The sequence below is a fragment of the Alkaliphilus transvaalensis ATCC 700919 genome (genome assembly GCF_000621485.1).
Lineage (GTDB): Bacteria > Bacillota > Clostridia > Peptostreptococcales > Natronincolaceae > Alkaliphilus > Alkaliphilus transvaalensis.
Genome location: NZ_JHYF01000012.1, coordinates 1 through 115,343 on the forward strand (window position 1 = coordinate 1; position 115,343 = coordinate 115,343).

At 35.8% G+C, this 115,343-nt stretch carries 103 protein-coding genes, 1 riboswitch and 1 other annotated feature (1 of these 105 running past the window's edge); of the genes, 87 read left to right on the forward strand and 16 right to left on the reverse strand.

What is annotated here, in order from left to right; genetic code table 11:
- On the forward strand, nt 1-699 hold a 699-nt coding region (locus T335_RS20250; protein ID WP_034328113.1), incomplete at its 5' end, for a copper amine oxidase N-terminal domain-containing protein.
- Nucleotides 700-721: 22 nt separating this feature from the next.
- Nucleotides 722-3,385, forward strand: a complete 2,664-nt coding sequence (locus tag T335_RS20255; protein ID WP_051569219.1) for a hypothetical protein — start codon at nt 722-724, stop codon at nt 3,383-3,385.
- Nucleotides 3,386-3,504: 119 nt separating this feature from the next.
- On the opposite strand, the gene ahbB is transcribed toward T335_RS20255, so the two are convergent.
- The 4 genes from ahbB to nirJ1 are packed head-to-tail and all read right to left on the reverse strand — an operon-like array spanning nt 3,505 to nt 6,617.
- Nucleotides 3,505-3,978: a siroheme decarboxylase subunit beta gene (gene ahbB / locus T335_RS0108825; RefSeq protein ID WP_026477224.1), complete on the reverse strand. Its 474-nt coding sequence runs from the start codon at nt 3,976-3,978 to the stop codon at nt 3,505-3,507.
- Entirely contained in the window at nt 3,978-4,436 is a 459-nt protein-coding gene (ahbA, locus tag T335_RS0108830) for a siroheme decarboxylase subunit alpha (protein WP_026477225.1), read from the reverse strand. The genes ahbB and ahbA overlap by 1 nt, the downstream gene beginning before the upstream one ends.
- Nucleotides 4,437-4,439: 3 nt before the next feature.
- Complete coding sequence (gene nirJ2 / locus T335_RS0108835) at nt 4,440-5,435, reverse strand: putative heme d1 biosynthesis radical SAM protein NirJ2 (RefSeq protein WP_026477226.1); 996 nt, start codon at nt 5,433-5,435, stop codon at nt 4,440-4,442.
- Nucleotides 5,436-6,617, reverse strand: coding sequence for a putative heme d1 biosynthesis radical SAM protein NirJ1 (gene nirJ1, locus T335_RS0108840; protein ID WP_026477227.1), 1,182 nt, complete (start codon nt 6,615-6,617; stop codon nt 5,436-5,438). It abuts the gene before it with no gap.
- A 265-nt stretch (nt 6,618-6,882) separates the two neighbouring features.
- Nucleotides 6,883-7,062, forward strand: a riboswitch (cobalamin riboswitch).
- Between the two features lie 213 nt (nt 7,063-7,275).
- Between nirJ1 and T335_RS0108850 the strand changes: the two genes are divergently transcribed.
- The 24 genes from T335_RS0108850 (at nt 7,276) to T335_RS21955 (ending at nt 26,898) form a co-directional block, all read left to right on the forward strand.
- On the forward strand, nt 7,276-7,650 hold the full coding sequence (locus T335_RS0108850) for a sirohydrochlorin chelatase (protein WP_026477228.1): 375 nt from the start codon (nt 7,276-7,278) through the stop codon (nt 7,648-7,650).
- Nucleotides 7,651-7,673: 23 nt separating this feature from the next.
- Nucleotides 7,674-8,951 carry a glutamyl-tRNA reductase gene (hemA, locus tag T335_RS0108855; protein WP_026477229.1) on the forward strand — a complete coding sequence of 426 codons (1,278 nt, stop codon included), beginning with the start codon at nt 7,674-7,676 and terminating at the stop codon, nt 8,949-8,951.
- A 10-nt stretch (nt 8,952-8,961) separates the two neighbouring features.
- Entirely contained in the window at nt 8,962-9,639 is a 678-nt protein-coding gene (locus T335_RS20260; protein ID WP_051569220.1) for a precorrin-2 dehydrogenase/sirohydrochlorin ferrochelatase family protein, read from the forward strand.
- Nucleotides 9,611-10,567, forward strand: coding sequence for a hydroxymethylbilane synthase (gene hemC / locus T335_RS0108865; RefSeq protein ID WP_242837272.1), 957 nt, complete (start codon nt 9,611-9,613; stop codon nt 10,565-10,567). The genes T335_RS20260 and hemC overlap by 29 nt, the downstream gene beginning before the upstream one ends.
- A 25-nt stretch (nt 10,568-10,592) precedes the next feature.
- Entirely contained in the window at nt 10,593-12,101 is a 1,509-nt protein-coding gene (cobA, locus tag T335_RS0108870) for a uroporphyrinogen-III C-methyltransferase (RefSeq protein WP_026477231.1), read from the forward strand.
- Nucleotides 12,101-13,081, forward strand: coding sequence for a porphobilinogen synthase (gene hemB / locus T335_RS0108875; protein ID WP_026477232.1), 981 nt, complete (start codon nt 12,101-12,103; stop codon nt 13,079-13,081). The genes cobA and hemB overlap by 1 nt, the downstream gene beginning before the upstream one ends.
- Entirely contained in the window at nt 13,078-14,376 is a 1,299-nt protein-coding gene (gene hemL / locus T335_RS0108880) for a glutamate-1-semialdehyde 2,1-aminomutase (protein ID WP_026477233.1), read from the forward strand. The genes hemB and hemL overlap by 4 nt, the downstream gene beginning before the upstream one ends.
- Entirely contained in the window at nt 14,377-15,771 is a 1,395-nt protein-coding gene (locus T335_RS20265) for a cobyrinate a,c-diamide synthase (protein WP_051569221.1), read from the forward strand. It abuts the gene before it with no gap.
- Nucleotides 15,772-15,787: 16 nt separating this feature from the next.
- Nucleotides 15,788-16,297, forward strand: a complete 510-nt coding sequence (locus T335_RS0108890) for an ECF transporter S component (RefSeq protein ID WP_051569222.1) — start codon at nt 15,788-15,790, stop codon at nt 16,295-16,297.
- A 1-nt stretch (nt 16,298) separates the two neighbouring features.
- The gene (locus T335_RS0108895; RefSeq protein ID WP_026477235.1) at nt 16,299-17,057 is read left to right on the forward strand and encodes an AIR synthase related protein; all 759 of its coding nucleotides are present in this window, start codon (nt 16,299-16,301) and stop codon (nt 17,055-17,057) included.
- 10 nt (nt 17,058-17,067) lie between these two features.
- Nucleotides 17,068-17,955, forward strand: coding sequence for a GHMP family kinase ATP-binding protein (locus T335_RS20270; protein WP_051569223.1), 888 nt, complete (start codon nt 17,068-17,070; stop codon nt 17,953-17,955).
- A 38-nt stretch (nt 17,956-17,993) separates the two neighbouring features.
- Nucleotides 17,994-18,614 carry a precorrin-8X methylmutase gene (locus T335_RS0108905; RefSeq protein WP_026477236.1) on the forward strand — a complete coding sequence of 207 codons (621 nt, stop codon included), beginning with the start codon at nt 17,994-17,996 and terminating at the stop codon, nt 18,612-18,614.
- 6 nt (nt 18,615-18,620) lie between these two features.
- On the forward strand, nt 18,621-19,742 hold the full coding sequence (cbiD, locus tag T335_RS0108910; RefSeq protein ID WP_026477237.1) for a cobalt-precorrin-5B (C(1))-methyltransferase CbiD: 1,122 nt from the start codon (nt 18,621-18,623) through the stop codon (nt 19,740-19,742).
- Nucleotides 19,735-20,355, forward strand: coding sequence for a precorrin-6y C5,15-methyltransferase (decarboxylating) subunit CbiE (gene cbiE, locus T335_RS0108915; RefSeq protein ID WP_026477238.1), 621 nt, complete (start codon nt 19,735-19,737; stop codon nt 20,353-20,355). The genes cbiD and cbiE overlap by 8 nt, the downstream gene beginning before the upstream one ends.
- A complete protein-coding gene (gene cbiT, locus T335_RS0108920) occupies nt 20,348-20,977 on the forward strand; it encodes a precorrin-6Y C5,15-methyltransferase (decarboxylating) subunit CbiT (protein WP_051569224.1) in 630 nt (209 codons plus the stop codon). The genes cbiE and cbiT overlap by 8 nt, the downstream gene beginning before the upstream one ends.
- On the forward strand, nt 20,967-21,692 hold the full coding sequence (gene cobI / locus T335_RS0108925; protein ID WP_026477240.1) for a precorrin-2 C(20)-methyltransferase: 726 nt from the start codon (nt 20,967-20,969) through the stop codon (nt 21,690-21,692). The genes cbiT and cobI overlap by 11 nt, the downstream gene beginning before the upstream one ends.
- The gene (gene cobM, locus T335_RS0108930; RefSeq protein WP_026477241.1) at nt 21,685-22,443 is read left to right on the forward strand and encodes a precorrin-4 C(11)-methyltransferase; all 759 of its coding nucleotides are present in this window, start codon (nt 21,685-21,687) and stop codon (nt 22,441-22,443) included. The genes cobI and cobM overlap by 8 nt, the downstream gene beginning before the upstream one ends.
- Nucleotides 22,440-23,495, forward strand: coding sequence for a cobalt-precorrin 5A hydrolase (gene cbiG / locus T335_RS0108935; protein ID WP_026477242.1), 1,056 nt, complete (start codon nt 22,440-22,442; stop codon nt 23,493-23,495). Before cobM ends, cbiG begins: the two co-directional genes overlap by 4 nt.
- A 242-nt stretch (nt 23,496-23,737) precedes the next feature.
- Nucleotides 23,738-24,481, forward strand: a complete 744-nt coding sequence (gene cobJ, locus T335_RS0108940) for a precorrin-3B C(17)-methyltransferase (protein WP_034328116.1) — start codon at nt 23,738-23,740, stop codon at nt 24,479-24,481.
- The gene (gene cobK / locus T335_RS0108945) at nt 24,478-25,233 is read left to right on the forward strand and encodes a precorrin-6A reductase (protein ID WP_026477244.1); all 756 of its coding nucleotides are present in this window, start codon (nt 24,478-24,480) and stop codon (nt 25,231-25,233) included. The genes cobJ and cobK overlap by 4 nt, the downstream gene beginning before the upstream one ends.
- 171 nt (nt 25,234-25,404) lie before the next feature.
- Nucleotides 25,405-25,548, forward strand: a complete 144-nt coding sequence (locus T335_RS22250; protein WP_156943661.1) for a hypothetical protein — start codon at nt 25,405-25,407, stop codon at nt 25,546-25,548.
- A gap of 206 nt (nt 25,549-25,754) precedes the next feature.
- The gene (locus tag T335_RS0108955) at nt 25,755-25,949 is read left to right on the forward strand and encodes a hypothetical protein (protein ID WP_026477245.1); all 195 of its coding nucleotides are present in this window, start codon (nt 25,755-25,757) and stop codon (nt 25,947-25,949) included.
- 102 nt (nt 25,950-26,051) lie between these two features.
- Nucleotides 26,052-26,549, forward strand: coding sequence for a hypothetical protein (locus T335_RS0108960; RefSeq protein ID WP_026477246.1), 498 nt, complete (start codon nt 26,052-26,054; stop codon nt 26,547-26,549).
- Nucleotides 26,550-26,727: 178 nt separating this feature from the next.
- Nucleotides 26,728-26,898 (forward strand): sigma factor G inhibitor Gin, encoded by a 171-nt coding sequence (locus T335_RS21955; protein ID WP_084281129.1) that lies wholly within the window; start codon nt 26,728-26,730, stop codon nt 26,896-26,898.
- A gap of 286 nt (nt 26,899-27,184) precedes the next feature.
- On the opposite strand, the gene T335_RS22255 is transcribed toward T335_RS21955, so the two are convergent.
- Nucleotides 27,185-27,334 (reverse strand): hypothetical protein, encoded by a 150-nt coding sequence (locus tag T335_RS22255; protein WP_156943662.1) that lies wholly within the window; start codon nt 27,332-27,334, stop codon nt 27,185-27,187.
- Between the two features lie 282 nt (nt 27,335-27,616).
- Between T335_RS22255 and T335_RS0108980 the strand changes: the two genes are divergently transcribed.
- From T335_RS0108980 to T335_RS0109015, 8 genes are all read left to right on the forward strand, one after another.
- Nucleotides 27,617-29,059, forward strand: coding sequence for an aminotransferase class I/II-fold pyridoxal phosphate-dependent enzyme (locus tag T335_RS0108980; protein ID WP_051569225.1), 1,443 nt, complete (start codon nt 27,617-27,619; stop codon nt 29,057-29,059).
- Nucleotides 29,060-29,085: 26 nt separating this feature from the next.
- Entirely contained in the window at nt 29,086-29,742 is a 657-nt protein-coding gene (gene tmk, locus T335_RS0108985) for a dTMP kinase (RefSeq protein ID WP_026477248.1), read from the forward strand.
- Complete coding sequence (locus T335_RS0108990) at nt 29,717-30,046, forward strand: cyclic-di-AMP receptor (RefSeq protein ID WP_026477249.1); 330 nt, start codon at nt 29,717-29,719, stop codon at nt 30,044-30,046. Before tmk ends, T335_RS0108990 begins: the two co-directional genes overlap by 26 nt.
- Before the next feature lie 19 nt (nt 30,047-30,065).
- A complete protein-coding gene (gene holB / locus T335_RS0108995; RefSeq protein WP_026477250.1) occupies nt 30,066-31,052 on the forward strand; it encodes a DNA polymerase III subunit delta' in 987 nt (328 codons plus the stop codon).
- The gene (locus tag T335_RS0109000) at nt 31,046-31,939 is read left to right on the forward strand and encodes a PSP1 domain-containing protein (protein ID WP_026477251.1); all 894 of its coding nucleotides are present in this window, start codon (nt 31,046-31,048) and stop codon (nt 31,937-31,939) included. Before holB ends, T335_RS0109000 begins: the two co-directional genes overlap by 7 nt.
- A gap of 378 nt (nt 31,940-32,317) precedes the next feature.
- Nucleotides 32,318-32,953: a TlpA family protein disulfide reductase gene (locus T335_RS0109005; RefSeq protein ID WP_026477252.1), complete on the forward strand. Its 636-nt coding sequence runs from the start codon at nt 32,318-32,320 to the stop codon at nt 32,951-32,953.
- A 206-nt stretch (nt 32,954-33,159) separates the two neighbouring features.
- Nucleotides 33,160-33,900, forward strand: a complete 741-nt coding sequence (gene sigI, locus T335_RS0109010) for an RNA polymerase sigma-I factor (protein WP_034328119.1) — start codon at nt 33,160-33,162, stop codon at nt 33,898-33,900.
- Nucleotides 33,890-34,948: an anti-sigma factor domain-containing protein gene (locus T335_RS0109015; protein ID WP_026477254.1), complete on the forward strand. Its 1,059-nt coding sequence runs from the start codon at nt 33,890-33,892 to the stop codon at nt 34,946-34,948. Before sigI ends, T335_RS0109015 begins: the two co-directional genes overlap by 11 nt.
- Before the next feature lie 172 nt (nt 34,949-35,120).
- Here the strand turns inward: T335_RS0109015 and T335_RS21960 are convergent, their stop codons facing one another.
- Entirely contained in the window at nt 35,121-35,291 is a 171-nt protein-coding gene (locus tag T335_RS21960; protein WP_084281132.1) for an aspartyl-phosphate phosphatase Spo0E family protein, read from the reverse strand.
- Nucleotides 35,292-35,615: 324 nt separating this feature from the next.
- Between T335_RS21960 and T335_RS0109025 the strand changes: the two genes are divergently transcribed.
- From T335_RS0109025 to rsmI, 3 genes are all read left to right on the forward strand, one after another.
- Entirely contained in the window at nt 35,616-36,635 is a 1,020-nt protein-coding gene (locus T335_RS0109025) for a hypothetical protein (RefSeq protein ID WP_026477255.1), read from the forward strand.
- 135 nt (nt 36,636-36,770) lie between these two features.
- Complete coding sequence (locus T335_RS0109030) at nt 36,771-37,538, forward strand: tRNA1(Val) (adenine(37)-N6)-methyltransferase (protein ID WP_026477256.1); 768 nt, start codon at nt 36,771-36,773, stop codon at nt 37,536-37,538.
- On the forward strand, nt 37,531-38,376 hold the full coding sequence (rsmI, locus tag T335_RS0109035; protein ID WP_026477257.1) for a 16S rRNA (cytidine(1402)-2'-O)-methyltransferase: 846 nt from the start codon (nt 37,531-37,533) through the stop codon (nt 38,374-38,376). Before T335_RS0109030 ends, rsmI begins: the two co-directional genes overlap by 8 nt.
- Nucleotides 38,377-38,430: 54 nt before the next feature.
- Here rsmI and T335_RS0109040 read toward each other — a convergent pair whose 3' ends face one another.
- Nucleotides 38,431-38,667, reverse strand: coding sequence for an AbrB/MazE/SpoVT family DNA-binding domain-containing protein (locus T335_RS0109040; RefSeq protein WP_026477258.1), 237 nt, complete (start codon nt 38,665-38,667; stop codon nt 38,431-38,433).
- Nucleotides 38,668-39,208: 541 nt separating this feature from the next.
- On the opposite strand from T335_RS0109040, the gene T335_RS0109045 reads away from it, so the two are divergent.
- Nucleotides 39,209-40,627, forward strand: coding sequence for a CCA tRNA nucleotidyltransferase (locus tag T335_RS0109045; protein WP_026477259.1), 1,419 nt, complete (start codon nt 39,209-39,211; stop codon nt 40,625-40,627).
- A gap of 132 nt (nt 40,628-40,759) precedes the next feature.
- On the opposite strand, the gene T335_RS0109050 is transcribed toward T335_RS0109045, so the two are convergent.
- Nucleotides 40,760-42,193, reverse strand: a complete 1,434-nt coding sequence (locus tag T335_RS0109050; RefSeq protein WP_026477260.1) for a nicotinate phosphoribosyltransferase — start codon at nt 42,191-42,193, stop codon at nt 40,760-40,762.
- 128 nt (nt 42,194-42,321) lie between these two features.
- Here T335_RS0109050 and T335_RS0109055 point away from each other — a divergent pair, with 128 nt between their 5' ends.
- The 5 genes from T335_RS0109055 to T335_RS21605 all read left to right on the forward strand — a co-directional run bounded on the left by T335_RS0109055 (nt 42,322) and on the right by T335_RS21605 (nt 47,898).
- On the forward strand, nt 42,322-42,900 hold the full coding sequence (locus T335_RS0109055) for a nucleoside recognition domain-containing protein (protein ID WP_026477261.1): 579 nt from the start codon (nt 42,322-42,324) through the stop codon (nt 42,898-42,900).
- A complete protein-coding gene (locus T335_RS0109060) occupies nt 42,897-43,427 on the forward strand; it encodes a spore maturation protein (protein WP_026477262.1) in 531 nt (176 codons plus the stop codon). Before T335_RS0109055 ends, T335_RS0109060 begins: the two co-directional genes overlap by 4 nt.
- Before the next feature lie 178 nt (nt 43,428-43,605).
- Nucleotides 43,606-43,854, forward strand: a binding site (T-box leader).
- Nucleotides 43,855-43,917: 63 nt separating this feature from the next.
- Nucleotides 43,918-45,846: a methionine--tRNA ligase gene (metG, locus tag T335_RS0109065; protein ID WP_026477263.1), complete on the forward strand. Its 1,929-nt coding sequence runs from the start codon at nt 43,918-43,920 to the stop codon at nt 45,844-45,846.
- 11 nt (nt 45,847-45,857) lie between these two features.
- Nucleotides 45,858-46,625 carry a TatD family hydrolase gene (locus tag T335_RS0109070; RefSeq protein WP_026477264.1) on the forward strand — a complete coding sequence of 256 codons (768 nt, stop codon included), beginning with the start codon at nt 45,858-45,860 and terminating at the stop codon, nt 46,623-46,625.
- Nucleotides 46,626-46,740: 115 nt separating this feature from the next.
- Nucleotides 46,741-47,898: an HD-GYP domain-containing protein gene (locus T335_RS21605; protein WP_051569226.1), complete on the forward strand. Its 1,158-nt coding sequence runs from the start codon at nt 46,741-46,743 to the stop codon at nt 47,896-47,898.
- Between the two features lie 70 nt (nt 47,899-47,968).
- Here the strand turns inward: T335_RS21605 and T335_RS0109080 are convergent, their stop codons facing one another.
- Nucleotides 47,969-49,273: a stalk domain-containing protein gene (locus tag T335_RS0109080; RefSeq protein WP_026477265.1), complete on the reverse strand. Its 1,305-nt coding sequence runs from the start codon at nt 49,271-49,273 to the stop codon at nt 47,969-47,971.
- 451 nt (nt 49,274-49,724) lie between these two features.
- On the opposite strand from T335_RS0109080, the gene T335_RS0109085 reads away from it, so the two are divergent.
- From T335_RS0109085 to T335_RS0109105, 5 genes are all read left to right on the forward strand, one after another.
- On the forward strand, nt 49,725-50,759 hold the full coding sequence (locus T335_RS0109085; protein WP_051569227.1) for a 3D domain-containing protein: 1,035 nt from the start codon (nt 49,725-49,727) through the stop codon (nt 50,757-50,759).
- A 139-nt stretch (nt 50,760-50,898) separates the two neighbouring features.
- Nucleotides 50,899-51,450: a ribonuclease M5 gene (gene rnmV, locus T335_RS0109090; protein WP_026477267.1), complete on the forward strand. Its 552-nt coding sequence runs from the start codon at nt 50,899-50,901 to the stop codon at nt 51,448-51,450.
- A complete protein-coding gene (rsmA, locus tag T335_RS0109095) occupies nt 51,443-52,306 on the forward strand; it encodes a 16S rRNA (adenine(1518)-N(6)/adenine(1519)-N(6))-dimethyltransferase RsmA (protein ID WP_026477268.1) in 864 nt (287 codons plus the stop codon). Before rnmV ends, rsmA begins: the two co-directional genes overlap by 8 nt.
- 149 nt (nt 52,307-52,455) lie before the next feature.
- Nucleotides 52,456-53,817, forward strand: a complete 1,362-nt coding sequence (locus T335_RS0109100) for a DUF7922 domain-containing protein (RefSeq protein WP_026477269.1) — start codon at nt 52,456-52,458, stop codon at nt 53,815-53,817.
- Between the two features lie 193 nt (nt 53,818-54,010).
- The gene (locus T335_RS0109105; RefSeq protein WP_026477270.1) at nt 54,011-55,024 is read left to right on the forward strand and encodes a sodium:calcium antiporter; all 1,014 of its coding nucleotides are present in this window, start codon (nt 54,011-54,013) and stop codon (nt 55,022-55,024) included.
- A 2-nt stretch (nt 55,025-55,026) separates the two neighbouring features.
- Here T335_RS0109105 and T335_RS21610 read toward each other — a convergent pair whose 3' ends face one another.
- The 3 genes from T335_RS21610 to T335_RS0109120 form a co-directional block, all read right to left on the reverse strand.
- Entirely contained in the window at nt 55,027-55,470 is a 444-nt protein-coding gene (locus T335_RS21610) for a rhodanese-like domain-containing protein (protein WP_051569228.1), read from the reverse strand.
- Between the two features lie 80 nt (nt 55,471-55,550).
- On the reverse strand, nt 55,551-55,997 hold the full coding sequence (locus T335_RS0109115) for a hypothetical protein (protein WP_026477271.1): 447 nt from the start codon (nt 55,995-55,997) through the stop codon (nt 55,551-55,553).
- Nucleotides 55,994-56,323 (reverse strand): YtrH family sporulation protein, encoded by a 330-nt coding sequence (locus T335_RS0109120; RefSeq protein ID WP_026477272.1) that lies wholly within the window; start codon nt 56,321-56,323, stop codon nt 55,994-55,996. The genes T335_RS0109115 and T335_RS0109120 overlap by 4 nt, the downstream gene beginning before the upstream one ends.
- Nucleotides 56,324-56,547: 224 nt before the next feature.
- On the opposite strand from T335_RS0109120, the gene T335_RS0109125 reads away from it, so the two are divergent.
- Nucleotides 56,548-56,946, forward strand: coding sequence for a hypothetical protein (locus tag T335_RS0109125; protein ID WP_026477273.1), 399 nt, complete (start codon nt 56,548-56,550; stop codon nt 56,944-56,946).
- A 41-nt stretch (nt 56,947-56,987) separates the two neighbouring features.
- Here T335_RS0109125 and T335_RS0109130 read toward each other — a convergent pair whose 3' ends face one another.
- Complete coding sequence (locus T335_RS0109130) at nt 56,988-57,449, reverse strand: DUF3189 family protein (protein ID WP_026477274.1); 462 nt, start codon at nt 57,447-57,449, stop codon at nt 56,988-56,990.
- Nucleotides 57,450-57,883: 434 nt separating this feature from the next.
- Between T335_RS0109130 and T335_RS0109135 the strand changes: the two genes are divergently transcribed.
- The 8 genes from T335_RS0109135 (at nt 57,884) to T335_RS20285 (ending at nt 71,114) form a co-directional block, all read left to right on the forward strand.
- Nucleotides 57,884-59,425, forward strand: coding sequence for an AbgT family transporter (locus T335_RS0109135; RefSeq protein WP_026477275.1), 1,542 nt, complete (start codon nt 57,884-57,886; stop codon nt 59,423-59,425).
- A 217-nt stretch (nt 59,426-59,642) separates the two neighbouring features.
- Nucleotides 59,643-60,758: a M20/M25/M40 family metallo-hydrolase gene (locus T335_RS0109140; RefSeq protein ID WP_026477276.1), complete on the forward strand. Its 1,116-nt coding sequence runs from the start codon at nt 59,643-59,645 to the stop codon at nt 60,756-60,758.
- A 463-nt stretch (nt 60,759-61,221) separates the two neighbouring features.
- Complete coding sequence (locus T335_RS0109145) at nt 61,222-62,691, forward strand: aminotransferase class I/II-fold pyridoxal phosphate-dependent enzyme (protein WP_026477277.1); 1,470 nt, start codon at nt 61,222-61,224, stop codon at nt 62,689-62,691.
- A gap of 335 nt (nt 62,692-63,026) precedes the next feature.
- Nucleotides 63,027-65,438 (forward strand): S8 family serine peptidase, encoded by a 2,412-nt coding sequence (locus T335_RS0109150; RefSeq protein WP_026477278.1) that lies wholly within the window; start codon nt 63,027-63,029, stop codon nt 65,436-65,438.
- Between the two features lie 172 nt (nt 65,439-65,610).
- Nucleotides 65,611-66,561 (forward strand): AAA family ATPase, encoded by a 951-nt coding sequence (locus T335_RS0109155; RefSeq protein WP_026477279.1) that lies wholly within the window; start codon nt 65,611-65,613, stop codon nt 66,559-66,561.
- On the forward strand, nt 66,551-67,726 hold the full coding sequence (locus T335_RS0109160) for a DUF58 domain-containing protein (RefSeq protein ID WP_026477280.1): 1,176 nt from the start codon (nt 66,551-66,553) through the stop codon (nt 67,724-67,726). The genes T335_RS0109155 and T335_RS0109160 overlap by 11 nt, the downstream gene beginning before the upstream one ends.
- The gene (locus T335_RS0109165) at nt 67,716-70,001 is read left to right on the forward strand and encodes a transglutaminase TgpA family protein (RefSeq protein WP_026477281.1); all 2,286 of its coding nucleotides are present in this window, start codon (nt 67,716-67,718) and stop codon (nt 69,999-70,001) included. Before T335_RS0109160 ends, T335_RS0109165 begins: the two co-directional genes overlap by 11 nt.
- A gap of 132 nt (nt 70,002-70,133) precedes the next feature.
- Entirely contained in the window at nt 70,134-71,114 is a 981-nt protein-coding gene (locus tag T335_RS20285; RefSeq protein ID WP_051569229.1) for an LCP family protein, read from the forward strand.
- A gap of 188 nt (nt 71,115-71,302) precedes the next feature.
- Here T335_RS20285 and murC read toward each other — a convergent pair whose 3' ends face one another.
- Entirely contained in the window at nt 71,303-72,688 is a 1,386-nt protein-coding gene (gene murC, locus T335_RS0109175; RefSeq protein ID WP_026477282.1) for a UDP-N-acetylmuramate--L-alanine ligase, read from the reverse strand.
- A 429-nt stretch (nt 72,689-73,117) separates the two neighbouring features.
- Here murC and purR point away from each other — a divergent pair, with 429 nt between their 5' ends.
- The 24 genes from purR to T335_RS0109295 all read left to right on the forward strand — a co-directional run bounded on the left by purR (nt 73,118) and on the right by T335_RS0109295 (nt 99,477).
- Nucleotides 73,118-73,936, forward strand: coding sequence for a pur operon repressor (gene purR / locus T335_RS0109180; RefSeq protein WP_026477283.1), 819 nt, complete (start codon nt 73,118-73,120; stop codon nt 73,934-73,936).
- A gap of 164 nt (nt 73,937-74,100) precedes the next feature.
- Nucleotides 74,101-74,382, forward strand: coding sequence for a septation regulator SpoVG (gene spoVG, locus T335_RS0109185; RefSeq protein WP_026477284.1), 282 nt, complete (start codon nt 74,101-74,103; stop codon nt 74,380-74,382).
- A 399-nt stretch (nt 74,383-74,781) separates the two neighbouring features.
- Nucleotides 74,782-76,686 (forward strand): diguanylate cyclase, encoded by a 1,905-nt coding sequence (locus T335_RS0109190; RefSeq protein ID WP_242837273.1) that lies wholly within the window; start codon nt 74,782-74,784, stop codon nt 76,684-76,686.
- A 180-nt stretch (nt 76,687-76,866) separates the two neighbouring features.
- The gene (gene glmU / locus T335_RS0109195) at nt 76,867-78,237 is read left to right on the forward strand and encodes a bifunctional UDP-N-acetylglucosamine diphosphorylase/glucosamine-1-phosphate N-acetyltransferase GlmU (protein ID WP_026477286.1); all 1,371 of its coding nucleotides are present in this window, start codon (nt 76,867-76,869) and stop codon (nt 78,235-78,237) included.
- Between the two features lie 58 nt (nt 78,238-78,295).
- Nucleotides 78,296-79,243 (forward strand): ribose-phosphate diphosphokinase, encoded by a 948-nt coding sequence (locus T335_RS0109200; RefSeq protein WP_026477287.1) that lies wholly within the window; start codon nt 78,296-78,298, stop codon nt 79,241-79,243.
- 179 nt (nt 79,244-79,422) lie between these two features.
- On the forward strand, nt 79,423-79,980 hold the full coding sequence (gene pth / locus T335_RS0109205) for an aminoacyl-tRNA hydrolase (protein WP_026477288.1): 558 nt from the start codon (nt 79,423-79,425) through the stop codon (nt 79,978-79,980).
- Nucleotides 79,981-80,013: 33 nt separating this feature from the next.
- Nucleotides 80,014-80,397, forward strand: coding sequence for a hypothetical protein (locus tag T335_RS0109210; protein WP_026477289.1), 384 nt, complete (start codon nt 80,014-80,016; stop codon nt 80,395-80,397).
- A 100-nt stretch (nt 80,398-80,497) separates the two neighbouring features.
- Entirely contained in the window at nt 80,498-84,010 is a 3,513-nt protein-coding gene (mfd, locus tag T335_RS0109215; protein ID WP_084281136.1) for a transcription-repair coupling factor, read from the forward strand.
- Nucleotides 84,011-84,056: 46 nt separating this feature from the next.
- The gene (locus T335_RS0109220; protein WP_026477291.1) at nt 84,057-85,010 is read left to right on the forward strand and encodes a peptidylprolyl isomerase; all 954 of its coding nucleotides are present in this window, start codon (nt 84,057-84,059) and stop codon (nt 85,008-85,010) included.
- A 167-nt stretch (nt 85,011-85,177) separates the two neighbouring features.
- Nucleotides 85,178-85,729, forward strand: a complete 552-nt coding sequence (gene spoVT / locus T335_RS0109225; RefSeq protein WP_026477292.1) for a stage V sporulation protein T — start codon at nt 85,178-85,180, stop codon at nt 85,727-85,729.
- A 131-nt stretch (nt 85,730-85,860) separates the two neighbouring features.
- Entirely contained in the window at nt 85,861-87,474 is a 1,614-nt protein-coding gene (locus T335_RS0109230; RefSeq protein WP_026477293.1) for a putative polysaccharide biosynthesis protein, read from the forward strand.
- A 50-nt stretch (nt 87,475-87,524) separates the two neighbouring features.
- Nucleotides 87,525-88,991, forward strand: a complete 1,467-nt coding sequence (yabN, locus tag T335_RS0109235; protein WP_026477294.1) for a bifunctional methyltransferase/pyrophosphohydrolase YabN — start codon at nt 87,525-87,527, stop codon at nt 88,989-88,991.
- Between the two features lie 118 nt (nt 88,992-89,109).
- Nucleotides 89,110-89,388: an HU family DNA-binding protein gene (locus T335_RS0109240; protein ID WP_026477295.1), complete on the forward strand. Its 279-nt coding sequence runs from the start codon at nt 89,110-89,112 to the stop codon at nt 89,386-89,388.
- A 173-nt stretch (nt 89,389-89,561) separates the two neighbouring features.
- The gene (locus T335_RS0109245; protein ID WP_026477296.1) at nt 89,562-89,867 is read left to right on the forward strand and encodes a hypothetical protein; all 306 of its coding nucleotides are present in this window, start codon (nt 89,562-89,564) and stop codon (nt 89,865-89,867) included.
- Between the two features lie 244 nt (nt 89,868-90,111).
- On the forward strand, nt 90,112-90,357 hold the full coding sequence (locus T335_RS0109250) for an RNA-binding S4 domain-containing protein (protein WP_026477297.1): 246 nt from the start codon (nt 90,112-90,114) through the stop codon (nt 90,355-90,357).
- Nucleotides 90,358-90,446: 89 nt separating this feature from the next.
- Nucleotides 90,447-91,433, forward strand: coding sequence for a SpoIID/LytB domain-containing protein (locus tag T335_RS0109255; protein ID WP_026477298.1), 987 nt, complete (start codon nt 90,447-90,449; stop codon nt 91,431-91,433).
- Between the two features lie 108 nt (nt 91,434-91,541).
- Nucleotides 91,542-91,832: a sporulation protein YabP gene (yabP, locus tag T335_RS0109260; RefSeq protein WP_026477299.1), complete on the forward strand. Its 291-nt coding sequence runs from the start codon at nt 91,542-91,544 to the stop codon at nt 91,830-91,832.
- A 108-nt stretch (nt 91,833-91,940) separates the two neighbouring features.
- Nucleotides 91,941-92,447 carry a spore cortex biosynthesis protein YabQ gene (yabQ, locus tag T335_RS0109265; protein WP_034328166.1) on the forward strand — a complete coding sequence of 169 codons (507 nt, stop codon included), beginning with the start codon at nt 91,941-91,943 and terminating at the stop codon, nt 92,445-92,447.
- Between the two features lie 40 nt (nt 92,448-92,487).
- A complete protein-coding gene (locus tag T335_RS0109270) occupies nt 92,488-92,787 on the forward strand; it encodes an FtsB family cell division protein (RefSeq protein ID WP_026477301.1) in 300 nt (99 codons plus the stop codon).
- 100 nt (nt 92,788-92,887) lie between these two features.
- Nucleotides 92,888-93,310 carry a S1 domain-containing RNA-binding protein gene (locus tag T335_RS0109275; RefSeq protein ID WP_026477302.1) on the forward strand — a complete coding sequence of 141 codons (423 nt, stop codon included), beginning with the start codon at nt 92,888-92,890 and terminating at the stop codon, nt 93,308-93,310.
- 244 nt (nt 93,311-93,554) lie between these two features.
- Nucleotides 93,555-94,457 carry a Ppx/GppA phosphatase family protein gene (locus T335_RS0109280; RefSeq protein WP_026477303.1) on the forward strand — a complete coding sequence of 301 codons (903 nt, stop codon included), beginning with the start codon at nt 93,555-93,557 and terminating at the stop codon, nt 94,455-94,457.
- A 275-nt stretch (nt 94,458-94,732) separates the two neighbouring features.
- Complete coding sequence (spoIIE, locus tag T335_RS20290) at nt 94,733-97,105, forward strand: stage II sporulation protein E (RefSeq protein WP_051569230.1); 2,373 nt, start codon at nt 94,733-94,735, stop codon at nt 97,103-97,105.
- A gap of 326 nt (nt 97,106-97,431) precedes the next feature.
- Nucleotides 97,432-98,754 carry a helix-turn-helix transcriptional regulator gene (locus tag T335_RS0109290; RefSeq protein ID WP_026477304.1) on the forward strand — a complete coding sequence of 441 codons (1,323 nt, stop codon included), beginning with the start codon at nt 97,432-97,434 and terminating at the stop codon, nt 98,752-98,754.
- Nucleotides 98,755-99,129: 375 nt separating this feature from the next.
- Complete coding sequence (locus tag T335_RS0109295; protein ID WP_026477305.1) at nt 99,130-99,477, forward strand: hypothetical protein; 348 nt, start codon at nt 99,130-99,132, stop codon at nt 99,475-99,477.
- A 103-nt stretch (nt 99,478-99,580) separates the two neighbouring features.
- Here T335_RS0109295 and T335_RS0109300 read toward each other — a convergent pair whose 3' ends face one another.
- A complete protein-coding gene (locus T335_RS0109300) occupies nt 99,581-100,132 on the reverse strand; it encodes an S-layer homology domain-containing protein (RefSeq protein ID WP_026477306.1) in 552 nt (183 codons plus the stop codon).
- A gap of 154 nt (nt 100,133-100,286) precedes the next feature.
- Between T335_RS0109300 and T335_RS0109305 the strand changes: the two genes are divergently transcribed.
- Nucleotides 100,287-100,844: a rubrerythrin family protein gene (locus T335_RS0109305; protein WP_026477307.1), complete on the forward strand. Its 558-nt coding sequence runs from the start codon at nt 100,287-100,289 to the stop codon at nt 100,842-100,844.
- 108 nt (nt 100,845-100,952) lie between these two features.
- Here the strand turns inward: T335_RS0109305 and T335_RS0109310 are convergent, their stop codons facing one another.
- Nucleotides 100,953-102,344 carry a stalk domain-containing protein gene (locus T335_RS0109310; protein WP_026477308.1) on the reverse strand — a complete coding sequence of 464 codons (1,392 nt, stop codon included), beginning with the start codon at nt 102,342-102,344 and terminating at the stop codon, nt 100,953-100,955.
- Nucleotides 102,345-102,706: 362 nt separating this feature from the next.
- Between T335_RS0109310 and T335_RS0109315 the strand changes: the two genes are divergently transcribed.
- The 5 genes from T335_RS0109315 to T335_RS0109335 all read left to right on the forward strand — a co-directional run.
- Nucleotides 102,707-108,664 (forward strand): IPT/TIG domain-containing protein, encoded by a 5,958-nt coding sequence (locus T335_RS0109315; protein ID WP_026477309.1) that lies wholly within the window; start codon nt 102,707-102,709, stop codon nt 108,662-108,664.
- 94 nt (nt 108,665-108,758) lie between these two features.
- Nucleotides 108,759-111,563 (forward strand): S-layer homology domain-containing protein, encoded by a 2,805-nt coding sequence (locus T335_RS0109320; protein WP_026477310.1) that lies wholly within the window; start codon nt 108,759-108,761, stop codon nt 111,561-111,563.
- 15 nt (nt 111,564-111,578) lie between these two features.
- Nucleotides 111,579-113,051, forward strand: coding sequence for an S-layer homology domain-containing protein (locus T335_RS0109325; RefSeq protein WP_026477311.1), 1,473 nt, complete (start codon nt 111,579-111,581; stop codon nt 113,049-113,051).
- A gap of 30 nt (nt 113,052-113,081) precedes the next feature.
- Entirely contained in the window at nt 113,082-114,473 is a 1,392-nt protein-coding gene (locus tag T335_RS20295; protein ID WP_034328130.1) for a S41 family peptidase, read from the forward strand.
- A gap of 261 nt (nt 114,474-114,734) precedes the next feature.
- A protein-coding gene (locus tag T335_RS0109335; RefSeq protein WP_026477312.1) for a CTP synthase crosses the window boundary here: on the forward strand, nt 114,735-115,343 show its start. Its footprint extends 999 nt past the window's final position; only the first 609 of its 1,608 coding nucleotides appear in the window; it begins with the start codon at nt 114,735-114,737; its stop codon lies beyond the right edge, outside the window.

Sequence of the window (115,343 nt, forward strand, 5' to 3'; positions counted from 1 at the left end):
GGAGAAAGAATAACATTACCTGATGCCCAACCCTTTGTAGATGCCAATAGTAGAACCCAAGTGCCAGTACGCTTTGTTAGTGAAGCCCTAGGGGCAAAGGTAGATTGGAACAGTAGTCAACAAAAGGTAACAGTAGTTTTAAATGATAGAGAAATTATCCTATATATAGGGGATAAAAACTATCTAGTTAACGGTGCCAGTCAAGAAATGGATACAGAAGCCCTACTAAAGGAAGGCAGGACCTTCGTTCCCCTGCGATTTGTCAGTGAAGCACTAGGAGCCAATGTTAGATGGGATGGAGCCATTCGTACCGTCTATATAACCCTAGATGGAAGTGAGGTAACAGAAAGTAACACTAGGGAAGTGGCTGGTTTTACTGTACCTACAGATATAAATTTAACAGTGGTACCAATTAGAGAAGACTTAAATTTTGAAGCTAGATTCAGTATCAATTTTCTAAGACCAGATGTAGAGCAGCAAAAAAATGATATGGAAATTATCCTATCCCAAAGGTTTTCAGAAGAGACGGTAAAGGGAATTATGGACCATATTAGACCCAAAATGAAAGAAACAGATGTTTTAGAAGCCAAGCGGTTTTATGATAGTAAAACAGGACAATATATTGGCATAACAAGATCAAGGGGAGAAGCAATTGAATTATGGATATACAAACCAGGGGTTTCCCCCTATGGTGGCTAAAAAATCGGGGAGTGATTAACCAATGAAAAAAAGAGTATTTTATCTAACAATTGTTTTTATGATACTCCTAAATGGGTTATACAGCCCCTATGCTAAAGTCTATCAAACAGCAGAAGAAGCCATAAACGACGCCAATAAATTTCTACAAGAACTAATGGGGATAACCAACTATTATCGATTAACCAGCAATGGTAAGGGGTTAAACCATGAATTTGCAAAAACTAGTACCCCTGCCTTTCAAAACAAGCCCATTTTCGTCTATGGTAGTCAAGTAGAAGCTAGTGAGGCTGTTACTTCTGCCGGTAGACCATCCTTTGTTGATATTAATGGAAAACGGGAATATCGGGCGATGGGCTATGCAAGGGACGGCTCTGCCTTTGGAAACCCCGTCTTTCCCCCCGATAATGAGGGATACTTAGCCTCTGATAAAAAATGGATTAAAAAACCATGGGGTGATGATGGAGTAAGGCAGCTATATGACGAAAATGGTTCTGCTTATACGAGACATCTACACTCTGGACAGTATGGAGGTCTAGATTATATCAATAGGTGGATTTCATTTAGTGTGTTTCAACCAGACCAAATAGCAATTTATACAGGCAAACGAAACTACTTCACCCCCAATATAGTAGGAGCCCCTTTAAATTTAAAGGAAGACTTCCATGAGTTCTTGTATATCATCCAACCCCCCACCCAGCATTCATGGGGGTTAGGCATTGCCTTTTATTACTGGGATGGCTATAATAGGTTAAACTATAGAACCTTCCTGTTAGAGCCCTATGCCCTACAACAGAAGGATATTGCAGTAGACTTTGAAACCATCCCTTCAAGGGCCAGTGAGGGTCAACAGGTTGTAATTGGAGCCCTTGTCACCTCCACCTTCGATATGGATGTAGACATCACTTATTCATGGGAGATTAAAGATGCCACAGGTAAGGACCTATCAAGTCAAGCAACCTACTCTGGTCACGGAAGTAACAGAAGTGGTACAGGAAAAATCCTTAAAGAAGGAGAAGTCCTATATTATGCACAATTACCCATGCCTGCCTCCGATGTCATCGTTAAATTTAGGGCAGAAGGGGTAGGGGTAGAAGAGTCAAACCTAGAAAATAATGAGGCCGAAGAGAGAATTTTATTTCATGGTGAATCACCACCATCGGTAACTAACTATGACCTAGACTATCATGTATTATCTAGAAAAATAAATCATCCCATGATTAATGGCGGAAATATAACTGCCTATCTACACCTTCCCCAAGGTCAGTGGGATGGAAATGCTACAGGAAGCCTTAATGTAAGCCAATCTAGTCAACCAGAAATTTTGCAACAGTTTTCGGTACAAAACAATCCTCCTGTTAATGAAGCTAGCGATACTATTATCAGGAGACCCACCATTAGTGCAACAGTTCAGCGGCCTTCCTTTGGCGACAATCCTAAGGGAGGGGTCTATTCAAGTCTGCCCTGGGTGGATAAAAGCCCCAGCATAAGGTATGAAGGAATGGTCCAGAGAAATTATAAATATGAAGTGCAAGAATTAGCTGGTACCGATGGAGAAGGAAATCCTATTTATATCACAAGAACAGAAAGGAGAACCACCTCCAGTAGTTTTGATAATGGAACAGATGTATTAAATATTCGTGCCTACATCTATAATGGTCTAAAGCCACAGGATATGCCCTATGTTGCAGCCAGAAACTTTAAAACAGTGGTGGAAAATAATCATGGCACCAGTAATACAAGAAAAATGTTTTGGGTTAGTGACCCCTACGATTTTGATGTCATTAGATGGATGTGCCACATAGACGAAAATGGTAATGAATATGGCTACGAAGAAGTAGATGGTCAATACAAAAGAAGATTTACCCAGCAGAATACAGCTGACATTAATTGGTCTGTCCTTAGTAGTATGGCCAGTGAATATCAATCCGATAGACAAGCAGCAAGCAATATGGTAAGGGATAATAACCGATATCAAAAAATCGTATTTGCCACCGATAGAGATCTACAACGGTTTGATTATCCAGTAAAATCAGGCTATTATTTGAATCCTGCAGGGAGCTATTCTGTAACCATTAAAACAGAAATGTATAAAAACACAACAGCCAATACGCCAGAGCATGCAGACCTCGTAAATCGAATCATTAACTCCTTCCGTTATCAATCAGATCTATTGTACACCCATGATGGAAGAAATACCTATAACGTAAACCTATCCTCCGGAAACCGAAATATTGGTGGGCATGAAATGCTTCGAATTAGTCAAAATTATACAAAGAACTATGAAGAAATTCAACATAGTATTAACCGTACCAATATTACAGGGACCCATAGATTTTGGAAGGAAATCCTAGAAGGATATAGTGAGTCTAATACATCAAATAGCTATAACGATTACAAATATAGAGAGCATGTAAAGAGTGGAAACATCTATAAGATTAACGAAGAGACCACAGTAACTTTTACAGTTAATCCAAACAATAGAAGGCTCTACACCTTCGCTAATATGCAGGATAGTGATCGTTACGGCAGAGATTATTACATTAGGGCATGGTTGGCAGATATTAATTTAAACAACCTAACATATAATGGACTTACCATTGCAGGAAAGCCAAATCAAGATTCAACCGCCCTAGATACCATTAGAATAACAGTAAAAGGGTCAATGTTTGATGATTTAAATAATTAAATAATTAAATAATTAAATAATTAAATGCTGGAGGGATGCTCTATAAATAAATTCAAACTATTATTGTTCATTATTTAAAATGAAAGATAGGCAGAGGAATTAGCCCCCTCTGCCTATCTTTATTCGCAAAAGTATTTCATGCTGGTTTTCTTAAACTCCTTACTGCTATACAATAGTCTATAATTATCCACATTAACGGCTTTGGCAATTTGACTTGCAATGTCCTCACACGCTTCATGGGTTTTACCATGAACCATAGTAAATAAGTTATAGGGCCATTGGGGAAAGGTGGGTCTTTCATAGCAGTGGGAAACTTCAGGAAAGGAAGCCATCACTTTACCTACTTCCTTTGTTAATTGGGGCTCCACCTGCCACACTACCATTGCATTAGCCTTAAAGCCCATCTCTCTATGCTTAATGGCAGCTCCAAACCTTCTAATAATCCCTTCATCAAGGTAGACTCGGATTCGATCTAGAAGAAGGTCCTCTTCAATCCCCAAAGATTCAGCTAGCTCCCTATAAGGTTCAGAAGATAAAGGAAAATCCTCCTGTAAGGCCCTTATAATTTCCTTATCTAAATCCCTTAAGACCATTAAGCCTCCTCCTTTAATTTAAAATTAACATTAATCTTAAAAAAATTTGTTGCCGGCAGATTAATCAGATCATCTATGTGGGTCTTTAGTTTAATTTCCTTTAAGCCAACCCTAATGGCCTCCTCAGAAGGGGCAATGTAGGTAAACCACATGTTATATTGATGATTCCGCAAATAATTATGGGTTACCCCAGGGTAGCTATTAATCACCTCTGCCACCTCATCTATACGGTCTTCAGGGACTTTAAGGGCACATAAAGTGCTTGTATAACCCAGCTTCTTAGAATCGAAAATTCCCCCCATTCGTCGAATCAAGCCAGCCTCCTTAAGGTCTTTAATTCTAGAAATAATTTCCTCTTCAGAAATCCCCAGTTGAGAAGCAATTTCTAGATAGGGTCTACTGGAAATGGGAAAATCCCTTTGAATACGATTCAAAATATCCTTATCCAATTGATCCATACTTTAATACCCCCTTCGCCCATGATGTAGACACCAGGGCTCCTCTGCCATATAATCCCCATCATGATAGAAGGCTGCCCTAGCTCGACAGCCGCCACAGGATTTTTTATAGCCGCAGGTGCCACAGCCACCACTATATTCTAAAGTACGTAAACGATTAAAAACTTCATGATTAGCCCAAATTTCGCTGAAGGGGGTTTCCTTTACATTCCCCAATTCCATATTGAGATAGGCACAGGGTTGTACTTGCCCCTTTGGCCCAATAATACAATAGGAAGTACCAGCTAAGCAGCCCCTACCAAAGCGCAAGTTCATTCCCATTTCCTTAGCAATTCGCATAAATTGTGGGGCACAGGTGGGCTTTAATTCTATTTCAACAGTCTTTTGTTTTTCCATTATACGTGATAAAACATTTTCATATTCCTCTGCCCGCAAAGATTCTTCTTCTATATTAACAGCCCTTCCCGTGGGGACTAAGAAAAAAATATGGTGGGCAACAGCACCCATTTCAACAGCAAAATCTGTTATCCCTTCAATCTCCTGATTATTCCATCCCATAACGGTGGTATGAATTTGGAAGGGAAGACCAGCTCTACGGCAGTTTTCCATGCCTTCAACAGCGCCCTTCCATGCCCCTTCATAGCGTCTTAAACCATCATGTTTAGTCACGTCCAAACTATCTAAGCTGATACCAACCCCCATAGTACCAACTTTCTTTAGCCTTTTAGCAGTTTCCTCTTTAATTAAAGTACCGTTGGTGCCAAAAACCGGTCTTAGCCCTCGACTTTTAGCGTGGGAAACCAGTTGAAAGATATCCTCCCTCATAAAGGGTTCCCCACCGCTAAAAATCATAATTTTAAAGCCTGCCTTAGCGATTTCATCAATAAGGGTCTCCCCCTCTTGAGTATTTAGTTCTTCACTGGTCCTAACCCCTGCGTCTCGATAACAGTGATCACAATACATATTACAACTATTGGTTGTATTCCAAGAGATAATCAATTAAGACACCCCCTTCTTAATTTCCTCATCGGTTAAATAACAAGCTGGGTCAGCCTGCCAAAAATCTCCTGTAACGGCCTCCGCCCTAGCTCGGAAATTGCCATTACAAACCTGTAGCCAGCCGCAGGTTGAGCATCTACCCTTCAGTAGCGGTTTACGCTCCTTTAACCCAGCAAGAATTGGATTAGAAACATCCCGCCAAATATCACCGAAGGCCCTTTCTCGTACATTCCCTAAAATATGTTTTTGAGTAAATTGGTCGGGGTGAACATAGCCTAAGCTATCTACATTTGCAAAGGCAATACCAGAACGATTGCCACCGTTGATCTTCATCAAGCTTAGTACTTCATCGGCCCTTTTAGGGTTAATTTCCTTTAATCTTAAGTATAGATAGATACCATCGGCATGATTATCCACCGTTAAAATTTCCTTATTTAAGCCCCTACGATGAAAATCTAGGGTCCTTTCCATAATCAGATCTAAGGCCCTTCTGGTTTCTTCATGGGTGAGATCCTCAGCCTGCATATAGCTTCCCCTCCCAGAGTAAACCAGATGATAAAAGCAAACCCTATCAATATTTGCTTCCTCCACTAGGTCTAGAATCTGATCTAATTCTTGATAGTTATGGCGATTGATGGTAAAACGGAGACCCACCCTTTGGCCTACAGCCACGCAGTTTTCTATTCCCCTTAGGGCAGCTTCATAGGCGCCATCCTTCTTCCTAATACGGTCATTTACCTCTTGAAGTCCATCTAAGCTGATGCCTACATAGCCTATGCCTATTTCCTTTAGCTTTTTTGCCACCTGTGGAGTAATCAAGGTGCCGTTGGTGGAAATAGTAGGTCGTATTTTTAATCGGGCAGCTTCTTGGGCCAATTGAAAAAAATCTTCCCTAATAAGGGGCTCACCACCAGAAAATAGTAGTACTGGCACTTTAAAATCTGCCAAATCATTAATAAACTTCATGGCTTCTAGGTGGGTAAGCTCTCCATCATATTTTTTATTTTCAGAATCCATATAGCAGTGGATACAGTTTAAATTACAGGTTCTTGTCATGTTCCAAGCAACAACAGGGCCATTCCCCGAACTCGTGCCATGGGGGTTATTTTTAGCACCATGTTTATAACGTAGGGAATCTCCAAAGTATTCAGTTCCCACTAAAAATTTTGTCAGGCTAATCAATTAAATACCACCTTTCTTTATGAGAAAATCTTCATATAAATTGTAGTGTAACCATAACTTACTAATTTAATGTACTTAAAATGATGGAATAGGGGGAGGTCTGTTATGTAGGGAAGGTTAATAACCTGTAGCCTGAAAGGGAAAGTGAGAAATATAACTGTAGATGTAGGAAGGAGGGTTCGAAGGGATTTGAGAAGACAGATAGAGGTAATAAAGGAAATAAATATTGAAAAAGAAATCATATTTTGATAAGATGAAGGGGAAACTGAATAGGAAAGTTTTAGGTGTAATGAAACTTAATTGGGAAAGCGGTGTAATTCCGCTACAGCCCCCGCTACTGTAAGTGTGGATGAAATTGACGATTACCACTGAAGGGTTTCTTCGGGAAGGGTCAAGAGTAAGAGGAAGCACAAGTCAGGAGACCAGCCTAAAATCAGTAAACAACCTTCGGTGGGAAGGAATTGTTATTTTTGTCATACCTGATTTTATATGGATTTTGACTAGATAAAAATTAACTCCACCCATAGGGTGGAGTTTTTATGTTACACAGTAATCAATGGTATTTGACTACAAAGGATTTATATCCATTAACCTGTGTTATTTAAAGTAGATTTTTAATAATTAAGGTTTAACTAAATAATAGGAGGTAATACTGATTATGAAAAGAGGATTATTCGTTTTAGCCCATGGAAGTAAAGCAAAGGAAGCAGATGAAATATTAGTTCAATTAATGGAGAAGCTTCAAAAGAATCTTGATCAACAGTTCCATGAATTAGGATGGGGATCTTTACAAATATCTAGACCTACAGTGGCAGAAGGCTTAGAGACCTTAGCCCAAAAAAATGTAACTGAAATCGTCATCGTACCCATGTTTATATTCCAAGGAAACCATGTAAAGTATGATATTCCAGAGGTCTTAACAGAGCTTAAGGATAAATATCCTCATATTAACTTTATTATGGGAGACCATATTGGAGCCGATGACAGAATGGTGGACATCCTCCAATCAAGGGCATTGGAGGCTCTAAAATAAAACACATAAAGGATGATTTTCTAATGAAGATAATGGTTTTTGGAGTCACCCATAAAAATTCCAGTATTGAGCTGAGGGAAAAAGTAGCCTTTTCGAAGTCAAAGTTACAACAGGCCTACGATGCTTTAAAGGCTTCAACCTTTGTGGAGGAAGCCGTTATATTATCTACCTGTAACCGTAGTGAAATATTTGCTGTGGTTAAAGCTATTGAAGAAGGGGAAGCTTGGTTTAAAGACTTTTATTATAACTTCTTTCACCTTAAGGAGGACCAACTGGAAGGTCGTTACCTCATCAAAAAGGGTAGGGAAGCTGTGGCCTATTTGTATGAAGTCTGTTGTGGGCTAGATTCATTAGTATTAGGAGAAGATCAGATATTAGGACAAGTAAAGGATGCTCATAATTATGCAATGGAGATAAAGGCTACGGGCAAAGTACTAAATCGCCTATTTTTAGAAGCCATAGCAAAGGCTAAAGAAATTAAAACTAGAACTGCAATTTCAGAGAATCCCTTATCTATTAGTTCTATCGCAGTAAAAAAAATAGAAAACACATTGGGTAGTCTAAAGGGCAGAGAAGCTTTAGTTATTGGCTTTGGTAAAATGAGTAGAATAGCCATTGAAAACCTGTTGGAAAAAGGAGTAGAAACAATCTATATTTGTAATCGAAATAAAGAATCCCTTCAGGTCCTATTAAGTAAGCATCCCCAAATTCAATATATACCCTTTACAGAAAAATACTCTAAGATTAATGAGGTAGATGTGGTTATTAGCGCTACAGCAGCCCCCCATTATGTCTTTCATTACCAAGAATTTAAGGAAATCTATCAAGGAAAAAACCAAATCTGTATGGTGGACATTGCCCTACCAAGGGACATTGATCCGTTATTAGAAAAAATAGATGGGGTTAGCTTGTTCCATATAGACCAGCTGAAGGAAGTGGTAGAGGAGAGTATCTCCTTTAGGAATAAGTGTATTGAAGAAATGGAAGGGTATTTAGAAGAATCAATATTAAAGTTTGAAGACTGGTATCGCTGTCTGCCAATCTATCCCCGTATAGAAGCCCTTCAAAGTTATACGCAAAGGCTAACAGATGAAGAATTAGCCAGTCTCTTTAAACGGCTTTCCCCTATGGAGGATAAGGATAAAGAACTGATCGAAGTTGTTGTTAGAAGTTTGATTAAGAAGATGTGGAAAAAGCCAATTCTTCAAATGAAGCAAGCGGGAGTAACTGGTAGAGGAGAGCAAATGGCTTCTATGGTGGATGAATTATTTGATCTTCAAAAAAACCTTGGAAACCAATAGGGAGGGTGTCATGAAAAAATATTATCCCATAATGTTAGATATTGAAGGTAGAAAATGTACTGTAATTGGTGGTGGTAGGGTTGCCCAAAGAAAGGTATCCTCCCTTATTGATCATGGGGCTACAGTTACAGTAATTAGTCCTCAAGTGACAGATAAGCTTAAACAACTGGCAATGGAAAAAAGTATTAAGCTAGTAGAGCGACAATATATAGAAGGAGACCTAGAGGGCAGCTATTTAGTTTATGTTGCCACCGACATTCCAGCGGTAAATGAAGGCTGTTATCAAGAGGCTAAGAAAAAGGACATCATGATCAATGTTGTGGATGTTCCCCATTTATGTGACTTTATTGTACCAGCTGTTCATCGACAGGGGAGTTTAACCCTAACGGTCTCCACCGATGGTAAGAGTCCAATGTTTTCTAGAAAAATAAGGGAGGAACTTCAAGAGGTCTATGGGTCCCAATACCAATTAGTTATCGATACAATGGGAGAAATAAGAGAGATTGCCCTAAAGGAAATACCCGACATCGAAGTACGGAAGGAACTTTTCCATAGGCTAACCTATAACCAAGAGGTTAGAGAAATAAAGGATATAGAGAAGTATCGGGAAAGCATGTGGAATATTTACAAGGGATATAGGAATAGAGAAGGTTGTGATAATGATGAGAACAATAAAAATTGGGTCTAGGGCCAGTCGCTTAGCCCTCATACAGGCAGAGATCATAATTAATGGATTAAGAGAGAACTACCCCCAATATGATTACGAGATAATAAAGATTGTCACAAAGGGGGATCAAATATTGGATAAAACCCTAGACAAAATTGGGGGAAAGGGGCTATTTGTTAAAGAAATTCAGACAGCCCTTATTGAAGGCGAAATCGATTTAGCTGTCCATAGCATGAAGGATATGCCAGCAGAATCACCTAATGGCCTAATTTTAGGCGCCATTACCGAAAGGGAAGACCCTAGAGATGTGCTGGTATCAAAGGACCAACTTTCTTGGAATCAACTGCCCCAAGGGGCAAAGATCGGTAGTAGTAGTTTAAGAAGGCAAGCACAACTATTACATTTAAACCCAGCTCTAAAAATTGAACCCATAAGGGGAAATGTAGAAACCAGAATTAAAAAAATCGAAACCCAATCCCTAGATGCAGTTATTTTAGCAGCAGCAGGCCTTAATCGATTAGGCTTAGGGGACAAAATTTCCTACTACTTTGATAAGGAAACCTTTGTACCAGCCGTAGGTCAAGGGGCCTTAGGTTGTGAAATTAGAAGAAACGATGAAGAACTGTATGAAATGCTACAAAAACTAAATCATAGGGAAACCTACCATGCAGTCATGGCAGAAAGAAGCTTTTTAAAGGTAATGGAGGGGGGCTGTCATGTTCCTATTGGTGCCTTTGGAGAAGAGATTGATGACACAATCCATTTAACAGGAATGGTGGCCTCTGCCGATGGCTTTCAAATGATTAAGGATACAGTAAAGGGTCCCTCTAAAGATTTTGATGAAATTGGAAGGCAATTGGCTGAAGGAATGCTCCAAAGGGGAGCTAAGGATCTTTTAGCAGAAGGCCTATTAATCAATACAACCACCGAGAGAATTATTGGAGGTTAATTGATCTATGATAGGAGGTGAAGAAATGAAAAGACCCTATGTATATTTAGTAGGGGCAGGCCCTGGGGATGAAGATTTAATTACCGTAAAGGGCTTGGCCTGTATCAAGAAGGCTGATGTAATCTTATACGATCGTCTAGCAAACCCAAATCTATTGAGACATAAGAAGGATGAAGCTATTTGTATCAATGTTGGAAAGTCTCCCCATCACCATCAATATACCCAAGAGGAAATCAATGCTCTTTTAGTGGAAAAAGCATCAGCAGGCAATATAGTTACTAGATTAAAGGGCGGTGACCCCTATGTTTTTGGAAGGGGAGGAGAAGAAGCCCTTGCCCTATTAGAAAAAGGAATAGCCTTTGAGGTGGTTCCTGGGATTACTTCTGCTATTGGGGCATCAAATTATGGTGGAATTCCTGTAACCCATCGCAATGTCAGCACCTCCTTTCATGTTATTACTGGCCACGAAGACCCTACAAAGGGGAAATCTACTGTAAATTATGAAGCCCTCGCAAAGCTTGAAGGGACATTGGTGTTTTTAATGGGAGTAGGTAACCTTAAAGAAATTACAGAAGAACTTATAAAACATGGCAAAGCATTAGAAACACCAGTGGCTCTAGTTCACAGGGGAACCACAGGTAGACAAAAAACCGTAACAGGAACCCTAGCAAACATTAAAGAGGTAGTAGAAAAAAATCAAATAGAATCTCCCTCCATTATTATCATTGGAGAGGTGGTTAATCTTAGAGATGGGTTAAATTGGGTTGAGGGGCTGCCTCTTCATGGAAAAAGAGTATTGGTAACCCGTACCCGCCAACAGGCAAGTCAACTGACTACAAAAATAAAGGCGCTGGGGGGAGAGGTTGTAGAATTTCCTACAATAGAAATTAAGCCTTCGGAAAATTTAGCAGAAATTGATAAGAAAATGAAAGCCATAGATGTTGCTGACTACATCATTTTCACCAGTGTTAATGGCGTTGATAGCTTTTTTAAAAGATTACGAACCCTTAAAAAGGATATTAGAGACATTGGTAAGGGGAAGGTGGTTGCAATAGGAACAGCAACGGCAGAGGCCCTAGAAGAAAGAGGGTTAGTAGTAGAGCTAATACCAGAGGTTTTTACAGCAGAAGGAATTTTAGAAAGCCTTAAGGGAGTCATTAAAAAGGGTGATACTGTATTCTTACCAAGGGCAGAAATCGCTAGAAAGAATCTTGTTACTGGACTAATGGAGATGGGGGCCATTGTAGAAGAAATACCCATCTACCAAACGGTGATACCAACCCACAGAAAAGAGGAATTGTTGGAGATTTTACAAGAGGGAGTCGATATCATTACCTTTACCAGTTCTTCTACAGCTAATCATTTTATGGAGATTTTAGGAAAAGAAAACGCAGAACTTTTGTCAAATAGTAAAATTGCCGTTATTGGCCCTATTACTGGTAAGACAGTTGTAGAGTTAGGTTTATCGGTAGATTGCCAAGGAAGGGAATATACCATAGATGGCTTAATTAACGGAATCGTGGAGGGATTATAATGGAGTTAATTAAAAGACCTAGAAGGCTAAGACGGACCTCAGCCCTTCGAAATCTAGTGCAGGAAACGAGGGTAAATATATCGGATCTGGTATATCCCCTATTTGTTGTCCATGGAGAAGGAATCAAAAAAGAAATTCCAGCACTACCAGGGCAATATCATTTTTCTGTAGACCTGTTAATAGAAGAGGTTAAGAAGGTTGTAGACTTGGGGATACAGGCTATCCTTCTATTTGGAATACCGAAAGAAAAGGATGAATATGCATCGGAAGCCTATGGGATGAATGGAATCGTACAGCAGGCCATTAGGGCAGTCAAAAAGCATTACCCAGATTTACTGGTAATGTCGGATGTTTGTCTTTGTCAATATACCAACCATGGCCATTGTGGTATTGTTAAGGACAACCATGTCTTAAATGATGAAAGTCTAGATTTGATTGCCAACACAGCCCTTTCCCATGCGATGGCAGGGGCCGATGTTGTTGCCCCTTCCGATATGATGGATGGAAGGGTTGCAAAAATTAGAAAAACCCTCGATAAGAACAATTATAGCCATGTACCCATTATGAGCTATAGTGTTAAATATGCTTCTGCCTTTTATGGTCCCTTTAGAAGTGCTGCTGGCTCTAGCCCTCAATTTGGTGATCGGAAAACCTATCAAATGGATGCTGGAAATGTAGACGAGGCCATCAGAGAAGCTGCCCTAGACCTAGAAGAAGGGGCAGATATTCTAATGGTAAAACCAGCCTTAGCTTACTTAGATGTCATTACCAAATTAAAAGCGGCCTTTCCTGTTCCGTTAGCGGCCTACCATGTTAGTGGTGAATATACCATGGTAAAACTGGCAGAAAAGGAAGGGTTAATTGATGGTGAAAAGGCAATGGTAGAAATATTAACCTCCATTAAGCGGGCAGGTGCCGATATGATTTTAACCTATTTTGCAAAGGATATGGCTGAATGGATAAGGAGGAATCCCCAATGAAATTAGAGCGTTCTGAAAAGCTATTTGAAGCGTCAAAAAAACTAATGCCGGGTGGGGTAAATAGCCCGGTTAGAGCCTTTTCGTCGGTGGGAATGAACCCTCCCTTTATGAAGAAGGGGCAGGGGGCATTTCTTTTTGATGAAGATGGAAATCAATACATCGATTATGTTGCTTCATGGGGGCCCCTCATTTTGGGACATTGTCACCCTGAAGTTGTAAAAAACCTAAAGGAAGTTGTGGAAACTGGAACCAGCTTTGGAGCCCCTACTGAACTGGAGTCTAAGGTGGCTCAACTGGTGATCGATTCCATCCCTTCTATAGAAATGATTAGAATGGTAAATTCTGGTACAGAGGCCACCATGACGGCTTTAAGATTGGCAAGGGGCTATACTGGAAGAAGTAAAATTGTTAAATTTAGCGGGAATTACCACGGCCATTCCGATGCTTTATTAATTAAGGCTGGCTCTGGAGCCTTAACCCATGGTGTCCCCAGTAGTCCAGGGGTTACTGAAGAAACCGCTAAAAATACCATAACGGCTCAGTTTAATAGTATAAAAAATATTGAGGCAATTTTTCAAGAAGCAGGAGAAGAAATTGCAGCTGTAATTATTGAACCCATAGCAGGAAACATGGGGGTTGTACCTATGACCAACCAATTTGCCCAACGACTAAGGGAGCTAACCAACCAATATGGTAGTCTTTTAATATTTGATGAAGTCATGACAGGTTTTAGGGTTGCCTTCGAAGGCGCCCAAAGTCTTTACAACATCCAGCCAGATTTGACCTGTTTTGGCAAGATTATAGGTGGGGGTCTGCCAGTAGGGGCCTTTGGAGGTAGAAAAGAAATTATGGAATATCTGTCTCCTTTAGGGCCCGTTTATCAAGCAGGGACCCTTTCAGGAAACCCTTTAGCCATGATGGCTGGTTATACCACCCTAAAGATTTTAAAAGAAAACCCTGAAATATACAAAGCCTTAGAAGAGAAGGCAATAAAATTAGAAGCTGGTTTAAAGGAAAAGGTGAAGGCGATAGGGGTAGGAGCATCCTTTAATCGAGTAGGATCAATGCTATGTATGTTCTTTACAGATGTTGAAGTAACTGACTTTGAAACAGCCTCCACCTCCGATACAGAAAAGTATGGGGTGTTTTTTAGGGAAATGTTGGCCCAAGGAATCTACTTAGCCCCATCTCAATTTGAGGCAACCTTTATTTCAGCAGCCCACACCGATGAAATGATCCAACAAACCATCGATGCGGCAGGCCACGCCCTAAAGAAGGTAAAGGAGCTGGATTAAATGGGTGTAGAAGGTAGAATTGTACTGGCAGGCACCCAAAGTGGTGTCGGAAAAACCACCCTATCCCTTGGAATTATGGGGGCCTTGATAAAGAGAGGGCTATCAATAAAGCCCTTTAAGGTAGGGCCCGACTATATTGACCCTCAGTTTCATAGAAGTGTAACAGGGGTTCCCTCCAGAAACCTTGACAGCTATTTATTAGAGGAAGACATAATAAAGGGGTTGTTTAAGAAAAACTGCAACTCTGGAGAACTGGCGATTATAGAGGGGGTTATGGGCCTCTATGATGGTTTTGGGGTAAAAAGTCATCAAGGGAGTACTGCCCATATAGCTAAAATCCTTAAGGCCCCAGTTATATTAATTATTGACGGTGAAGGAATGTCCAATAGTGCAGCTGCCATGGTTTTAGGCTATAAAAGCCTAGACCCAGAGGTAAACATAAAAGGGGTCATTATTAACCGTGTTTCTGGTGAGAAGCATTATAGTCTTCTAAAAACAGTAATAGAAGAACAAGTGGGCGTGAAATGTTTGGGCTATTTAAATAAAAATACAAGCCTTCAGCTGGAAAGTAGACATTTAGGGTTAGTTCCTTCAATGGAGGTTGATCAAATTACAGAAAAGTTAAAGGCCATTGTTGAGATGGTGGAGGAAACCATTGATTTAGAAGGTCTAATTGAAGTATCAAAGGAAGTAGAGGGATTACAGGAAATACAACTTCCTACCCTACCAAAGAAAAAACATCTACGGGTAGCCTACCCCTATGATGAGGCCTTTAATTTTTACTACGAAGATAATCTAGATTTATTAAGGGAGGCTGAAATCCAGTTAATCCCCTTTAGTCCTTTAAGGGATTCAAAATTACCCGATAATATTCATGGCCTTTATTTAGGTGGGGGATTTCCAGAGGTTTTTGCTAGGGATCTGGAGGCCAATGGGAACCTAAGGAAAGAAATAAGAGAAAAGATTCAAAAAGGAATGCCCACCTATGGAGAATGTGGTGGTTATATGTATTTAACTAATGCTATTACAAATTTTGATGGTGAAACCTTTAATATGCTGGGGGTTTTTGATGCCCAAGCAGTTATGACAAATCGCCTTCAAAGATTTGGCTACAACGAAGTTACCTTCAAAAATCAAAAAATCTTTGAATCAGAAGTTAAAACAATGAGGGGCCATGAATTCCATCGGGGGATTGTGGAAGCTAACCCCAATAATTATGTGTATTCTGTGGATAAATATCGGGATGGAGAACTAATTTCCCAATGGAAATGTGGATTATTTCAGTATCATTGTTTAGGGGCCTTTAGTCATATCCACTTTTATAGTAATTTGGAATTTCCTCAGGCTTTAATTAAGGCATGGGAAGACTACTATCATAGAATAATAATTGAATAAATTAGGGGGAGTTAAAATGCTTCAGCAATCATCCTATAAAAAAAAGCCCATCACCATAGAAATTTTAGTAAAGCTTTCTTTATTGATCGCCCTTAGTGGGGTTGGAGCCTATATTAAGATTCAAGGGAGTATCGCCTTAGATTCATTACCAGCCTTTTTTGCTGCCCTTTATATGGGGCCAGTTTTTGGGGGCGTTGTTGGTCTAATAGGTCACCTAGTTTCATCTATGACGGCGGGCTTTCCACTAACCCTGCCAATGCATCTTGTTATTGCTTTACAAATGTGGTGCATCGTCTATGCTTTTGGCATTATTTGGAGAAGGATCAATCCATTAGGAGCTACAATCATAGCAATTTTACTTAATGGTCCCTTAGCAGCCTTAGTGGCTGCACCAGTTTCTAGCTTACTGGGGCTACCTTTAAAGGGCTGGACCTTGTTTCTAGTGATGTGGTTACCTTTAACAGCAGTGTCTATTGTAAATGTATCCCTAGCTGCCATATTATTTAAAAGGCTAAGGAGAAACTAAGATGTTAATGGGGAAAAAGCAAAGGGATATTAGTTTTATTAGGAGTTGGGGGTCAAAAACACTAGTAATTGCCTGCGACTCCTCTGGGGCCATAGGAAGTAAAGAACTAGACCTCTTAAAAGTATCCCCCAGAATAGTAGGGTATTATACCACACGGGTGGCCCTAATGGAAATTTTATCAGTAGGGGCTACACCCTTGGCTGTTATTAACACCCTATCGGTGGAGATGAACCCCACTGGTTATGAAATTATCGAGGGGATTAAAGATTTATTGAGGGAAGCTGAACTTCCCCTAGACTGCATTAATGGGAGTACAGAGGAAAACTTCAAAACCCTTCAGACAGGTATGGGGATTACCATCATAGGTGAGGTAGAAAATGATTACTGTAAGCTTTCAAAAACTGAAGCTGGAGACATTATTTATCTATTAGGAGAACTAAAGGTGGGGGGAGAAATTCAATTGCCCCATGATCCCACCATATGTAGCCTGAAGGATTTACAGCTTTTAGTATCGGCTAAAGGGGTTAAAGAAATTATCCCAGTAGGATCAAAGGGAATTGGATATGAAGGGGAATTATTGGCAGCCTTAAATGGGCTACAATTTGTCCCCGATGATAACTTATCCGTTAGTCTAACAAAGTCAGGGGGACCTGCCACAGCAGTTATATTTAGCGGGTCACCTAACTTAGAAGAAAATTTTGAAGGACTAGACACAGAAATTAAAGGGCCTCTTTATAAGATCGGAAAGGTGATAAAATAAGGAGGTTTATATGATACAAGCCATTTGTCCAGCCTCCTGTGGAGAACTATTGCAGGGATGGGTCTTGGGGGGAGAAAAGCTAATTTCTTATAGTATAGACTGTTATAGTACCGTAACTTTGGTGGAAGGTGAAGCTACTTCTAAAGATTTATATCCTAAGGCCTATGAAATGATTAAAAAGGTAATGGAGTATTATCAAGTTTCTACAAAAAAATCTTCTTTCCTTAATTCTACTTTTAATCTTACTATCAAATCTGATATTCCTTTAGGAAAGGGAATGGCCAGCAGTACAGCAGATTTAGCTGCAACAGCTTTAGCAACTGCAACCTACTTAGGTAAGGAGATTACAGAAGAAGAAATTGCCCAACTATGTGTAACCATAGAGCCTACCGATAGTACGGTTTTTTCAAAAATCACTTTGTTTGATCATTTAAAAGGAAGTTTTAGTAGACCCTATGGGGTTATTCCAGCATGTCAGGTTTTAATATTAGAGGGTCATGAAAGAATTAATACAATGGATTTTCGAAAAATTAATCGAGACAAAATGTATCAACAACAAGAAAAAACTTTGAAGGATGCTTTGGCAGCTTTTGAATTAGGAATAGAAACCAATAATCTAGAGGAAATTGGAAGGGCCGCCAGTCTAAGTAGCATGGCTAATCAAGCTATACTCTATAAAGAAGGGTTAAAAAATATAATAGATCTGGCAGAAAAAAATGGAGCCGTTGGTGTTAATGTGGCCCATAGTGGTACTGTAGTGGGAATATTACATCAGCAGGACTCCTTCGAAGAAGAAAAATTTCTCCATGAAATAAAAAAAAGACACTATTTTAATAATTATAAGGCCATAAGGAAGCATCGTATTATTTTGGGTGGAGCAAAGATCATTGGAAAGTAATTTTAAATTTTTAAATAGACCTTAGAGGGGGATTCTAATTGGAATATATTAAGGAGCCAAATCAAATTGAGAAGAGAAGTTTTGAGATCATTACAGAGGAATTAGGCGAAAAAACCTTTCCAGAGAGGGAAGGGAAAATTATCAAAAGGATTATTCATACAACGGCAGATTTTCAATATGCAGATATTACAGAAATTCATCCCAATGCAATTCCTACTGCTTTAGAGACTTTAGGTAAGGGATGCAAAATATATACTGATACTAAGATGGCTTTGTCGGGAATCAATAAAAGAGCATTAGCTAAGCATCAATGTGAGGTATATACATTGGTTGACGACCCTCAAGTGGCTGTGGAGGCTAAGGAGAGAGGCGTAACCCGTTCGATGGTGGCAATGGAGAAGGCAATAGCCGATGAAAAAACAAAAATTTTTGTTATCGGTAATGCCCCCACAGCCCTGTTTATGTTATGTAAGTACTTAGATGAAAAGAAGGCCAATCCTGCCTTAATTATCGGGGCACCAGTGGGTTTTGTGGGGGCGGCAGAATCAAAGGAAGAGTTAATCAAGAGATCAGTCCCCTATATCACCATTAGAGGTAGAAAGGGCGGCAGTACTGTTGCAGCTGCCATTGTAAACGCATTACTGTATATGTTGGAGTAGAGAATAATGTTAGATAAGTATGTACTAAAAAATGGTAAAAAACTTAGATATGGCTATACCACAGGCTCCTGTGCTACTGCAGCTTCAAAGGCAGCAGCATTAATGCTATTAGAAGGTGAAGCTGTTGAAGAAATTCAAATAGATACGCCAAAAGGATGGCAACTTAGGTTGAAGATCAATGACATTCTATGGGAGAAAGAAGGGGTTTGTTGCAGTGTCACAAAAGACGGTGGGGACGACCCCGATGCCACCAATGGGCTAAAGATCCATAGTCGAGTAAAATGGCGGCAAGATAATCAAATTATCATTGATGGAGGCATTGGTGTAGGCAGGGTTACTAAGGGAGGATTACCTATTGAAATAGGTAAGGCAGCCATTAACCCTGTCCCAAGGCAAATGATTGATAGAGCAGTTAGAGGAATCATTGGAGAAGATCGAGGGGTAGATATTGAAATTTTTGTTCCAGAGGGGGCAAGGGTAGGGGCTAGAACCTTTAATCCACGTTTAGGAATTGTTGGGGGAATCTCTATTTTAGGGACCTCAGGAATCGTAGAACCCATGTCGGAGGAAGCCTTTAAGGACTCCTTAGCAATTGAACTATCCATGATGAAGGCAGAAGGGGTAGATAAGCTGGTAATGGTTCCTGGAAACTATGGAAGGGATTTAGCAAGGGATCATTATAATCTTTCACAAAAGTATCTTTTTAAGACCAGTAATTTTATTGGCTTTATGTTGGATGAAGGCTTAAATAAAGGCATCAAGAAGATCCTATTGATAGGTCATGTTGGTAAAATTGTTAAAGTGGCAGGGGGGATCTTCCATACCCATAGTAAAATAGCCGATGGACGCTTAGAAGTTATGACAGCCCATCTTGCCCTCATGGGGGCAACTAAAGACCAATTACAAAGGGTTATGGAGAGTAATACCACAGAAGAAGCTGTTAAATGGATAAAAACCTTTGGTTATGAAGCTGTATTTCATTCTTTAACTGAAAAAATATCTGAAAAGTGCCGACTGCGGACCCATCAAGAAATAGAAATAGGTACGATTATGTTTTCGATGGAGGAAGGTATTTTGGGGGTTTGTGCAACTGCCCAAAGACTTTTGGAGGAGTTTAAAAATGAATAAAATTTACGTGATTGGAATTGGTCCTGGCCATAGGGATTATTTGTTGCCTATTGCTGAAAAACATATTAAAAATAGTGATATTTTAATTGGAGGAGGACGGAATCTCCAAAGCTTTCCCGACTATAAGGGGCTAAAAGTTACAATTACTAAAGAGTTAGCCACAATAGTAGAGTTGATGAAAGGTGAAAGGGTAACAAAAAAAATTGCCTTAATTCTTTCAGGAGATACAGGCTTCTATAGCATGCTAAATTACATGAAGAAACACTTTACCAACGAAGAATTAGAAGTAATTCCCGGTATTAGTTCCTTTCAGTATTTATTTGCAAAGATGAAGGAACCTTGGCAACAAACTACTTTAATGAGTGTTCATGGTAGACAGGATAACTATATTGAAGCCTTGCAAAAACAAGGACAGGTGGCATTATTGACAGATTCAACCTATGGGCCAGAGGCGATTGCTAAAGAACTATTATTAAAAGGTTATGGTGGGGTAGCACTAATTGTGGGGGAAAACCTATCCTACGAGGAAGAACGGATTACCATAGGATCGCCGGAAGAAATTATATTAGCTGCCCCCTATGAAATGTCAGTGGTGGTGATAAAAAATGGATAAAAAAGAAATGGATAAAAAATGGAGCTTCAAAACATCAGGTATCCCCGATGGATATTTTATACGGGGAAAGGTGCCTATGACAAAGGAAGAAATTCGGGCTATTGTCATAAGTAAACTAAGGTTAGAAGAAAATAGTGTTGTCGTGGATGTAGGGGCAGGGACAGGCTCAATATCCATTGAAGCAGCGCTAGTGGCAAATAAGGGAATGGTCTATGCCATAGACCATAAGGAAGAAGCCACTCAGCTTCAAGAGGCCAATAAAAGGGCTTTTCAGGTGGATAACCTTCACATCCTAAGGGGAAGAGGAAGGGAAATCATAAAAACCCTCCAAAATTTCGATCGAGTCATAATAGGTGGTAGTGGTGGAGAAATGGAAGAAATTATTACTGAAGTAGCCTATAGACTACCTACTGATGGAAGATTGGTTATTACCACTGTTACCCTTGAAAGCTTATCAAAGGGACTAGAAGCGTTGAAGAAAAATGAATTATTGAAGGAGATTGAAGTTGTTACTGTAGCTGTTTCAAAGGGAAGAAATGCAGGGAGATATACCTTAATGGAGGCCCAAAACCCCATTAATATTATTTCTGCAACAAAAGGGGGTATGGAAGATGAAGGGTAAACTAATGGGGATAGGAGTAGGTCCCGGAGATCCAGAACTGCTCACCATCAAAGCAATTAAAAAAATTCAAGAGGCTGAAGTTATTATTGCTCCTTGTAGTAGGCTAGGAGAAGAGAGCGTGGCATTAAATATTGTAAAAGACTATATACAAGAAGATACCATCATTAACAAAATGGTTTTTCCAATGGTCCATTGTCAGGAGACCTTAGAAAAAGCTTGGCAAGAGAATGTCAGTGAAATTAGCGGAAGATTAGATCGTGGGCAAGATGTAGTATTTTTAACCATTGGGGACCCCATGCTCTACAGCACTTATATTTATCTATTAAAGGATTTATTAAAGGTGGGATATGAAGTTGAGACTGTACCAGGGATTCCTTCCTTCTGTGCTGTAGCCAGCAGTATGAACTTCCCTTTGGCAGAGGGAGAAGAGGGGTTATCTATTATACCCTTTAGAAAAAATGAAGTTCTGCTGGATAATGCTTTAAAGGCAGGTAATAATGTTGTAGTACTAAAGCCCTCCCATAACCCAAAGGCGCTGGCAGAGGCAATGGAAAGATATCAGTTAGAAGATTCCTTTGTTATGGTTTCTAAATGCGGACAACTAGATGAAGAAGCTACTACAGATATTAATATCTTGAAGGAAGAAAAAATACCCTACTTATCTACTGTAATTATTAAAAATAAAGGGAAAAAAGGAGGGAAATCTGTTGGCTAAAGTATATTTTATTGGGGCGGGGCCAGGTGACCCTAAATTAATCACCATGAAGGGCTATGAAATCATTAAAACAGCTGATGTCATTATTTATGCAGGCTCTTTAGTAAACCCAGAAGTTATTGCCCATAGAAAGGAAGGGGCAGTTGTTCATAATAGTGCCTCTATGACTTTAAAAGAAGTGTTGGAGGTAATTGAAAAGGCTGTGGCAGAGGGCTTAGATGTGGCAAGGGTCCATACGGGAGACCCCAGTATCTATGGGGCCATTAGAGAGCAGATGGATGCTTTAGATGAGGCCTCTATTGAATACGAGGTCATTCCTGGGGTAAGCTCCTTTGTAGCTTCTGCTGCAGCCCTTAAAAAGGAACTAACCCTTCCAGAGGTTTCCCAAACAGTTATTTTAACAAGAATGGAAGGGAGAACCCCTGTACCTAAGGGGGAAGGTATTCGGTCATTAGCCACCCATCAAACCACTATGGCCATCTTTTTGTCGGTTCATATGATTGAAGAGGTTGTTAAAGATCTTTTAACTTCCTATACCAAGGAGACTCCCGTTGCTGTAGTACAAAAAGCCACTTGGGCAGATGAAAAAATTGTGGTGGGGACATTAGAAAATATTGCTGAAAAAGTAAAGGAAGCTAAAATCACCAAAACAGCACAAATTTTAGTGGGAAACTTTTTAGGAGATCAATATGCCTTGTCTAAACTTTATGATGAAGGCTTTAGCCATGAATATCGGGTAGGAAAAAAATGAAAATAACCATAATTACCCTTACTAAAGGAGGTCTAGAACTGGCTCTTAAGGTTAGAAACTTTCTTCCAGAAGCTGAACTTTTTACAATGCCTCATTTTTCTAGTTTTGAAGGGGGGGTAACCTCCATTGATGGTTCATTAAAGGACTTGGTTAAAGATAAATTTAATTTTTATGATATCCTTATTTTTATTATGTCAACGGGAATTGTAGTTAGAACCATTGCTCCCCTCCTACAACATAAGAGCCAAGACCCTGCTGTAATTGTAATGGATGAGGCTGGAAGAAACGTTATTAGTCTTTTATCAGGGCATTTAGGTGGGGCTAATGAATGGACCCTAAAGCTGTCAAGCTTTTTAAAGGCAAACCCTGTTATTACTACTGCTTCAGATGTAAGGGGAATCCTATCGGTGGATCTATTGGCCCAACAAAACAATTGTGTTATTACCGATTGGGAAAAGACAAAAATAATAACTGCCCATTTAGTAAACGGGGGCAATGTAGGGATTTATAGTGAGCTGGCAATTAAAGGTGCTTCGGAGCCTTACCATCGAGTTGGACAGCAAGAAGAGCTAAGGGCATATCCCTATGGAATCATTATAAGTCATTTTCAACAGTTACCTAATAGTAGTATTAATGGGTTAGAGGATTCAAATCTATTACAAATCTATCCGAAAAATTTAGTTTTAGGAATTGGTTGTAGGAAAGATACTCCCTATGAAGTTATTTTAGAGGAAATCTGTTATATTTTTAAAGAATTAAGTTTGTCTACCCATTCTATTGCTAAAATTGCAACTGTAGATATAAAGGCAAAGGAAAAAGGCCTGTTGATGGTGGCTAATCATTTTAAAGTGCCTATAGAAATTATCCCTAGAGAAGCAATCTTAGAGGTAGAAAAAGCATTTGAATCCTCTGAATTTGTAAGGAAAACTATAGGGGTGGGGGCTGTTAGTGGGCCCTGTAGCTTCTTGGCCAGTGGCAGAGGAAAACTAATATTAGAGAAACATAGGAACAAAGGCATTACTATTTCCATAGCTGAAATGGTGGAAGTATGAAGTATAAAGCAAAATAGAAGATGATGAAGATAAAGAAAAAGAAAAATAGAAATATGATGAAGATAAGAAGAAGAGAAGAAAAGATGAAGACAAGATGATGAAGACAAGATGATGAAGACAAGAAAGACAAGCAGAAAGAATTATCAAAAGGAGTAAGGGAGAATTGAATACTGAGAATTAAGAAAAAGAGAACTAAGAAAGAGCGAAAAGAGCGTAGCTAGAATTTTAAGCGGGGTGAAGTAATGGAAAATGTTATTGGAAAAGTAACTGTAGTTGGATTAGGACCTGGAGATTTGTCCTATATGACTCCTATCGTGAAGGAGGCCATAGTAGAGGCGGATGTTGTTGTGGGCTATAAAACCTATATTGATTTAATTGCAGATCTTTTAGAGGGTAAGACCGTTATTAATAATGGAATGAGAAGAGAAGTAGAGAGATGTAAACGGGCCGTTGAAATTGCAGAAGAAGGAAAAAAAGTAGTCTTAGTCAGTAGTGGAGATCCAGGAATTTATGGCATGGCAGGTATCTTGTTAGAGATAAAGGAAGAGACTAATAGTGCTATTGATGTAGATATATTACCTGGTATTACTGCTGTAAGTGCTGCGGCTGCCGCCTTAGGGGCTCCACTGATGCATGACTTTGTTGTCATTAGTTTAAGCGATCTATTAACCGACTGGGAGGTCATTAAAAGAAGGCTCCACTGTGGTGGAGAAGGAGATTTTATTGTAGGTCTGTATAACCCTAAGAGTAACACTAGAACCACTCAAATTGAAGAAGCTAGAGAAATCCTCTTAAAGTATAGAAAAGAAGATACGCCAGTGGGGATTGTCCGAAATGCAAAACGAGGTAATGAAGAGGTGGTTATTACCAACTTAGGGGATATGCTTCAGCATACCATCCATATGACTACTGTTGTAATAATTGGGAATTCTAATACCTACATTAAAAATGGGAAGATGATTACCCCAAGGGGCTATAAAATATGATATTAGCCCTATGTGGAACCAGTGAAGGGCGACAATTGCTAGCGGGGCTTTCAAATAAGCTAATTCCAGTTGTGGCTACAGTTACCACTCCTTATGGGGTGAAATGCCTCGAAGGGATTACCAATATAGAAGTACTAGAAACAAAATTGGATGAAGGGGCCCTACATGAACTGATAGACACTAAAAAGATCAAATACATCCTTGATGTAAGCCATCCCTATGCGGAAAATATTTCTAAATTAGCAATGAAGGTAAGTGAAGAAAAAGGTATTCAATACCTACGCTATGAACGTCAAAATACGGAGATACCCCAAGGTGATCATGTTATCATTGCTGAGGACTATCATCATGCGGCTCAACTGGCAAAAAATTATCCCAATAAAGTATTCTTAACAACTGGTAGTAATCACATTCCTTTATTTGTTAAGGAGATTGGGGCAGAAAGGTTAATTGCAAGGGTGTTACCTACATCATCTGTTATAAAAAGATGTGAAGATTATGGATTAACTCCCCATAATCTTATTGGAATGAAGGGTCCCTTCACTGGGGAAATGAATCAGGTTATGTTCGGGATAGAGGATGTTTCTGTCATCATAACAAAAGACAGTGGAGAAGCAGGCGGAACCGAAGAAAAAATAAGCGCAGCCCAGATTGTAGGAAAGCCCATCATTATCATTAAAAGACCCCAAATAACCTATGGGAATGTTTATCATGATTTAAATTTTTTAATTTCTGATTTGGTGAAGGAATGACATAACATCCATTCTATAATAACATCATTCTATAACGAGGACTTTATATACCTTTTATATAAAAATAAATCTAAGTTAGATAATGTATTTTCCATAATTAATAAAAATTTTACCTCAATTTGGTTATAAAACCCCTCATAAGCGTACAAACTATCTTAGGAGGTGGTAAAGATGAATCAAGAGGTAGTGAAGGACTTAGGAAGTATGAATTATGCTGATTTAAGCAAAGAACAACTGACACAATTAATGAAGATAGAGGACGAAATCAATGCCAATAGAGAAAAGAAGGTTTATTTAATGGCATTGGTGAAGTAAAAGTAGATCCTATAGTAAAGGGACCTTTGTTCGAGTCAGAGGTCTTTTTGCTTTAAATATAGTCTTTTTTCCCTATTTTTTTCAGCAGGATTTTACAATATAATGTAGAATAAGTAATAAGTATGTATAATTAATGGGAAAATTGTAAGGTCTGCACTTAAGGACTGCAAAGTAGATGGTTTCTAACTAGAGGAGGGGATTTTTAAGTGTTTCATTTTACTATCGGTTTTTCATTTTTATTTATTTTATTAATCCCTATTGGTTTTTTTATGGTTAGTTTAGTTTATTTAACAGGAGAAGAATTAAGAAAAAACCATTATCATAAGCAACATATGAAAAGTAAAAAAGCTACTAAAGTTGAAGATATACCAAGGCCAGAAAGAATAAGAGTTGTTAAATAGCCCTTTCCTATAAAGTGGAAGGGGCTATTTTTATTTTATTCTTGAAGAATCGGCCATAAGGTGATAAGATAGTAAAGAATTTATTAAGGGAGTGGATTTTATATGGCGTCTTTAATTCGGCAGACTGTTAGTGAACCGAAGAAACCATTTTGGCAAAATATGATGTATATCTTAGCAATCGTCTTAATAATTAATGTTTTAGTTGAACTAACAAACTTTTTGCCCCGAGGGATGGCTGGTATAGTTAGCATTCTTATACTTGTTTTAGCAGGTATTTTTTGTTCGTATTTAATCAATAGAAAATTAGCTCAATATACCTATGTATTGATAGATGATGAACTAATTTTTCATAAGCAATTGGGGAAAAGAGAACATAAAGTTTTAAACGTTAAGGTTTATGATTTAGATTGGGTTAGACCAATTGATGAAGTAACAGATAAAGGAGAAGCTAAGAAAATATATTCTTTATCTTGTAAGCTTAAAGGAGAAGAGATTTATGTTGGTCAATTTGAAAGGGAGAATAAGATTTATCGTTTTATCTTTCAACCTAATGAAACCCTATATAAAGCTATAGATAAACAATTAAAAGTGAAAAGCTAATAATATATAGTAATATATTAAAAAATCCAACCAGGTTAATCTGGTTGGATTTTTTAATAACTAGATCGTAAAAAAATGAGTTTTGTTAAAATTAATAATAACAATGTACGAGAATAGCGAATAAAATATTAGTAATAGGTTAAACTAATAGGTAAAAATAAAAAAGGTTGGTGATCGTATGATCAATGAATTAAGTTGTTATATTTGTAATAAACAAGATCAAGAAGGAATTATAATAAAAGAACAGTACATATGTAGAGAATGCGAAAAAGAAATTGTGAGTACGCAACCCGGTGAAGAAAAGTACGAAGAATATAAGGAAAAAATAAAAGAGATTTTATTTGAGTAGTCAAACAAATAAAGGAGGAAATTGTATAAATCATGCATAAATTCATTGGTAAGTTTTTAGAAATTTCCTCAAAGAATAAGGCTGGCTTTAAGAAACAACTTACTAAAGTGGTAGGTTGTTTTTTTCTGGTGTTTAGATTTATATATCAAGACTTAAAGATGTGGATAGTTTATTAGACAAATATACTAATTAAAATAAAGAAAGTGTCTTAAAATAGGAATCTAAAATAAGACACTCTCTCTAGATTAAAAAATAATTGTGCTAAAACTTAGATGATGGTGATTTTTTATTTTACCGTTTGAAAGGTAACTTTCTCTCTTTCGTCTTTTACTTTATCCAATGGAATATCCAATAACTGTGAGATTTCTTGATCAGTTTTTTGGTTACCATAGGCAATTATAAGATCCTTTAAACTGTTGATCTTATCATTATTCATAAAAAACACCATCCTTTATTTTGAGTTTTTGCCCATAATTTAAGACAGACTAAAACTATAAATAGTATTGCACTTTCATAAAAAAAATATACATTTATTTTGGATAAAAGGAAATGTTACAGCTTTATCGAATATTGAATAAAAGAACATTTAATTGAAGAAATTGCATAAATCGAATATAAATTTAGATTTATGGTATTATGCAATTTTCTCAATTACATAGAGCCTACAGTGTTATTTTTATGTTATTAGACGAGACTTTTAAAAGAAAGGATGGAATAAATGGAGGAAAAACTCCTTATTGATCAACTTATATCCATACAAAAACAACAATTAGTATCTTTTCATGTTCCTGGCCATAAAAACGGAAATATATTCAAAAAAGTTCCCTATAAAAATTTTAACGAAGTGCTAATTAATCTTGATACGACTGAAATTCCAGGAACAGATAACTTACATAATGCTAAAGGAGTTATTAATGAAGCACAGGAAAGGGCAAGTCATCTGCTAGGAAGTAAAAAAACCTTTTTCTTGGTGAACGGAAGTACCTCAGGGATATATAGCATGATCATGGCTACAACTAAGCCTGGAGATAAGATTGTAATTGGTAGAAATTGTCATAACTCTGTCATAAATGCTTTAATGCTAGCTGATTGTGTACCTGTATATTTATTTCCAGAAATAGATCATGAAAATGGACTTGCATTAGAAATCTCAGCAGAACATGTAGAAGATGTTATCATTAGACATCCCGATGTAAAAGCTGTTGTCCTGACATATCCAACTTATCACGGGATTGCTTGTAACTTAAAAAAAATCGCCGAGGTTGTCCATAAATATGATAAAATACTATTAATAGACGAAGCCCATGGAGCTCATTTAGGTTTAAGCAACCAACTGCCATTACCAGCACTACAATGCGGGGCCGATGTTGTAGTCCAAAGTACCCATAAAACATTGCCTGCTTTTACCCAAAGTTCTATGCTGCATGTACAAGGTAATCGTATTGATTTAGATAAACTTAAATTTATGTTAAGGCTTAATCAAAGTAGTAGTCCATCTTATCTATTATTGGCTTCCTTAGATTATGCCATGTTCGTTTATCAGTATTATGGAAAACAGTTAATGGGAGAACTACTCGAAAACATCAAATACTTTAAAAAGCGAATGAGCCAATTTGAAGGTGTTAGCTTTTTAAGAGCAGATCCTTATAAAAAAGATCTCTATACTGTAGATCCAACAAAGCTCTGGATAAATCTCCATAGATTAGGAGTTAGTGGAGTTGAATTAGAAGCAGAACTAAGAAATAATTATGCTATTCAAATGGAGCTTTCTAACCTTTATGGGGCTTTAGCCATAGGTACAATTGGCAATGAAAAAAAGGATTTTCAGCGATTGGCAGATGCCCTAGAGGAAATTGTTGATAAGAAAAGATGGACTAGCAATCATATTCAGTATCCCACTTATAAGATGGCGATTCCTAAAGGGTTCCTTACACCTAGAGAAGCCCTATATAAAGAAAAACAAATTATGCATTTAGATGATGCAGAAGGTAGGATCAGTGGAACTTCAATTATTCCATATCCTCCTGGGATACCAATATTAATGCCAGGAGAAATAATCAATAAAGAGATCATTGATTATATCAAAATAATAAATAAGGCAGGAACGGAAGTCGTAGGGCTACAGGGTGAAACTAATCTACGAATAGAAGTTATTAAATAGACAGGAATGAATTATGAGGTGAGATAATGAAAGGATTTTTAATTACAATTGAAGGAATGGACGGAGCCGGAAAAACTACCCAAATACGTTTCATAAAGGAATTTTTTGAAAAGCTAAATCATAAAGTCCTAATAACAAGAGAACCGGGTGGAACCATAATTGGAGAGAAAATAAGAGAAGTCGTTTTAGATAAAGAACATCAAGAAATGGCCTTTACAACAGAAGCACTATTGTATGCAGCTTCTAGAGCTCAATTAGTAAATCAAGTGATATTACCAGCCCTAGAAAGAGGAGAGATTGTAATCTGTGATCGCTTTATTGATTCTAGCTTAGTATATCAAGGAAAGGGTCGAGGCTTAGGCTATGATAAGATTAAGGAGATAAATGATTTTGCTACTCAAGGACTCTCACCACATCTTACAATTTTACTAAACATTGATCCTCAAGAAGGATTAAAACGGATCGTGTCTAGGGGTAAGGAAGATCGGTTAGAGTTAGAAAAAATTCATTTTCATAAACAAGTACATGCTGCATATATGGACTTGGCGGGGATGTACCCTGAAAGAATTCATGTAATAGATGCATGTAAAAGTATAGAACTAATACAAAGTGAAATCCAATATTTATTAGAAAACTTATTAAAAAAGGGGGATTACTATGAAATTGGTAATTGCAATTGTTAATGATGAAGATGTACATTCTTTATTAGATGAATTAACCACCCATAAGTTTCGAGTAACAAAGCTAGCCACAACAGGAGGATTTTTAAAGTCAGGAAATACGACTTTGTTGGTAGGGGTAGAAGATGAAGAGGTGGATAAGGTAATTGAAATTATTAAGGATAATTGTGAATCAAGGGAGCAAATTACAACTTCACCAACTCCAGTATCTGGTGCTACAGGTGTATTCATTCCGTTTCCTATTGAAGTAAAGGTTGGAGGGGCAACGGTTTTTGTGGTGGATGTAGAAAAATACGTAAAGCTGTAGGAAAGTGAGGTCCATATCAATGGCCTTTGAAGAAATAATTGGACAGGAACGAATAAAAGATCTATTAAAAAATAGTTTATTAAAAGAAAATTTTTCCCATGCATATTTATTTGAAGGTATATCTGGATTAGGTAAAAAAAAGTTAGCATTAGAGGTGGCTAAGGGAATAATTTGCACATCTGAAGGAATAAAACCATGTAATCATTGTCAATGCTGTAGAAGAATAGATCAAGGGAATCATTCAGAAGTGTTCCTAATCGAAGAGGAAGGGACAATTAAGATTGAAAAGGTCAGAGAGCTACAGAAGGAAATTCAGATGAAACCTTATGAAGGAAAAAAGAAGGTCTTTATTATTAATCACTCTGAAAATATGACGATACAAGCACAAAATGCCCTTCTAAAAACATTGGAGGAACCGCCTCCCTATGCTACTTTAATTCTTTTGACCCACAACTCTAATAGTTTGCTACCAACTATTATTTCAAGGTGCCAAATATTTAAGCTACGGCCCGTTGAAACAATAAAAATTCAGGAAGCTTTAGTTAAACAAAAAGGGATATCTCTTGAAGAAAGTAAGGTGATAGCCTCTTTTGCTAATGGAGTTTTTGGAAAAGCAGTTAGAATGTTGGAGGATGAAGATTTTCGCAGAAGAAGAGAAGGAATACTTCAATTGACAGAAGAACTTCTTCAAAGCAAATCAATTAGTCTATTAGAAAAAGTGGACTTCTTTGTAGAGGAGAAGAATTATATAGATGAGATTTTAGATATTTTGACAAGTTGGTATCGAGACCTAATCATCTTTAAAGAAACCCAAGAATTACATTTCGTTATGAATTATGATAAAATAGAAATCATTAAAGAACAATCAAATCGAATAGGTTTAAAGAAATTAACAAATATTATTTCTATAATAGATAAGGCCAAAGGCAACATTAGAAGTAATGTTAATTATCAACTTAACATAGAGATGATGCTTTTGAACATTCAGGAGGTATTATTATGGTAACAGTAGTAGGGGTACGCTTTAAAAAGGCTGGAAAAATTTATTATTTTGACCCAGATAATATAGAAATAACTAAAAATCAAAATGTTATAGTGGAAACAGCAAGGGGCATAGAATTTGGAGAAGTAGTGGTGGGTCCAAAGGAAGTGCCAGAAGATGATATTATTGCGCCCCTAAAAAAAGTTATTCGTATTGTAACGGAAGAAGATGAAATTAAACATAAGGAAAATAAAGAAAAGGAAAAAGAAGCTTTTGAAGCATGTCTTACTAAAATAAAGGATCATGAACTAGAAATGAAATTAATTGATGTAGAATATACCTTTGATAATAATAAGGTAATCTTCTACTTTACTGCCGATGGCAGAGTTGATTTTAGAGAACTAGTAAAGGATTTAGCGGCGATATTTAAAACTCGAATTGAATTAAGGCAGATTGGAGTTAGGGACGAAGCTAAGATGATTGGTGGTATCGGTCCTTGTGGTAAGTCCTTATGTTGTTCATCATGGTTAGGCGACTTTGAACCTGTTTCAATTAAGATGGCAAAGGATCAGAGTTTGTCTTTGAACCCTGCTAAAATTTCTGGGATCTGTGGAAGATTGTTTTGTTGCCTAAAGTATGAACATAATTTATATCAGCAGATCATAGATAAAATGCCTGGGATAGGGGCTATTGTTAAAACTATTGATGGAGAAGGAACTGTCATAGACACTAATGTTTTATTAGAACAAGTAAAAGTTAAAATTAAGAATCAAGCTGATAATTCGGAAGACCTGAAGGTTTATTTTATAGATGATGTCACCAAAATTAGAGATGAAAGAAAGCCAAGTACAGAAGAAGAAATACCAAAGGACCTAGAAAGAGAATTAAGGGCTTTAGAATCCGATAAATAGTAGTTTTCATTAATTTTGAATTGGTAGCTCAGTTGTTCACCTTGTTTGTGTGTTCAACTGGGCTTTTTTATAATGAATAGGAAAGTTCGACTTTAATTATTATTAAAATAAGAGAACTCTACGTAATGAGTTTCAAGATAAGCAGATAACCAATTTAATGGATTAAATTGTGTAAGTCGCTTAGTTTTTTCACCTAAAGTCATCCATAAATCTTCCGAAGGAAGACTTTGTTCATGAAAATAAAAAAATGGTAAAATATAGAAAGTATAAGCAGATTGTTATAATAGCTTAAGGGGTATAAATTTGATATAATAGAATAGCATAGTAAACACGAGATAGTAATTATAATTTATACATAAAAACAAATGAGGTGGTTTTATGAAAATAAGCGGAAAATACATTATTTTATTACTAGTTCTTAGTCTAGTTATAGGGGTTGCTGGGTGTAGAAATAAAGATCAAGAAGTTGGAGAGCAACCGCCCAAAATAGATGAAAATTTAGGTGAAGAAAATCCAATAAATAATGAAGATGAAAAAGATGATGAAGATCACAATGAAAGCGATAATGAAAATAGAAAGCCAGATAGGAAAAAGGAAAACATTGTTTTAGAAGATGAACAAGGAACAGAAGTATCAATATACGATGGGGACAATAGGCTTACAATATTGACTTTTTGGACTGAATGGAGCCAGGAGGCTAAAGAGCAATTAATGATATTAGAAAATTTACATCCATTACTTCAGGATGAGGTGCATCTTCTTGGGATCCACGCAACAGGCTTTGATACATTAACAAAGGATGAAGTAATAGATCGTATCAAATCAATGGAGCTTTCCTACACCTTATTGATTGATGAAGAGTCGGAAGCTCAACAAACTTTTTTTGTGGGTACCTTTCCTACCACAGTCATAGTAGACTCAGGAGGAAATGTTCTTTTGTCACTAACATCATTGGTTAAAGAAGATCAACTATTAGATGAAATAGAAATGATATTAGAAGAATTCTTACCCTAGGTAAGAATTTTTCTAATAATATAGGGTAAATTGTAGGCATAGTAATTGCATAATAACATCACTATGAATTTATATTTAAGTTATAGAAATATGAGCATTATACAACTCAGCAAACTACTATAGATTATTAGTTTCAGGGAAGAATATGATTGTTTCGACACCTAAAAACAAAATGCAGAACGTAATTTATAACAGGAGGTGTAGCAGTGAGAAATATCCTAAAGCTCCTCAAGGGTAAACAATCCTTAGAAGATCGGGTTTCAATGATTCAACAGGGTAACGAAATCGAAAAAAATCGTCTTATAGAGGAATATATCCCATTTATTCAAAAAAATATTAGTCAACAAGTTGGAAAATATGTAGATATAAAAAATGATGATATTTATAGTGTTGGGTTAATGGCTTTCAATGAAGCTATTGATAAATACAATAAAGAGAAAGGGAGCTTTTTAAGCTTTGCCGCCATCGTAATTAGAAGTAGAATAATTGATCAATTGAGAAAAGAATCTAAAGGGCTAAAGGAAGTTTACATAAGTCAATTTTCTTTTGAGGAAGATGAATCAAGCCTAGATCAGTTTACCGCTGTGGAAAGTTTCGAAAACCAATTAGAAATTAAGATGGATATGGCAACTTTAATAAAGCAAATGGAGGCTTTTGGTGTGACATTAGATGATTTATTGAGGGAGGCTCCTAAACACTTAGATACTAGAATAAAGGCTGTAGAAATAGGGAGATATGTATATGGGCAAAAGGATCTTAAGGCAAAACTTATGAAAACCCATAATTTACCCGTTACAGATCTTATTAGAGATTTACAGGTTTCAAAAAAGATACTGCAGAGAAGTCGGAAATTTATCATTGCAGTGATCCTAATTTTAGATAGTAACCTAGATACACTGAAAGGTTATATTTCACAGGTAGAAGGGAGGCAAGACTGTGAAGTTTAAAGGAGTGATTATGGAAATAAGGTCAAATTCTATGGTGGTGATGACAAGTCAGTGTGGTTTTGAAGAAATAAAAAAGCGCAATGATAGTGTTGTAGGAATGGAAATAGAATTTATGGCTGAGGAACTATTAAAAAGAAAAAAATCATTTATTAAGCCAATAGCTGCTATTGCAGCTGCCATTATTCTTTTAGTAATGAGTAGTGTATATTTTTTAGGAGGGCTTGAAACAGAGGCAATCCCAATAGCTCTATTAACGATAGATATTAATCCAAGTATAGTGCTAGAGGTAAATAGCAAACAAGAGGTTATTAATATTGTCCCTCTTAATAAAGAAGCTGAAATTTTCTCAGATAAATCTTTGAAAAATAAAGATGTAAAGGTAGTTTTTCAAGAAATTATAGGAATGGCGGATGAACTGGGGTATCTAGCAGACCTAGAAGAAAATTTTATTCTGCTGACAACTATATTTTTAGAGGAAGTAGACAATGATTTTAAAAATATCCCAGATAATCTAAAAAAATTAACAGAAGAGATGTCAATTAAAAGCATGGGAAGCTCAGTAATCATGGTTACTCTAGAGTCAGACTATGAAACATACTTAAGGGCACAGAAGGAAGAAACATCCGTTGGGAAGATGGAAATCTTTCAGCGATTAGAATCAGGCGAAGATGGAATTATTCTAGAGGAATTGAAAGAGAAGAAAGTAAAAGAATTACTAAAAGAAGCTAGTAAGAAAGATCATCCTGTATTTGATGTCCACCCGGGTAATAAAGGCGAAAAGGAACATCCGGTATTTGATACTCACCCAGGTAACAAAGATGAAAAAAACAAAGAAGATAAGAGTCATCCAGTATTCGATACCCATCCAGGTAATAAGGAAAACAAGCAGCATCCAGTGTTTGATCAAATACCTAAGATTGATATTCAGCAAAGAATTAATCCTAGTAATAAGAATCAAATAAATAAGGAAGAAGATAAAAATATTAAAAATAATACTAAGACAAACACTAAATCAAACACTAAAGATAATAATAAAAAGAATAATTAATAGAGATAAGTCTATAATCAAGTCTTCCTTCGAAAGATTTAGAGGATAATTTCGTTGAAATCATTCCCAAAGTACTTTCATATTAAAATAAAATAATTAAGAAGAACTCCTATCCCTATAAAAAAAGAGCTCCTGATGTTTTATATCAGGAGTTAATTTTTTATTATTTTTGTTAAATTTCCAGAGAATTTATGGCTACATTATATTGATTTAGGGCATCATCTAACATTTGACTAATATTAACTACCTCTGGATTTATTAGACTTTCTTTTTGATCAATAACTTGATGCATTTCTTGTCTCAAATCTTGAATTTTCATTCGTATTTCCTTTAATTCAGCCATTATTCTTCCGTTCCTTTTTGATTATTATTTTCTATTCCCTAAATATTTTACTATTAACTTAAGAAGTTTTCAACCATATTTTTGAAATTTTTGGTTATTTTTTTCTATTGTTTTAATAAAATTTTTAAGAATTAAATTGTTAACTATTTAAAAAACATAAAACTTATTAACTCTTAAAAATAATAATTAAATTAAGATAATAATGAGTTAAAAAGATATAAATAACTTAAATGTAATTTATTGAAAAAAATTCAAAATATATCCCCAGAAATATTCTGCTACTCTCGTATATTATATTGAAAATTAAATTAGGAGGTAGTTTAAATGAAAAAAACGATATCAAAAATTTTAGCTACACTTTTAGTATGTACATTTGCATTGTCTTCTGCTAGTGCTTTCACACCGCCAGGCTTAAGTAAAAAAGGAGGACTTCCACCAGGAATACAGAAACGTTTTATTCAAGCTATTGAAAAGGATTATGCCTACGAATCAACGATTAAAGCAATCGACTTTTCTAAAAGAAGAATAGTCATTCAAGAAGGAACGGCAGAAATTCATCTATTAGTTGCAAATGACGCAAAAATTGAATTGAATGGAAAGAGTGGTAAGCTTAGTGACTTACAAGTAGGTGATCAGGTTCAGATTAAGACCAACTCTTCTAATACGGTTGTAGAAATAAAAGCAACTGGAGGGGCAAGAATAACCCCACCTAAGCAAACCCAAATTAAGGGCGTAATAAAAAATATCGACCTATCAAATAAGGAAATTGTCATAGAAGATAATAATAACACAAATTTATATCATGTTTCTAATACAGTTATTTATATTGATAATAATCAAAAAGCATTAAAGGATCTAAAGGTTGGGATGGAAATTACAGCCCAGGTTGAAGGGATTAAGATCATTACCCTATACGCAAAGTCAGTAACAGTTAAAGAATTACAAGCCACTGTTAAAAGAGTTGATGTAAGCAGAAGAGAAATCCTTTTGCAATATGATAATAAAGAAGAATTATATAAAGTAAAATCAGATGCTGTAATCAAAATCAACGGAGCTACTCAAAATCTATCTTCTGTTGTTGCGGGTACAATTGTAACAGTAAAGATTCAACAAGGAGAGATTATTGAAATTACAGGAAATAATAGTATAACAAAATTAGAGGGTAGATTAATGTCAAAGAATTTAGGAGATACACCTGCTATAACGCTAGAAATGAATAAAGAAATTAAAAATTATTATGTCGATAAAGAATTAAAGGCAGTTTTAACCCATATCAACGTAGGTAATCAAGTGACTATTTATATAAAGGATAATCTAGTAGTAGCTATACAGGAAAAAAATTAAATTGATCTTACTTCTTCAAATGAAATGATCCCTTCAAAAATGAAGGGATTTTTCTTTTGATAGTTCCTAAACAGTTAGGATATGCTATAATTAATTGATAATTTATCCTATGATCCAACTACTAAGGAGGAAAGAATGAAAGAATTATTAAAATTAGGGGAAAGAATTGATGATTTACAAGTAAATAATTTAAAAATAATACAAAACCCTAAAGGATTTTGTTTTGGTTTAGATGCAGTGCTACTAGCAAACTTTGCTGAGGTAAGAAGGGGTTCGCAAGTGGTGGATTTAGGTACAGGAACAGGAATTATTCCAATTTTGGTAGCAGGAAAGACCCTAGATACCCACATTAAAGCAGTGGAAATACAAGCAGATGTGGCGGAAATGGCTCAACGTAGTGTCAAGTTAAACAAATTAGAAAATAGGGTAGAAGTTTTAAATATAGATTTAAAAGAATGCGAGAAGGACCTAAAGGTAAATACTTTTGATGTGGTTACAACTAACCCTCCTTATATGCATGCAGATGGATTAATTAATCCTGATGATAAAAAAGCGATATCAAGGCATGAAATTAAGTGTACATTAGAAGATGTAATTAGGACAGCCTCAAAGTTATTAAAGTTCCATGGAAGGTTTTATATGGTTCATCGACCTCAAAGATTAGTAGACATTATAGTCCACTGTCGTAATTATAAGCTTGAACCCAAACGGATTAGATTTGTCCATTCAAAGTATGGTTCAAAACCAAATTTACTATTGTTAGAGTGCAAAAAATCAGCTCAACCAGAACTTAAAATTATTGATCCTTTAATTATCTATAAAGAGGATGGAAGCTACACCGATGAGGTTTATGAGATTTATGGAAAAACTAAATTAGGGGAAGGTGGCGGTAGTTGTGGATAAGGGAAAGTTATATATATGTCCCACCCCCATTGGGAATCTAGAAGATATTACTCTAAGAGTATTAAGAGTTTTACAAGAGGTTGATTACATTGCAGCTGAAGATACAAGACAAACAATTAAATTATTAAATCATTTTGAAATTAATAAAAGCCTCACTAGCTACCATGAACATAATAAAGCGAAAAAAGGGCAAGATTTAATTAAAGACCTTATGGAAGGTAAGAAAATTGCCCTTGTATCTGATGCTGGAATGCCAGGTATATCAGATCCTGGAGAAGACTTAATAAAAGAGTGTATAGACATGGGGATAGAAGTTGAAGTATTACCTGGTGCTACAGCTGCTATTTTAGCATTAATAGCATCCGGCTTGAATACTAGTCAATTTAGTTTTGAGGGATTTCTAAGTAGAGATAAGAAAAAACGTAGAGAAAGGTTAGAAAGAATTAAGTACGAAGATCGGACTTTAATTTTTTATGAAGCTCCCCATAGATTACAAGAAACTTTAGAAGATTGTTTGAAAATATTAGATAATCGTAGGGCTGTGGTAGGTAGAGAACTTACAAAACGATATGAAGAGTTTATTAGGGGTACTTTAGTGGACTTAATAACTCAATTTAGAGAAGTACCTCCAAAAGGAGAAATTGTTTTAATGATTGAGGGAATATCAGCAGAAAAATTAGATGAACTAGAGAAGGAAGCTTTTAAAGATTTAAGTATTAAGGACCACTTACTGCAACTAATGGAGTCGGGGATGGAAAAAAAAGATGCGATTAAAGAAGTGGCTAAGATCAGGAAAGTTCCTAAAAGAGATGTCTATCAGGAAGCGATAGACTTATAGCCATAAAAAAGAAAAGTAAAGAGTAATAACTCTTTACTTTAAATATGAGGAAGACTATTTTAATTCTTCTTTACAAGCTGAGCAGATATTTTTACCTTTATATGTAATTATATCCTTCGCATTGCTACAGAAGATACAAGCTGGCTCGTATTTCTTAAGGATAATGCTTTCACCATCTACATAAATTTCTAAAGCATCCTTTTCTCCAATATTTAATGTTCTTCGTAGTTCGATTGGTAAAACTACCCTTCCAAGTTCGTCTACTTTTCTTACAATTCCTGTTGATTTCAATTTATTTCCTCCTTTTATTTTTGTAAATTTATAGAAACAAAACTAATGACAACAAATTACTACATAATAGTCCACGAAACAACAAATTTCGACAACTTATATATTAAATAGTACCAGACTTTCCATAAAAAGTCAACCTCATTTTTGGATAAATATTAATAAAAAAATGGGCTGTTTTCACAAAAAAATTTTATTGTTTATATAAATAATTTTTGTGTTTTTGTATGATATATTAATTATATATAAATTATATTTTTAGAGGGATCCTTCCTAGAAGTGAGCTAAGGAAGATTAATTAATAATTTTCAAATAAATCGTTGAATTTAATTGTTTTAGAATTGTTTTATTTTTTAAAATAGAGTAGTTAAATTAGTTTATAAAGGGTATATGTTTAAGATAGTCATGTTATAATAAAGTAATCTTTTTATAGAAATTAGGAATTTAAGTATTAATTAAGTTTACAAAAATAGTAAGTATTTTATTGTTAATTATGAATTATAACGTATAGATATGAGTAATCACTTTGAAGGAGTGGATATAGATGACAACAAATATTTCTTCAATTTTCGACAAGAAATATATAATTGGAGAAAAAGTATACCTTGTAGGGGGATGCTTAAGAGATAACCTATTAAATAAAATAGTTAAAGATTGGGATGTTGTTATAGAGAAGGATTCCTATGCCTTTGCTAAGAAGGTAGCAGAAGATTTTCAGGGAAGTTTTGTAGAGATGGACAAAGAAAATGGGGTGTATCGAGTCATTTTATTCGATGGACTTCAAATTGACTTTGCTAAAATGCAGGGGAATAAAATAGAAGAAGACCTTCAACATAGGGATTTTACCATTAATGGTATGGCCTATGATATTGAAGCAGGGTTTCCTATTAAGGAAAAAGAAATAATTGATCCCTTTGGAGGAATAAAGGACCTAACAAAGAAGGAAATAAAACATATACATAGGGATGTTTTTAAGGAAGATCCTATTCGGATGATTAGGGCAGTTAGACTAATGATGGAATTACACTATAATATTAATCATGAAACGATTCGACTAATTAAAGAAAACGCTAATAAAATTAATACTGTTGCAGGTGAAAGAGTGGCAGCAGAATTATTTAAAATATTGAAAGCAGAGAATGCTTATTTTTATTTGAATTATATGGATGAAACTTTAGGAATTTTATATGAGTTATTTCCTGAACTTGAAAAAATGAAGGAAGTTGGAGAATGTAAATATCATGTAGTTGATTGTTGGACCCATTCTATTTATACAGTAAAAATGGCAGAGGAATTTATTTATTCCGATAATTATTTTGAGCCCCATATAAGGGAAGCTTATGAAGAACATACAAAAGAAATCATAGCAGGAGACCGTACCAGACTAGATTTAATTAAATTGGGTGCATTATTTCACGATGTTGGAAAACCTTCCGCCCGTAAGGTAGATGAGACGGGAAGAACTCGATTTAGAGGCCATGAGATTACAGGTGCAGAAATTATTAGAGAATATGCAGAGAAGTTAAAGCTTAGTATTAAAGAAAGGGACATCTTATATCGTTATGTAGAGTTACACATGATCCCGTTAAATTCATATAAAAATAATGATGTAAGTGGTAAAGTCCTCTATGATATTTTTAATAAAATGGGAGAAGAGACTTTAGATATTCTTTTAATCGCCCTTTCAGATATTATTGCCACGAGAAAGTTATTAGTACCCGATGAAGAAATGGGGATGTTTAAAGTTCATATAGAATATATAGCTAATAACTATTTAACTAGGTATCGACCGCTGGAGAAAATAAATTCAATTATTACTGGAAAAGATATTATGGAGTCCCTTGAAGTTCCTTCTGGAGTGATGGTGGGTAATCTTTTAGAAGAAATTAAAAAGGCAATTTATTTTGGAAGAATTTCACCTACAAAAGAAGCAGCCCTTAACTATCTAAAAAGTATATTCTAAGGATTGTAGACAACTGATAAGATGCATAAACCAAAGCTATGTATATATTGTTTGATGCAATCTTCAACTATAAAATGACCCCTTAATCAACCTGATTTGTTGATTGAGGGGTCATTTACGATTTTTATATAATTATTCATCCCTTAGGGACTTTACCAACTCGTGTTTTAGGTCCCATAGTTTCTGGGAAAGGTCTACCTTATAAAGTTGAGGTCTTTTTAACCGTCGATACTCTGGCCATAAGGAGTCTAGCTCTTTTTGAGTATGCTCCTTAACTTCTTGAACTGTTTTTCTCGTATACTCAAGTTTTCCATCGATGTACAAAGGTATTAAAAGCTCTCTAATAGAGTAGTTTCTAAAGGTTTTCTTCTTCCAGGTATACGTAGGATGGAAAATAGTCAAGGGTTGATTTGTATTTATTACTTCATCCGCTAGCATAATTAAATCAGCTTGGGCATGTTTACTTGACTCGTCATAAATTCGAATAACCTTTTTATAGCCAGGATTAGTAATCTTTTCAGGATTTTCGGATATTTTTATTTTAGGGGCCAGTTTGCCATTTTCTTCGGCGGCTACTAACTTATAAACACCACCTAAAGCAGGACAATCTTTAGAAGTAATTAGGTTAGTCCCTACCCCCCAACCAGTTACAGTAGCTTCTTGAATTTTTAAGCTATAGATTGTTTCTTCGTCTAAATCGCTGGAAGCAACAATTTTTAATCCTTGGAATCCTGCCTCATCCAGCATTTTGCGTGCTTTTTTTGAAAGGTAGGCGATGTCTCCAGAATCAATCCTCACACCGGTAGGCTGATAGCCCTTCTCCTTCAACTCATTAAATACAGTAATAGCATTAGGAATACCGCTATTTAAAGTATCATAAGTATCTACAAGAAGAAGACAGTTTTGAGGGTAAACATTGGCGTAGGCTCTAAAGGCATCAAGTTCGCTATCAAATTTTTGAATCCAGCTATGGGCCATTGTCCCAGTAACTGGTATATTAAACATCTTGCCAGCTAAAACGTTGGAGGTACCAACACACCCACCAATGTAAGCGGCCCTTGCACCATAGATACCAGCATCGGGTCCTTGGGCTCTTCGTAAACCAAATTCAAAAACTGCGTCCCCTTTAGCTGCTTCACAAACACGTGCTGCTTTAGTTGCAATTAATGATTGGAAATTAACGATGTTTAAAATGGCAGTTTCGATCAGTTGTGCTTCGAAACAACGGGCTTTAATCCTCATAATGGGTTCATTAGGGAACATTATTGTACCTTCTTCAACTGTATAGATGTCACCAGTAAATTTAAAATTTTTTAAGGTATTAATGAAATCTTCATCAAATAAATTAGTATTACGCAAGTATGTTAGATCATCCTCATCAAAATGAAGATTTTCAATATAGTCGATTACCTGCTCAACTCCAGCGATAATAGTATAGCTATTATCGGAAGGATTTTTTCTGAAAAAAACATCAAATACAACAATATCATCAGCTACATTATTTTTTAAGTATCCATTCATCATAGTTAGCTGATACAAATCTGTAAGTAGTGTATGATTTCTCATTATGGGCTCCTTTCTTAATTAGAGCGGGTTTTTGTTTGGTTATTAAGTTATATTATAACAAAAATTTAAAAACATAACTATAGAATTTACATTTTCTATGAATATTAAAACAGACTGGGGGACTACAGGTGAATAAAATATGGTTTATTATGATCTTATTTGGTATGATTATGGCGATTGTAACAGGAAAAGGAGAAATTATTAATGAGGTACTTCTTACAGATGCCCAAGAAGCGGTTATGTTTGCAATTGGCTTAACAGGTATTATGGCAGTTTGGCTGGGGCTTATGAATATTGCAAATCGCTCAGGATTAATGAGAACTTTCGCAAGGGGAATGAGACCCTTCACAAGGGTATTATTTCCTTCTATACCAGACCATCATCCTGCTACAAGTGCTATTGTCATGAATATGGTTGCCAATATGTTTGGAGCAGGTAATTCAGCTACTGCATTAGGACTAAAGGCTATGGAAGAGCTACAAAGTCTTAACCATGATAAAAAAAGGGCATCAAACGCTATGTGCATGTTTTTGGTCATTAACATGTCATCGATACAATTAATTCCTTTGACAGTTTTAAAAATCCGTGCCGATGCTGGTTCCATTATGCCTTCAGAAATCATTATTACATCCTTATTAGCTTCGATTGTTTCAACAATTGTCGGAATTACTGCCTGTAAAATTTTAGAGGGGAGGGAGGGAGCATGATTGTATTTAGATACGTTTCAGTAATGGCTATTCCAGTTATGATGACGGTTATATTACTTCATGGCTATATTAAAAAAGTAAACCTATATGATGCCTTTGTTGAAGGGGCAGAGGAAGGTTTTAAAACAGCTATTCGCATTATGCCCTACTTAATAGCCATATTTTTGGCCATAGGGTTATTAAGAAAATCAGGTGGAATGGAATTAGTTGTTAATTTATTGGCTCCAATAACCCGTTTTTTAGGAATTCCATCAGAAGTGCTTCCACTAGCACTAATGAGACCATTTTCAGGCAGTGGGGCACTAGGGGTTCTGGCAGACATTATTGAAAGTTATGGGCCAGATTCCTTTGTAGGTCGAGTGGCATCTACAATGATGGGTTCAGCAGAAACCATTTTTTTCACAATGGCAGTTTATTTTGGGGCTGTAGGGGTTCAAAAGTCTAGACATACAGTGGGGGCAGCACTAATATCTCACTTTGCAGCAGTAATTGCATCGGTATTTATATGCAGTCTGATGTTTAGGTGATTGAAAGCTACATTGGTATAATGGAAGTTACTTAACTACATTTATTTAAAATGAAAACTTGTTAAATTGTTTTTTATTTAGTATTTAATATACATGACATACAAAGCTTAAAAATAATAGTTGACAGATGATGTATAATTTTATATATTGTAGTATAATACTATATCATATTAATACACTATCGGTAATGATGGGAAGAGTAGAAAAGGGAAGCAGTTAAAAGAGAGCTGGGATAGGTGAAAGCCAGCACTGTTGAAGCTTTTTGAAGATGGACCCTAAACCTTATAGCTGAGGGTTGTAAGACCTTAGGTTATAACGGAGTTGCTTCCGTTAAGAAAGCAAAGTGAATTATTTTCACTTAATGAGTTTATTATTGAGAAATAATAATGAACTAGGGTGGTAACGCGAACTAATCCTCGTCCCTATAGAAATTATAGGGGCGGGGTTTTTTGTATTTTTATATAACATTTGAGATGAAGGAGGAAGAAAAATGAGCAAAAAACCCTACTATATTACAACTGCAATCGCCTATACATCGGGAAAGCCTCATATCGGTAATACCTATGAGATCATTCTTGCTGATGCAATTGCCAGATTCAAGAGACAATTAGGATATGATGTGTTCTTTATGACAGGAACAGATGAACATGGGGAAAAAATTGAAACAAAAGCTAAAGAAGCTGGAAAAACACCAAAGGAGTTTGTTGATGAAGTGGCTGGAGAAATTAAATCTATCTTTGACTTAATGAATACCAGCTACGATAAATTTATGAGAACCACCGATGAAGATCATGAAGAACAAGTTCAAAAAATCTTTAAAAAGCTTTATGATCAAGGAGATATTTATAAAGACGAATATCATGGCTTATATTGTACCCCTTGTGAATCTTTTTGGACTGAGTCCCAATTAGTGGAAGGTAATTGTCCAGATTGCAACAGGCCTGTTGTGGAAGCGAAGGAAGAAGCTTATTTCTTAAAGCTAAGTAAATATCAAGACCGATTAATGAAACATATTGAAGAAAATCCAGAATTCATACAGCCTGAATCTAGAAAAAACGAGATGATCAATAATTTCCTAAAGCCAGGACTTCAGGATCTTTGTGTATCGAGAACCTCTTTTAAATGGGGAATACCGGTAACCTTTGATGAAAAACATGTGGTTTATGTTTGGATTGATGCCCTATCTAATTACATTACTGGTATTGGATACGATGTAGATGGTAACCATGGCGAAAGGTATAATCGTTATTGGCCGGCAGATGTTCATTTAATTGGTAAGGATATCTTAAGGTTCCATACGATTTATTGGCCAATCCTTTTAATGGCGTTGGAGGTACCGCTACCAAAGCAAGTATTTGGACACCCATGGATGCTAGTTGGGGAAGGAAAAATGAGTAAATCTAAAGGTAATACCATCTATGCAGATGATTTAGCCAGACATTTTGGAATAGATGGCGTGAGGTATTATTCATTACATGAAATGCCCTTCGCCTATGATGGAACCATCACATGGGAATTGGTAATAGAACGTTTTAATTCAGATCTTGTAAATATATTAGGAAACCTTGTCAACAGGACGATTACAATGGTAAACAAGTATTTTAATGGTAAAATAGAAGTCCCAGTTGATGTAGAATCTGTAGACGATGAATTAATACAGTTGGCTTTAGCTACTCCTAAAAAAGTAGAAGCCAAAATGGAGCAGCTTAAAGTTGCCGATGCCATTAGTGAGATTTTTACATTACTAAGAAGAAGCAACAAATATATTGATGAAACATTACCTTGGGTTTTAGGGAAAGATCCAGACAAGAAAGGTAGATTAGCAACTGTCCTATATAATTTGCTAGAATCTATAAGAATATCAGCAGTTTTACTGCAGTCTTTCCTACCAGAAACGGCAGAAAAAATATTTAAACAACTGAATACTACTGAAACTAGCTGGGAAAGTCTTACTCAATTTAATGGTATTAAAGTGGGGGATCAAGTGAATCAGCCAGAAATTTTATTTGCTCGTATTGACGCAGAAAAGAAATTGAAGGAAATAGATGCTGAACAACCAAAAGCAGAAGAGACAAAAGAAGTAGCACCCCTTAAAGAAGAAATTACAATTGATGATTTTGGCAAACTAGATTTACGGGCTGTAAGGGTTATTAAGGCTGAAAAACACCCGAAGGCAGATAGATTATTAGTGCTACAAGTGCAATTAGGGAACGAAGTGAGACAAGTGGTTTCTGGTATTGCATCTCATTATTCGCCAGATGATATGGTAGGAAAAACTGTCATTTTAGTGGCGAATCTTAAACCAGTAAAATTGAGGGGCGTTGAATCTCAAGGGATGATTTTAGCTGCTTCTGATGAAGATAAGCTAGTGTTAGGTACCCTTGATGGAGATATATTAAGTGGAACGCCAATAAGCTAGGAGGAATGTAAATGTTATTTGATAGTCACGCCCACCTAGATGATTCACGATTTGACCGAGATCGTGACGCAGTAATAAGAGCAGCAAAAGAAAGCGGTCTACAGTATATTCTTAATGCAGGGGCAAGTCTTACTACTTCAGTTAAAGCAGTTAATCTTTCAGAGAAATATGAAATGATATATGCAGCAGTAGGAGTCCATCCCCATGATGTAAAAGATATGGATGAGGATACAATAGAAGTGTTAAAGTCTCTAACCAACAAGAAAAAGGTAGTTGCAGTTGGCGAAATAGGTTTAGACTATTATTATAATCACTCTCCAAAGGAAGAACAACGAAAATGGTTTAAAAGACAAATAGAACTAGCTAAAGAAGTTAATTTGCCAATCATTATCCATGATCGTGATGCAAATCAAGAGACTTTTGACATATTGAAACAGCACCAAGTAGGAGACATTGGCTGTGTTATGCATTGCTATTCGGGAAGTGTAGAATTAGCTAAAGAATATATAAAAAGAGGAATTTATATTTCCATAGCTGGACCATTAACCTTCAATAATGCTAAAAAAGTTCAGCAGGTTGCAAGAGAAATACCATTAGAATGGTTGTTGGTAGAAACAGATTGTCCCTATTTAACTCCAGTACCCTATAGAGGTAAAAGGAATGAATCTGCTTATGTAAGATATGTGGCAGAGGCAATTGCAGAAATTAAAGGAATATCTTTTGAAGAAGTGGCAGAAACAACGACTAAAAATGCTAAAAAACTTTTTAGAATAGAGTAATTTTTATGAACCGAAAAATATTTTCGGTTCTTTTTTTTGAAAACTCTAAAAAAAAACTAAGAAACTACCGATAAAATTATAAGGCTATGCGATAAGTTTAAGGGGGTTGATGAGGGTGACGGTTTTATGGAAGCGTGAGTATAGGGAGATATCTGTAGACAGTTTAATTGAAGGAATGGAAATTTATGATGATGTTATTAATCGATTTGGAAATGTTCTAGTTCCTGCTAAGACTAAGGTAGTCGATCTTATTAAAATAAAGAACTTACTAGAGCAGCATGATGTTAGATATATTAAGGTTAATGTATCTGAAGAGGAAAACCAAGAGGACCTTGACACAATAGATTTAGATGAAATAGAAGAAAACGATGATTTTTCTAAAATAGAAGAGCAATTAAATGAAATTAAATATAAAGAAAAAATAAAAAGCTTTAGAGAAGACTTCAAAGAGAATCAAGTTAAGTTACAAAAGGATTTTGAAGGTATTTTAAAGGGTGAAGTGATAGGAAAAGATAAAATTAAAGATAACATTGATAAGACATTAGCTGCATTTAAGGGAAACATAAATGCTTTTCAATTACTTGAGCAGATGAGGGACTTAGATGACACTACATATGCCCATAGCCAGAACGTGACGGTAATTTCCTATAATATAGGAAAATGGTTAGATTTAAACGAAGGGAAGCTACAATCTTTGGTCACTGCGGCGTTACTAGCAGATTTAGGTAAAATGAAGGTGCCAAAAGAGCTACTAAATAAGGCTGGTAAGCTTACCTACGATGAAACGCTAGAGTGTCAGAAACACGTTATTGAGAGTCATGAATTGATTAAAAACTATAGTTTTGTAACAGAAGATGTTAAGCAAGCTGTTTTGCTTCACCATGAAAGAATGGACGGCAGTGGATATCCATTAGGGCTTAAGGGAAATAAAATCCCACTACTAGCAAGGATTATAGCAATTGCAGATGTTTATAATGCCCTAACATCCAATCGTTCTTACCGTAAAAAGATGTCTCCTTTTGAAGCCATTAAGACATTAGAAACAGAATACTTAGATAAGCTAGACTCTAAAATTTTGTATATATTTCTTAATCGCATAGGGAACTGCTTTATAGGACAGAAGGTTAAATTAAGTGATGAGCAATTAGCAGAGATTGTATATGTAGCAAAACAAAATATATACAAACCAGTGGTTAAATTACAGACTTCAGGAGAACTACTTGATTTAGGTCTCCCTCAGAATGCAGGAATCTATATAATAGATTTTGTATAGGAGAAGAAACGATAATTGTGAATAAGATCAATACAAGGGGCTGTCTCAAATTGACAGCCCCTTATATTATTTAAGGTGTATAGAATTTTTGTGTGAAGTAATTATTAAATTTGGCATTGCTACCTCCAAACCATACGCCAACACCAAGTTTTTCGTAATTACCCAAGAGGGCCTTACGGTGACCTATCGAGTTCATCCAACCTTCATGGGCGTATATAGGGTTTTGTTGACCAGCAGCTAGATTTTCTCCTGCCGAACGATATCTAATTCCTTCCTGCTTCATACGATCAAAAGGGCTTTCTCCTTTTAAATTGATATGATCAAAGAAACGATGATCAGCCATATCTTTACTGTGCTTAGTAGCGGCACTTGAGGCAACTTCAGACCATTCAAAGGGTTTAAGTCCTTCTCTAACTCTTAGGGCGTTGGCTAAATCAAAAACCTGTTTTTCAAAAGCCTCTTTTAGCTCTATTGAAGAATTTAAATGTCTAAGATAGCTTTCTTCTACATCTTTATCAATAATAAGAATAGAACTTACTTCATTACCCTTATGGAGGTCATAAAAAATAGTTACATAGGAACTACCTAAATGGAAAACTTCGTACTCTGTTCCTTCTTCAAAAGGAGGAAACAAGTACTTGGTGTTTCCTTTCACGATCCCATCTAAGGGTTGAGATAGAGAGGAAGTTATCATTTCTTTATTTGTTCCAACATTGATATTATATTTATTTTCCCATAGAGGTTGATTACTGTAGATGGCTACTACTTTATTATCCTGAATACCAAGCTGAAGATAGTCACGGTACTGATTATGAAATGTATACCACTGGAAACCATATTCACTAATCACAGTTCGTTGAGCCGATCCTAAAACTTTAGAAACATCCTCCAAACTAGAACCGATGGTAATGTTTTTAACACTGAAATTACGATGGGCTTCTTCCTTTGAAATAAGGACAGTTTGATTTTTGCTATCCCAGTGAACATCTGCACCTAAACTTTCTGAAATAAAGCGAAAAGGAATGAAGGTTCGACCATTGATAATTTGTGCAGGTACATCTAAAGGAACAGATAGATCATTTTTGTATACTATAGCACTATCAATAGGCATAGTAACAATCGTATCATGGTTTTTTGCTGTAACAACTCTATTAGAAGCATCCCAAGAAACATTAGCACCTAAGGCCTCCATAACCGCCCTTACAGGTACCAGAATACGATTATTAATCTTCACGGGAGGTTCATCTAACATGAGTTGTGTATTATTAACAAATATATTGATCACAGAGGACATATTTCCATAAGAGATTAATGAAACAAAAGTGACAAGTAGAGCTAAGGAACAAAGGATTAAGAAAGTTTTTCTAAGTTTCATAAGATCCTCCTATATTTTTAGTTTTAATCAATGATAGCATTATTTAAAGTCTATTCCAATAGTTGAGCTATAATGTAATAAAAATTTAATATACATTTATTTATACCTTCTTAAATGAATGTATAATCAAATAGATACAAATTTCCCGGGAAATAGACAAAATAGCGTATCAATATATCCTACTGCAAGAATGAGAATTGTAAAATAAAATTAATTGAATATAATGGTAGAGATAAGGCAATAATGCCTAAAGAGTTGTCACTTAATTCCAATAAATACTAAAAAGGTTGACAAATATTTTTAATAGGTTAAAATAATAAAAATGATGTTTCTTTCCAACTAGACTCAAAAGGGTTGAATTAGAAGTTTAATATTTCTAATTAAAAAGAACAAAATAAAGCTATTGTTTCAGGACAATAATTTTATTTATGGAGAACAGGAGGAAGTTTAAATGGATAGTAACCTGAGCAATAAGGTGACCCTAAAAGGGAAAATCTTAATTGCCGTGATTACGTTAATGTTTTTAATTAGCGGAATAACCTATATGTCTTTACAAAAGACTGTGGTTATAGCCTACGATGGACAGGAAGTGGAAGTGAAAACCCTTTCTAATACTGTTGAAGCCATACTTAAAAGACAAGGCATAGAATTAGAGCCCGAAGACAAAATAACCCCAGGACTACAGGATAAAATAACAGATGGCAGTAGAATCACTGTCCACAGATCTTTTGAGATACAACTTGTGGATAGTGGCGAAGAGAGAATTATCAAAACCGCAGAGTCTAAGGTTGAAGATTTACTTAATTCTCTAGAAATACAACTAGAGGAACAAGACATGATTCAACCCGCCCTTGATACACCTTTAAGAAAAGGAGAAGTTATAACAATTACAAGAGTTATGGAAGAATTTCTAGTGGAAGAACATGTAATCCCTTTTCAATCTGTAATTAAGTATAATGACTCTCTTGATTATGGAACCACTAAAACGGTTCAGGAAGGAAAATCAGGGTTAAAAGAAGTAAAGTTTAAATTAATCTACGAAGATGGCATAGAGGTTGCCAGAGAAGTTGTAGATGAAATAATCCATGAGAATGCAGCTAATGAGATAATTGAAAAGGGAACACTGAATTTTGTAGTTACCTCCAGGGGAGAGACAGCTAGGTATCGTAAAGCCATCACCATGTCTGCAAGTGCATACGATGCTGGCTACGAAAGTACAGGTAAAAGGCCTGGTGATCCCTATTATGGAGTAACTGCCAGTGGTACTCAGGTCAGACCTGGAGTAGTAGCTGTCGACCCAAGGGTAATTCCCTTAGGAACGAAACTCTATATTGAATCATTAGATGGGATGCCTAGTTATGGCTACGCTGTAGCAGAAGATACAGGTGGAGCCATTAGAGGAAATAAAATCGACCTATATTTCGAAAACAGAAGTGATGCATTGAGGTTTGGAAGAAGAAACGTAAAAGTATATATTCTCGAATAGATCAGAGACTTCTCTGATCTGTTTTTTTGAATTAAATTCTCTATTAAAATCTTTATGAGTTATTAATACATGCAAATCATGGTATACTATTTTCAGAGGGGTTACTTGACTATGGGTTGTGATTATCAAAGGAGGACAAATGATAAAAGAAATTATTGTAGTAGAAGGAAGAGACGATGTAACTGCAGTAAAAAGAGCAGTTGATGCTGAAATGATTACCACCGGAGGTTTTGCTTTACCACCTTCTGTAATCAAGCGAATAGAGACGGCTGTGAAAAAAAGGGGTGTAATTATTTTTACAGATCCTGATTTTGCCGGAGAAAAAATAAGAAAAACCATTTCTTCAAAAGTACCTGGTTGTAAACATGCCTTTTTACCCAGAGAAGAAGCCACAAAAAATGGTGATATTGGAATTGAAAATGCCTCACCTACAAGTATCATAGCAGCGTTAGAAAAGGTCCGTTGCCAATCGATTGAAAAGAGGGCAGAATTTAGTCAAAAAGATCTTATTGTTAATGGGTTAATTGGTGATGAAGGGGCGTCTGAGAAGAGAGATCAGCTTGGAAAAGTACTAGGCATTGGTTATGGAAATGCCAAACAATTTTTAAATCGTCTAAATCACTATGGTGTCACGAGAGAAGAATTTGAGGCAGCACTAAATACTTTAAAAAGTAGGGATGAAAATGAATAAGATAGCTACTCCTAAAAATACTAAAGAAATGGTAGAAAAACATGGGTTCCATTTCTCCAAGAGTTTAGGACAAAACTTTTTAATAGATTACAATATAATAGAAAAAATTATTCAGGGTTCTAATATAACGAAAGAAATAAATGTTATTGAAGTAGGTCCAGGTATTGGAAGCTTAACCCAAGGATTATCGGAGGCAGCAAAAAAAGTAGTAGCGGTAGAAATAGATAAAAAACTGATTCCTATGTTGGCAGATACTTTAAAGGGATATGAAAATACAAAAGTTATTAATGAAGACATATTAAAAATTGATCTTCACCAATTAATAGCAGAAGAGTTTGATGGTGGAGATATTAAAGTAATAGGTAATTTACCCTATTATATAACCACACCTATTATTATGAGATTTTTAGAAGAAAAGGTACCAATACAGTCAATAACAATTATGATACAAAAAGAAGTTGCTGATCGGATGAATGCAAAGCCTGGTAAAAAAGATTATGGCGCATTATCTGTAGCTGTTCAATACTATTGTACAACAGAAATTATTACAATAGTTCCACCGTCAGTATTTATACCTCAACCGAAGGTAGATTCTAGTGTGATAAAATTAAATCGGTTAGAAGAACCAAAGGTAAAGGTGGCTAGTGAAAAACTGTTTTTTGGTGTTGTGAAGGATGCCTTTGGAAAAAGAAGAAAGACATTATTAAATGCTTTAAGTAGTGGAGACCTACAATTAAATAAAGATATGGTTAGAGAAACCCTTAAAGAATGCAGTATTGATGAAAAAAGAAGAGGAGAAACCCTTTCCATAGAAGAGTTTGCCGCTATTACTAATAGGTTTGCTGAAAAAATATAAGCGTTAAACACCGTTTTCAATTAGAGAACGGTGTTTATTGTTATCAGAATAATTATATGGAAACAATCTGTAAACAATTTAGTGTCCTTAACATATATTAATACAGAACTATGTTTTTGTAAGGAAATATTGTGTTAAGGGGGGAAAATATGAAAAGGCGATACAGAAGATACTTTATTATACTTGAAAATGAAGATTCAGGATTTGATGTGGCTAGCCAAGCACCTAAAGGGCATGCCAAAATTGAAATTAGCAATGACAAAGGAAGTATGTACTTACATTGTCAAAATCTAAAAGACTTACAAGAAAAGCGTATGAGATATCGATGGTATTTAGTAAACACAAAAAAAGATGAACCAACTATAGTTGATATAGGACCTATGGTGGTTGATGAAAACGGAAAAGGCGAGATCGTATGGGAGTTTAATGGAGAAAATGTTCAGGCCTCAAAGGAGTCGATAGATGATTTTAACCTATTAGCTTTACTGGTAGAATCATCAGATAAGAAAAGTCTTGAGGCTCCGTTGGTGGGCTACATAGACAAAGAAAAAGTTAACTGGAGAGAATTAGTAGAAAGTAAGCTATATGGAAAAAGAGCAAAGTCATCTGCATCTATTAATATGACTCTTAAGTCTACAGATGCTCCACAAAATATGAAGCCAATAAAAGAAGAAAAAGTTGCAGATAATATTAGCTTGAAAGAAGAAAAAAGGCCACGAGCAGTTAATAAACCCCAAAAAGAGGAAAGTCCTTTTGTAGTTAACAAACCAGAAAAAGAGGAAAGTCTTCTTGTAGTTAATAAGCCAAAAGAAAAGGAAAGCCCTCAAGTAGCGGGTAAATCTAATGAAGTAAAATTAGAACCAGAAAATAAACAAGATGTTAAAGTAAAATCAGAAATTTCTAAGGTTGAAAAACCAATGGAAGGTGAGGTCAAACAAGTAGAAACAGCTTCTAACTTAAATACTAATGAAACGACTTCATCTTCCCATGATTATGTAGACCGACTTTACCAGGAAAGCGAGCATAACATTTTAAAAGGCCTACAAACATATATTGAAGGTACGGTTAAAATGTTCCCTAAAATCAACCCCTTTGAAGAAGGTCTAGAAAATTATAACTGGTGGCATATGTATTACAATTATCAAACCATGTATCGTGCCCATATGCCTTTCATCGCCTATATTGATGGTATGAAGTATCCAACACAATTCTACCCCTACCAACAACCTTCTGATTATCAAAGACAAATTTATCAATACCAACATTATATTTTTGGCATTGTCTATGATGACAATAAAAATGTTAAGTACTATGTCTATGGAATACCGGGAAGAAATTTAAGTATAGACCAACCCTATAAAGGGAATACGGGATTTGAGTACTGGCATTCAACTCGAAAAGGAGCAATTGACGAAAATACAGTAGGTTATTGGCTGATCCATATTGACCCTAAGACGGGCAAAGTGGTAAGGCCCTTAAAGGCAACGAAAGCTTTAGATAGCAATCTTTAGATACTTGTTGCTCAAGAAATAATGCAGAATCTTCAAATTATTATTTTGGTTAAATATACCCCCTTTACAATAAACCTTTTTAATAACGGTTTATATAAAGGGGGTATATTATATAAGGATTGAATACATGTATCTTTATATTTTTATATTTTGGTTATGCTAATATAAGAATTGAGATTAAGGGGATGATTTTTTGTTAGGCACATATTTGCTATTTTTATTTAGTGCATTATTGGTAGTCTATACAGGAACAAAACTTTCCAAGTATGGTGATATTATTGCAGCAGGAACTTCACTAGGTCATTCAATTGTAGGAGGCGTTCTAATTGCTGCAGCAACGTCACTCCCCGAATTTGTAACCAGTGTTTCTTCTGCATTAATTGATGCTCCTGACATTGCGATAGGAAATGTTTTTGGGAGTAATATATTTAACTTGATGATCTTGGCTCTTGTAGATGTGTTGCATACTCAAGGTAGATTTCTAGTTCATGTAAAGATGAATCATATGCTGGCGGGGATGTTTGGAATTCTTTTATCTGCCTTAGGCGCTCTTGGGATTTTAGTAGCACAAGTTTCTGGATTAGATATTGTTTTTGGTTGGGTTAGTCTAACAAGTATTTTAATCTTTGGTACATATGCCTTTGCATCAATTCTAATTATTAGGTACGAAAATAAAGTACAAGCATTAGATGAAATGGATAAAACTGAAGAGCCAGAGGAGAGTGTAAAACCTGACGGGAGTTTAAAGAAGGCTATTATAGGATTTTCGTTATCTTCTGCTATCATAATATGGGCAGGAATGAATTTAACCTATTCTGGAGAAGCAATAGCTACCCACACTGGATTAGGACATACCTTTGTGGGAACCCTGTTAATTGCAGCCACAACCTCTTTACCAGAGCTAGTAGCATCAATTACAGCAATAAAAATAGGTGCCTACGACATGGCAGTAGGCAGTGTATTAGGCAGTAATATATTCAATATGTTAATTATCACTGCTACAGATGTATTTTACTACAAAGGGTCAATATTTAGTGTAATAGATATAAGCCACGGAATAACAGCTATGGCAGGAATCATACTAAGCTCTATAGCAGTAATAGGTCTTTTTTATCGATCAAAACGAACAATTTTTACAATAGGTTGGGACTCGGTATTTATTTTAACTTTCTATTTAGCAACGGTTTATTTAATATATATTACATAAATCTAGTAGACTTTTTTGATATCATAGGGCCACTTTCTATAACCTCCTATTAATGAAAAAACCCTAGGAAATCCCGATTCAGCCATTAACTTAGACGCCTTCAGGCTATCTTTACCATTATCACAATACACTAGGTAGGCATCATTAGGATCTAGTTCACCCAAATGATCCTTAAGATCTTTGATGGGAATGAATAGGGCATTATTTAAGTGCCCTCTATCGTAATCTTTTTGAGAACGTACATCTAGAATTACAATATCAGGATTGTTATGAATAAATACATTAGCTTCCTCAGGAAGAAGTTGTTGATAATTGTATTTAAGCTGTAGACTACTAACGGTTCTATCCTTTGAAATCTGGCTAAAGATGGCAAGACCGATAATTAAGACTAGAATTACTCCAACTACTATATACAAATCTCTTTTTCTTAATACGAAAATACGCATATTTTCACCCCTTATAAAATTTAATCCTTCTACTAAAATATATTTGAGATAAATCTTCAATATTACAGCGTAAACTATATTTACTCTATTATTTTAGCTTCTACAACTATTGAAATTTCTTGACTGATGATCAATGATTTGACCGTTAGTTGTATTTTTTTATCATCTACGTTTATAATTCTATCCTCTAATATCTTATAAATCATTTCCCCATCAATGTTATCAAGTTCCTTACCGACAAGATCAGATAAGTAAAATTGTATGTACTTCTCTATTTCATCTCTGATGAGGATATTTCCATCGAATTTAATATTAATTTTTAGGTCTTTAACTAAAAAAGTACTTTGGTTTTTAATACTTTCATTCAAACGCTCCAGTTTAATTTCACGATCTAAAAGTTGATTAGTAAGTTGGTTCTGGACTCGATACAAACGATCAAAGGTATGCATTTGAAAAAGGGTCATAAAAACTAGGCCAAAGAGAAAACCTAAAGCGAAAAGAGCTGTAGCAAAAGATAATTTTTTCATTTATTTCCCATTCCTTCTAAGTAATAAAGTAGTCTGTAACCCATTTGAGCTCCCGAAAGGGCGCTTAAAATAAAAACTACTTGCTTAAAGAGTCCTCTTATATCCCCATTAAAAACCCCTACTTCAAAAACCTTAAAGGAAGGAAAGGTACCTCCTAGAGATACAGCAACAGCCCAAATTTTTATTTTTTCGCTTAGATCCAACATCGTTTTTAATGGAGGATCCCCATTAAAGGTAGCCGCTATTGCTCCAAAAATACAACCACCCAGCATAACACCTAGAGAAATGAAAAAATTATATAATATATTTTGTAAAAAAGGTATCATAGCTTAGCTCCTAACTCCATTAAATTGTTGCGGTCATTTAAATGTAAACTGTTCATAATACATATAGATATATATGAAAAAAGATGCAAATAAATGATTGAAGAAATCTATAATCGAATATAAATTGTTATTAGGGTATTACAATTGCAATTTCTCCAATGGATATAGTTACATTAAATTTAAGCCTGCATATAATATATCAGAAAACGAAAGGAGGAATAAGCATGAGCCAAAATCCATATCATTACTCAATGAACCCACAACACCAATATCCCTATGGAATGCCAGGCGAATTTATGGATATTTACGAAGATAGAAGAAGACTAATGGATATGTATCCTGATATTTATAGAAGAATATACCCTAGGGTACAGGAGATATGTCACCACATGGACGTTCATACTAATCCGAGAATGTATCCTTATGTAGACCCAAGAATGTTAGACGAAATGATAGACCAGATTTATCATATGGAAATTAATGAAGTTGGTAGTGAACAAAGAAGGTTTTTGAGAGACTTAATAACAATCTTGTTTATTCGTGAATTGCTAGGAAGAAGAAGACGTCATTTTGGTAGATTTCCTTACGGAACTTATCCTGGTTATGGAGGCTTTCCATTTTAGATAATTATGAAAAAAGATTAAGATCTAGATGTATCTAGATCTTAATCTTTTTTTGAAAAAATTTTTGTTTTTTCTACAACCTTAAGTAGATGATTATGTTCTGCCTTAATGCCTTGAAAAATTAGTCTTTCGGCATATCTTTTTAAAAAATTTTTTTTATAAAGCCATATACCTACTGAAAGCTTAATATTTCCAATTTCTGATATATCGGCCAAATATAATTCCTGTTGAGGGATCTGTAAAATATCAAAAACAGAAGTCAGGGCCGGTAGCATAATGGTCTCAGCTGTAGAAGTGCTTAAAATAAAAATATTATTGTTTGCTTGATCTCTGCCAACTTGAACCAGTCTCCCTATAGATTTTTCTTCCATAGAGCAGAAAGTAGGTAATATATTTAAGAATATTTTAGGCTGAGTAGGATCAAAAGAAAATTCTTCTAAGTGGAGGGCGGCTGCAATAGAAGTTAATATCGAATTACCTTTACCATGATAAATCACGTACATGTTAAGCCTCCTTTAACTTCTATCTTTGACATAACTAGTTATATCATTTGTAATAAGTCTAAATTTTATGAATATCATTTCATAGAGGGTTTGTTTTAAAAGGGTAACTATACAGTATACAACAAAATGATTAAAAATAAAACTTATTTTATTATTACAAAGTATTACAATTTAACTAATAATAAAAAAATAAACAACATTAAAAGACAATTAAAAACTGATAAAATCAATAATTGTATACAATATTATAAAGCGCTGGAGGTGCTGAAGTAAGTAATAGCATTACATATAAGTTACAAATGTTACATAAAATTAATATTTAATTTGTCCATTTTGATTGATTTTTTTGTTAATTAATAATATACTTGTTCCAGACTGATATTTTTTATTACTAAATTTTATGCTTTGTAAAAAAATTTTAAGGAGGGTGAAAGATGAGCGTTAAAGTATCTTCAAACAAAAAGAAGGGGCTATTTAATAAGTTCCTTGACATCATCGAAGTTGTAGGTAACAAACTACCGCATCCAGTAACATTATTCGCACTATTTAGTTTAGCAGTTATTCTTATTTCTGCATTAGCAGCTAAGATGGGTACATCAGTAACCTACGACAGAATTGTTGATGGTGAAGCAGTAGCCACTACAGTTGAAGCGGTTAGCTTATTAAGTAAGCAAGGAGTTAGGGATATCTTCTCTAAGGCTGTTTCAAACTTTACTGGTTTCGCACCATTAGGAACAGTACTAGTAGCGATGCTAGGGGTAGGGGTTGCAGAAGGAACAGGTCTAATTGGTTCTCTTTTAAGAAAATTAGTTTTAAGTACACCAAAAGGTTTAATTACAGCCGTTGTTGTATTTGCTGGTATTATGTCTAACGTAGCTTCAGACGCTGGTTACGTTGTTTTAGTTCCATTAGGAGCACTTATATTCTTAAGCTTTAAGCGTCATCCATTAGCAGGTCTTGCTGCTGCCTTCGCTGGGGTATCTGGCGGATTCAGTGCTAACTTAGCTTTTGGTACGATTGATGCATTACTTGGTGGATTCACTACTCAAGCTGCTGATATGTATCAACCAGGATATGAGGTAGGAATCCATGCTAACTGGTTCTTTATGATTGCATCTACGTTTTTAATTACAATTATTGGTACAATTGTAACTGAAAAAATTATTGAGCCTAGACTAGGTGAATACAAAGGTGATTCTAAAGTAGATATCGATAAAATTACTGCAGCTGAATCAAAAGGTTTAGTATGGGCATTAATTTCTTTCCTTGCTTATGTTGCAGTAATCGTAGCTTTAGTAATGTCGGGGATCTTAAAGTCTGATGCAGGCGAAATCTTAAAAGATTCTGCTTTCTTAGCAGGTATGGTTCCAATCATTGCAGGAGGTTTCTTAGTTCCTGGGGTTGCTTACGGTATTGCTTCTGGATCAGTTAAGAGTGATAAAGATATCGCTAACGTTATGGGTAAGTCAATGTCTACAATGGGTGGATATTTAGTTCTTGCCTTCGTAGCGGCACAGTTTGTAAACTACTTCAACTGGAGTAACCTTGGTACAATCTTAGCAGTTAATGGTGCTAATTTCTTAGAAGCAACAAACATGACAGGTGTTCCAATGCTAATTGGATTTATCTTAGTTGCTGGTTTCATCAACTTATTTATTGGTAGTGCATCTGCTAAATGGGCTATTATGGCTCCAGTATTCGTTCCAATGTTAATGCACGTTGGATATACGCCAGAATTTACCCAGTTAGCCTACAGAATTGGTGACTCTACAACTAATATTATTTCACCATTAATGTCTTACTTTGCAGTAATCGTTGCTTTTGCTCAAAAATATGACAAAGAAACTGGTATTGGTACTTTAATTTCAGTAATGGTACCATACTCACTATTATTCTTACTAGGTTGGACTTTATTATTCGTAGTATGGACTGTTCTTGGTTTACCAATCGGACCAGGTGTAGGAATTAAATTATAGTACTCAATCATTATTAAATTGTAGAAAAGGTACCGTTATTTCGGTACCTTTTTTTCTAAGGAAAGGTTAAATAATTTAAAATATTATAAATTTGTAATTTTATAATGTGTTGGAGAGAATAGAAAACAAATGGGTATAATGTTATAATAAGATTAATGGGCTATAATTGTATGGCTAAATTCGCAAGTAGAATAACATATATAGGGAGGAATAGGATATGGTTAATAAAGATCGAGTTGTTAATGAGTTTTTAGAATTAATTCAAATTGATAGCCATTCTGGAAAAGAAGGCGAAGTAGCAAAAGTACTTATTAAGAAGCTAGAAGAACTAGGACTAGAAGTAACTATTGATAATGCAGGCGAAAAAGTTGGTGGCGAAACTGGTAATATTATTGCCAAATTAAAGGGATCAAAACCAGGTCCAACTATTCTTTTCAGTAGTCATATGGATACAGTAAAGCCAGGGCTTGGGATCAAACCAGTTATTAAAGATGAAGTAATTTATAGCGATGGTACAACAATTTTGGGTAGTGACGATAAGGCTGGAGTAGCAGCTATATTAGAAGGTATTAAGCTGATTAAAGAAAATAATGTAGAGCATGCAGACGTAGAAATTGCCTTTAGTATTTGGGAAGAAGGAGGCCTTTTTGGATCAAAGTACATGGACTACAGCTTAATTAATGCAGATATGGCCTTTGTATTAGATAGTGGTGGTTCACCAGGAGAAATTATTATCCAAGGACCAGCTCAAGATAAAGTTAATGCAAAAATTATTGGTAAACCAGCCCATGCAGGAGTTGCACCAGAAGAAGGGATTAGTGCAATTCAAATAGCGGCAAGAGCGATTGACCGAATGAATCTTCTTAGAATAGATGAAGAAACTACAGCAAATGTTGGCGTAATTACAGGTGGAGAAGCCACAAATATTGTAACGCCAGAAGTAATGATAAAAGCAGAAGCAAGAAGTACAAACGAAGAGAAGTTAAGTAAACAAACAGCCCATATGGTAGAAATTTTTGAAAAAGCTGCTGCAGATTTTGGTGGTAAGGTAGAAATGGACGTAGAAAGAATGTACCCTGCCTTTAATGTAGATGAAAATGATACAATTGTTGTTAAGGCGAAGGAAGTATTTAACAGAATGGGAATTGAAGGATACACCAAATCTACAGGTGGCGGAAGTGATACAAACGTATTCAACGGTAATGGTATTAAAGCCATTAACCTTGGGATTGGTATGAAAAAGCCCCATACACTAGAAGAGCATATCTCAATTAAAGATTTAACCGATAGCGCTAGAATGGTATTTGAGTTAGTTAAAATTTATGGCGAATAGGATTTAAAAGGTAAGCACTGATTTAGCCTTCTGGTTAAATTAGTGCTTCTTTTTCAAAACATAGTAAATTTTTCGTAGGAAGGCTTTGTTCATGTTAAAGAACACTAAAAATCACTAAAAGAGCAATATGATTAGCAATTTAGTAATTCTGAATAAAGCGGGTAAATTTATTAAATAATATAATATAGTATGATATACTAAAGATTAGATAGCAGCATTTTATATGCTGTTATTTTTATGAAACCAAAATTTCAAAAAAAACTATTGCATTTTTATACAAAATGTTCTTTAATAGATTAGATAAATATTTTTTAGTAATTCATTTTCTAAGAAATATATAACCTTAGAAACGAAAGATAACAATTTGTACAATAATTTTTCATGCTAAGGAATTATAAAGAAGGATAAAGACTAAAATCTTCTTTTATATAATAATTGAAACAGAATGAAAGGGGTGGATACAGTGTCCTATCTTAACCAAAACCAAACACCACTATTTACAGCCTTAAAGGATTATCACCAAAGGAAGGTTGTACCCTTTGATGTGCCAGGTCACAAACACGGAAAAGGACTTAAAGAATTTACAGACTATGTGGGTAATACCATAATGGAGCTAGATGTTAACTCGATGAAGTGTCTTGATAATATCTGTAATCCAATTGGAGTAATTAAAGAAGCAGAAGAATTAGCAGCCTATGCTTTTGGTGCTGATCATGGATTTTTTCTTGTAAATGGAACAACTTCAGGTGTACAAGCTATGATTATGAGTGCCTGCGAACCTGGAGACAAAATAATACTACCTAGAAATGCCCATAAGTCAGCCATTGCAGGTATTATTCTAAGTGGGGCAATACCGATTTATATTCAACCAGAGGTAGACGAACAGTTGGGAATTGCTATGGGAGTCACATTAGAAAGTGTAGAGAAGACCATCGGTAGACACCCCGATGCAAAGGCAGTATTTTTAATTAATCCCACTTATTATGGTGCGGTTTCAAACATTAAAGACATTGTAAAAGTGGCTCACCGTAATGCGATGTCAGTATTAGTAGATGAAGCCCATGGAGCCCATATGGGTTTCCATGACGAGTTTCCAATGAGTGCTATGGAGCTGGGGGCTGATATGAGTGCTGTTAGTTTACATAAAACTGGTGGTTCTTTAACCCAAAGTTCTCTATTGCTTTTAAGAGAAGGGATTATAGACCCCTTTACAGTAAAAAAACACTTGAATTTAATGCAAACAACCAGTGGATCATACCTACTGATGGCAAGTTTAGACGTAGCTAGAAAACAACTTGTCCTTGAGGGAAAAGAACTGTTAGATAAAGTTCTATTTTTATCTAGGGAAGCCCGAAAGCGTATAAATGAAATTGATGGTTTATATGCCTTTGGTACAGAATTAGTGGGGGCTCCTGGCGTATATAGCTTTGATGAATCAAAACTGGGTGTTCACGTTAGAAAGTTAGGACTTACTGGTTTTGAAGTATATGACCTTCTAAGAGACGAGTATAACATTCAAATGGAACTAGCCGACTATTATAATATTATGGGGATTGTTAGCTTGGGAGATACAGAAGAATCCATTAATGCTTTAGTAGAAGCACTGGCAGATATCGCTATGAAACATAGGAGAGATGAAGAAATTAAGGTAATCAGCAATATACTTAGAAATCCTGATGTAATTATTTCCCCTAGAGACGCTTACTTTAGTAATAAAAGAGTCATTAAGCTGGAAGAAGCTGAAGGAGAGATCAGCGGGGAATCAATAATGGCATACCCACCAGGGATTCCAGTGGTTTCACCAGGAGAAAGAATCACAAAAGAGATGATAGAGCATATTCAAATGTTAAAAGAAGAAGAAACCCTTGTACAAGGGACGGAAGACCCATATGTAGATTATGTTAGGGTATTAGGGCTAGGTGCAAAACGCTAGTTTAACGAAAATAGATAAAGTATGTACAATTAAATAATAGTAGTAATACAAAAAAACAATGCATTCTATAAAATGTGTTGTTTTTTTGTGTTTTATCATTACTCTTTTCAAAAGATATCGATATTCTTCTTTTTATTATTAAAAGAATGGCTTGTATACAAGTTGCGAAATTTGATGTAATTTGTAAATGAAAAAATTTAATTTATATAAAGAAATTTCTGAAAATAAGAAGGGATTTTTTTACACATATAGAATAGTTTTTATAACTAGAAAATAAATAGCAAGTTTATTTGATTAAGGATGTCAAAATTATAAAGAGAGGAAAGGTGTAAGAAATGAAAAGAAGAAGTGTAAAGTGTTGGGTTTTCATTTTAGCATTAACCATGGTACTTGCAAGCTTTACAATGGGAACATTTGCAAACTCTCAGAAGGAAATAAATGTTCTAGAAGTAGAGTTAGCAACCCTCTATGGTGAGTACAACTTTTCGTCATCTGAGTTAACAACAGTTATAGTAGAATTAAAAGAAGAGTCAATTGTTGAAGCTAAGCATAGTGGAATAATGCAAAGTCAGTCTAAACTAGGAAATGCTAGGCATAAGGTTACTAATGAAGTTACTAGAAATGTGAAAGATGCTCAAATAAGAAGGGAGTATGATTACTTATTCTCTGGTTTTTCATTAGAACTACCCAGTAATGAAATACCAAATCTACTTTTAGTAGATGGAATTAAAGCTGTTTATCCTAACGTAGAATATACAGTTACTGATATGGGTGGATACATATTAGATGATGAAGTTATCGGACCTAATATGTTAGATAGTGCACCCCATATTGGCTCACATATAGCATGGGATGCAGGGTTTACAGGTGAAGGAGTAGTCGTTGCAGTTATAGACACTGGTGTTGACTATACTCACCCAGACTTAGCTCACGCCTTTGGAGCATATAAAGGATGGGATTTTGTAGATAATGACAATGACCCACAGGAAACGCTACCAGGAGACCCAAGGGGAGCAGCAACAGATCATGGGACCCACGTAGCAGGAACAGTAGCTGCCAATGGCTTAATTAAAGGAGTTGCGCCAGATGCAACACTTTTAGCCTATCGTGTTTTGGGTCCAGGAGGTAGTGGAACAACAGAAAATGTTGTAGCTGGAATAGAAAGAGCAGTACAAGACGGTGCCCATATTATGAACCTTTCCTTAGGAAATACCATAAACTCACCAGACTGGGCAACAAGTATTGCACTAGACTGGGCGATGGCAGAAGGAGTAGTAGCTATTACTTCAAATGGTAATTCAGGGCCAGCTAATTGGACAGTAGGATCTCCAGGAACTTCTCGAAGAGCGATTTCTGTTGGAGCTACTGCACTGCCCTACAATGTATATACTACTTCCATTTTTACATCTGATGGAGTACAGTATCCATCAGCAAAAGTAATGGGTTTCCCAAGTGATGAGGAAATCTTAGGTCTAAATGGAAACACCTATGAGTTTGTACATGTAGGGTTAGGTTACCCAGAAGACTTTGAAGGTAAAGATCTAAATGGCAAAATAGCCCTAATTAGTAGAGGAGATTTTGCGTTTGTAGATAAAGCCACGAATGCAAAAAATGCTGGAGCCGTTGGTGCTATTATTTATAATAATGTTGCAGGTGAACATGCCGATGTACAGGGTATGGCGGTACCAACAATTAAAACAACACTGGCAGATGGACAAAAGTTATTGGCAGAATTAGAAGCAGGTAACAACCAAGTAACTTTTAACATTGAATTTGCTAGTAGAGTTGGTGAAACTGTTGCAGATTTTTCTTCAAGAGGGCCTGTAGTAGGTACTTGGATGATTAAGCCAGATGTTTCTGCCCCTGGTGTAAGTATAAACAGTACCATTAGAGATGGACAATACGGATCAAAGCAAGGGACAAGTATGGCGGCTCCCCATGTAGCAGGGGCAGCAGCGTTAATTCTTCAAGCAAACCCCCATTGGGGAGTAGAAGAAGTTAAAGCAGCCCTTATGAATACAGCAGAAAACTTAATTAACCCAGCTACAGGACAGGTATACCCCCATAACACACAAGGGGCAGGTAGTATTAGAGTAATGGAAGCAATTAATGCAAAAACATTAGTGACACCAGGAAGCCATTCCTTTGGAGTTTTTTCTAAGACTAAAGGAAAGCAAACAGAAAGACAAAGCTTCACAATTAAGAATTTATCTAATGAAAGAAAAACCTATTCTTTTGACGTTAATTTTGTAGGGAATCCATCAGGGATTAAAGTTATGACAAGTAATAACCTTAGAGTTAATGGGAACAGTAGCCAAAGAATTAATTTCAACGTGCAAGTAGATGATTCCAAATTACAACCAGGTTATTATGAAGGCACAATTAAAGTTTCCGATGGAATTGAAACTGTTGAAGTACCGACAATTCTATTTGTACAAGAACCCGACTATCCAAGGATAACTCATTTTAGCTTCGATGAAAATCCAGCAGGTGGATATAATCTGACTACTTATCTGCCAAATGGTGCAGACCTATTAGAATTTTGGATGTACGAGTATCCAGGTGCTGTAGGTAACTATATTGGAGATGTAGGTCATTATACTAATGTAGGTATTGGATACAGTACTTTTAACTGGAATGGAACCATTGATGGTAACCAAGTAGCAAGTGGTGAATATGCAATATTTGTTTATGCAGAAAAAGCAGGTACAGCTACAACAAGAGGATATATTGTTGAAGTGAAGTAGAGGCTAAATAACTAAACAAAATATAAATAAAGGCTCCCTTGACAATATCAGATCAAGTTCTGATTAAGAGGGGGCTTTTTTTAGTAAATATTAAAAATTTTAAATATTTTTTTATTTTTCAATTAAATATGCTAAGATTAAATAAATTAATTAATCTTAATGGGGTGAAAAAATGGATTATAGAAATAAAACACATGATATATTGGATAATATGAAAACTGTAATTATTGGGAAAGATGAAGCTTTAGAAAAAGTATTGATTTGCATGTTAGCAAAAGGACATTTATTAATAGAAGATGTGCCAGGTGTGGGTAAAACAACCATGGTAAAAGCCCTTGCTAGAAGTATTGGATTAACCTATAGTCGTATTCAGTTTACAACAGATCTTATGCCCTCAGATATAACAGGGATTACGATTTATAATAGAAAAGAAGAGGGATTTGTTTTAAAAAAGGGACCAATATTTAATCAAATCATTCTTGCAGATGAAATTAATCGAACATCTCCCAAAACCCAATCTAGTTTACTGCAGGCAATGGAGGAAGGGGAAGTTTCTATAGATGAACAAACCTATAAGTTAAAGGAACCCTTTATGGTTTTAGCTACCCAAAATCCAGTAGACTATCAAGGAACCTTTGCCCTGCCAGAAGCTCAGTTAGACCGTTTTCTAATGCGAATATCCTTAGGTTACCCTTCAGCAGAAGCAGAGAAAATGATTATTCAAAATTATTCTAAAAAGAAAAAATATGAAGAAATTAATACGGTAATATCCGAAGAAGAGCTATTAAAGATGCAAGAAGAGGTTGAAGCTGTTTTTGTTGATGATGGCATACTTCAGTACATAGTAGGAATTGTCTATGCTAGTCGTAATCATACGGATATAAACTTAGGGGCAAGTCCAAGGGCCTCTATAGATTTATGTAGAAGTGCTAAAGCATTAGCCTATGTAAAGGGAAGGGATTATGTAATACCCGACGATGTAAAGGGAGTAGCAGCCGATGTGCTGGCCCATCGCTTAATTTTATCCCCAGAAGCTAGGATAGAAGGGAAGAAAGCCCAACAGGTGGTTAGAGATATTCTGAAAAAATCTTATGTACCGGTGGTGAGACCTGTTGAAAACTAAAATACTTAGTATGATAACAGGCATTATTCTAATTCCCTTTGCCCTTTTAGTAGGGGGACGAATTCCTTATTTTTTATTTTATGTCTATTTATTAGCCCATTTAATACCCATCGGCCATTCTTTATTAGGGAGACTATTTATAACAGGAGATATTAAAATCCCAGAAAAAGATCTTATGACGGGGGAAGAAATTACTATAAAATATGGGATAGAAAACAATAGTATCTTTAGTTTGCCTAGACTAGAAGTAGAAAACAGCATTGCCAATAAATTAACGGGTAAAAGAGAACAAACTAAATTGCTTACATTAAAGTCTAAAGAACACCTTTGGATGGAAACAACAATTATATGTAGTAGAAGAGGGATTTATCAAATTGGAGATTTTAAAATTACCATCAAAGACATATTTAATCTCTTTTCTTTTCAAAAAATTATTTCTAATCCGATTGCACTTAAAGTCTATCCTCAAATTACACCATTAAGAAATATTGCTATTGATAAAAGTCAAGACTATTTTGCCCTCTCAGAGCTTAGAGAATATCAGGAGGGAGATCCTATAAAGAAGATCCATTGGAAGGCATCGGCCAAGCGTGATGTTTTAATGGTTAAAAATTATGAAGAATGGGGAGAAGAAGAAGTTACCATCCTTTTAGATAGTAATGTAAATAGTTACTCGGAAGATGTTAACAGTCTCCTGGAAGATAAGGCTGTAGAAACTACCCTGTCAATCATAAATCACTTTTTAGAAAATAACGCAAATGTGACCCTCTACTTCCAAAGATATAATACAACAATCCAACTAAAGGGTAACCACTATGGTTATTTAAAACTCTTTATGGAAGAACTAGTAGACTTTTCGCCTTCTGGGGTAGCTCCCTTTTACCAACAGGTAGAAGAAGTTAGAAACAATTTAAAAGTAGGTAGTATGCTGTTTTTGATTACACCTTTGTTAGACAAAAAAATTGGAGCCCAAGGGATACGACTAAAGAAAAAGAATCAGCTACGATGTGTTATTTTAGGTGACTCCCAACAGAACCCAGTGGTATGGCAAGCAAATAAAGAGATAGGGAAGATTTTAGAAGAGGAAGGGGTTAAAAATTACTTTATAGATCAGCACCAAGATATAAGAAATGTAATGGAGGAGGGATATTTACATGGAGCATAAGACTACAAATATTTTATATCGTATTTTGATCTATGTGTTTATTGTATTTTCCCTTTCCAATCTCTGGGGAATTGTATTGGATGTAGCACCGAATTCAGTAGTTCGTTTAATCCTTACAGCAGTTGTGGCTATTTTAATACATTTAATCGCCAGCTACCCCTTTTATTGGATTATTATATCTATTGCAAGCATTATTCCGCTTTTGATATTAAATAGATATCAATCAGAACTAATCTATGAATTTTTGTCGAAAGCCCAGCAGCTTTATTCTAATGTTATTCAGTATTTCAGAGGGACAGAGCAGATTTCTACTGATCATTTAACTGCATTTTGGTTATTAATTACTGCGCTACTTTGCCTATGTACCTGGGTCATTATGATTAAAGCAAAACGGACTTGGATATTATTGCCCTTATATATATTGTTTTTTATCTATTATTGGTATATATACATAGATGCTGCATATTGGACAATGATGTTTTTTCTGATACTTTACTTTATTCTTATGGGGGTTGAGGGTTATGGCAGGGCAGAAAAAAGGTGGATTAAAGAAGCTGTTGATTTTCAACAAGAAGGTCAATTACAGTGGATTAAAACGGCCCTTGTTTACGGAATATTAATCGTATTAATAGCAAGTATTCTTCCTAAGAAGAATAACTTAATAGAATCGAATCAACTAGAAATGATAGTTACACAACGTTTTCCCATTGTGATGAACCTTAGGGACGACTTGGTCTACAGTAGAAGTTTTGGACAAGCCTTGTTATTTAACTTCTCTGAGACTGGGTTTCAAGAAAGCTCAAATGAACTGGGGGGGCCAGTACGTATTAGTGATGATATTGTAATGGAGGTTAAGACACCGATCCCCTTATATTTAAGGGGTAATATCAAAACTACCTATGAAAATAATCGATGGGAAATTGAAAAAATACCTCAATATAACTACCAAACTAGGGAACTACTTTCTAGAGAAGTGGAGTTAGGGAGAATAATAGAGATTGAAATTAACAATGTAAATATGGCTACCTATACAATATTTACCCCTTATCAACCTCTGAGGATTATTACAGAATCACCTGGAAGAATTTTTGTTGATGATGACTTTTTAATTATTAGAGAAAGTGGAACTTATAAAAATGAAAGCTATAAGGTTCAAGCTATTCTACCCTTTAATGTAGAGGCTAGGGCGTCTGTAGAAGGTCCTAAGCTAAATGTTGATTATATTGAACGATACCTTCAACTGCCAGATAATTTGCCTCTATCGGTAACGCAACTGGCTAATGATATTACAAAGGTCTTTAACAGCCCCTATCAAAAAGCAGAGGCGATACAAAACTATTTAAGAAACAATTATAATTACTCCTTAGAACCTTCAATAACACCAGAAGGAAGAGATTTTGTTGAATTTTTCTTGTTTGAAGAACAGGAAGGTTATTGTACATATTTTGCAACAGCAATGGCAGTGATGTTAAGAACCCAGGGTATCCCTACCCGTTATATAGAGGGTTATCGTACACCACAAGAAGCTGTGGATGATTTATATGTTGTTAGACAAAACAATGCCCATGCTTGGGTAGAGGCCTATATAGATGGCATCGGTTGGGTTGCATTCGAACCAACACCAGCTTATCAACCCCCAGCTTTAACAACTGGGTTATCAGGTGTAAATGAGGATGATTCAGAAGTTCCTTTTGATGAATGGGAAGCCATCCTTCAATACGAATTGGAAGCTATGGAAAGAGAAAGTAATGATATCGTCATAGATACATCTATTGAGGAAAATAGGCCAATAAATAATCTTCCACAAGAGAGTCAATGGACTTTAAAAAAGATTAGAGATCACCTACTGACCATTATCTACGGCGCTTTAATATTATTGCTAATATTAAGGATTACCTACAACTATTTCAGAATGAAAAAGTACTTAGTGAAAATTATAGAAGATGAAGCAAGTATTAGTGTTCCTAGCCTTTATCAAAATATACTAGATACATTAGCTGAAATGGGGCATCCAATAGAAAAAGGAGAAACCCCCTACGAATATAGTCAAAGAATTATCCCTAATATATATGATAAGACCTATAATTTTAGATATTTAACCGAAGTATTTATAAAAGTTAGGTATGGAAGACACCAAGTAGAAAAAACTCAAGTTCAAGACCTAATTAATTATCTGAAAATCATAGATAAAAAATTAAAAGTTCAAATAGGTTTTTGGAAATATCATTATAAAAAATATATTAAAGGAACTATGTATAAAAACTATGACAATTAGAAACAATGTTACCATTATATGACTAATAGGCTAGTGCTATAGATTTTTTCTAAAAAATTTGTTAAAATAAATAGAGTATTATCATAAAAAGTCTAGCACCAATTATTTAACCAATATTAGGGAAGTGGAAAAATGAAAACTTTTTTTAAGATTTTCTCCATTGCTTTTTTATGTTTTGTAATTTTGTTTTCAGGTATCGTGTGGAGTTTTAATCGATTTATGAAGGATAACCATTCGGGGTCTGACCTTGTGGCAAAGGCAGTGGAATGGGAGGAAGAAAACAAAGAAGAATTACAACCAGAAGAAAAAGACCTGCTAAGAAGGTTGGTAAATGAGAGTTCGAGGGTAAATATGGTTTTACTAGGGCTAGATGGGCCAAGAAGTGATACCATGATGTTCGTTTCATTCAACCCAGATTCAAAAAAGCTAGATATGATATCGATTCCTCGTGACACTTATTATCACAGACAAGGCTATGATCGTTTAGATAAACGAAAAATTAATTCGGTTTATGGTGATCATGGAGCTAATGGAGTAAAAACTGTAGTAAGTGATATTTTAATTGATGTTCCTGTAGATTATTATGTGACTGTAAACTATAAAGGTGTTGAAGCTATTATCGACTCCATTGGTGGTGTGCCAATCCACATACCAAGACTAATGGATTATGAAGATAAGGCTGAAGGTTTAAGGATTTATTTCGAACCAGGGCACCATGTTCTCAATGGTGAGAATGGGGTTAAGTTTCTACGATACAGAAAGTCTTATCCCGATGGAGATTTAGGAAGAATAAAAGCCCAACAAGAATTTGTAAAATCAGCCATTAAAAAGGCGATGGGCTTTAGGTTGCCAGCTGTTGCAACTACCGCCTTTAGATATGTTAGAACCGATATGGAACTTCAAGATGCACTTCGTCTAGCAACTTCGGCAACAGGTTTAAATACAGAAGAGATAAGTAGCTACATGCTGCCGGGTGAAGATAAGTACCGTAATGGCGTTTCATATTACTTCCATGATATGCAGGCAATAAGAGACCTGTTAATTGAAATCTATGCTGAAGGTAGAGAATTGGAAGAGGAAACTAGCCCGTTGGTAGAAGATGAAGAAGAGTAATATTTAAAAGGTTAATAACATATAAAGAAAAGAGCCGGCTACAGATAGCCTGCTCTTTTCTTATACACGGATAGGGTAGTGGGGGGTACGTACTTATTAATTACCCTTAGATAGATAGACTAAACAACATAAAAAAACAAAATTAATTTCATCAATTAGATTTGCCTTCAAAAAAAATAGGCCTACGCCTACTTTTTATTGATTAGCATTTCACCAATTCGATTAACGTCACCAGCCCCCATTGTAATAATAAGATCTTGGGGTTGAAGGTTATGATATAGTAAATCAGCAATTTCTTCAAAGTCTTTTATATATCTAACATCAGTATGATTGTTTTCCTTAATTAAATCTGCCAATTGTCTGCTATGAACAACTCCTTCATCTTTTTCACGGGCAGCATAAATATCCGTAATAATAACATGATCTGCTAACTGAAAAGACTGGGAAAATTCTTGCAATAGGGCACGAGTACGGGTATAGGTATGGGGCTGGAAAACACACCAAATTTCCTTGTGGGGATAATTTTTAGCAGCTTCAAGATTAGCTTTAATCTCAACCGGGTGGTGGGCATAGTCATCCACTACCTTTGCACCGTTAACCTCTCCTAAAAGATCGAATCGACGACGAGTTCCTTTATACACAGAAATGTGTTGAGCAATTTCTGTAGGTGTAATTCCAAGAATATAGGAAGTTGCAATAGATGCTAAGGCATTATAAATATTATGTACTCCAGGAATACTTAACTGAAAGGTTCCAAGGTCTTCTCCTTTATACGTTACTTGGAAGGAAGGGAAGCCATTTTCATTAAAGATAATATTCTTTGCAGTAAAATCAGAAGGTTCCTTTATTCCATAAGTAATAACTTGACAAGATAAGTCCTGATAAACTTCCGCTACATCAGCATCGTCCTTGCATGCTACTAAATAGCCTTCTGTGGGGATTAGTCTCGCAAAGGACCTAAAGGCATCTTTTATATGTTCAATATCCCGATAGTAGTCCAAATGATCTTCATCAATATTTAAAATAATACCGATAAAAGGATTAAACTTTAAAAAACTTTCTACGTACTCACATGCCTCAGTAATAAAGTGCTCACTTTCGCCAATCTTAATGTTTCCACCAATTTCATTTAACTCTCCCCCCACAAGAATTGTAGGGTCTAAATTAGCATATTCCAACACCAAAGATAATAAAGCCGTTGTAGTCGTTTTCCCGTGACTACCTGCAACTGCAATAGCCTTTTTATATTTTTTCATAATTAGGCCTAACATTTCTGCTCGATCAATTTCATGTATCCCTCGCCTTTGAGCCTCTTGCCTTTCGCAATTATCCATTTTAACAGCTGCTGTATAGACAACCAAGTCAGGGTCTTGTATATTTTCAGCTCGGTGGCCTATAAAAATTTCAGCTCCATGCTTTCTCAGTTTCTCAAGGATATTAGAATCCTTTATATCAGAACCAGAAACACGATATCCGTGCTTTATTAATACTTCTGCAATGGCACTCATGCTGATACCACCAATACCGATCAAGTGAATATGTCTTAATTGCTGGTTAAGTTCAAAAGATATCACATTTTTCACTCCTCTTACATAAATTAAATTATTATATTATTTTTGCAAGTATATTTAATAGGATAGACATAATGAAAAAAAATAATCAACTATAAATAATATGTAATTCTATATTGTATGATAACACAAAAAACTGATACTTACACTACAAATTAGATTTATTACCTAAAATCCTTCAAATAGACTAATTTATTACTTACTAACATAATATTTTAGTTAAATAGAAAGGTTTTTAATCCTTCAAGTGAAGGAGAGGTCATTCATGGGGTACTAGAAGGAGAACTTTGATGTTTTTTTCTTGATATTGCCAATAAAAAAGAATAAAATGAGTATGAGAAGGAAAAGACAGATAAACAAAGAAAAGTTGTAAACTAATCAAATATGAAATTTTGTGAGATAATAATTTAAAACATATTTCGGAGGAAGTTTATGAGCAAATTAAAGCGGAACGAAAGAATAGCAGCAATGGTTAAAATACTAAGTGATCAACCGAATAAAATATTTACATTGAACTTTTTTACAGAAAGATTTAATTCAGCAAAATCAACTATAAGTGAAGATATTGTTATTGTAAAACAAACTATGGAAAAGATGGAGTTAGGTAGGATCGAAACCTTTTCAGGGGCTGCTGGGGGCGTTAAGTTTATTCCTAAGACCACAAAAGAACAAAACAAAGAAATATTAAATGTAATTGCTAGTAAACTAAGCGAAGGAGATCGAATTCTACCAGGTGGATTTATGTATATGACAGATGTAATTTACTCCCCACCTATTATTCATAGAATAGGAGAAGTTTTTGCTAGTCAATTTGATTACAAGAATGTAGATTATGTCATTACAGTTGAAACTAAAGGGATTCCCCTAGCCCTAATGGTGGCAAAGGCTATGAATCTTCCGTTAGTTATTCTTAGAAGAGATAATAAGGTAACAGAAGGATCAACAGTAAGTATTAATTACGTATCTGGTTCTAGTGGGAAAATTCAAAGGATGTCCTTATCCAGAAGAGCAATAAAGCCAGGTTCGAGGGTTATTATTATCGATGACTTTATGAAGGCTGGAGGTACAGCTAAGGGAATGATGGATATGATGAAGGAATTTGATGCCCATGTAGAAGGCATAGGCGTTTTAATTGCCACAAAAGAACCAGAAAAGAAATTAATTAACGAATATACTTCCCTGTTAATTTTAGAAGAAGTGCAAGAAAATCATCAACTTATTAACATTTATCCAAATCCTACATTAGTATAAGCCTTTTTCCATCTGCAGGTTTAAAAAATGCTTCAAATACAAAAAAATTCTGAAAACTTTTCGTGATTTAGCAGGAAATTCAAAATTTTTGGAGAATAGTGCATTAATAAAATAGCAATTAATAGCATTTTATAGCATGACAGATGGAAGGTGGTGAAGAACAAATGCAAGTGACTGATGTAAGGATTAGAAAAGTATCAACAGAAGGTAAAATGAAAGCAATTGTTTCTGTAACATTCGATGAGGAATTTGTAGTGCATGACATTAAAATCATCGAAGGACAAAACGGCCTATTCATTGCAATGCCAAGCCGTAAAATGGGAGAAGGCGATTTTAGAGATATTGCCCATCCAATTAACTCTGTTACAAGAACAAAAATTCAGGATGCAATCTTCAGTGCGTATGAAAATATGGGGGACGAACTAGAAGAGGTAGTAGGTGAATAATTGAAGAGAAAATCACATGGGGGGGGACCGAAGAGGTCCTCTTTTTGTGTTTTTGGTCATTAAGCGTTATTAATTAGTTTAATGAATAATAATGGGCCTCATCTTCTAAAACTTAAAAATATTGTATACAAAAAGAGTTGATATTAAGTCTCAGTATTGTTATAATTCAATTAATCATAACATAAATTTGCAGCAATAATTTAAGTTCATTTTTCTTAATACATTCGATCTTTTAGAGTTATTTCTAGAAAGAATCGAATAGAAAAATGGACTTTTTCGTATTTGAATCCGTAGAGATTCTTAGTTGAGGGAAGCTTTCATTTTGCATTTATTAAGTTAAATGCAATTTCTTTATGGATTTAATGAAATTTCGTAGGGAGAGGAAAAGGAGCTGTATACATGTTGCAAAAGAGTTTAACATTAAGGCTTTATGTTAACATTATTGTATTTGCTGTATTTACACCAATTATTACCATTGTTTTAATGAGGCAGGGGTTAGTTCCATCTGTAGAACATTGGACTAATAGTAGCATTCTAATATATGTTTTAGGGATATTACTGCTTGCCTTGGTACCAGTAATATATCAAAGGATAAAAGTATTAAACATCTATAAAAAATTAAGAAATGTTGAAATTACCCTTTTAGAGGGAGAAAATTGTATTAGTTCATATAATGAAGGAAAATTAGGAGAACAAGTCTTCTACGATGAAATAGATCGCATTAATAGAGGAATTAGGGCCCTTCAGTTTGAGAATAGAATATTATATGATACGGCGCTGGCAATACATACCTCTGCTTCATTACAAGAGCTTTTAGATGTGATTCTAGCTAGATTAACAACCCATATGAAGGCAGATTATGGGCTGATTTATTTAATAGATGGAGATGAATTAAAATTAAAGGCCCATGCCAATGTTTCAAAAGAGAGTATTTTTAAAACTAGTTTTCGAATTGGTGAAGGATTAGTTGGGTGGGCTGTCCATAAAGGGGAAGCCATACTATCTTCAAATGTGGAAAAAGACTACCGATATATCCGGTGCGTAGATCATTCACAGGGGCAAATGACAATACCAATTAAACTCTATGAAAGGGTATTAGGGGTGTTGGTCTTAGGCAGTAAAAAAGAGTCGTACTTTGACTATTCAGATGTTAAGCTAATTAATGCAATAACAGGAGAAATTGGCTTAGCAATTAATAATGGTAAATTAACAGAAAGATTGAAAAAGGAAAGTGAATATAACTTGACCCTATTTGAATTAACCAAAAAAGTTACTTCTTCAGTTGCCTTAGAGGAAGTGGCAGATATAGGGGTAAAGGCCATCGGTGAAGCACTAAAAGCACAATCTTGTGCATTAGCTATATTTAGTGAAGAGACAAAAACATTAGATATTGTGGCTTCCTATGGTGTGGTTGACGAACATCATGAGATATTACAGCTTAAGGGTATTGTAGAAAAATCCTTTAAAGAAAGACATCCTGTAGGGTTAGAAACCAATGAAGGCTATCTCTATTCTGTTCCCCTATTGTTTCAAAACACCTGCGTAGGAATCTTTTATATAAAATTAAATTATGTTTTAATGAAGGAAGAAATAGAATTAATCAATAGTATGATGGCTCCATTATCTAATGCGGTAGAAAATGCATTATTGTATCAGAATGCAGAAAATCTAGCTATAAAGGATGGGCTTACAAATATCTATAATCATCGTTATTTTCAAGAAGTGTTAGATGAATATATTCAAGAGGCAAAACAATATAGCACAGATCTGTCACTAGTGATGTTAGATATCGATGATTTCAAAAAATATAATGATCACTATGGACATATAGTAGGGGATCTTCTATTAAAGAAAGTAGCAGAAGTTCTAAGGGATAACCTTCGGAAGGAGGACATAATTGCCAGGTATGGAGGAGACGAATTTACAATCATATTACCCTATACCGATATCCACCATGCAAATGAAATGATGGTAAAGATTAAAGAAATCATTGCATCTTACGATTTTGAAATAGATGAAGATGCTAAGGTCGAAGATGAAGCTGCTATAACAGAAGAAACCCTTAAAGAAAAGCAAAATGTGGTATCAAAGGGGCTTAAAAAACTCTTTTCAATGAAAGAACTACTAAATAAACCAAAGGCGTCATCAGATTCCTTTAAAATTACCATAAGTGTGGGGATCTCTTCTTTATTTAATGCAAACTATGAAAAAAGTGAACTGATTAAAGGAGCCGACAGGGCTTCAATTGAAGCAAAAAGAAAAGGTAAGAATCAGGTAAATATTTGGGTGCCCTCAAGCCAATAAGTAAAAGGAATTTTCAAGAAAAAAATAATATTCAATAATTAAGCAAACCCAAATAACTTTGCCGAAATGGGTTTTCTAATAGGCAAAAATATAATAAACTATTAAAGGGATATAAAATATGATAATGAAATAAAATAAAGTATGAAGTTTTGTCGAAAAAATTAAAATAGAGGTGAGAAGATGAAACTGAAAGCAATTATATTGGCTGCAGGAGAAGGTAAACGGATGAAGTCCCATCTTCCAAAGGTTTTACATAAAGTTTGTGAGCAACCAATGATAGAACATGTTGTTGAAGCGGCAGAAGGGTCTAATGTTGAAGAATGTATTGTAGTTGTTGGACATGGGGCAGAGGAAGTAAAGAAGAGCCTTCCTTCTCATATTAAAACAGTTTTACAAGAAAAACAATTAGGAACAGGACATGCAGTAATGATGGCCTATGATCATATTGATGATGATTCTTTAGTGTTGGTATTAGCAGGTGACGGACCGTTAATTACCCAAGATACCTTAAATGCCCTAATGGAATATCATAAAAATGGTGGGTATAGTGCAACAGTACTAACAACTGATTTGACAAATCCCTATGGATATGGAAGAATAGTTCGTGGTGATGATCTACAACTAGAAAAAATTGTAGAAGAAAAAGACACTACCCCTGAAGAAAAGATGATACAAGAAATTAATTCTGGCATCTATTGCTTTAGTGGAGAAGCACTAAGAAAAGCATTACCTTTGGTGAAAAACGAAAACGCTCAAAAAGAGTATTACCTACCAGATGTTCTAACCATAATGAAGGAAGATGGAAGAGGCGTTGGCGTATATAAAACCTTAGATTATAAAGAAATTATGGCAGTAAATGATCGTGTTCAATTGGCAGAAGTTGAAGAGATTATGCGAAGTCGAATTAATCAATACCATATGAGGGAAGGGGTTACAATTATTAATCCAAGTAATACCTACATTGGTAAAAAGGTTAAGATTGGGCAAGATACCATCATATATCCTGGTGCTACCTTAAAGGGAAATACTGTTATAGGAGAAGGAACAGTAATAGGCTCCAATACAGTTATTGATGATTCCTCTATAGGAAATAATGTCGAAATTCAAAGTTCAACGCTTATTGAAAGTAAGGTAGATGATTTTACAACCGTTGGGCCCTATGCCTATTTAAGACCTAACAGCGTGGTAGGAAAACACTGTAAAATAGGAGATTTTGTTGAATTAAAGAATGCCCAGATGGGTGACTACTCAAAAGCCTCCCATTTAGCTTATATAGGAGATGCAGAAGTAGGTAAGCATGTCAACATTGGGTGTGGAGTCGTGTTTGTAAACTATGATGGCGTTAATAAGCATAAGACCATCGTAGAAGACCACGCCTTTGTAGGGAGCAATGCAAACTTAATAGCGCCAGTTGTCGTTCGAAAGAATGGATATGTGGCCAGTGGTTCAACCATTACAAAAGAAGTTCCAGAAAAGGCATTGGCAGTTGCTAGAGCAAAGCAAGTTAATAAAGAAGAATGGGTTGCCCGTAAAGGGTTACTTAAAGAATAAAATTATTTAAGAATAAAACCAATGACGAAGTGTCAAGCATAAACAAGGAGGATAATTAATGAATACCAGTGGAAGTGAAATAAAAATCTTTTCAGGTAATGCTAATAAAGCCCTAGCGGCTGAAATTGCAAAATCAATAGGGGTGCCTTTAGGTAACTCAGAAGTAACAACCTTTAGTGATGGAGAAATCGCAGTTAATATCAATGAAACCGTTAGAGGTACAGACGTTTTCGTTGTTCAACCAACTTGTCCTCCAGTGAATGATCACCTAATGGAATTATTAATATTAATTGATGCCTTCAAGAGAGCGTCTGCAGGAAGAATTACAGCAGTACTTCCTTACTATGGATATGCTAGACAAGATCGTAAAGCAAAGGCAAGAGATCCAATTACAGCTAAGTTAGTAGCAGATCTATTAACAACAGCAGGAGCAGATAGAATCTTAACAATGGACCTACATGCAGCACAGATTCAAGGATACTTCAATATCCCGGTGGATCATTTATTAGGAGTACCAATTTTAGCCCAATACTTCCTGCAAAAAAATATTCAAGATTTAGTTGTTGTATCACCTGACCTTGGAAGTGTAACAAGAGCAAGAAACTTTGCTAACCACTTAGATGCGCCCATCGCTATTATTGACAAAAGAAGACCAAAGGCAAATGTTTCAGAAATTATGAACATAATTGGTGAAGTAGAAGGTAAAAACGTTATCTTAATAGATGACATGATCGATACAGCGGGAACGATTGCCCAAGCAGCTAATGCCCTTAAAGAATTTGGAGCTAAAGAGGTTTATGCATGCTGTACCCATCCAGTATTGTCTGGACCAGCAGTAGAAAGAATACAAAATTCTGCAATTAAAGAATTAATTATCACAAATACAATTCCATTACCAGAAGAGAAGCAAATAGATAAGATTCAAACAATGTCAGTAGCACCAGTATTTGGAGAAGCGATATTAAGAATCTACAAAAATATTTCAGTAAGTAAAATATTTGACTAAAATAAAGAATCCTATTTTAAACCCTTTGATTCGAAACAGAAACACTAAAGTACCTATACATCCTTGTATAGGTGCTGGTGTTTTTCAGGTTTTGAAAAAAATAAGGGTTTTTCAGCAATTTTTAATAGTAAAATCAATTTTAAACGATGCTGTTTTTAACGATAGACGAGGTGAAGAAGATGTACGTAGTTGTTGGCTTAGGAAATCCCGGAAAAAAGTACGATGGTACTAGACATAATGTGGGTTTCCATGCAATTGATTTATTAGCAGAGAGACATGACATAAAAGTTAATAAATTAAAACATAAGGCCCTAATAGGAGAAGGCAGAATAGGTAATGAGAAGGTTATTTTAGTAAAACCTCAAACTTTTATGAACCTAAGTGGCCAATCTCTAATGGAAATTATTCAATTTTATAAGGTTGAACCCCAGCAGATTGTGATTCTATATGATGATATTGATGTAAAGGTAGGCTCTTTAAGAATAAGAGAGAAGGGAAGTTCGGGGAGCCATAATGGTATGAAAAACATTATTTACCTCACCCAAAAAGATACCTTTCCGAGAGTAAGAATTGGGGTTGGAAAGCCAACGGTTGGAGATTTAGCCGATTATGTTTTGGGAAGATTCCCCCAAGAGGAAATCCCTCTAATTAAGCAAGCTATTGAGAATACTGTATTAGCTGTAGAGACCATCATTGAAAGGAATATCCAAGACGCCATGAATAAGTACAATGGATAAGGAGAATTATATAGAGAAAAAAGGAGTACTTAAATGTTCATATTCTCTGGTATAATTGCCGCAATTTTTGCTTATTTATGTAATAAGTTGATATTAAAGAGGTTTGGAGGTATTAGCTTAGTGGCTTTTGTTCCCTTTATAGAGGAATTTTCTAAAACCTTTGCTGCCATAGCTTTACTCCAAACAAATTTAGTTGCAACCCATTTTGTTTTTGGTTGCATAGAAGGAATCTATGACATGGTTACTTCTTCAAAAAAGATTGGCAACCTCGCAGCTATAGCTAGTGTCGCTAGTCATAGTTTATTTGGCTTTGTAACATATTTTTCCTATGCTAAAACAAATTCCATCATAATAGGAATACTAATAGCATGGTTATGTCATAGTACTTGGAACTGGTATATTACAAAGTATTTATAGTAAGAAATTAAAGGAATTTTAATAGATGAAACAGCTCGGGTTAATTATCCGGGCTAAAGATGTTACTAATAATGTTTAATGCCATAAAGGTGGTGAAAAAATGAAGAATTTACTACTAGCTCCATTAAAAAATTCTATCCAGTATAATCAGGTAATTGGAGCAATTAAATCGAAGAAAACGCCAGTGTTCCTGCATGGGCTAAATGATTCTCAAAAATCAAATATGGCCTTTGCTATTCAACAGAGCTTAGAAAAACCAATATGTATACTTACCTATAGTGAAATGGAAGCTAGGGAAATATATCAGGACTTAAAGTTCTATATGGAGGAGGTTCTTTATTTTCCAACAAAGGATATTGTCTTTTACGATCTACAATCAGTAGGAGAAGAAATGGAAAATGAAAGAATTAAGACCATAGAAAGACTACTAGAGGGAGGAAATTATATAACAGTTGCATCGATTGAAGCCCTGTTATTGAAGATGACACCTCCTAAAGTTTATCAGAAGTTTCAACTAAAGCTCAAAGTAGGGGATACCCTAGATATAAATAGTTTACTAGAAACCTTCATTGTTCAGGGCTACACAAGAGTAGATCGAGTAGAGGCTAGGGGGGAATTTAGTCAAAGGGGAGGAATTATTGATTTATTTCCATCTTCAGAAGAAGCTCCCTATCGTATAGAATTCTTTGATGATGAGATAGACTCGATAAGAAGATTTGAAGTAGACACCCAGAAGTCCATCGATAAAGTGATAGAAGTACAGATTAACCCAGTAACAGAGAATATTATAGACTCCACAAGAGTTAGCCTTGGAATTGAAAAGATCAGTCAGGAACTAAAGAAAAACCTTGATAAGCTCCACGGTGAAGAAAGAGAACGCTTACAAGAAAAAATGGGTGAGGTTTTAGAGAAGTTTCAACAATATAACTATTTCAAAGGATCAGAAGCTTATTTACCCTATATCTATGAAGAGGCTTCAACATTACTTGACTACCTCAGCCCCCAAACCCTTTTTATTATTGATGAGCCTAGAAGGATAAAAGAAAAGGCGGAGGGTTATGCAGAAGAATTTAAAGAGAGCTTTAAAACCCTATTAGAAAGAGGAGAAGTGCTTCCTACCCAGGGAAAACGTTTAATTCCCTATGATGGAATTCTCAAAAAGCTCCATACTTATGCCACTGTAGTTTTAAACCTTTTGCCAAAATACACACCAGATTTTTCGCCTAGGGAAACTGTCAGTTTTACATCTCGAAGTGTACAATCATTTAATGGTAAGGTAGATCTATTGGTAGAAGAGCTAAAGGGACTCCAGTACAAAGGCTATAAAGTCGTTTTGGTACCAGGAACAAAGGAAAGGGCCCTTAGACTTTTAGAACTAATGAGGGAAAGGGGCATTAAGACCCACTTTATTGTAGATATGAAGGAAGAACTTGTTTCAGGGCAAGTTGCCATCCTTCAAGGAAGTGTCCATAGAGGTTTTGAGTACGTGGATATGAAGTATATGATGATTACCGATAATGAAATATACGGAGTCCATAAAAAGAAGAAGCAAAAGACAAAGCGTAAAGATGCAACACCTATAAAATCCTTTATCGAATTAAAAGAAGGGGACTACATTGTTCATGAGGGACATGGAATAGGAAAGTATATTGGAATAGAAGAATTAAGGGTAGACGGTATTAAAAAGGACTATTTAAAAATACGATATTCTGGTGAGGACAATCTTTATGTTCCTACAGACCAGATGGATCTAATACAAAAATACATTGGTAATGATGAAAAACAACCGAAACTTAATAAACTTGGGGGAACCGAGTGGACTAAAACAAAGGCAAAGGTTAAAAAGGCCATTGAAGATATGGCAGAAGACCTCCTAAAGTTATATGCCGAAAGGGAGAAAAGTAAGGGCCACAGTTTTCCTAAAGATACAGAGTGGCAAAAACAGTTTGAAGATCTTTTCCCCTATGAAGAGACCCCAGATCAGCTTAGATGTATTGAAGAAGTAAAGGGAGATATGGAGCAAGAAAGACCTATGGACCGCCTTCTTTGTGGTGATGTTGGTTACGGAAAGACAGAGGTGGCAATCCGTGCTGCCTTTAAGTCGGTAATGGACAATAAACAGGTAGCAGTATTGGTACCAACAACCATACTTGCCCAACAACATTTTAATACTTTTAGTCAACGCTTTTCTGGCTTCCCAATAAAAATTGAAATGCTGAGCCGTTTTAAAAGTGCAGCACAACAAAAAAAGATTATTGAGGATGCAAGAACAGGCAATGTTGATGTATTAATTGGTACCCATAGAATACTGTCGAAGGACATTACTTTTAAAGACTTAGGGCTTTTAGTTATTGACGAAGAGCAACGATTTGGAGTAAAGCACAAGGAAAGTCTAAAACAGTTGAAAAAGTCAATAGATGTTTTAACCCTTACAGCTACACCAATTCCAAGAACCCTTCACATGTCGATGATTGGTGTTCGTGACATGAGTGTAATCGAAGATCCGCCAGAGGAAAGGTTTCCTGTACAAACCTATGTATTAGGCTATAATGAAGCAGTATTAGCCGATGCCATTTCTCGGGAAATATCAAGGGGTGGACAAATTTATTATGTCTATAATCGAGTACAGGGAATCCACCAAATGGCAACGAAGTTGGCAGAAATAGCTCCAGAAGCAAGAATAGGCGTCGGTCATGGTCAAATGAGCGAAAGGGAGTTAGAAAACTTAATGTTAGCCTATTATGAAGGAGAATATGACATATTAGTATGTACCACCATTATAGAAACTGGGCTAGATATTCCTAATGTAAATACCATTATTATTCATGATGCTGATAAATTGGGCTTATCCCAGTTATATCAGCTGAGGGGAAGGGTAGGTCGTTCAAACCGACAGGCCTATGCCTATTTAATGTATGAGAAGAATAAGTCCCTAACAGAGGTTGCAGAAAAACGACTAAAGGCGATTAAAGAGTTTACAGAGTTTGGCTCAGGCTTTAAAATCGCCATGCGGGACCTAGAGATTAGGGGAGCTGGTAACCTTCTTGGGGGAGAGCAAAGTGGTCATATGGCGGCCATCGGTTATGATCTTTATGTTAAACTGCTAGAAGAAACCGTAAGTGAGTTAAAGGGAGAAGTGGTTGAAAAATATCAGGATACCACGATGGAATTGAATGTTAATGCATATATACCTGAAACCTATATCTCAAATCAAAGTCAAAAAATTGAAATCTATAAGAAAATCGCATCTATTCGAAGCCAACAGGATTTCTATAATGTAGAAGAGGAAATTGAAGACCGCTTTGGGGATATCCCTTCCAGTGTAGCAAACCTTTTAATGATTTCTTATATAAAAGCATTGGCTCAAGGAATGATGGTGCTATCAATCACCCAAAAAGGAAAAGAAGTACGTATAATCTTTAAAGACAGTAGCAAATTGAAACCTGAAAATATAGGTGAAGTCCTTCATCGTTTCGGTAGAAGAGTTACCTTTAATGCCAGCAACGAACCTTACTTTATCTATCAGGCTAGTTCCATTGACCAATATAAGATGTTGGTGGATATAAAGGAAATAGTAGAAAAAATTACTGGTTTGCAAAAGTCGACAAAGTAGATTATAATAGGTGTATAACGCACAGGAAAAAGGATGGGGGATTTGGATGAATATCAAAAAAGTGGCAAAAGTATTATCACTATTATTAGTCTTTGTTCTTTTTACAGTTGGATGTACTAACGAAGTACAAAATACAGATGGTAATAAAGTAATTGCAACTGTAAATGGTGTAGAAATTTTTCAAGATGCATTTGATAAAAATGTAGCTTTATATTCAATGGATTATACAAATGAATTTGGTGAAGACGTCTTAGATCGTGATATGGGATCAGGACTGACGTTACTTGAAACAATCAAAGAACAAGTTTTAGAAAAGTTAATTATTGAAGAGTTGCTAATGCAATTAGCAAATGAAAATAATATTACTGTAGAGGAAAGTGTTATTAAAGAAGCCTACAAAGACTACCAAGACTTTTTAAAGAATAACGATGAATTTAGGAAGTTCTCAGAAAAGAACGGGATTGATGAGACTTTTATCAAGAATGAATTAAAAAAAGATAAGGTTATTAGAGCATATCAAGATTTCTTCATGGAAGAGTTAAAGATGGATTACGAAAAGGCTAAAAAGTTTTATGATGAAAACCCAGATGACTTCATTACCCATGAAGTTAAAGCTAGCCACATTCTAGTAAGTGAAGCAGAATTAGCAGATGAACTTTATGATCGAATTATGGCAGGAGAATCCTTTGAAGATTTAGCAACAGAGTATTCAGAGGACCCAGGTTCAGCTTCAAGAGGCGGAGATTTAGGCTTCTTCCCAAGGGGTGTTATGATTCAAGAGTTTGAAAGTGTTGCCTTTGCATTAGAGGTTGGAGGTGTAAGTCTTCCAGTAAACTCTGTTTTCGGATACCATATCATTAGAAAAGATGATGAAAGAAGTGAAATGGAAGATTTCGAGATCATTAAAGATGAATTGGTTGAAGAACTTCAATACTCCGAGTTCCAAAGGTTTGTAGAGGACAAGTTAGACCAAGCAGATATTGAAAGATTAAATAAGTAGAAAAAAATTACTAAAAATCCAATAGAAAGAGAATCCTTAATATAGGATTCTTTTTTTTGCTTTAAAATTTTTGAAGTAAAATTAAAAATTTCCTAAATGCATAAAAAAGATGGATTGGTAAAATAATAGAATTACAATAAATTCTACTAATTTAGGAGGTAATAGGAGTGAAAGCAACAGGTATAGTAAGACGTATAGATGATTTAGGTAGAGTTGTTATCCCTAAGGAAATTAGAAGAACATTAAGAATAAGAGAAGGAGATCCGCTAGAAATCTTTACAGATAGAGAAGGAGAAGTAATCCTCAAAAAATATTCACCAATAGGAGAACTGACAGAGTTTGCTACTGAATATGCAGAGTCATTGCAAGAAGCTTTGGGGCATATAGCAATTATAACTGACAGAGATACAATTATAGCTTTAGCGGGTGCGCCTAAAAAGGAATACTTAGATAAACGAGTTAGTAAAAACTTAGAAAAATTAATGGATGAGAGAGAGGTTATTGTATTAAATCAAGGAGATCAACACTTTCCAATTGCTTCCGATGAATCAGATGAAGATAAGTATAGTTCACAAGTAGTGGCACCTATCGTTACACAAGGAGATCCAATAGGAACAGTTATCCTATGTTCGAAAGAAAAGGGTACATCAATGGGGGAAACTGAGAAAAAAATTGCCGCAACAGCAGCAGCTTTCCTATCTAAGCAAATGGAGCAATAATACAAATAAAATCCCGGTGAATACCGGGTTTTTTTCCGTGGAAAAGCATTTAAAATCAACCTCTTGACTATACTATGTAATAAAAGTCTGCTATAATAAACCTTATTGAAATAGAAGTAGGAGGAGTATCCATGAAAAAAGATTCATTTTTAAAGGGAGCCGCCATATTGGGGGTGGCAGGGGTAGTTGTGAAGGTATTGGGGGCATTTTTTAGAATCCCGTTGGGAAGAATTATTGGCTCAGAAGGAATGGGATACTATCAAGTAGGTTACCCTATTTATACATTAATTCTATCCTTTGCAGCGCAAGGCTTCCCTACAGCAATGTCGAAATTGATATCAGAAAAAAGGGCTAGAGGTAATTATGGGGGAGCCCATAAGGTATTTAAAACCTCCTTTTATATCTTGCTGGCCTTTGGGATTGTAAGTTCCCTTTCTTTAGCATTAGGGGCACGTTTTTTAGTAGACAAAATAATTGAAAGTCCTAACTCGTATTATGCCATTTTAGCGTTAGCACCGGCACTTTTCTTTGTACCATTGCTAGCAGCCTATAGAGGTTACTTCCAAGGGATGAAGAACATGACTCCAACAGCGGTTTCACAAGTGGTAGAACAATTCGGTAGAGTAATTATTGGACTAGCATTAGCTATTATTATTTTTAATGCAGGGATCGGTTTACAATACGCAGCAGCGGGAGCGGCCTTTGGCGCAACTATTGGAGGAATAACAGGTTTATTTATTATATATTATATCTATTCTAAAGAGAAAGCTAAAATATTAGCACAGTTTGAAGTTATACCAGACGAGGCACAAGAACCATCAAAAGGAATCATTAGAGACCTATTAAAAGTGGCTATTCCAATCACTTTAGGTAGCGCCGTATTACCATTAATCACCATGGTAGATACTATGATTGTTTTAAGAAGATTACAAGAGATAGGATTTAGCTACGAAGAGGCAAATAGTTTGTTTGGACAGCTAACAGGAATGGCTGCCACATTAATTAACCTTCCTCAAGTGTTTACTGTAGCCTTAGCCATGAGTATCGTTCCAGTTATTTCAGAAGCTGTTACAAAGGGTGATCGTGAAGGAATAAAATCCGACAGTCAATCGGCTATAAGAGTAGCAATGCTAATTGGACTTCCTGCAGCGGTAGGATTAGCAGTATTAGCTAACCCAATTATGATGCTGTTATATCCAAATGAACCAGCAACTTTAGGGGAAGTTATGCTATATTTATCTTTTGCGGCATTATTTTTAACACAATTACAAACTATGACAGGTATTCTTCAAGGGTTAGGCAAACCCTTTATACCAGTGAGAAATCTGATGATTGGTGCTGTTGTTAAGTTTGTGCTAACCTATGTTTTAACAGGTATACCTGCATTAAACGTAAAAGGAGCAGCTTTGGGAACAGTTGCCGCTTACCTTGTAGCAGCCCTACTAAACTTTATTGAAGTAAAGCGTAGAACAGAGGCTAAATTTAATATAGTTCAGTTTATTGTAAAGCCAGTGGTGTCGGTGGCTTTAATGGCAGCAGTAGTAAGTGCTTCTTATATGGTTCTTAATCCCATGATCGGAAATAAACTATCAACAGCCTTAAGTATAGGCGTGGGGGCAGCTGTTTATGGTATTGTACTTTTAGTAAGCGGAGCAATTACCCAAGAAGACTTTGAACTATTACCAAAAGGACAAAAAATAGCAAAAGTATTAAGAAAAACTGGACTTTTAAAGGGTGTAAAATAAAGTCTATAAATATTAATAGAATAGGACATGACAAGAAGGGAGGGAATATAATGGGCAAAATAACAGTAGTAGGGTTAGGACCTGGTGCGGAGAAGGACATAACCCTTTCAGTATTAGATGAAATTAAGAGGCATCATCTAGTCTATCTGAGGACTCTGCACCACCCTTCAGTATCATTATTAGATCGCAAAGGGATATCCTATCAAACCTTTGACTATGCCTATGAGGAATTATTAGACTTTGATGCAGTTTATGACCATATTGTGGCTAAACTTTTAGATATGGCTCAGTTAGAGGATATATTATATGCAGTGCCAGGACACCCCAATGTAGCAGAAATTACGGTTCAAAGGCTAAAAAAAGCTTGTGAAGAAAAAAAGACAGACCTTCAAATTTACCCTGCCATGAGCTTTTTAGATGTAATGTTCCCTGTTTTAGGAATAGACCCTGTAGATGGCTTTAAGCTAATTGATGGATTAAGACTGGATGAACAAGTACCAGATCCTTCGATTTCTAATATAGTTACCCAAGTCTATGACCCATTTATGGCATCTCAAATTAAATTAAGACTTATGGACTATTACGACGATGAACAGGAAGTTTTTGTTGTAAGAGGTGCTGGAATTCCAACGGTTGAGCGGGTGGAGAAGATCCCTCTATATCAGCTTGATAGACTAGATTGGGTAGATTATCTAACAAGTGTGTATATACCAAGGATTGACACACTTCAAAAAAAATACTATAATATGAATAATTTAGTTGAAATAATGGAAAGATTAAGAAATAAAGGCGGCTGTCCTTGGGATATTAAGCAAACCCATAAAAGTTTAAAGCCTTATTTAATCGAAGAAAGCTACGAAGTATTAGAGGCCATTGATCTAGAAGATGATTTTCTATTAGAAGAAGAATTAGGTGACCTTCTATTACAAGTGGTGTTTCATAGTCAAATTGCTAAAGAAAGACACGCCTTCTCCATTAATGATGTCATAAAAGCTATATCAGAAAAACTAATCTTTAGACATCCCCATGTATTTAAAGATGTAAAGGCCGAAAATCCTGAAGAAGCTTTACAGACATGGGAAGAGAGGAAGCAAGAAGAAAAGCAAATTGATAGCTATACAGAATCAATGGAATCAATACCAAATCATTTGCCAGCATTGATGAAGGCATATAAAATACAACAAAAAGCTGCAAAGGTTGGATTCGATTGGAATAAGGTAGAGGAAGTAGTCGCTAAGATTCAAGAAGAGTTTTCCGAATTTAGAGAAGCAGCTGAGGAAGGACTAGAAACAAGAATCATGGAAGAAGGAGGCGATCTTCTTTTTGCAGTAGTAAATCTATTACGATTCTTCGAAGTAGAGCCTGAAGGTGCTTTAAATTCCACAAGTAAGAAGTTTATCAACCGCTTCAGCTACATTGAAGAAACAGCAAAGGCATCTGGTAAGAATATAAAAGAAATGACTTTAGAAGAAATGGATGTCCTTTGGGAAGAAGCAAAGAGCAAAAACAATACATAATCTTCTAAAATCACCAAAAACAAACAAAAAATTATTAAAAATCTTTTAAAAAGAAGGATTTTGAAAATTAAAAGAGAATAACTCTATACGTATTCTAATTTATGAGGAGGTTTTTTAAGTGAACAAAGCTGAATTAGTTGCTAGAATGGCAGAAAAAAGCGCATTAACAAAAAAGGACGCTGAACTTGCATTAAATGCATTTATGGAAAGTGTTGAAGAAGCATTAGAAACAGGAGATAAGGTACAATTAGTTGGTTTTGGTACTTTTGATGTTAGAGAAAGAAAGCCAAGACAAGGTAGAAACCCAAGAAATCCTGAGCAAGTAATTGATATCCCAGCTTCTAAGGCTCCTGTTTTCAAAGCAGGTAAAACTTTAAAAGAAAAAATTAATGGTTAATTCCCATTAAAACGTACTTAACAATACAAATATAAAAACATATGAGAGAGATATTTCTTTGAAAAAAGAGATATCTTTTTTATTTTTTGATGTAAAACTATGAGAATAGATGAAAAAATTACACCATTTAAAATAATCATTACTGTACAAAATATAGTTGGGAGGTGTTTAAAATGAAAAAGAAAACAATTCTAACGTTAGCCTGCATTTGTCTAATTGTCATATTAGCTGCCACAGGATGTAGGCCAGCTGAAAGACCAGTTCCAGAAACAGATCCAAGAATGGATCAAAGAGTTCCTGGAGACCCAGCCATAGATCCAGCAGCACCAGGAGGGACACCAGACGCTCCTATACCGCCAGTAGCACCTGTACCAGGAGGAGGAACAGTACCAGAAGAACCAATGCCAGAAGAACGCTTACCAGGACAACCAGCAGCTCCTGAGCGTCAAAGAGGACAGGTTGTAACGCCAACTAGATAATGGGTTAGTTTGTGATTCAAAACAACTAAATAAGACTTAATATTATTAAGACTTAATATTAATGATTTCAAAAAAACTTAATAATAAACATTCAATAATTAAGATTTTATCATTAATGATTTTATAAAAATAAGTTCTATAGCCTATAGAGCTTATTTTTATGAATAAAAAAAGGGCTTTTATCAATTAATATAGAAATAATATAGGGTATAAATAAAACTTATATACAAATGGGGGTATTCAAATGCGATTAGATAAATATCTAAAGAATTCAAGAATTATCAAGAGAAGAACCGTAGCAAAAGAAGCAAGCGAAAACGGTAGAGTTGCTGTCAATGGGAAGGTAGCCAAGCCTGGTACTGAAGTATCAGTAGGCGATATAATAGAAATACAATTTGGAGATAAATTGTTTAAAGCAGAAATCACCCATGTGGCAGAACATGTTACAAAGGATGGAGCTAAAGAAATGTATCGTATCATAGAAGGATAGTTGAAAATACTTGTATACTAATTCCATATTTTCAAATACTAATAGAAACCTCGAAGGGTTATAGTAGGATAGAATAGAGGAGGAATAGTATGCAAGGATATAAAAAATTCAGTCTTTACTTAGTCATTTTTCTATTAATATTTACTGTAGCTGGTTGCAGACCGGCAGAAGAAAGACCTGAACCAGAGCAACAAAGGGATGTTGAAGTACCACCTATTCCAGAAGCAATTGCAGTAGGAGAAGGACAAGAACCATCTCTAAATGTTTATATTGTAGAAGAGCAGACGGTCAAAGAATTGCAATTTGAAGAATATGTAGCAGGTGTTTTAGCTGGAGAGATGTATAATGAATGGCCAGTAGAAGCATTAGCTGCTCAAGCAATTTTAGCAAGAACCTTCGTAATGGAATTTATAGCAGATAAAGGTGGCTCAAAATATGAGGGAGCCCATGTATCAACTGACATAGAAGAAGCACAAGCTTGGAAGGCAGAGCTGATTAATGAAAGAATTAATGAAGCGGTACAGCAAACTAGAGGTCAAGTTATGGTTTATGATGGTGACTTTGTTAAAGCATGGTTTCATGCCCATGCAGGAGGTACAACTGCTACAGCCCAAGAAGGGTTAGGCTTTGGAGAAGAAGAACCAGCCTATATTCAAGTAATTGAATCTCCAGATTCAGCAGAAGCACCAGAAGAAGAAGCTAATTGGTCAGAAACCTTTACAAAGGCAGAAATTATTGAAGCTGCAAGACAACAGGGCCAAGAAGTAGGCGATTTTACCGGAATAGAAATTGCTGAAACAGGACCATCTGGTAGAGCCACACAGCTAAAAATTGGAGAGGCGGATGTTCCAGCACCAGCCTTCAGAATAGCTCTAGGTAGTACGAGAATGAAGTCTACCTTAATTAATAACATTAGTGTGGAGGGCGATCAAGTAACCATATCTGGTACGGGATATGGTCATGGGGTTGGAATGAGTCAATGGGGGGCCTATCAAATGGCTCAAGACGGCAGTAGCCCCGAAGAAATAGTAAAGCACTATTTCAAAGATGTTGATATCGTAAAATTGTGGGATTAATTTCAATACTATAAAATATAGTAGCTATTATAGTAGTCATTTTGTTCTACTACACCTTCATCAATCATAAAATGATAGTGAAACCAAAAATGAGGGAAGGTGTAGGCTATGGAAGATCGAAAAGTGAGTCGCAGTAAAAATCATAATGTCATTATGGAAAATAGAGAAAAGCTATCAATTTCTGGTGTAGAGCACGTCGATAGCTTTAATAGCGAACTAATTGTTGTTGAAACGGTAGCAGGGGTTATGACAATTAAAGGGTATGACCTAGATGTAAATAAGTTAAACCTAGAAGATGGAAACGTAATCATTCAAGGCAATATATATTCTATGGTCTACAATGATCGAGATTCCTTTTCAACAAAAGGGTCAGGCTTTTTAGGAAAATTATTTAAATAGTCGTCGAGAATTCGACGACTATTTTTTTTATGGACATTCACAATTTTAAGATTAGTTTCATATGATAGAAAAGATACCATCAAACCTTTAGGGGTGATCTATGTGAATATGTATTCTGTTTACCACGAAACCTATATTTTATTGGCCACGATCTATGGAGGAATATTAATCGGCTTTATTTATGATCTTTATAAAGTATTTAGGGGAATTTTTAATCCTAAAAAACTCGCCACAAATTTACAAGATATTTTCTTTTGGACAATTATAACGATAGTGGCTTTTTATGTCTTAATTTTTAGCAATAAAGGGGACTTAAGGTTTTATAACTTTCTTGGTTTTGTAATAGGAGTAGGAATATATTACTATTTGTTAAGCAAAAAGATTATTCAAGCCCTCACCTTCCTAGTTAGATTATTAAAACAGTTTATAAGAGATTTGTGGAAGTTAATTACATATCCTTTTCATGTCGGTATTTGTCTAATTTCCGTACCTTATTCCTATTGTAAAATGCGAAGCAAACCAGTATACTATAAAGCAAAGAGAATTATTAAACTTCCAAGTAGAGTAGTAGCCGATTGTAAAAAGAGTATGATTCATTACTTTAAGAAAAAGTAAGAAAAAGTAACTATGATTAACAAAAGAGAGGTGTTGAACAGTGGCTAAAAAGAAAAGAAGACAACTTAATAAATTTGTATTTCTAAGTATTGTTATTTTAATTGGAGGTTATGTGCTGTTCACCCTATATGAGCAGTCAAAAGAATTAAGGCATCTAAAAAGCATAAAGGAAGAGTACGAAATAAAAATTAGTCAGACAGAAGAGGAAATTAATCATATAAAAGAAAACATTGATAATGCCCATAGTGATCAATATATTGAAAGGATTGCGCGGGAACAATTAAAGATGATTGGAGCTAACGAAATTATTTTTATAGATCTTGGAAAAAGAGAAAGGTAAAAAATTGTATACCTTTTACAATCATTGTGTTATAATACATATTGAACATAATATTACTAATATGAGTGATTGATACTTTAGAAGGAGGAATAGTAAATCTATGCCGGTAGAGGTAGGAAATATTCTAGAGGGCACTGTTTCTGGAATTACAAACTTTGGAGCCTTCATTGATTTAGGAGAAGGTAAAACAGGACTTGTGCATATTTCGGAAGTTGCTAATGATTATGTAAAGAACATACACGAATACTTGAAGGTGGACCAAAAAGTAAAGGTGAAGGTTTTATCTGTTGAAAAAGACGGTAAAATTAGTTTATCTATTAAACAAGCAGCGCCACCTAAGAAGAAAAGCGTAAAACCAGCTGAAGTTGATTGGTCAAAACCTAATGAAGTTGACGTCTTGTCCTTCGAAGATAAGATTAATAGGTTTTTAAAAGATAGTGATGAAAAAATGCAAACCTTAAAGAGCAAAAGTAAAAGCAACAGAAGAGGCAATGGACATAGTAAAAAAGTATTTAAAGAATAAATATAAGCCGGATTTCCGGCTTTTTTTTATACACATAAGAACCTAAAGAACCTATAATCTATTCAGTTTTAAGAAATGAATCAATGAGAATATACTCTCAATGAGAATATTCTATAATCGCATACTCTAAATTGAATTTATACTTTTTACTTTAATATAAATCGAATTTAATATACAGTAATATAAATCGATTTTAATATACAATTTTCTGAAATAATAAGCATAGAAGGGAAGGAAGGTATTTATGAAGAAGGTTGCCGCAATAGATATTGGAACAAATTCTATGAGACTCCTATTAGCTGAAGTTACGGGTGAAAAAATTGTGAAAAGAGAAAAGCACCTAAATACCACCCGAATAGGTAAATCGGTTGACTCGGCAGGGTACATAACAAAAGAAGGGATAGACCGAAACCTTAAAGCCTTCAAAACTTTTGTAGAGCAGGCCCGACAGTGGGGAGCCGACGAGATCTTAGCAATTGCCACTAGTGCTGTGAGGGATGCAGAAAATGGACAGTTCTTTGTTGAAGAAGCCTTTAAAGAAACTGGTGTAGCAATTAGAATTATTGACGGTAAAGAGGAGGCGCTAATAGGCTATAAGGGAGTCTTAATTGGTTTAGAAGAACCTTTAGAAACAATCTTTTTAATAGATATTGGAGGTGGTAGCACCGAGTTAATTATTGGTAACCAAGAAAAAATACTTGAGGCCAATAGCTACAATGTTGGTGCAGTCCGAATGACGGAGCGATATATTAAAAATGATCCACCTACTGAAGAAGAACTTGAAATTCTTACTAATGAGTTAAAAAGCCTCCTAATAACTCCTTTAAAAAACTATCCCCAAAATATTGATTGTATTACCGGTATTGGGGGAACAGCCACGACGATAGCTGCCCTTCATCAACAGCTAGATCCCTACGACATGGAGAAGGTCCATGGATACCAGATGGAACTAAAAGAAGTAATTCAGTTAAAGGACCAACTAAAAAGCATACCACTAGAAGAAAGAAAAAAGCTAAAAGGTTTAGAGCCAAAACGGGCAGACATTATTGTGGCAGGCATTATAATTATGATTACCATTATGGAGCTATTAAATATCAAATATTTAAAGATTAGCGAATACGATAATCTCGAAGGTCAGATTATTTAAGGCTAAAAAAGATAATCCACTATTTTATGAAGGATTATCTTTTTTTATTCAATAAATCGTTCTCCATGCCCCCCTAATAGTCGGCAAAATAGCTAAGAAAATAAAAAATACTTCTTAACAATTCTGTCTTACCACCTTTTTATTTAAGGGAATTTGTCAAAACAGCCAAATGATTTGTCAGAAACTTTTTTAAGGTTGTCCAGTATTCTTGACAAATCTTTTAAAAAACCTCTGATAAACTCTTAGATAAGAAACTAAATAAGGATGGTGTCAATATGGCAGAGAGATCAACTACATATTTACAAGAGAGAAGAATATTTGAACTAGTAAATCGAAAAAGCTTTATATTACTACACATGGTGGCCTTTCTATTGGGACGAGCAGGTATTTTGGGGAGCTTAACTCCCTTTGGCATTGGATTTTACACAGCCCTTTGCTACAAAAATAAGAAATATTTGTCGGTGGCAGTCACCACCCTTTTAGGAATTATAACCGTTCAAGGAATAGGTGGGAGTATAACCTATGGTATTTCATTAGGAATCATAACATTAATTACTAATTATTTTATAAACCCACGTAAACATAAGGTTTTAATTGTTTCTTTTATCAGTGCAGTCACTTATTTTTTAATCGCAACGACTGCTATCCTTCTTAATCGTTTTTATCTATATGACCTAATGATGGTAACCTTTGAAGCAACAGTTATTTTTGTCGTTGTATATATAGCTACCTTTGCTATTCCCATAGCCCTAGAAAAAAGCAACCGTAAAATATTAGCAACCGACGAAATTATATGTGTTGCTATATTAATGGCCCTTACCCTTTCAGGAGTAAATAATATTCACTTCTTTGGGGTATCCCTTAAAAATGTTTTAGGGATTTTAATTACCATTATATTTGCCTACAACGGAGGTGCAAGTGTTGGTGCTTCGGTGGGAGTTACCTTAGGTTTAATCACCAGCATGTCCACCAGTGGGATGCCGCCCATTATTATAGGGGTATTTGCCTTCTCAGGCTTGTTAGCAGGGATCTTTAAAGATCTCGGCAAATTTGGTAGTGCCTTTGGGTTTCTTCTTGGAAACACAATCCTCACATTCTATATTAATGGATATTATGAAGTGTTTATTCAACTGAAGGAGGTTCTAGGTGCCTTTATCCTATTTTTAGTAATTCCGTCGGTTTGGATTTTGGAACTTCAAAAATATAGTACCCCAGCCCTTGGGTTAATCCACTCTAGTAAAAGCTATACAGAAGAAATGAAAAAAAGAATTTATGAAAAATTATCAGACTTTTCCCAAACCTTCTCAGAACTTTCTGTCACGTTTGAAGATATGGCGGAAAGAGTAGAAGCTTTTGGTCAAGATGATTTATCTAAGCTAATAGAAAAAATGGCAGAAAGCGTATGTGCCGACTGTGGAATGAGAAGAAGCTGTTGGGAAAACAATTTCTATAACACCTATCGAGGTATGTCAGACCTTTTGGTGTTAATTGACACAAGGGAGGCATTAGAGCAAAGTAGCCTTCCAGAACAAATAAAAAAGCGATGTGTAAAGCCAAAGGCAGTCACAGAAAAGATGATCACCCTATACGAACTAAGTCGCCTTAATATGGTTTGGAAGAAAAGATTACTTGAAAGTAAAGAACTAGTAGGAGAACAATTGAAGGGGATGGCTACGGGAATACAATCCTTGGCAGAAGAGCTAAATAGTGAAATAATTTTTGACACAGAATTAGAAGATACTATTTATGTAGAATTAGATAAGTCTGGATTTCAGGTTAGTCGCTTACTGGTATCTACCAATCCAAAGGGAAAACTAGAAATAACCTTAGAAAGAAGGTCTTGCTACGGTAGAGAAGAATGTATTGACCGATATATTCCTATTATCTCTAAGGCAGTAGGCTACCAGCTAACTAAGAAGAGTCATAGATGCAATCATACCAGTGATGACGGTAGTTGTAGCTTTACCTTAGTAGAGGCCAATCGGTTTGCTGCAATGACGAAGGTTGCTAGAGCCACTAATGGTGGAAACTTATTATCAGGAGATTCTTACACCTTTATGGACATTAAAAACAACGAGTTTCTTGTTGCTCTTAGTGATGGAATGGGAACAGGTGAAAGGGCCCACCTACAATCTAGTGCTACGATAGCCATGTTAGAAAAAATGATGGAGGCAGGTTTTAGGCAGGAAATGACCATTAAAACGATTAATTCCATGTTAATGCTAAAGTCATCAGAAGAAATATTCTCTACAATTGATATGACAATGATCGACCTTCAAGAAGGTAGAGCAGATTTTGCTAAAATAGGAAGCGCCCCTGGTTATATTAAGAGAAGAGATGGTAAGGTTGAAGTAGTTAATCCAGGGAGCTTACCAATAGGTATTTTATCAGATATAGAAGTAGAAAAGAATCAACAAAAACTAAACGATGGAGACTTTATCATTATGATTTCTGATGGGATATTAGAGGTTAACAAGGGGGAAGAAGGGGAAGACTGGGTAGAAAAATACCTAAAAGACGCTAAAACAAGAAATCCTCAAGAACTTGCCGATAAAATATTACACCAAGCCCTGCAATATACAGGCAATCAACCAGAAGATGATATGACGGTTCTAGTGACAAAATTATGGAGGACAAGAGTACATTAGAATAAAATCTATGTAGACTTTAATTAAACCCTGTGGGAAAGGAAAAAACTTTCTTAGCAGGGTTTAAAAATTTTTCAATGTAGCAATACTTAAATATAATGTAAACAAAAAATCAAAATATACGTATAATTAACAATGAAAATTTAAAAATATAAATTGCATTATATTTGCTATTTAAAATATAGACCTTGATATATAGCTGAATATCTAGTATATTAATTATAAGGAATGGAATATATAATAATATTTTATGAATTATTATAAAACCTAGACTCAGGGATAAATTTATTGTTAATTGACTTGATTGAAAGGAGTATAGGATTCACATGGAAATATTAAGTGCGGGCGAAAAAATTAAGAAGCTAAGATGTGACCTTGGACTAAAACAAGACGACATTACAAATGAAGAAGTAACTAAGAGTTTAGTTAGTATGATAGAAAACAACAAACGGAGCCTTAGTTGGAATACAGCAAGAATTATTGCAGGTTGTTTAAATAGATACTATTCGACCCTTGGAAAAGAAATTACACCAGAGTTTTTAATGGAAACGGAAGAAGATCAAGCTAGAAAAATCATTGAAAAAGAAATAGCTGATATGCAACCAGTTATTAAGACTAGCAATGTAGACGAGAAATTAGTAGATAGATCCTTTGAAAAAATGATGGACTTAGCAAATAGCTGGGGGCTAGAAAAGGAAATAGCCGATCTTTATATTTTAAAAGGTGATTACTACTACCATAGCTACCAATATAACAAGGGGTTAAAGTTTTATTCAGATGCTTTAGAGTACTATATGGGTGCTAAAGATTATGGAAAAGTAGGACAAATATATAATAGTATAGGCATCTCTTACTTGATGATGATGTTATACGATCAAGCTTTAATTTACTTAACAAAGGCCTATGATATGGCTCAAGAACATGCTACCAATAATCAAGCTAAAAGAAAGGCCATTGCAACTTTTAATCTTATATTATGTAATCGTTACCTACAAAAACATGACTTAGCTCTACAATATATTAGCTTATATAAAGATTTAAAGTCTGAAGACCCTTCAATAAACCATTATTTAGATAAGGTATTGTTGATTGAAGCTAATACCCATAGAGACCTTAAGAATTTTGAAAGGGCAGAAAAGCTTTATATGCGACTATTAAATAGAAAAGAGAAGTTAGAAGTCAATACGCTTTTCTTAGTTTACGAGAACTGTGCAGAATTATATCGTGAACTAAATAGACCTGAACATGCCCTAGACCACATTGATAAAGCCTTTGAATTTAAAGATAGGGTAAATGAAAACTACCTGCCAAGTTTATACCTACAACAAGCAAAATGCTACATGTTGCTAGGTGAAAATGAAAGGATTATGCCAATTTTAAATAATGGCTTAATGCTGGCAGAAAGAGTTGCAAAAAAAGACTTAATTATTAACTTACACTTTGCAGCAGTACAGGCCTATATATCAATGAAGGATTATCAAAATTCCTTAATTCATCTTCAAAAAGCAGAAAGAATGATATTAGATCAGAATATAGAAACTAAGAAAAATGAACTTTACAGTTTCTATGTTGAAGTATATTTCCTACTAGAAGAAAATCAAAAATCAATGGAATATGTTGCGAAGATGCGAGGGGACTACTTGCATTAAAGTTATTAAACAACTAAGGTATGTAAACTATAACTTTCAGATAATTAAACTAATATACTTAAAAGGACTGAATTTGGTGTTAAACTAGATTCAGTCCTTTTAGCTATTGTATAATACTTTTATGGCACTTATAGTCTATAATTTAATACATGTATACTAGTTTACATATAATGATAGAAACTTGTTAGTTAAAATTAATAATTGTGGAGAAATAAGAAGTTTTGTCGAAAACATTGACTTGAGGTAGAAAAATATATATAGTGTAAATATATTACAGAACAAGTTATAAATGGTATTAATTATAACAAGTACAGTTTTAATGATACTGTGGGCTTGGCAGTACCTGTAAGCAATGAAGATTAGGAGGATATGAAAATGCCTAAGAAAAAAATAAGCAAAATATTAATAATACCTGTTTTAGCAGGATTACTAATTTTTACTTTTATTAATTTCAGCTCTAAAATACTAGATGCTAGAGAGACAGACGATTCAAAACCTATTGAAGAAAATAAACATAATCTAATCCATAAGATACCCATAAGCCAAGAAGAAAAACTAAATAGAGAGCTTCAACAATTAAAGAAAGAAGCTAAAGCTATGCAAGAAAAGCTTATAAATCTTAGTAAAACTAATAGTTATCTTCCAGAAGAAAAGCAATTAGAAGAGAACAAACAGTTATTGAAGGAAGCAGATAGGATAAAAAATATAATTAACAACAATTAATGGGTGACTAATGGAGAGAAACTTAAAATAGTATATAATTATATAAAATACCAAAAAAGCCATAAGAATTAACTTAATGGCTTTTTGTTATTTTATATGCTTCCTACTTCACTTCCACAAACAACGCTTCCCTCAGTAATACAGCCACCTCACCACGACTAACAACATGGTTACGGTCAAGGGTTAGATACTTAGTGATGCCTAAATTGTCAGCTACAGCAATATGTCCTTGGGGCCATTCGCCAGTAACCTCGCCTTCATAGCCTAAAACCCTTACAAGCATTGTTAAGGTTTCAGCATAGGTAATGTTTCCACTAGGCTTAAAGGTTCCATCTGTATAACCATTAACCCAGCCATTAGTAGAAGCTGTAGCAATATCAGAATAAGCCCAGTGACTAGACTGAACATCTTGAAAGGTTAAAGTCCCACTTGAGACATTTGCACCCGTTATTCTTACCATAAGGGTTGCAAATTCTGCACGACTAATTGGTCGTTCTAAACCAAGGGTTCCATCGGGGTAACCCCTGTAAATATTTAATTCCCTTAAAAATTCCCCTGCTTCCACCTGCAGATTAACAGTGTTGCCAGAGGAGGCACTAACTAGTCCTAACATTAGTATTAGACATACCGTCAAAGCCAAGACTTTCTTAGCCATTTAAAACACCTCTTTCCTTGATGTACTACTGCAATTATATCAAATAAAGTAGGGACCAAATATTAAACTTTTATGACAATAAATAAGAATGATTTACCAAATGTTTGGGAATACTTGTAAAGGAAAAAGTAGTACATAGAAGGAGGAAGTAAACATGCCAGTAAAAAACGACATGACAGCAGATTTTTTAAGATCCGCCTATGGGGGAGAAAGTATGGCCCATATGAGATATTTAGTGTGGGGAGACGTTGCAGATAAAGAAGGTTTCCCCAACGTAGGAAGACTATTTAGAGCCATTGCCTATGCAGAATATGCCCATGCAGATAATCACTTAAGGGAACTAGGGGATAAAAAACAAGACTTTAGCGTTACAGCAGGGGCTGTTTTCGGTGTAGGCAAAACAGAGCAAAACCTTCAAGGGGGAATCGATGGAGAACTCCATGAAATTGAACAAATGTATCCAGTATACCTAAATGCAGCTAAGTTTCAAGACGAAAAGGGAGCAGCAAGAGCCTTCCATTATGCCCTAGAAGCAGAAAAAGTCCATGCAGACCTATTTACAAAGGCCAGAGACTCCGTTAGAGAAGGGAAAGATATAGCCATCGGCGATGTTCATGTTTGTGATGTCTGTGGACATACAACAACCGATGGCTTACCCGATAAATGCCCTATCTGTGGAGCCAACAAGGAAATGTATAAGACCTTTTCATAGAATTATAGTTACTGACAAACTAGTAATAAATAACACTAACACCCATTGGGGAGGGCCCAATGGGTGTTTTTTAACAGGAAATAGTTAATAGTTATAGGTTAATTTGAATTACTCGAAGATAATTGGTTGTAGTGTTCTTGTAGTATAGTTAGGTAGCTTATAGTATTCTAAGGTAGTTGTACGATAAAGGTTCTTATCAACTACATTACCAAAAATATCAACATCAAATATAGAATCAATGTGCTGGAATGCCCTTAGAATAAAGCTTCTAAAAGATGCCTCTCCATATTGCTTAACATTAGACCATGCCTGGCTATTCTCATCAAAGTTACCCTCTAAGGTTACCTCGAAGGAACCGCTGTAGCCTTCATTTACTCGATAAGTAAAGGTGTGGGAAGTACCACCATAGGTAAAGGTCTTATAATTGTTATTAAGATGACTTTCTAATTCGTTAAGGAGATCAACAGAACGGATTCTGTCTCCTTCAAAGCTAAATCTAAAGTCATTATTATTGCTTACACCATTAACAATTCGACCATTCACATTTAAGCCAGTATACACTCTCTCGATTTCTGTCTTTAATCGTTTTAGATACTGCATTTTTGTTGCAGGAGTCCAATTTCTAAAGTTTTGGTTAAAGGATACAATCACATCAATGTCTCTTTGGTTTACGAAGACTTCGTAGGTAAAGGTAGCATTATTATAGAATCTTAAACGTTGAGTTAAAGCCTTCTCGATATTTACCCCATCCACCATTTGATTTTGTTTATGCTCAGCTAATCTAAAGTCGTAATATAATCGGTTGCCCCGAGTCCAATAGTTTGCATAGCTGGTGCCATTGAAGAAATTATTAGAACGGAAGTGACCTTGAATCTCCGCTTTAGAATTAAACAATTCTCTTACTACATCGAAAACATCATCAACATAGTTTTCAATATCCCTTCTGTTTAGATTATTCCATCGAGTTACGTCATTAGAAGTAAATACAGCACTAAACTCATAGCGATAACCACCAATGTGTCTAAAGCGAATCGTTAAAGGAATATCCCCCAATCTTCTAAAGTGTTCCCTTAAGTAATTCTCCATTTCTTCAACACTGGTAATTTTTTGATAAGGAAAATTAGAGTTTTTAAGGAGTTGAATCTCCCTTTCAAGCTCTGCGATTTGAGTACGTAGGTCATATACCTCAAAATGGTTTTGATAATTATTCACAATATTATCACTATCTCGATTAGATCTTAAGGTAATCTTTCTTGATTGTGGATCATGCTGAAAATTAATATAAACATGGTCCGATAGTTCTCTTATGGGGACATAAACCTCATTATTGAAGATGAAGGGTTCATTTTGTAAGTTAACAAGAGAGCCATCTACCTCTACTTGAAGATTGTTAAACCAAGCAGTAATCATCCGACTATAGGACTGCGTAAAGGCAGGTGTTACCATTAAAGAAAAAACCAGTAAAACCGATACTATAAGTATGAGAAATCTTTTGCCCACTGAAATACCTCCTTAATTATGCAAGCTAAAACTTGTCCTTTCTATATATCTCTTTATATATTATATATCGTCACAATAGGAAAAAACTGTAGACCTTTCCTTTTATTTATTTTTGCTACTTTAGTCCTAAGTAATGTTTCATTTTTATGACAAATGTCGAAGGGGGAGGGAATTTGCAAAATCCCTATGCTATAATATAAAAAAATGCGGAATTTACCAGAATATACTACTATAAATTTATGGTAATTATACCGATAAAATAATTAGAGAAGTTGAAAAAAGGAAGAAGGAAAACCCAACTTTATATAGGGGCAAAGAGTATAAGGTTTTTACATAGGAAAAAAGATATAGGAGGACAAAATATGAGGAGAAAAATAGCCATAACGACACTAATCTTGATGCTTTTCAATCTACTTTTTACGAATCTATCCCTACCGGAAGTATATGGGGAGGAAGTAAAGGCAGCTATTCACAAAATAACAATTGTTGAAGAATTCGAGTACGTAAATGGAGCTCCCAGAAATAGATACGAAGTAATCTTCAATGGAGATTTTCTAAGGAACATCGATGGGATTCAAGTAGTTCAGCAGGTTGGCGGCAGTAATGTCGTTAGAAAGACTATCTCTGAGGAACAACTTCGAGTAATCAATAACAGTAATGTTGCCCTAATGCTGGAAGGAAACCAGAGTATCCAAAGTATTTTCGGTGCTACTGGCACAGTGTACTTTAGGGTTATACAAAATGGAACCACTACTCCTATAGATATTAACAAACCCTTTGAATTACCAGCGGATAACTTTAACCCTATGAAGGTAGACCGTGTAAAGGAAATGAGCCCCGCTTCTTGGCCAGTAACAGTACTTAAGGGAGAAAAGTTTGCTGTAGACGGAAGCAATTTTAACCCAAGCCTTTATCAATTACGGATTTCAAGAACAGATACAAGTAATACATTAGTATCCTATACATTGGCAGACCCTTTAAAAACAAATCAAATTATAATTGATACCGATATCGATTTACTAGATGCAGGCAACAATCAAAATTTAATTTTCGAAAAGAATACCGGTACCAATGTAGAAATGAGATATATTGTAAGAAATGCTATTAATGTTGCAAACCCCCTTGATCTAGAAGAGGTAAGCATATCTCCATTGCAAGGGACAGCAGGCACCATCGTAAGAATTAAAGCTAAAAACTCTACGCCCCTGTTGGATAGCGGAACAAAAGTTTTTGTTGGAGGGGTAGAAGCACCGAGAAATAAAGGTGGCTTTAGTGATGGAACCTTCACCTACTATGAAGGAGCTGAATTGAAAAGAGGGATAGAGGTGGTGGTGCCAACCTTGAGCACCAGCGGACAAAAACCCATCGTTATTAGAAATTTAGACGGTGATACCTATACCCACCATACAAACTTTGAATATCTTTTGGCGGAAGGACCTATATTAGAAGTTATAGATGCCGATCCTGATAAAGCTTATACCAACGAAGAAAAGCTAATCGATTCCCTTCGGGTTCGTAATGTTGTTCCTGTTAACAATATAAAGGGTTTAACCTATCGAGATTTCCAATCGGTGGAGCTGATTAGCAACCCAGATGATTTGGATTTCTTTAAAGATATTGATGCAAGAGCAAAATATTTTAAGTATGAAGTTAAGGCTAACGAATATGTTGAGCGTAAAATTAATATTATTATCGGGCTACCGGCAGACATCGTCACAATCCCCTTTTCAACAACGCCATCAGCTCAAGAGGATATTTCTATCCTGCAGGTTAGAACCAGTAAAGTAAGTCAGGCAGGGAAATACCCAATATCCGTAAGAACAGAGACAGTGCATTATCGAGTCAACTCAGATGACTCCATAACGGAGCTTAGCTATATTGTTGAAGAGGCCCCTTATACCTCACAAAAAAGGGTGGAGTTTGAGTTTGAGCCAGATATGCATACACCTACCATTACTAGGTTAGTTCCAAATAGAGGACCCTTTACAGAGCATATCACAGCTACCATCGAGGGAACAAACTTTAGAGTAAGCAATTCTGGTGGGGTTAGACACTATCCGATGGTGATCATTGGTAGTGAGAACATAGGAGATGCCCAACAAAAGTATAAGGTGATTACTAAAAATAAAGATGGGCAAAGTGTTTATTATTTCAGTGATCGAGCCGATGGAACCAATTTAGGAGATGAACATCAGGCAGATTTCGATTTTCAGGTCTTAACAGCCAACAATACCATTGTTGATGGACAAGCTGTAACAACAGGTACAAAAATTAAGTTTACCATTCCAGCAGGGGCTATCAACTATAACGGTTACGCCGATGTAATTGTCTTTAACCCCAGTACGACAGGAACAACAGGCGGAAGAGATCGAAAAGACAACGAATTTCAATATATTACTCCTGATGAGGGAACAATCCTAAGACCCGACATCCAATCGGTTTCCCCTGATAAGGTTGCAGTAGGAAGACCAGAGCAGGTTGTGGTAAGGGGTTATAACTTCCAACCGGGGGCCATCTTAACCATTGATGGAGAAATCATCACCAATAGAACAATAGATGTTGCAAGGGGAACAATTACCTTCACCTCTCCACAGGGAAGGGTAGGCAAAACTCAGCTACAGGTTATTAATCCCGATGGGGGATTTGATACTGCTGACTTTGAATTTATTCAAACCCATAGTCAGCCATATATTCAGAGGATTATCCCAAATGTGGGAGGCGAGGGAAGCTTAGTCATTATTAAAGGTAGCGGCTTTTTTGCACCACAGCCAAACAATCCTTTAGAGGCTTATCGAAGAGGAACCACCGTTCTGATCGATGGAAAGGATATAAATAGAAGCTACCATCCTACTCGAGATGCTGATGGTAACATACTGGAGGCACCTTTATTTATAAACGATTATTTTAATCCTCCTGCGGGAGAAGAACCTGTTGTTTATGGACCAGATGGGCCACTTAGAACCTACGGTAGAAACGTAGCAGTGGTAGATACAGAAACCATTTATGTATTAATACCAGACCCAAAGGACACAAGTAAACCCTTCTTTATGAATGCGCCTTTAGACGTAAGAGTGGTGAATCCCGATTTAGGAAGCCATGAAGTTAAACGGGGCTTTACCTTTATCGATGTGGTAACAAGACCAAGGATTAATAGCATAGAACCAAGCTTAGGGGACTACAGAGGTGGAAATATTGTAGAAATACAAGGGGAAAACTTCAATGAAGGGGTAAAAGTATTCTTTGGAACCCAAGAAGCCCAAGTATATAGAAGAAGTAACAACGCCAGAACCATTTGGGCCTATGTGCCTGCCTATGGTGGGGAGATGGGTAGTAGAAATCAAGTAACTGTGCCTGTCACCGTTTTAAATACCAACGGCGGTTCTGCCACCGATTATAATGGATATGTTTATGTAAACCCAGGTTATGATGCCCGTATTACTCAAATTACCCCTAATATAGGAAATACAGCAGGGGGAGATCGAGTTATGATCTCGGGGATAAACTTTAGAGCAGACTTTGGCGAAGATGGTAACGAAGATAATATTAAGTTGCCAGCAGTCTATTTTGGTGGAATCAAGGTGGAAGAGAAGGATATTACCTTTGTATTGCCCGCAAAGCAAGATGGTAGCGCCTATACAGGCGTACAAACCGCAGACCTAATCATAGTAGAGAATACACCTGCCCACGCCGCAGGAAGAACCGATGTTACCGTTATTAACTTTGACGGTGCTACCGCTAACCTAAGGAATGGTTTCGAATATCGTTCTAAACAACCAGCCATCACACAGGTTCTGCCAAACCAAGGAAGCCTATTGGGGGGCAGTGAAATCACCATAGTGGGTAGAGACTTTGTATCCAACGGGTTACATGTTGTATTTGGAAATGAAACTGATAAAGCAGATATCTTTTCGGGGATATCGGAAGTAAGGGTAGGCGATATCATTGTCAAGTACGACGCCCATGCAGCCAATTACAATATCAGTCTATTCTATAAAGAGGCTACACCAGGAAACGAACTAATGGTTTACAAGGATGGTGTTACCGAGAAAACCAATCAGTTTAGAGTGATAGAAGAAGAAGAGTTCCTAATTGTTAGAGTACCATGGAATGAAGTGGATTCCACATTAGGTTTAGCCGACGAGCAAATTAAAATTGAAATTAAAAACAATGACCTAATCTTAACTAGAAGGCTAGGGATCATAAAACGGGTAGAGGGAGAGGCAAGAATTACACTGGTAACCCCTCCTGCTGCAGCAGTTGGACAACAGCAATTGAGAGTATTTAATGCCGATGGTAAATTTGCAACATCACAATTTAACTTTACAAACCCCTTTAGGGCACCAATTATTACAAATATTATCCCGGCAACAACTCGAACCATCAATAGCCTAAATGGTGCGGCTCAAGATCCAGCCCTCACCATAGAAGAAGTTTCAGCATCACCAGTTGGAGGTTCTCCAATAATTATTGAAGGGGAGAACTTTAGATCAGGGGTTAAGGTCTTTATTGGAGACAAAGAGGCAGAAATTAGAACCAAAAGCCCTAATGACGATGAATTGATTGTGGTGGTACCTGCAGCAGTAGCCAATACAGTGGGGTCACATTTACGAATACTGGTAATTAATACCGATGGAGGAGCCGCCTACGGAGACGTTGTTCCGCCTTCCCAGACTAGAAATCCCTTCTATTTTAGATATATACCAGAAGGAAGTAGTCCTACAATTACCAATGTTACCCCAGCAGAAGGGTCTGTAATAGGAGGTACAAAGGTAACAATTAAAGGGACAGAATTTAAAGATGAAGACAGTCAAGGTAACCCTAAAACCGTAAGCGTTTTGGTGGGTGGAATTCCTGTTCCCCAAGCGAATATATTAGAACATGATCCACAAGCCATTGTTGTAATAATGCCAGCTGGTAGGGTCGGAAAACAGACAATAGAAGTAATAAACTATGACCACGGTAGAGCCATCGCCACCGATGCCTTTACTTATATCAGTAAACCTAGAATAGAAACAGTAGATCCAAATAGAATCTTTACAAATGATACCGAAACCATCGTTACCATAACGGGAGAGATGTTCCAACAGGGGGCAAAGGTGATTATCGGAGGAACTGTCGTTTCTGAAAATGATGTTAAGGCAGGAGACACCGTAAATGGAAGAGGGATCGATATTCCAGATGCCAACGGAAACAACCGTAAGGTAGCAGTAATTGGTGGAAAAGAAGCCGCCAGCGTGGTGGTGGAGGATGCAGGTACCATTAAGGTGAGGTTTAATGAAGCCCTAGACCTACAAAACAGTAGCCTAATTATTGTTAACCCCGATGGTGGAGTTTCCGAGCCTTCCGATGACTTTGAATATCGTATCCCTATACCAACAAAGCCATTGATAGTAGAAGCCATCCCTGGGGCAGAGTCTTCAGTAACGGTAATTTGGTCAGAATCAGACCCAGAGATTTTAAATAAAGCCGATCGTTATGAAGTCTATGCTAAAAGAACAACAGATGCAAGATATACCTTTATAGGGGACACACGAGATGCCCAATATCTAGTAAGGGGCCTTCTACCAAACACCCAATATACCTTTATGGTAAGGGCAATGAACCAATATGGAAGTGCCATCGAATTTGCAGAGGTTACAGTTAGAACCTTTAACCAAAGGGAAGATCAACAGTTACAAGATAAAAACGATCAGTTGAATCAAGAACAACAAAAACTTGATCGAGAAGGTAAGGTAGAAATCAGTAACGGAACAGTAATCCGTACTATAGGGAAGAATGAAATAAGCCCAAGTTCAAGCCCCTACCTGCTAGATTTCTCTTTATCACAATACAATAATCAAAATAAATTTGTGGTGGCTATTCCAGTAGCGACAGTACAGACCCTCCACAGACCAATTACCATCACCGATGGTAAGATGAGTTTTACCGTTAACCCAAGGGACCTTTACACAAGTCAAGTGAGTCAAGTGCCCCAAAGCAGCTTAAACGATGCCCATGTTAGAATAGAAGTAACCAGAATTACAGGGGCACCGGCAACATCCCTTTATACAGCCATTGACAGAAACCACCGAAGAGCATCAGAAGCTTATGAAATCTCCTTCCAGCTACAGGTGGGAAGAAATATAACAGAAATTGGCACCCTTTTAAGACCAGCAGAGATCTCCTTAAACTACGATGCTATGGCTTATCCAACAGCCAATAGAAATAGATTGTTCGTAGGAGAATATAGTGGAGCCCGCCATAGCTTTACTAAAGTAGGGGATGGACAAAAAGTAAGTATTCGTCAAAAGGGTAGGTTTATACTATTATCAGAAAGATAATCAAAAAAATAATCAAATTTTAAACAAATAATAATCAAAATATAAACACCAGTGGGGGAGAGTAATCTCCCCTTACAGATTGGAGAGAAAACCAATGCAGAAGAAGCTAAAGCAAAGACACAGCTTAATATTGGTGATATTATTACTCCTTCAGTTTATTCCCATTAACGCCTTTGGAATAGAAGGATATACCTCCCATCCAGTTTATCAAGGGATGGAGAATGGCCGAGCCCAACTAAGCAACTATCGATATAATGATGTGGAAGGCCATTGGGGTATTGTGCCCATTTATGAAATGGCGGGTTTGGGAATTATGAAGGGCCCCAACGCCACCAGCTTTCGACCAAATGGAAGCCTTACCTACCTAGAAGCCCTTACAGTTTTAGTTAGAGCCATTGGTAGAGAAGAAGAGGCCCAACGTTTAGGCGAAAACCAAGCGCCAGCCAATGTAAGGAACATTATGGTGCTAAGTGCTGTTCAAAACTGGGGTAAAGGATATGTACAGGTGGCAACTGCTGAAGGAATCATCACTAATCAAGAAATAAATGAAATTCTAAATTTAACACCCCAACAGCAGGAAAATCTAGAAAACGAAATACAGAACCAATTAAATAGATATCAAGGGAGAGACCTTACACCCCAAGAATTTGCTGCCCTAGAAGCACAAGTTAGAGACAATATTGCTACAACAGCCATTTGGAACAGACCAGTACCAAGACAACAGGTGGCAGTATGGGTGGCAAGGGCATTAAATCTACAACCCCTTTATGGAGAGAATATTGCAAGCGTCTATAATTTTAACGACTGGCGACAAATAGATACAGGAAAAATTCCAATGATCGAAGCCATTTTACAAAACCAAGTTATGTCTGGAATAACCTCCAATACCTTTTCACCAAGGGGAAACCTAACAAGGGCAGAAATGGCACAAATCTTGTTTAATATTAATGATGATCTTTTACCAAGAAGAGGTACAACAAAATTGGTAGGAAGAATCATAGAAATTGAAGAAGTACAACAACAAGGAAATCATAAAAAAATTTTTACAGTATTAAACAATGACAATAGCACCAATTATCTAACCATCGACACCACCAGTGGAGAAGAGTTCTTTGTCCAAAAACATGGGGCCTTCAGTTCATCCACCCTACTTAATAAGGGAGATGTCATCCACTATTACATTACTAGAAATGGTAGAATTAACTATGCTAGAGTAGTTCCTACCAGCATTACAACAGTAGAGGGCTTTATAGAAGTAGCAGACCCAGAAAATAACCGACTAGCAATATCAGACTTTAACGACAAAAGACATTTGTTCGACCTTCCTTCCTTTGCCCAAGTAACCATTAATGGAAAAGAGGCAGGGTTAGGGGATTTAATGTATGGCCAAGAAGTAAAGGTAACCCTCAGACAAGGACAGGTTGAAATCATTGAAGCCTATCTAGATGAAGACCCCTTACTTCATGGATACATTCCACCAGGAAGCAGAACAAAGGTAGGGGATGTACTACTAATTAATTCCAACGAAATTGAATTAAGGGTAGGTAATGAAAGAGAAAAATATCGTATTTTACCTAATACATCAGTAACGAGAAATGGTAATCGTGCAAACCTGTTTGAAGTGAAGGTGGGAGACCGAGTTATCCTACATTTCGATGATATCTACAGTGCAGACATTGCCCAAATAAGGGTAGAAGACGATGAAAGACACATTACAGGGGTTTATCGGGGTACGCTAGAATCTGTTAGTGAAAGAAATAAAGAAATGATCATTAACACCGTTACCCAATATGAAAACGGTAGGTGGAACCCCCACAACCAACAGAAGGTTAAACTTGGGGTTGAAGATCAAATTTATTATCAAGGTGAAAGACTTACCCTAGCACAGTTAAGTCAGTACAGAGGCAAGGAAGTCTATGTTGCGGTAGAAAGTAGCTTTGGTAGTGAAAAGGCAGCAAAGGTTACAGTAAAAGATGGCTCTACCCTTCTTTATGAAAGTCATGTAACAGGGTTGCAATTTGGCAGCAATCGAATGGTGGTAGACAACAGCTCTGTAAACTTTAACCAAGGGACAATCGTTGTTAAAAACAACCGTCTAGTGGATATCTTAAACCTTGAAAACAGGCAAAGTATCTATCTTGTGGCTGACCTCAACCAAGGCGCTAGAAACGCAGCCTTTATTGCTATAGAATATGACGGATTATTAGATGACAGAATAGATGGAACCCGTTTAGTAGTTTATCGAGGAAGAATTGAAAGCATGGCCGACTATAGCATTACCCTTGGTCGACTAGCATATCAAATGGACTATCTTAGACTACAAGATCATAAATGGTCTGAAGTAACTAGACCAAAACAATTAACCGTAACAGAAGATAGTTATATTTATGATAGTGAAATAAAGGTGGAAATAGAAAGTAGCATATTCTTAAGGTCAAGGTTTATCGACCCTAATATGATTCAAGACCCTATTTTAAGGGCAAGGATTAGAAATAATCATTATGTAGGTAAAAGTGCCTTTGTGGTGGTGAAGGAAACCACCCGCAACGGAGAAACAACAGAAGAGGTTATCTCTATTAACCTAACACCTCAGCATCTCCATTATCAAAACTTAGTTAATACCAACCATAGTGCTATTGCAGATATCGGTAGTATCAACCTAGATACAAATGAAATAACCTTAACAAATCTTCGTCATTGGAACGCCCTTTCTAATCGATGGGAAGCAGTTCGAACAGAAGAAACCGTTTCAATGGAAAAGGCAGTCATCATCGTAAACGACCGTCCCATCGATCGTGAAGAATTCTATCGATTAAGGGAACGGGCAAGGGTATATGTAATTAAGAGTAAAAATGTATCAACCCATGACGATGCTTATATTGTAATTGTAGAACAGTAGAAGGGAGAGGTGAAAATGAAAAAAACGATTATAACCATTATGTCACTTTTCCTCATATTTACCTTTAGTCTAAGCAGCTTTGCATTAGATATTCCAGGTTATGAGGGGGGGATCCAAAATGAAATGTTCTATCGTGAAGTCATTTTCATTACAGGAGAACCCATCCTTCTAACAGGAACAATTGATATTCGTACAACCGTTAGAAACAATGTGGTGACAGAACGATATACCTACAGGCTAGAGAATATAGAAAAAGAAGCAAAAATGACCCGTAATGCCACCATTACAAAAACCATTACCAACAATGGTAAACAGCAACAGGAGGTTTTTGCAGTTACCAACTTTAAAGAAGTAATTGATATAGGGCCATTAAAGTTTGAAACCGATCAAAAAAGCAGTCAATGGAGTAAGTCTAATATCCATGAAATAAAGCCAGGAGTAACCTATTTTGCTGGTAACTGGGACGGTAGAAAAAACTATACAATTAATCGAAACGAAGGTAACGTTATGGTGGAAACGAAGGGGTCTACCGTTGGCTACCAACAACATTGGGGCACAACAGAAACCCAAACCCTACAACACTTTATTCAGTATGACGGAAGGGGAGACGACCCCCTAAAATGGCAGGGTACAGCAACAGTAGAGGCCGTGCATAATCGCACCCTAGACTATGCCTATGAAGCCAATGCGCCATCTCAAATTAGCTTTAGAGGAGGCTACCTATTAACAGAGCAGCAGGAAAACGTACTGAAGTATACCTACGATCTGCCCCGTTTTTCGGCAGATGGCAACCTTTTAAGTCAGAGAAACCTGGGAAGCAATAGCTTTAGTCTAGATACAAACCCAGTAAACAAGCGCTTAAACATTCCCCACATGCGGGATATCGAAGGCCACTGGGCAGAATCAAATGTGCTACTATTGGCAAGTCTAGAGGCAGTATACCCAAATAGCTCCTATTTTGGTCCATCCCTTCCTATGACAAGGGGAGACTTTGCTAGGGCAGTTGCAGTTATTATGGGGGTAGAACTAGAAGAAGAACCCCAAAGACAAAGAAGTATACAGGCTCAACAGCAAGAAGCAGGGGTTTTCTTAGATGTAAGTAGACAAGACCCAAACCATAAATATATTAAGGCAGTTAAAGAGAAGGGCATTATGGTAGGCTTAGGGCAAGACCTATTTTTACCTAACCAGACTTTAACAAAGGCAGAAGCCACCACGATTATTGTAAGACTATTGGGCTTTGAAAATCTTGCACCTATACAAAGATATAATACAGGCTTTAGGGATGATGCTAATATCCCCCTTTGGGCGAAGGATTCGGTTTATGTAGCAAGGGAGCTTTCTTTAGTTAGCGGAACAAATGATGGTTACTTCCAACCTCAAAAACCATTAACTAAAGCAGAAGCAACTACCCTATTAACAAATCTAATCCATTATCTTCAAAGAGAACTTAGATACGACTATAGAGAAAGAATACTAAACTATTAAAATTGGTCTTACTAAGAAAGGGTGGGAATAGTGAAACAAAAATTAATTATAGCATTAATGTTGTCAGTAATATTGATAATGGTGCCCATCACTCCTGTTGCAGCAGCAACCTACATGCCACCAGAACTGTTAGAAGAAATTAAAGGCTTTATTTCTGAAAGATATGTTGATGAAATAACAGTAGAAGAGCTAACGGGGATTACGCCAGAAGAAATCTTTGCCCATTTAGATCCCCATAGTATGTACTATTCTGCCGATGTGTTTGAAAAGTACCTTGAAAGGATTTTTGGAGAATATGCAGGCATCGGTGCCTACGTTGAAGAACGAGAGGGAAAGATTTACATCACCCAACCGATAGAAGGTTCGCCAAGTTTTAAAGCTGGCTTAAAGGCAGGGGATGAAATCATTCATGTTAATGATGTAAAGGTAAAGGGAATGACATTAGATGAAGCAGTTACCTTAATTAGAGGCCCAGAAGGAACAAAGGTGACAATTGGTGTTATGAGGGAAGGCGCTAGTGAAACGATAAGATACACCATGACTAGAGAACACATTACTTTAAAAACAGTAAGCTATGAAATAATGGATGACATCGGTTACTTAAAGATAACAGAGTTTAACGAAAGTACCTACGATGAAACCCTCGAAGCACTGGCGGTTTTCAAAAGTAAAAAGATCGACCGTCTAATTATCGACGTAAGAGACAACCCAGGGGGAATGTTAGACTCGGTAGTAGATATTGCAAGATTATTAGTAGAAAGTGGACCAATTCTTCATGTTGAATATAGAGACTATGCAATGATGTATCAATCCTTTGCAACTAACTTTACCTATAAAGAAGTAGTTGTATTAGCTAATGAAGGAAGTGCCAGTGCATCAGAAATTTTAGCAGCGGCAATACAAGATTCTGGTGCAGGGGTAGTAATTGGACAAACAACCTATGGAAAAGGTTCGGTGCAAAGAATTTACTTTTTAGATGAATATGGCGGGTTTAAGCTGACAGAAGCCCGTTATCTTTCACCAAACAAAACAGTGATCGACGGTGTAGGTGTCGAACCAAATTATGAAGTAGCAAGGTTCCCAGCCCATGTTGATATTGGTAACATCGTAACGAGAAGGGCTACTAAAGATATCTACCAAGGGATAAGGGGCCCAGAGGTTTTGGGGATACAACAAAGGCTACAGGGGTTAGGCTATTCAATAAGCGATAGCAGAGGTGTGTTTAAGCAGGGTACAATGGAGGCTCTTATGGCCTTTGCAAAGGACAACGGATTAGAAGAACCAACCCATCTAACAGTAGCATTACAAGAGAAGATTTATGAAGTATTCGTTGAAACCCTATACAGCCAAGAGAATGACCAACAACTTAGTTTTGCCCTAGATTACTTAAGGGGTAAAGTAGATTTGGCAGAAGCGAAATAAAATTTAAAATATTAGTTGACATGTATAAATATAATGTTATAAAATATTATGGTTGATTGCACCCAAGGTGGGTGCCCTGTAAAGAGGTCACCCTTCTGGGGTGACCTCTCACTTTTTTTGGATTTTCTACGTATGAAATCTTCAATATTATTCAATTCTAAGTATAGACCCCATAGTAATTAATTTTTCAACATATATCTGAGGAAATTGCATAATCTCCTCATCTCTATTCCAAATTGTATTAGAAAGGGTGGTTTTTTCATGTCAACAAAGTATATTTTTGTCACAGGTGGGGTTGTTTCTTCTTTAGGGAAGGGAATAACAGCTGCTTCATTAGGTCAAATTTTAAAAAGTAGAGGCTTAAAGGTATCAATCCAAAAGTTTGATCCCTACATAAACATTGACCCAGGAACCATGAGCCCCTATCAACATGGGGAAGTTTTCGTGACTGATGATGGTGCTGAAACCGACTTAGATTTAGGTCATTATGAGAGATTTATCGACATTAATTTAAGTAAAAACAGCAACGTAACCTCAGGTAAAGTCTATTGGTCTGTCATCTCTAAAGAGAGAAAGGGAGACTACCTAGGGGGAACAGTGCAGGTAATACCCCATATTACAAATGAGATCAAAGAACGAATCTATCGTGTATCAAAGGAAGGTAACTTTGATGTCGTAATCACCGAAATTGGGGGAACAGTTGGTGACATAGAAAGTCTACCCTTTTTAGAAGCTATAAGACAAGTTAAATATGATGTAGGGACAGAAAACGTAATGTATCTTCATGTAACCCTAGTGCCTTATCTTGGTAAAGCTGGAGAACTTAAAACAAAGCCAACTCAACATAGTGTTAAAGAACTAAGAAGTATA

Excerpts from the sequence above, each read along its gene's own strand:
- mfd (WP_084281136.1), top strand. The coding sequence starts at position 80,498 with ATGAAGAATTTACTACTAGCTCCATTAAAAAATTCTATCCAGTATAAT.
- cobJ (WP_034328116.1), top strand. The coding sequence starts at position 23,738 with ATGGAAAATGTTATTGGAAAAGTAACTGTAGTTGGATTAGGACCTGGA.
- T335_RS0109305 (WP_026477307.1), top strand. The coding sequence starts at position 100,287 with ATGCCAGTAAAAAACGACATGACAGCAGATTTTTTAAGATCCGCCTAT.
- T335_RS0109140 (WP_026477276.1), top strand. The coding sequence starts at position 59,643 with ATGGTTAATAAAGATCGAGTTGTTAATGAGTTTTTAGAATTAATTCAA.
- hemL (WP_026477233.1), top strand. The coding sequence starts at position 13,078 with ATGAAATTAGAGCGTTCTGAAAAGCTATTTGAAGCGTCAAAAAAACTA.
- T335_RS0109155 (WP_026477279.1), top strand. The coding sequence starts at position 65,611 with ATGGATTATAGAAATAAAACACATGATATATTGGATAATATGAAAACT.
- T335_RS0109290 (WP_026477304.1), top strand. The coding sequence starts at position 97,432 with ATGGAAATATTAAGTGCGGGCGAAAAAATTAAGAAGCTAAGATGTGAC.
- T335_RS0109210 (WP_026477289.1), top strand. The coding sequence starts at position 80,014 with ATGTTCATATTCTCTGGTATAATTGCCGCAATTTTTGCTTATTTATGT.
- cbiD (WP_026477237.1), top strand. The coding sequence starts at position 18,621 with ATGTTAGATAAGTATGTACTAAAAAATGGTAAAAAACTTAGATATGGC.
- T335_RS0109315 (WP_026477309.1), top strand. The coding sequence starts at position 102,707 with ATGAGGAGAAAAATAGCCATAACGACACTAATCTTGATGCTTTTCAAT.
- T335_RS0109135 (WP_026477275.1), top strand. The coding sequence starts at position 57,884 with ATGAGCGTTAAAGTATCTTCAAACAAAAAGAAGGGGCTATTTAATAAG.
- spoIIE (WP_051569230.1), top strand. The coding sequence starts at position 94,733 with ATGGCAGAGAGATCAACTACATATTTACAAGAGAGAAGAATATTTGAA.
- yabN (WP_026477294.1), top strand. The coding sequence starts at position 87,525 with ATGGGCAAAATAACAGTAGTAGGGTTAGGACCTGGTGCGGAGAAGGAC.
- T335_RS0108850 (WP_026477228.1), top strand. The coding sequence starts at position 7,276 with ATGAAAAGAGGATTATTCGTTTTAGCCCATGGAAGTAAAGCAAAGGAA.
- T335_RS21610 (WP_051569228.1), bottom strand. The coding sequence starts at position 55,470 with ATGCGTATTTTCGTATTAAGAAAAAGAGATTTGTATATAGTAGTTGGA.
- T335_RS0109190 (WP_242837273.1), top strand. The coding sequence starts at position 74,782 with ATGTTGCAAAAGAGTTTAACATTAAGGCTTTATGTTAACATTATTGTA.
- T335_RS0109150 (WP_026477278.1), top strand. The coding sequence starts at position 63,027 with ATGAAAAGAAGAAGTGTAAAGTGTTGGGTTTTCATTTTAGCATTAACC.
- T335_RS0109070 (WP_026477264.1), top strand. The coding sequence starts at position 45,858 with ATGTTATTTGATAGTCACGCCCACCTAGATGATTCACGATTTGACCGA.
- T335_RS20265 (WP_051569221.1), top strand. The coding sequence starts at position 14,377 with ATGGGTGTAGAAGGTAGAATTGTACTGGCAGGCACCCAAAGTGGTGTC.
- cbiE (WP_026477238.1), top strand. The coding sequence starts at position 19,735 with ATGAATAAAATTTACGTGATTGGAATTGGTCCTGGCCATAGGGATTAT.
- T335_RS0109005 (WP_026477252.1), top strand. The coding sequence starts at position 32,318 with ATGAAAATAAGCGGAAAATACATTATTTTATTACTAGTTCTTAGTCTA.
- hemB (WP_026477232.1), top strand. The coding sequence starts at position 12,101 with ATGGAGTTAATTAAAAGACCTAGAAGGCTAAGACGGACCTCAGCCCTT.
- T335_RS20260 (WP_051569220.1), top strand. The coding sequence starts at position 8,962 with ATGAAAAAATATTATCCCATAATGTTAGATATTGAAGGTAGAAAATGT.
- T335_RS0109165 (WP_026477281.1), top strand. The coding sequence starts at position 67,716 with ATGGAGCATAAGACTACAAATATTTTATATCGTATTTTGATCTATGTG.
- cobA (WP_026477231.1), top strand. The coding sequence starts at position 10,593 with ATGAAAAGACCCTATGTATATTTAGTAGGGGCAGGCCCTGGGGATGAA.
- T335_RS0109230 (WP_026477293.1), top strand. The coding sequence starts at position 85,861 with ATGAAAAAAGATTCATTTTTAAAGGGAGCCGCCATATTGGGGGTGGCA.
- T335_RS0109125 (WP_026477273.1), top strand. The coding sequence starts at position 56,548 with ATGAGCCAAAATCCATATCATTACTCAATGAACCCACAACACCAATAT.
- T335_RS20255 (WP_051569219.1), top strand. The coding sequence starts at position 722 with ATGAAAAAAAGAGTATTTTATCTAACAATTGTTTTTATGATACTCCTA.
- cbiG (WP_026477242.1), top strand. The coding sequence starts at position 22,440 with ATGAAAATAACCATAATTACCCTTACTAAAGGAGGTCTAGAACTGGCT.
- hemA (WP_026477229.1), top strand. The coding sequence starts at position 7,674 with ATGAAGATAATGGTTTTTGGAGTCACCCATAAAAATTCCAGTATTGAG.
- T335_RS21955 (WP_084281129.1), top strand. The coding sequence starts at position 26,728 with ATGATCAATGAATTAAGTTGTTATATTTGTAATAAACAAGATCAAGAA.
- T335_RS0109030 (WP_026477256.1), top strand. The coding sequence starts at position 36,771 with ATGAAAGAATTATTAAAATTAGGGGAAAGAATTGATGATTTACAAGTA.
- T335_RS0108890 (WP_051569222.1), top strand. The coding sequence starts at position 15,788 with ATGCTTCAGCAATCATCCTATAAAAAAAAGCCCATCACCATAGAAATT.
- T335_RS22255 (WP_156943662.1), bottom strand. The coding sequence starts at position 27,334 with ATGAATAATGATAAGATCAACAGTTTAAAGGATCTTATAATTGCCTAT.
- glmU (WP_026477286.1), top strand. The coding sequence starts at position 76,867 with ATGAAACTGAAAGCAATTATATTGGCTGCAGGAGAAGGTAAACGGATG.
- hemC (WP_242837272.1), top strand. The coding sequence starts at position 9,611 with ATGATGAGAACAATAAAAATTGGGTCTAGGGCCAGTCGCTTAGCCCTC.
- T335_RS0109115 (WP_026477271.1), bottom strand. The coding sequence starts at position 55,997 with ATGAAAAAATTATCTTTTGCTACAGCTCTTTTCGCTTTAGGTTTTCTC.
- T335_RS22250 (WP_156943661.1), top strand. The coding sequence starts at position 25,405 with ATGAATCAAGAGGTAGTGAAGGACTTAGGAAGTATGAATTATGCTGAT.
- holB (WP_026477250.1), top strand. The coding sequence starts at position 30,066 with ATGGCCTTTGAAGAAATAATTGGACAGGAACGAATAAAAGATCTATTA.
- T335_RS0109220 (WP_026477291.1), top strand. The coding sequence starts at position 84,057 with ATGAATATCAAAAAAGTGGCAAAAGTATTATCACTATTATTAGTCTTT.
- T335_RS0108960 (WP_026477246.1), top strand. The coding sequence starts at position 26,052 with ATGGCGTCTTTAATTCGGCAGACTGTTAGTGAACCGAAGAAACCATTT.
- tmk (WP_026477248.1), top strand. The coding sequence starts at position 29,086 with ATGAAAGGATTTTTAATTACAATTGAAGGAATGGACGGAGCCGGAAAA.
- pth (WP_026477288.1), top strand. The coding sequence starts at position 79,423 with ATGTACGTAGTTGTTGGCTTAGGAAATCCCGGAAAAAAGTACGATGGT.
- T335_RS0109120 (WP_026477272.1), bottom strand. The coding sequence starts at position 56,323 with ATGATACCTTTTTTACAAAATATATTATATAATTTTTTCATTTCTCTA.
- T335_RS0109130 (WP_026477274.1), bottom strand. The coding sequence starts at position 57,449 with ATGTACGTGATTTATCATGGTAAAGGTAATTCGATATTAACTTCTATT.
- spoVG (WP_026477284.1), top strand. The coding sequence starts at position 74,101 with ATGCAAGTGACTGATGTAAGGATTAGAAAAGTATCAACAGAAGGTAAA.
- yabP (WP_026477299.1), top strand. The coding sequence starts at position 91,542 with ATGGAAGATCGAAAAGTGAGTCGCAGTAAAAATCATAATGTCATTATG.
- ahbA (WP_026477225.1), bottom strand. The coding sequence starts at position 4,436 with ATGGATCAATTGGATAAGGATATTTTGAATCGTATTCAAAGGGATTTT.
- T335_RS20285 (WP_051569229.1), top strand. The coding sequence starts at position 70,134 with ATGAAAACTTTTTTTAAGATTTTCTCCATTGCTTTTTTATGTTTTGTA.
- T335_RS21960 (WP_084281132.1), bottom strand. The coding sequence starts at position 35,291 with ATGGCTGAATTAAAGGAAATACGAATGAAAATTCAAGATTTGAGACAA.
- T335_RS0109320 (WP_026477310.1), top strand. The coding sequence starts at position 108,759 with ATGCAGAAGAAGCTAAAGCAAAGACACAGCTTAATATTGGTGATATTA.
- T335_RS0108980 (WP_051569225.1), top strand. The coding sequence starts at position 27,617 with ATGGAGGAAAAACTCCTTATTGATCAACTTATATCCATACAAAAACAA.
- T335_RS0109200 (WP_026477287.1), top strand. The coding sequence starts at position 78,296 with ATGAATACCAGTGGAAGTGAAATAAAAATCTTTTCAGGTAATGCTAAT.
- yabQ (WP_034328166.1), top strand. The coding sequence starts at position 91,941 with ATGTATTCTGTTTACCACGAAACCTATATTTTATTGGCCACGATCTAT.
- T335_RS0108895 (WP_026477235.1), top strand. The coding sequence starts at position 16,299 with ATGTTAATGGGGAAAAAGCAAAGGGATATTAGTTTTATTAGGAGTTGG.
- T335_RS0109060 (WP_026477262.1), top strand. The coding sequence starts at position 42,897 with ATGATTGTATTTAGATACGTTTCAGTAATGGCTATTCCAGTTATGATG.
- T335_RS0109250 (WP_026477297.1), top strand. The coding sequence starts at position 90,112 with ATGCGATTAGATAAATATCTAAAGAATTCAAGAATTATCAAGAGAAGA.
- metG (WP_026477263.1), top strand. The coding sequence starts at position 43,918 with ATGAGCAAAAAACCCTACTATATTACAACTGCAATCGCCTATACATCG.
- purR (WP_026477283.1), top strand. The coding sequence starts at position 73,118 with ATGAGCAAATTAAAGCGGAACGAAAGAATAGCAGCAATGGTTAAAATA.
- T335_RS0109295 (WP_026477305.1), top strand. The coding sequence starts at position 99,130 with ATGCCTAAGAAAAAAATAAGCAAAATATTAATAATACCTGTTTTAGCA.
- cobK (WP_026477244.1), top strand. The coding sequence starts at position 24,478 with ATGATATTAGCCCTATGTGGAACCAGTGAAGGGCGACAATTGCTAGCG.
- T335_RS0109025 (WP_026477255.1), top strand. The coding sequence starts at position 35,616 with ATGAAAAAAACGATATCAAAAATTTTAGCTACACTTTTAGTATGTACA.
- T335_RS0109245 (WP_026477296.1), top strand. The coding sequence starts at position 89,562 with ATGAAAAAGAAAACAATTCTAACGTTAGCCTGCATTTGTCTAATTGTC.
- ahbB (WP_026477224.1), bottom strand. The coding sequence starts at position 3,978 with ATGGTCTTAAGGGATTTAGATAAGGAAATTATAAGGGCCTTACAGGAG.
- cobI (WP_026477240.1), top strand. The coding sequence starts at position 20,967 with ATGAAGGGTAAACTAATGGGGATAGGAGTAGGTCCCGGAGATCCAGAA.
- rsmA (WP_026477268.1), top strand. The coding sequence starts at position 51,443 with ATGAATAAGATAGCTACTCCTAAAAATACTAAAGAAATGGTAGAAAAA.
- cbiT (WP_051569224.1), top strand. The coding sequence starts at position 20,348 with ATGGATAAAAAAGAAATGGATAAAAAATGGAGCTTCAAAACATCAGGT.
- T335_RS0108990 (WP_026477249.1), top strand. The coding sequence starts at position 29,717 with ATGAAATTGGTAATTGCAATTGTTAATGATGAAGATGTACATTCTTTA.
- rnmV (WP_026477267.1), top strand. The coding sequence starts at position 50,899 with ATGATAAAAGAAATTATTGTAGTAGAAGGAAGAGACGATGTAACTGCA.
- T335_RS0109085 (WP_051569227.1), top strand. The coding sequence starts at position 49,725 with ATGGATAGTAACCTGAGCAATAAGGTGACCCTAAAAGGGAAAATCTTA.
- T335_RS0109000 (WP_026477251.1), top strand. The coding sequence starts at position 31,046 with ATGGTAACAGTAGTAGGGGTACGCTTTAAAAAGGCTGGAAAAATTTAT.
- T335_RS0109080 (WP_026477265.1), bottom strand. The coding sequence starts at position 49,273 with ATGAAACTTAGAAAAACTTTCTTAATCCTTTGTTCCTTAGCTCTACTT.
- T335_RS0109325 (WP_026477311.1), top strand. The coding sequence starts at position 111,579 with ATGAAAAAAACGATTATAACCATTATGTCACTTTTCCTCATATTTACC.
- T335_RS0109255 (WP_026477298.1), top strand. The coding sequence starts at position 90,447 with ATGCAAGGATATAAAAAATTCAGTCTTTACTTAGTCATTTTTCTATTA.
- T335_RS20270 (WP_051569223.1), top strand. The coding sequence starts at position 17,068 with ATGATACAAGCCATTTGTCCAGCCTCCTGTGGAGAACTATTGCAGGGA.
- T335_RS0109280 (WP_026477303.1), top strand. The coding sequence starts at position 93,555 with ATGAAGAAGGTTGCCGCAATAGATATTGGAACAAATTCTATGAGACTC.
- T335_RS0109300 (WP_026477306.1), bottom strand. The coding sequence starts at position 100,132 with ATGGCTAAGAAAGTCTTGGCTTTGACGGTATGTCTAATACTAATGTTA.
- T335_RS0109050 (WP_026477260.1), bottom strand. The coding sequence starts at position 42,193 with ATGAGAAATCATACACTACTTACAGATTTGTATCAGCTAACTATGATG.
- T335_RS0109275 (WP_026477302.1), top strand. The coding sequence starts at position 92,888 with ATGCCGGTAGAGGTAGGAAATATTCTAGAGGGCACTGTTTCTGGAATT.
- T335_RS0109100 (WP_026477269.1), top strand. The coding sequence starts at position 52,456 with ATGAAAAGGCGATACAGAAGATACTTTATTATACTTGAAAATGAAGAT.
- T335_RS0109045 (WP_026477259.1), top strand. The coding sequence starts at position 39,209 with ATGACAACAAATATTTCTTCAATTTTCGACAAGAAATATATAATTGGA.